The organism is Terrimonas sp. (assembly GCF_003075435.1).
Lineage (GTDB): Bacteria > Bacteroidota > Bacteroidia > Chitinophagales > Chitinophagaceae > Agriterribacter.
Genome location: NZ_QCZJ01000017.1, coordinates 1 through 115,343, shown reverse-complemented (window position 1 = coordinate 115,343; position 115,343 = coordinate 1). Strand labels below are relative to the sequence as shown.

The 115,343-nt window shown below is 41.7% G+C and carries 94 protein-coding genes, 3 tRNA genes, 3 rRNA genes and 1 pseudogene; 43 read left to right on the top strand and 58 right to left on the bottom strand.

The features are described 5' to 3' along the window. Positions 1–52: 52 nt before the first annotated feature. The 11 genes from DC498_RS17610 to DC498_RS17560 all read right to left on the bottom strand — a co-directional run bounded on the left by DC498_RS17610 (position 53) and on the right by DC498_RS17560 (position 18,796). A complete protein-coding gene (locus DC498_RS17610; protein ID WP_165813882.1) occupies positions 53–1,399 on the bottom strand; it encodes a serine hydrolase domain-containing protein in 1,347 nt (448 codons plus the stop codon). 51 nt (positions 1,400–1,450) lie between these two features. Next, positions 1,451–2,455, bottom strand: coding sequence for a hypothetical protein (locus DC498_RS17605; protein ID WP_116875466.1), 1,005 nt, complete (start codon positions 2,453–2,455; stop codon positions 1,451–1,453). Positions 2,456–2,484: 29 nt separating this feature from the next. Continuing rightward, complete coding sequence (locus DC498_RS17600) at positions 2,485–3,918, bottom strand: T9SS type A sorting domain-containing protein (protein ID WP_116875465.1); 1,434 nt, start codon at positions 3,916–3,918, stop codon at positions 2,485–2,487. A 206-nt stretch (positions 3,919–4,124) separates the two neighbouring features. Next, positions 4,125–4,236, bottom strand: a 5S ribosomal RNA gene (rrf, locus tag DC498_RS17595). A gap of 137 nt (positions 4,237–4,373) precedes the next feature. Further along, a 23S ribosomal RNA gene (locus DC498_RS17590) occupies positions 4,374–7,255 on the bottom strand. 233 nt (positions 7,256–7,488) lie between these two features. After that, positions 7,489–7,562: transfer RNA gene (locus DC498_RS17585), tRNA-Ala, on the bottom strand. Positions 7,563–7,603: 41 nt separating this feature from the next. Beyond that, positions 7,604–7,681 (bottom strand) — tRNA-Ile (locus DC498_RS17580). 119 nt (positions 7,682–7,800) lie between these two features. After that, positions 7,801–9,327 (bottom strand): 16S ribosomal RNA (locus DC498_RS17575). The 16S, 23S and 5S rRNA genes sit together here with 2 tRNA genes alongside, the layout of an rRNA operon. 611 nt (positions 9,328–9,938) lie before the next feature. Next, on the bottom strand, positions 9,939–15,332 hold the full coding sequence (locus DC498_RS17570; protein ID WP_116875464.1) for a CHAT domain-containing protein: 5,394 nt from the start codon (positions 15,330–15,332) through the stop codon (positions 9,939–9,941). 816 nt (positions 15,333–16,148) lie between these two features. Then, complete coding sequence (locus DC498_RS17565; protein WP_133176884.1) at positions 16,149–17,405, bottom strand: hypothetical protein; 1,257 nt, start codon at positions 17,403–17,405, stop codon at positions 16,149–16,151. Positions 17,406–17,431: 26 nt separating this feature from the next. Continuing rightward, positions 17,432–18,796 carry a DUF4270 family protein gene (locus DC498_RS17560; protein WP_116875462.1) on the bottom strand — a complete coding sequence of 455 codons (1,365 nt, stop codon included), beginning with the start codon at positions 18,794–18,796 and terminating at the stop codon, positions 17,432–17,434. A 463-nt stretch (positions 18,797–19,259) separates the two neighbouring features. Between DC498_RS17560 and DC498_RS17555 the strand changes: the two genes are divergently transcribed. Both DC498_RS17555 and DC498_RS17550 read left to right on the top strand, forming a co-directional pair. After that, positions 19,260–20,300 carry a Kelch repeat-containing protein gene (locus DC498_RS17555; RefSeq protein ID WP_116875461.1) on the top strand — a complete coding sequence of 347 codons (1,041 nt, stop codon included), beginning with the start codon at positions 19,260–19,262 and terminating at the stop codon, positions 20,298–20,300. Further along, on the top strand, positions 20,287–20,637 hold the full coding sequence (locus DC498_RS17550; RefSeq protein WP_206197673.1) for a DUF4907 domain-containing protein: 351 nt from the start codon (positions 20,287–20,289) through the stop codon (positions 20,635–20,637). The genes DC498_RS17555 and DC498_RS17550 overlap by 14 nt, the downstream gene beginning before the upstream one ends. 8 nt (positions 20,638–20,645) lie before the next feature. On the opposite strand, the gene DC498_RS17545 is transcribed toward DC498_RS17550, so the two are convergent. From DC498_RS17545 to DC498_RS17535, 3 genes are all read right to left on the bottom strand, one after another. Next, positions 20,646–21,023, bottom strand: coding sequence for a LytR/AlgR family response regulator transcription factor (locus DC498_RS17545; protein WP_116875459.1), 378 nt, complete (start codon positions 21,021–21,023; stop codon positions 20,646–20,648). A gap of 216 nt (positions 21,024–21,239) precedes the next feature. Further along, complete coding sequence (locus DC498_RS17540; RefSeq protein WP_116875458.1) at positions 21,240–21,938, bottom strand: LytR/AlgR family response regulator transcription factor; 699 nt, start codon at positions 21,936–21,938, stop codon at positions 21,240–21,242. Beyond that, entirely contained in the window at positions 21,935–23,008 is a 1,074-nt protein-coding gene (locus DC498_RS17535; protein ID WP_116875457.1) for a sensor histidine kinase, read from the bottom strand. The genes DC498_RS17540 and DC498_RS17535 overlap by 4 nt, the downstream gene beginning before the upstream one ends. 163 nt (positions 23,009–23,171) lie before the next feature. Between DC498_RS17535 and DC498_RS26585 the strand changes: the two genes are divergently transcribed. Next, a complete protein-coding gene (locus DC498_RS26585) occupies positions 23,172–23,549 on the top strand; it encodes a VOC family protein (RefSeq protein WP_116875456.1) in 378 nt (125 codons plus the stop codon). 66 nt (positions 23,550–23,615) lie between these two features. On the opposite strand, the gene DC498_RS17525 is transcribed toward DC498_RS26585, so the two are convergent. The 4 genes from DC498_RS17525 to DC498_RS17510 all read right to left on the bottom strand — a co-directional run bounded on the left by DC498_RS17525 (position 23,616) and on the right by DC498_RS17510 (position 29,203). Then, on the bottom strand, positions 23,616–24,359 hold the full coding sequence (locus tag DC498_RS17525) for a glycosyl hydrolase family 28 protein (protein ID WP_116875455.1): 744 nt from the start codon (positions 24,357–24,359) through the stop codon (positions 23,616–23,618). A 19-nt stretch (positions 24,360–24,378) separates the two neighbouring features. Next, positions 24,379–25,860, bottom strand: coding sequence for a glycoside hydrolase family 28 protein (locus DC498_RS17520; protein ID WP_116875454.1), 1,482 nt, complete (start codon positions 25,858–25,860; stop codon positions 24,379–24,381). A gap of 186 nt (positions 25,861–26,046) precedes the next feature. After that, positions 26,047–28,524 (bottom strand): helix-turn-helix domain-containing protein, encoded by a 2,478-nt coding sequence (locus DC498_RS17515; RefSeq protein WP_116875453.1) that lies wholly within the window; start codon positions 28,522–28,524, stop codon positions 26,047–26,049. Between the two features lie 268 nt (positions 28,525–28,792). After that, the gene (locus DC498_RS17510; protein WP_116875452.1) at positions 28,793–29,203 is read right to left on the bottom strand and encodes a DoxX family protein; all 411 of its coding nucleotides are present in this window, start codon (positions 29,201–29,203) and stop codon (positions 28,793–28,795) included. A gap of 200 nt (positions 29,204–29,403) precedes the next feature. Here DC498_RS17510 and DC498_RS17505 point away from each other — a divergent pair, with 200 nt between their 5' ends. The 4 genes from DC498_RS17505 (at position 29,404) to mqnE (ending at position 33,408) form a co-directional block, all read left to right on the top strand. Then, positions 29,404–29,868 (top strand): hypothetical protein, encoded by a 465-nt coding sequence (locus DC498_RS17505; RefSeq protein ID WP_116875451.1) that lies wholly within the window; start codon positions 29,404–29,406, stop codon positions 29,866–29,868. Positions 29,869–29,961: 93 nt separating this feature from the next. After that, positions 29,962–31,113: an FG-GAP repeat domain-containing protein gene (locus DC498_RS17500; protein ID WP_116875450.1), complete on the top strand. Its 1,152-nt coding sequence runs from the start codon at positions 29,962–29,964 to the stop codon at positions 31,111–31,113. Between the two features lie 171 nt (positions 31,114–31,284). Further along, positions 31,285–32,112 carry a formyltetrahydrofolate deformylase gene (gene purU, locus DC498_RS17495; RefSeq protein ID WP_116875449.1) on the top strand — a complete coding sequence of 276 codons (828 nt, stop codon included), beginning with the start codon at positions 31,285–31,287 and terminating at the stop codon, positions 32,110–32,112. A gap of 129 nt (positions 32,113–32,241) precedes the next feature. Then, a complete protein-coding gene (mqnE, locus tag DC498_RS17490) occupies positions 32,242–33,408 on the top strand; it encodes an aminofutalosine synthase MqnE (RefSeq protein ID WP_116875448.1) in 1,167 nt (388 codons plus the stop codon). Positions 33,409–33,458: 50 nt separating this feature from the next. On the opposite strand, the gene DC498_RS17485 is transcribed toward mqnE, so the two are convergent. From DC498_RS17485 to DC498_RS17475, 3 genes are all read right to left on the bottom strand, one after another. After that, on the bottom strand, positions 33,459–36,068 hold the full coding sequence (locus DC498_RS17485) for a family 20 glycosylhydrolase (RefSeq protein WP_116875447.1): 2,610 nt from the start codon (positions 36,066–36,068) through the stop codon (positions 33,459–33,461). 119 nt (positions 36,069–36,187) lie between these two features. Further along, complete coding sequence (locus tag DC498_RS17480; RefSeq protein ID WP_116875446.1) at positions 36,188–36,457, bottom strand: hypothetical protein; 270 nt, start codon at positions 36,455–36,457, stop codon at positions 36,188–36,190. 141 nt (positions 36,458–36,598) lie between these two features. Beyond that, positions 36,599–37,927: a GntP family permease gene (locus DC498_RS17475; RefSeq protein WP_116875445.1), complete on the bottom strand. Its 1,329-nt coding sequence runs from the start codon at positions 37,925–37,927 to the stop codon at positions 36,599–36,601. 310 nt (positions 37,928–38,237) lie between these two features. On the opposite strand from DC498_RS17475, the gene DC498_RS17470 reads away from it, so the two are divergent. Continuing rightward, complete coding sequence (locus tag DC498_RS17470) at positions 38,238–39,191, top strand: YihY/virulence factor BrkB family protein (RefSeq protein ID WP_116875479.1); 954 nt, start codon at positions 38,238–38,240, stop codon at positions 39,189–39,191. A gap of 31 nt (positions 39,192–39,222) precedes the next feature. On the opposite strand, the gene DC498_RS17465 is transcribed toward DC498_RS17470, so the two are convergent. Then, a complete protein-coding gene (locus DC498_RS17465; RefSeq protein ID WP_206197672.1) occupies positions 39,223–41,130 on the bottom strand; it encodes a beta-N-acetylhexosaminidase in 1,908 nt (635 codons plus the stop codon). 111 nt (positions 41,131–41,241) lie between these two features. Further along, complete coding sequence (locus DC498_RS17460) at positions 41,242–41,934, bottom strand: DUF4397 domain-containing protein (RefSeq protein ID WP_165813880.1); 693 nt, start codon at positions 41,932–41,934, stop codon at positions 41,242–41,244. A 292-nt stretch (positions 41,935–42,226) separates the two neighbouring features. Between DC498_RS17460 and DC498_RS17455 the strand changes: the two genes are divergently transcribed. The 32 genes from DC498_RS17455 to DC498_RS26210 all read left to right on the top strand — a co-directional run bounded on the left by DC498_RS17455 (position 42,227) and on the right by DC498_RS26210 (position 75,056). Continuing rightward, positions 42,227–43,264, top strand: coding sequence for an alpha/beta hydrolase (locus DC498_RS17455; protein WP_116875442.1), 1,038 nt, complete (start codon positions 42,227–42,229; stop codon positions 43,262–43,264). A 218-nt stretch (positions 43,265–43,482) separates the two neighbouring features. Continuing rightward, entirely contained in the window at positions 43,483–43,728 is a 246-nt protein-coding gene (locus DC498_RS17450) for a hypothetical protein (RefSeq protein ID WP_116875441.1), read from the top strand. Further along, a complete protein-coding gene (locus tag DC498_RS17445; protein ID WP_116875440.1) occupies positions 43,725–44,669 on the top strand; it encodes a PstS family phosphate ABC transporter substrate-binding protein in 945 nt (314 codons plus the stop codon). The genes DC498_RS17450 and DC498_RS17445 overlap by 4 nt, the downstream gene beginning before the upstream one ends. 51 nt (positions 44,670–44,720) lie before the next feature. Beyond that, positions 44,721–46,403, top strand: a complete 1,683-nt coding sequence (locus tag DC498_RS17440; RefSeq protein ID WP_116875439.1) for a tetratricopeptide repeat protein — start codon at positions 44,721–44,723, stop codon at positions 46,401–46,403. 209 nt (positions 46,404–46,612) lie between these two features. Continuing rightward, complete coding sequence (locus tag DC498_RS17435) at positions 46,613–47,026, top strand: NADH-quinone oxidoreductase subunit A (protein WP_116875438.1); 414 nt, start codon at positions 46,613–46,615, stop codon at positions 47,024–47,026. Between the two features lie 65 nt (positions 47,027–47,091). Continuing rightward, positions 47,092–47,682, top strand: a complete 591-nt coding sequence (locus tag DC498_RS17430; protein ID WP_116875437.1) for an NADH-quinone oxidoreductase subunit B — start codon at positions 47,092–47,094, stop codon at positions 47,680–47,682. A gap of 24 nt (positions 47,683–47,706) precedes the next feature. Beyond that, a complete protein-coding gene (locus tag DC498_RS17425) occupies positions 47,707–48,222 on the top strand; it encodes an NADH-quinone oxidoreductase subunit C (RefSeq protein WP_116875436.1) in 516 nt (171 codons plus the stop codon). Between the two features lie 11 nt (positions 48,223–48,233). After that, complete coding sequence (locus tag DC498_RS17420) at positions 48,234–49,481, top strand: NADH-quinone oxidoreductase subunit D (protein WP_116875435.1); 1,248 nt, start codon at positions 48,234–48,236, stop codon at positions 49,479–49,481. A 2-nt stretch (positions 49,482–49,483) separates the two neighbouring features. Next, on the top strand, positions 49,484–49,690 hold the full coding sequence (locus tag DC498_RS17415) for a hypothetical protein (RefSeq protein WP_116875434.1): 207 nt from the start codon (positions 49,484–49,486) through the stop codon (positions 49,688–49,690). Further along, on the top strand, positions 49,674–50,144 hold the full coding sequence (locus tag DC498_RS17410; protein ID WP_206197671.1) for a nucleotidyltransferase: 471 nt from the start codon (positions 49,674–49,676) through the stop codon (positions 50,142–50,144). The genes DC498_RS17415 and DC498_RS17410 overlap by 17 nt, the downstream gene beginning before the upstream one ends. Then, positions 50,145–50,645, top strand: coding sequence for an NADH-quinone oxidoreductase subunit NuoE (gene nuoE, locus DC498_RS17405; protein WP_116875433.1), 501 nt, complete (start codon positions 50,145–50,147; stop codon positions 50,643–50,645). It begins immediately after the preceding gene. Positions 50,646–50,649: 4 nt separating this feature from the next. Beyond that, entirely contained in the window at positions 50,650–51,090 is a 441-nt protein-coding gene (locus DC498_RS17400; RefSeq protein ID WP_206197670.1) for a nuclear transport factor 2 family protein, read from the top strand. A 36-nt stretch (positions 51,091–51,126) separates the two neighbouring features. Next, a complete protein-coding gene (nuoF, locus tag DC498_RS17395) occupies positions 51,127–52,476 on the top strand; it encodes an NADH-quinone oxidoreductase subunit NuoF (RefSeq protein WP_116875431.1) in 1,350 nt (449 codons plus the stop codon). Positions 52,477–52,589: 113 nt separating this feature from the next. Next, positions 52,590–52,967: a GxxExxY protein gene (locus DC498_RS17390; protein WP_116875430.1), complete on the top strand. Its 378-nt coding sequence runs from the start codon at positions 52,590–52,592 to the stop codon at positions 52,965–52,967. A gap of 47 nt (positions 52,968–53,014) precedes the next feature. Next, on the top strand, positions 53,015–54,109 hold the full coding sequence (locus tag DC498_RS17385; protein WP_116875429.1) for a 2Fe-2S iron-sulfur cluster-binding protein: 1,095 nt from the start codon (positions 53,015–53,017) through the stop codon (positions 54,107–54,109). A gap of 30 nt (positions 54,110–54,139) precedes the next feature. Continuing rightward, positions 54,140–55,186 (top strand): NADH-quinone oxidoreductase subunit NuoH, encoded by a 1,047-nt coding sequence (gene nuoH / locus DC498_RS17380; RefSeq protein WP_116875428.1) that lies wholly within the window; start codon positions 54,140–54,142, stop codon positions 55,184–55,186. Between the two features lie 90 nt (positions 55,187–55,276). Next, positions 55,277–55,834, top strand: coding sequence for an NADH-quinone oxidoreductase subunit NuoI (nuoI, locus tag DC498_RS17375; protein WP_116875427.1), 558 nt, complete (start codon positions 55,277–55,279; stop codon positions 55,832–55,834). Continuing rightward, positions 55,806–56,357 carry an NADH-quinone oxidoreductase subunit J family protein gene (locus DC498_RS17370; protein ID WP_240628040.1) on the top strand — a complete coding sequence of 184 codons (552 nt, stop codon included), beginning with the start codon at positions 55,806–55,808 and terminating at the stop codon, positions 56,355–56,357. Before nuoI ends, DC498_RS17370 begins: the two co-directional genes overlap by 29 nt. Before the next feature lie 26 nt (positions 56,358–56,383). Continuing rightward, positions 56,384–56,719, top strand: a complete 336-nt coding sequence (gene nuoK / locus DC498_RS17365) for an NADH-quinone oxidoreductase subunit NuoK (protein WP_116875426.1) — start codon at positions 56,384–56,386, stop codon at positions 56,717–56,719. Positions 56,720–56,764: 45 nt separating this feature from the next. Then, positions 56,765–58,657, top strand: coding sequence for an NADH-quinone oxidoreductase subunit L (gene nuoL / locus DC498_RS17360; protein WP_116875425.1), 1,893 nt, complete (start codon positions 56,765–56,767; stop codon positions 58,655–58,657). Positions 58,658–58,660: 3 nt separating this feature from the next. Then, positions 58,661–60,142 carry a complex I subunit 4 family protein gene (locus DC498_RS17355; protein ID WP_116875424.1) on the top strand — a complete coding sequence of 494 codons (1,482 nt, stop codon included), beginning with the start codon at positions 58,661–58,663 and terminating at the stop codon, positions 60,140–60,142. Positions 60,143–60,339: 197 nt separating this feature from the next. Then, entirely contained in the window at positions 60,340–61,710 is a 1,371-nt protein-coding gene (locus DC498_RS17350; RefSeq protein WP_116875423.1) for an NADH-quinone oxidoreductase subunit N, read from the top strand. Positions 61,711–61,827: 117 nt separating this feature from the next. Continuing rightward, positions 61,828–63,108 carry an ABC transporter permease gene (locus DC498_RS17345; protein ID WP_116875422.1) on the top strand — a complete coding sequence of 427 codons (1,281 nt, stop codon included), beginning with the start codon at positions 61,828–61,830 and terminating at the stop codon, positions 63,106–63,108. A 78-nt stretch (positions 63,109–63,186) separates the two neighbouring features. Beyond that, positions 63,187–64,653: a glycine--tRNA ligase gene (locus tag DC498_RS17340; protein WP_116875421.1), complete on the top strand. Its 1,467-nt coding sequence runs from the start codon at positions 63,187–63,189 to the stop codon at positions 64,651–64,653. A gap of 177 nt (positions 64,654–64,830) precedes the next feature. Next, the gene (locus tag DC498_RS17335; RefSeq protein ID WP_116875420.1) at positions 64,831–65,394 is read left to right on the top strand and encodes an RNA polymerase sigma-70 factor; all 564 of its coding nucleotides are present in this window, start codon (positions 64,831–64,833) and stop codon (positions 65,392–65,394) included. Between the two features lie 79 nt (positions 65,395–65,473). Continuing rightward, complete coding sequence (locus tag DC498_RS17330; RefSeq protein WP_116875419.1) at positions 65,474–66,595, top strand: FecR family protein; 1,122 nt, start codon at positions 65,474–65,476, stop codon at positions 66,593–66,595. A gap of 228 nt (positions 66,596–66,823) precedes the next feature. Then, entirely contained in the window at positions 66,824–70,246 is a 3,423-nt protein-coding gene (locus DC498_RS17325; protein ID WP_116875476.1) for a TonB-dependent receptor, read from the top strand. 108 nt (positions 70,247–70,354) lie between these two features. Next, positions 70,355–72,160, top strand: coding sequence for a RagB/SusD family nutrient uptake outer membrane protein (locus DC498_RS17320; RefSeq protein ID WP_116875475.1), 1,806 nt, complete (start codon positions 70,355–70,357; stop codon positions 72,158–72,160). A 73-nt stretch (positions 72,161–72,233) separates the two neighbouring features. Continuing rightward, positions 72,234–73,148, top strand: coding sequence for a metallophosphoesterase family protein (locus DC498_RS17315; RefSeq protein ID WP_116875418.1), 915 nt, complete (start codon positions 72,234–72,236; stop codon positions 73,146–73,148). A 110-nt stretch (positions 73,149–73,258) separates the two neighbouring features. Further along, positions 73,259–74,239: a hypothetical protein gene (locus tag DC498_RS17310; protein ID WP_206197669.1), complete on the top strand. Its 981-nt coding sequence runs from the start codon at positions 73,259–73,261 to the stop codon at positions 74,237–74,239. Between the two features lie 12 nt (positions 74,240–74,251). Next, positions 74,252–74,572, top strand: a complete 321-nt coding sequence (locus DC498_RS26455; RefSeq protein ID WP_206197668.1) for a family 16 glycosylhydrolase — start codon at positions 74,252–74,254, stop codon at positions 74,570–74,572. Between the two features lie 325 nt (positions 74,573–74,897). After that, a complete protein-coding gene (locus DC498_RS26210) occupies positions 74,898–75,056 on the top strand; it encodes a hypothetical protein (protein WP_165813879.1) in 159 nt (52 codons plus the stop codon). A 10-nt stretch (positions 75,057–75,066) separates the two neighbouring features. Here DC498_RS26210 and DC498_RS17300 read toward each other — a convergent pair whose 3' ends face one another. Both DC498_RS17300 and DC498_RS17295 read right to left on the bottom strand, forming a co-directional pair. Then, entirely contained in the window at positions 75,067–75,288 is a 222-nt protein-coding gene (locus DC498_RS17300) for a DUF2905 domain-containing protein (RefSeq protein ID WP_116875416.1), read from the bottom strand. A gap of 15 nt (positions 75,289–75,303) precedes the next feature. Then, positions 75,304–76,122 carry an SAM hydrolase/SAM-dependent halogenase family protein gene (locus DC498_RS17295; protein WP_165813878.1) on the bottom strand — a complete coding sequence of 273 codons (819 nt, stop codon included), beginning with the start codon at positions 76,120–76,122 and terminating at the stop codon, positions 75,304–75,306. Positions 76,123–76,332: 210 nt separating this feature from the next. Between DC498_RS17295 and DC498_RS17290 the strand changes: the two genes are divergently transcribed. Further along, positions 76,333–76,408: transfer RNA gene (locus DC498_RS17290), tRNA-Lys, on the top strand. 580 nt (positions 76,409–76,988) lie between these two features. Here the strand turns inward: DC498_RS17290 and DC498_RS26815 are convergent. Next, a pseudogene (locus tag DC498_RS26815) lies at positions 76,989–77,918 on the bottom strand (recombinase family protein); the annotation flags it as partial. A gap of 216 nt (positions 77,919–78,134) precedes the next feature. Here DC498_RS26815 and DC498_RS17280 point away from each other — a divergent pair. Next, a complete protein-coding gene (locus DC498_RS17280) occupies positions 78,135–79,697 on the top strand; it encodes a Fic family protein (protein WP_116875414.1) in 1,563 nt (520 codons plus the stop codon). 5 nt (positions 79,698–79,702) lie between these two features. Here the strand turns inward: DC498_RS17280 and DC498_RS17275 are convergent, their stop codons facing one another. The 22 genes from DC498_RS17275 to DC498_RS17170 form a co-directional block, all read right to left on the bottom strand. Next, a complete protein-coding gene (locus DC498_RS17275) occupies positions 79,703–81,262 on the bottom strand; it encodes a recombinase family protein (RefSeq protein ID WP_072188920.1) in 1,560 nt (519 codons plus the stop codon). Between the two features lie 10 nt (positions 81,263–81,272). Further along, on the bottom strand, positions 81,273–81,467 hold the full coding sequence (locus tag DC498_RS17270) for a hypothetical protein (RefSeq protein WP_054282889.1): 195 nt from the start codon (positions 81,465–81,467) through the stop codon (positions 81,273–81,275). Between the two features lie 72 nt (positions 81,468–81,539). Next, the gene (locus tag DC498_RS17265) at positions 81,540–81,833 is read right to left on the bottom strand and encodes a hypothetical protein (RefSeq protein WP_054282494.1); all 294 of its coding nucleotides are present in this window, start codon (positions 81,831–81,833) and stop codon (positions 81,540–81,542) included. Positions 81,834–81,848: 15 nt separating this feature from the next. After that, a complete protein-coding gene (locus DC498_RS17260; protein ID WP_133176883.1) occupies positions 81,849–82,901 on the bottom strand; it encodes a hypothetical protein in 1,053 nt (350 codons plus the stop codon). 21 nt (positions 82,902–82,922) lie between these two features. Next, positions 82,923–83,672 carry a hypothetical protein gene (locus tag DC498_RS17255; protein WP_133176882.1) on the bottom strand — a complete coding sequence of 250 codons (750 nt, stop codon included), beginning with the start codon at positions 83,670–83,672 and terminating at the stop codon, positions 82,923–82,925. Between the two features lie 87 nt (positions 83,673–83,759). Continuing rightward, positions 83,760–84,917: a hypothetical protein gene (locus DC498_RS17250; RefSeq protein WP_225859960.1), complete on the bottom strand. Its 1,158-nt coding sequence runs from the start codon at positions 84,915–84,917 to the stop codon at positions 83,760–83,762. A gap of 66 nt (positions 84,918–84,983) precedes the next feature. Next, a complete protein-coding gene (traN, locus tag DC498_RS17245) occupies positions 84,984–85,826 on the bottom strand; it encodes a conjugative transposon protein TraN (RefSeq protein ID WP_116875412.1) in 843 nt (280 codons plus the stop codon). A 29-nt stretch (positions 85,827–85,855) separates the two neighbouring features. Beyond that, complete coding sequence (traM, locus tag DC498_RS17240; RefSeq protein WP_206197667.1) at positions 85,856–87,136, bottom strand: conjugative transposon protein TraM; 1,281 nt, start codon at positions 87,134–87,136, stop codon at positions 85,856–85,858. Positions 87,137–87,165: 29 nt separating this feature from the next. After that, entirely contained in the window at positions 87,166–87,648 is a 483-nt protein-coding gene (locus DC498_RS17235; RefSeq protein WP_054282499.1) for a hypothetical protein, read from the bottom strand. 11 nt (positions 87,649–87,659) lie between these two features. Next, positions 87,660–88,283 (bottom strand): conjugative transposon protein TraK, encoded by a 624-nt coding sequence (gene traK, locus DC498_RS17230; protein ID WP_054282500.1) that lies wholly within the window; start codon positions 88,281–88,283, stop codon positions 87,660–87,662. Between the two features lie 18 nt (positions 88,284–88,301). Beyond that, positions 88,302–89,513 (bottom strand): conjugative transposon protein TraJ, encoded by a 1,212-nt coding sequence (gene traJ / locus DC498_RS17225; RefSeq protein ID WP_054282501.1) that lies wholly within the window; start codon positions 89,511–89,513, stop codon positions 88,302–88,304. Between the two features lie 10 nt (positions 89,514–89,523). Next, on the bottom strand, positions 89,524–90,162 hold the full coding sequence (locus DC498_RS17220) for a TerB family tellurite resistance protein (protein WP_116875411.1): 639 nt from the start codon (positions 90,160–90,162) through the stop codon (positions 89,524–89,526). Between the two features lie 2 nt (positions 90,163–90,164). Further along, entirely contained in the window at positions 90,165–90,815 is a 651-nt protein-coding gene (locus DC498_RS17215) for a hypothetical protein (protein ID WP_054282891.1), read from the bottom strand. A gap of 10 nt (positions 90,816–90,825) precedes the next feature. Then, complete coding sequence (locus DC498_RS17210; protein WP_054282503.1) at positions 90,826–91,500, bottom strand: hypothetical protein; 675 nt, start codon at positions 91,498–91,500, stop codon at positions 90,826–90,828. A gap of 3 nt (positions 91,501–91,503) precedes the next feature. Further along, positions 91,504–91,893, bottom strand: a complete 390-nt coding sequence (locus DC498_RS17205; protein WP_054282504.1) for a hypothetical protein — start codon at positions 91,891–91,893, stop codon at positions 91,504–91,506. Between the two features lie 11 nt (positions 91,894–91,904). After that, on the bottom strand, positions 91,905–94,373 hold the full coding sequence (locus tag DC498_RS17200; RefSeq protein WP_054282505.1) for a TraG family conjugative transposon ATPase: 2,469 nt from the start codon (positions 94,371–94,373) through the stop codon (positions 91,905–91,907). A gap of 50 nt (positions 94,374–94,423) precedes the next feature. Then, positions 94,424–95,239, bottom strand: a complete 816-nt coding sequence (locus tag DC498_RS17195) for a hypothetical protein (RefSeq protein ID WP_054282506.1) — start codon at positions 95,237–95,239, stop codon at positions 94,424–94,426. Beyond that, on the bottom strand, positions 95,236–95,565 hold the full coding sequence (locus DC498_RS17190) for a DUF4133 domain-containing protein (protein WP_054282507.1): 330 nt from the start codon (positions 95,563–95,565) through the stop codon (positions 95,236–95,238). Before DC498_RS17190 ends, DC498_RS17195 begins: the two co-directional genes overlap by 4 nt. Positions 95,566–95,585: 20 nt before the next feature. Next, positions 95,586–101,126, bottom strand: a complete 5,541-nt coding sequence (locus DC498_RS17185) for a helicase-related protein (protein WP_054282508.1) — start codon at positions 101,124–101,126, stop codon at positions 95,586–95,588. A 35-nt stretch (positions 101,127–101,161) separates the two neighbouring features. Next, complete coding sequence (locus DC498_RS17180) at positions 101,162–101,530, bottom strand: DUF1896 family protein (RefSeq protein WP_206197666.1); 369 nt, start codon at positions 101,528–101,530, stop codon at positions 101,162–101,164. 72 nt (positions 101,531–101,602) lie between these two features. Next, entirely contained in the window at positions 101,603–101,941 is a 339-nt protein-coding gene (locus DC498_RS17175) for a DUF4134 domain-containing protein (RefSeq protein WP_054282510.1), read from the bottom strand. A gap of 137 nt (positions 101,942–102,078) precedes the next feature. Continuing rightward, positions 102,079–102,555 carry a hypothetical protein gene (locus DC498_RS17170; RefSeq protein WP_054282511.1) on the bottom strand — a complete coding sequence of 159 codons (477 nt, stop codon included), beginning with the start codon at positions 102,553–102,555 and terminating at the stop codon, positions 102,079–102,081. A gap of 247 nt (positions 102,556–102,802) precedes the next feature. On the opposite strand from DC498_RS17170, the gene DC498_RS17165 reads away from it, so the two are divergent. Further along, positions 102,803–103,324 (top strand): hypothetical protein, encoded by a 522-nt coding sequence (locus DC498_RS17165; protein ID WP_054282512.1) that lies wholly within the window; start codon positions 102,803–102,805, stop codon positions 103,322–103,324. Between the two features lie 41 nt (positions 103,325–103,365). On the opposite strand, the gene DC498_RS17160 is transcribed toward DC498_RS17165, so the two are convergent. The 10 genes from DC498_RS17160 to DC498_RS17115 form a co-directional block, all read right to left on the bottom strand. After that, positions 103,366–104,559: a hypothetical protein gene (locus tag DC498_RS17160; RefSeq protein ID WP_054282513.1), complete on the bottom strand. Its 1,194-nt coding sequence runs from the start codon at positions 104,557–104,559 to the stop codon at positions 103,366–103,368. Between the two features lie 121 nt (positions 104,560–104,680). Further along, positions 104,681–106,441, bottom strand: coding sequence for an ATP-binding response regulator (locus DC498_RS17155; protein WP_165813877.1), 1,761 nt, complete (start codon positions 106,439–106,441; stop codon positions 104,681–104,683). Positions 106,442–106,888: 447 nt separating this feature from the next. Then, positions 106,889–107,470: a GNAT family N-acetyltransferase gene (locus DC498_RS17150; protein WP_054282515.1), complete on the bottom strand. Its 582-nt coding sequence runs from the start codon at positions 107,468–107,470 to the stop codon at positions 106,889–106,891. A gap of 103 nt (positions 107,471–107,573) precedes the next feature. Next, entirely contained in the window at positions 107,574–109,847 is a 2,274-nt protein-coding gene (locus tag DC498_RS17145) for a multicopper oxidase family protein (RefSeq protein WP_054282516.1), read from the bottom strand. 11 nt (positions 109,848–109,858) lie between these two features. Continuing rightward, positions 109,859–110,314 carry a heme-binding domain-containing protein gene (locus DC498_RS17140; RefSeq protein WP_054282517.1) on the bottom strand — a complete coding sequence of 152 codons (456 nt, stop codon included), beginning with the start codon at positions 110,312–110,314 and terminating at the stop codon, positions 109,859–109,861. Between the two features lie 27 nt (positions 110,315–110,341). Continuing rightward, positions 110,342–110,761: a hypothetical protein gene (locus DC498_RS17135; protein ID WP_054282518.1), complete on the bottom strand. Its 420-nt coding sequence runs from the start codon at positions 110,759–110,761 to the stop codon at positions 110,342–110,344. 32 nt (positions 110,762–110,793) lie between these two features. After that, the gene (locus DC498_RS17130; RefSeq protein ID WP_054282519.1) at positions 110,794–111,318 is read right to left on the bottom strand and encodes a DUF305 domain-containing protein; all 525 of its coding nucleotides are present in this window, start codon (positions 111,316–111,318) and stop codon (positions 110,794–110,796) included. An 11-nt stretch (positions 111,319–111,329) separates the two neighbouring features. After that, the gene (locus tag DC498_RS17125; RefSeq protein ID WP_054282520.1) at positions 111,330–111,986 is read right to left on the bottom strand and encodes a DUF3347 domain-containing protein; all 657 of its coding nucleotides are present in this window, start codon (positions 111,984–111,986) and stop codon (positions 111,330–111,332) included. Between the two features lie 122 nt (positions 111,987–112,108). Next, positions 112,109–113,167 (bottom strand): YncE family protein, encoded by a 1,059-nt coding sequence (locus DC498_RS17120; RefSeq protein WP_116875409.1) that lies wholly within the window; start codon positions 113,165–113,167, stop codon positions 112,109–112,111. After that, on the bottom strand, positions 113,164–115,248 hold the full coding sequence (locus tag DC498_RS17115) for a heavy metal translocating P-type ATPase (RefSeq protein ID WP_206197665.1): 2,085 nt from the start codon (positions 115,246–115,248) through the stop codon (positions 113,164–113,166). Before DC498_RS17115 ends, DC498_RS17120 begins: the two co-directional genes overlap by 4 nt. Positions 115,249–115,343 lie beyond the last annotated feature (95 nt).

Here is a 115,343-nt window from a genome sequence, read left to right as displayed (position 1 = left end):
GAGAGAAGGGTAGTAACAAATTAGGGAACGGTAACCTGCAATCGGTGTCGCATCAAAAAGGCCTGTTATCTCCTCCGCAGCCTTCAATAAAAGCGTGAAAGGTTCTTTGTGGTGTTGCTGTAATTTCAAAACCCGGTAAAAGAGAAACCGAACTGCGTGCATCAAACACCAGGTTCCCTGAGTTATGGATAGCAGGAGCGTTCATGGTAATATTATTCGCTTCGTAATACAGCGGCGCACCCCAGGTGATAGCATTGGTAAAATTCCGCGAAGGCCGGCAATCTCTCACCACATCAATAACGGCAGTTTGCATTGCCGACAACACATTCAGTATATTGTTGGAGTTCACATAATCATAAGTATTGCATAAAAAAACAATGCCGGCACCTGCTCCGGGGTACAAAAACAGGAAAGAAGTATATCCATGATCGTTAAGTCCGCCATGAGACAGTATTTGACGTACACCGTCTGTTTGAATGTTAAATCCTAACCCAAAAAAGCTGCCATTATAGTTTTCATTTGCACACGTTGGTCCGCCTGCGCCTGAGGGCGTTTGTATTACCTGCATCTGGTTAAAAGACTGTTGGCTGATAAACCGGTTTCTCAATATCCCTGCTCCAAAAGTTGTCAGATCAACTATATCGCTAACAAAGCCTCCCGCAGGTAAGCGCCAACCGATATCATCCCATCCTCTTGACTGTACAATCCCTGTTTCATTATATCCATCTGCAAGCGCCGCCTGCGAATCATCATATTCCGGAGTGAGGTTAGTCAGCCCTCCGGGATTCCTCACCCAGGTATTATACAACTGGCGGTAGTTTCTGTTATAAACTTCAAGCCCTCTTTTTTCAATGATCGCGCCCAATAGTGTTATGCCGAAGGTAGTATACAGTGTTTGTGCGCCAGGTGTACCGCAAACCTCACAATCCATAACCGCGTCCACGCTTTCCTCCCAATTAAATTGCCCGTTATATCCGTCAGAGCAATTATTATAATGCGGGATACCACTTTGATGGCAAAGTAAATGGCGGATAGTGATGTTACTTCCTTCATATTCGTCAAGATAATTGCCAATGGTAACATCCAGCCCCAGGTCACCCTCTTCAATCATCCGCATGGCCATAATAGCCGTAATAATCTTTGATACAGACCCGATAACGGTTTTGGTATGAATAGAAAATGGTGTGCCGTTGTTTTTTGCTTTGCCCCAGGCATTGGCATACGCCAGTTCGCCTCCGTATATAATACCTACACTAAGTCCGGTTAAGTTGCTTTGGTCAAATCTTGCTTGTATGGTGTTTGAAATTTGCGTTGCGGTAGCCTCGTCCATACGGGTAGGCTGTGCGGAAGAGATTTTCCAAAATAGCAGGCAACAAAACAATAAGCATATTTTTTTCATCAGCATTTTTAGTTTTTGTTAAGGAATATCCGTTTCAGATTTTATGCAGCCTTAATCATTAGCCAACGCTTCAAGATTTCTGATCCTTTCCTCCAGTTGCAGTATGTATAAAGTAAGCTCTTCTATCTTTTCAATAGTTCGTTTATGCATATCGCCCACATTAATGCCATCCTGTTCAATAACAGATGCTTTGGGAATATTAGGCAGGTGATTATTTTGTTTGATAAATTTCCTCAAATCTTCAAAGGTCTTAAGCTTATATTCCGGTTGAAACACATAATCGGGCCAGGCTGTTGTCAACTGAACTTTTAATTCTTCACAGATCATATTTCCGTTTACGGAAAACCAATAGCCGGTTGCAGCTTTATGCCCGATTGAAACCCGCCCGTCATTATATACTCTCAACGCGGTATTAGCTCCATCACCCTGTACAGCAAAAGTGCCATTAATATCCAACCTGGATTGAGGAGCAGATGTTCCTATTCCCACATTTCCATCAACAGGATTTAGTATTAAGTTGCCGTAACCTCCTGCCTGCCCGCCTGCCTTTACAGACTGTATATAATTATATCCATTGCTTACAGCAGAAGTTCCCAGCAACATGCCTGTGTAACCGCCTGAAGTTGCGCTTCTGCCAATAGTGATTAGTGATACACCTGTTTGGCCTCCAACGTGCAGTTGGGATTCTGCATTAGACACTCCGCCTATGGCAATCTTTTGAGAAGATGGAAAGGAATATGTAGTAGTATTATTTGTTCTCCAAACATTAGCACCGGTACTGATCTCCTCCCAGTGAAAACCCGCTATTCCACCGGGTTTCCAGTACCAATAGGTATTGGTTTCACTATCAAACACAAGCAGTCCGATTGCCGGCAGTCCTATACTGTTACGCTGAGTTGTGGTCATCCTCGGAATCAGCAATCCCTTATCTGTGCTTTTGATATCAAGCATCGCACTTATTGTTGGCTCCGAACCATCATTATTAATAGCCACCTGCGCCTGTGCAGCAAAATATCCAGATATCAATACACAAAAACATACAAGATACCTTTTCATTTTTTTATAATTTGGACGTATTGAAATAATTATTGCCTGATTATTTTATAATGTTTTATTTTTCCCTGAAAGATTACAGCAACAGTATACATACCCCGCGGCATAAAGGAAAGTGGTATCTTGAATAAACATCTTCCTTGCTGCACCAATAGAGCATCGTGATAAATCAATGCCCCCAATGCATTATACAGGCGTATATCAGCGTGGGCAGTCAAGTGGTTATTGTAAAAGGATATCCATATTGCTTCTGTTGCAGGATTAGGATATACTTTAACCTCTTCCTTAACATCACAAACACTCTTTAATACGGGAGAATAAGAGAATCTGCCATCCAGGTCGGTTTGCATTATCCTGTAGTACAGATCGCCGGATACAGGTTGTTTATCTTTGTATATATAGTTTCGAATACCAATGCTATTGCCACCGGCATTTTGCTGGAATATACTTTCCCATACAATTCCATCAGAGCTACGCTGAACAATAAAACTTTTTGTATTGAATTCCGATTCTGTACTCCAGCTTATTAATATTTTATCCTGTTGGCAGTTTATATTAAAAGATTTCCATTGTACAGGTAATGCTCTACTTAAAGACGATAATGTCCACCGGGAAAACCTGGTTATATTGTTTTTCCGGACATAATTTTCCACTGTATTCCTCACATCAGCCCCAATATTTTGCCAGGGATCAATATCAGTTTCTTGTTTTACCAGGGTTAAATCATCTTCATTAATACCATTTAATTCATTATCCAGGTAACCAAATTGAAGCGTTGCGGAAAGCCGGTTATTATTCTGAGGAGAAATATCATAATAGCGGCGAATAGAGCCTGAGTTTCCAACACCCGTATGTTGAATTGCATGCCCTCTTCGTATAACAGTTTTGCCTAAATCACTTTCAGATATAAGAGTAATTCCAATATTGCCCGGGTTATGATTTACCGGAGCGTTTAAAGTAACAGTAGCCTGAATATATCCGCCTGCAGGGCCAATACATCCTGAGCCCTCTTTCTCACCCGTTAGATAAGCATTGTCAATTAAATTAAGTACATGCCCGTTTAAATCAAGCATACCGCTCACAAAACTTACCCTATTCAATACATTTATATTTTGCGACAGGCTAAGTGTTTCAACACCAGTTTTTGCTATTTCAATAATATTGTATAGAGAGGTGGCATTCCCGTTTATAACAGCAGCAGCAGTTCCGGTAAATTTAAATATGGTACCAATTTGTTCATTATCTCCATAGTACTCAATGCCTAAATCGTTTAACACCGTATATGTATGAGAAGAGCTATCGCAAATCCAATAAGTACCGGCTGCAACTTGCAATTGTGCAGTTACATTTTCAGCCGGCAAAATGCAGACAAGTGTTGTAAAAAAGCCGCCTGTTTTGCTTAATAATTTTCGTGCGATATTCATAACTACAAGCAGGTACAATGCTTTCGTGAAACTATACAGCATTTCAGGAAAACTAAAGTGCAATTGAGAAAATGGTAGCTAAAAATTAGGTTGTGGTAAAATTGAGCAAACCTGGTTGTGGTAAAATTGAGCAAACCTGATGGAGGATGATTAATGGTATATATAAGGATGACTACCAAAATATGCACTTGTATAATGCAGTATTTACATAAAAAAACCCACTCCGATAAACGAAGTGGGTTCAATAAATATGGCACCTACCTACTCTCCCGCATTTCTGTGCAGTACCATCGGCCATGAGGGGCTTAACTTCTCTGTTCGGTATGGGAAGAGGTGAACACCCTCGGCAAAAGCACCATAAGATCTTTAGCATTCAGCTATCAGGTTTCAGCTATCAGCTCTGGGCTGACTACTGATTACTGACAGCTATTAACTACAATAAGTTAACATATTGGGAAATAACGAATAACAGAGTTATGATTATAAAAAATATAATAAAATTAAAGCGTACGGGCAATTAGTACTACTTGGCTTTGATGTTACCACCTTTATACCTATAGCCTATCAACGTTGTAGTCTACAACGACCCTTAAAAGTAAACTCATCTTGTGGAAGGTTTCACGCTTAGATGCTTTCAGCGTTTATCCTGTCCGTGCGTAGCTACTCTGCATTGCACCTGGCGGCACAACAGATACACCAGCGGCACGTACGACCCGGTCCTCTCGTACTAAGGTCATGTCCACTCAATTTACTAACGCCCACCACAGATAGGGACCGAACTGTCTTGCGACGTTCTGAACCCAGTTCACGTGCCACTTTAATCGGCGAACAGCCGAACCCTTGGGACCTTCTCCAGCCCCAGGATGTGACGAACCGACATCGAGGTGCCAAACCTTTCCGTCGATATGAGCTCTTGGGAAAGATCAGCCTGTTATCCCCGGAGTACCTTTTATCCTTTGAGCGACGGCCCTTCCATACAGAACCGCCGGATCACTTTAGCCAGCTTTCGCTCCTGCTCGGCTTGTATGCCTCACAGTCAAGCACCCTTATACTAATGCGCTCTGCGTACGATTACCAACCGTACTGAGGGTACCTTTGCAAGCCTCCGTTACTTTTTAGGAGGCGACCACCCCAGTCAAACTACCCACCATGCAATGTCTCCATTTCTGGATTAGACTCTAAGTAACAGAAGGTTGGTATTTCAACGACCGCTCCACAACCCCTGGCGAGGCTGCTTCAAAGCGTCCCAACTATCCTACACATCTGTCACTCAAAATCAATGCAAAGTTGTAGTGAAGGTTCACGGGGTCTTTCCGTCCCGTGGCGGGTAACCGGCATCTTCACCGATACTACAATTTCACCGGGCTCGTGGAGGAGACAGCGTTCAACTCATTAGACCATTCGTGCAGGTCGGAACTTACCCGACAAGGAATTTCGCTACCTTAGGACCGTTATAGTTACGGCCGCCGTTTACTGGGGCTTCAGTCAGGAGCTTTGACTTGCGTCGAACACCCTTCCTTAACCTTCCAGCACCGGGCAGGTATCAGGCTCTATACGTCAACTTACGTTTTTGCAGGGCCCTGTGTTTTTGTTAAACAGTTGGTTGAACCATTTTACTGGGACCGCATCGCTGCGGTACGCTTTATCCCGAAGTTACAGCGTCAATTTGCCTAGTTCCTTCTCCACGGCTCACCCGAGCGCCTTAGAATACTCATCTCGTCTACCTGTGTCGGATTCCGGTACGGGCCGCTTTAACCACACCTTAGAGGTTTTTCTTGGAGGTTTGATTAGGGACATTATCAGCGCCGCCGAAGCATTGCTGTACTATCAGGTTCGCCATCTCTTACGGATTTACCTATAAAAGATATAACTACACCCTTTAACCACATATACCGTGATGTGGCAGTCCTTTCACTACCCCGTTACCCCATCGGAATTAAAGCGGGTGCTGGAATATTAACCAGCTTTCCATCAGATGCCCCTTTCGGGTTTTCCTAAGGACCCGACTAACCCTGATCCGATTAACGTTGATCAGGAAACCTTAGACTTACGGCGAACAGGTTTTTCACCTGTTTTATCGCTACTTATGCCTACATTTTCTTTTCTGAACGCTCCAGCATACGTCGCCGTACACCTTCAATGCAGATCAGAATGCTCCCCTACCGATATACCACCTGGTGGCAATCTTAGAACTTCGGTTCACAGTTTGATGCCCGATTATTTTCCGCGCAAGACCTCTCGACCAGTGAGCTGTTACGCACTCTTTAAATGAATGGCTGCTTCCAAGCCAACATCCTGGCTGTTATAGAAGTCTCACATCGTTTGATCAACTTAACTGTGTATTAGGGACCTTAGTTGCTAATCTGGGTTATTTCCCTCTCGGCCACGGACCTTAGCGCCCGCAGCCTCACTCCCGGAGATATTTACTAGCATTCGGAGTTTGTCAGGGTTTGGTAGGCGGTGAAGCCCCCTAGCCCAATCAGTAGCTCTACCTCTAGTAAACGTCTATAATCCGAGGCTGTTCCTAAAAACATTTCGGGGAGAACGAGCTATCTCTCAGTTTGATTGGCCTTTCACCCCTATCCACAGGTCATCCCAAGACTTTTCAACGTCAACGGGTTCGGTCCTCCATTCTGTGTTACCAGAACTTCAACCTGCCCATGGATAGATCACAAAGTTTCGCGTCTGCCCCCACTGACTAAGCGCCCTGTTTGGACTCGCTTTCGCTGCGGCTCCGTTACTAAAGAACTTAACCTCGCCAGTGAGGAGCAACTCGTAGGCTCATTATGCAAAAGGCACGCCGTCACCCATTGCTGGGCTCCGACCGCTTGTAGGTACACGGTTTCAGGTACTATTTCACTCCCCTATTCGGGGTGCTTTTCACCTTTCCCTTACGGTACTGGTTCACTATCGGTCTCTGAGGAGTATTTAGCCTTACCAGATGGTGCTGGCAGATTCAGGCAGGATTCCTCCGGTCCCGCCTTACTCAGGATACTGCTCGTCCTTGTCACTTTACGCCTACGGGGCTATCACCCACTGTGGCTTAACTTTCCAGAAAATTCAGCTTGATGACAATTTCTAAATGCAGTCCTACAACCCCCGGCCGGCACGCCGACCAGGTTTGGGCTCTTCCCCTTTCGCTCGCCACTACTCAGGGAATCATTGTTTATTTTCTTTTCCTCTCCCTACTTAGATGTTTCAGTTCAGGAGGTTGGCTTCTCTTGCGAGATAACACATCTTCAATGTGCTGGGTTGTCCCATTCGGAGATCCGGGGATGTAATACTTGTGTGCAGTTCCCCCCGGCTTATCGCAGCTTACCACGTCCTTCATCGCCTCTCAGAGCCAAGGCATCCACCATGTACCCTTATTAGCTTTAAAAAAGTTTGCCGTTACTCGTTACTCCTATAATAGAAGATAACTTTTGATTGATTTCAATTATTATTTTCCCAATATGTCAAAGAACTTTCAACAGCTGTCAGCCATCAGCTTTCAGCTATCAGTAGTAGATGTTTATGGATTTGAACCAATTTATCGCCTGAACGATTACATCTTATCAATAAGAACTTTTTAAGAAGCTAACCGCTGATTGCTGACAGCTGAAAGCTTTTTTGTGGAGGATATCGGAGTCGAACCGATGACCCTCTGCGTGCAAGGCAGATGCTCTAGCCAACTGAGCTAACCCCCCATATTTTGGGCTGATAGCTATCAGCTAATAGCTATTAGCTTTGGTAGACCCGACCAGATTTGAACTGGTGACCCCTACATTATCAGTGTAGTGCTCTAACCAGGCTGAGCTACGGATCTATGCTCTCTGTAGCCCACTTTGGAGCGGGTATACATCATCCGGATAAAAAGAACTTTATTATTAAGAAACAATGAAAGTGAAAGAAAGCAACAACTAAAAAGATAACAGCGTACTCTAAAAAGGAGGTATTCCAGCCGCACCTTCCGGTACGGCTACCTTGTTACGACTTAGCCCCAGTCACTAGTTTTACCCTAGGCGGCTCCTTGCGGTTACCGACTTTAGGTACACCCAGCTTCCATGGCTTGACGGGCGGTGTGTGCAAGGTCCGGGAACGTATTCACCGTATCATTGCTGATATACGATTACTAGCGATTCCAGCTTCATGGAGTCGAGTTGCAGACTCCAATCTGAACTGAGAGGCGTTTTTTGGGATTGGCTTCACATCGCTGTGTTGCAGCCCTTTGTACGCCCCATTGTAGCACGTGTGTAGCCCTGGGCATAAAGGCCATGATGACTTGACATCATCCCCTCCTTCCTCACGTCTTACGACGGCAGTTTCATTAGAGTTCCCAGCATTACCTGTTGGCAACTAATGATAAGGGTTGCGCTCGTTGCGGGACTTAACCCAACACCTCACGGCACGAGCTGACGACAGCCATGCAGCACCTTACAATCTGTGTATTGCTACAAAATGAGCTTTCACCCACGGTCAAATTGCATTCTAGCCCAGGTAAGGTTCCTCGCGTATCATCGAATTAAACCACATGCTCCACCGCTTGTGCGGACCCCCGCCAATTCCTTTGAGTTTCAACCTTGCGGTCGTACTTCCCAGGTGGGATACTTAATGCTTTCGCTCAGACACACACAGTGTATCGCGTATGTCGAGTATCCATAGTTTAGGGCGTGGACTACCAGGGTATCTAATCCTGTTTGCTACCCACGCTTTCGTGCCTCAGTGTCAATAATCGCATAGCCAGCTGCCTTCGCAATTGGTGTTCTATGTCATATCTAAGCATTTCACCGCTACATGACATATTCCGCTGACCTCTACGATATTCAAGATATATAGTATCAAAGGCAGTTCCCAAGTTAAGCTCGGGGATTTCACCTCTGACTTACATACCCACCTACGCACCCTTTAAACCCAGTGAATCCGGATAACGCTTGCACCCTCCGTATTACCGCGGCTGCTGGCACGGAGTTAGCCGGTGCTTATTCATCTGGTACCGTCAAGCCCCTTAGAAAAGGAGTGTTTCGTCCCAGATAAAAGAAGTTTACAATCCAGAGGACCTTCATCCTCCACGCGGCATGGCTGGTTCAGACTTGCGTCCATTGACCAATATTCCTTACTGCTGCCTCCCGTAGGAGTCGGGCCCGTGTCTCAGTGCCCGTGTGGCTGATCATGCTCTCACATCAGCTACTGATCGTAGGCTTGGTGGGCCGTTACCCCGCCAACTACCTAATCAGCCGTACGCCCATCTTTAAGTGCCGGAGCTTTAATATTAAAAAGATGCCTTTTCAATATACTATGGGGTATTAATCCAAATTTCTCTGGGCTATTCCCCGCTTAAAGGAAGGTTGCGTACGTATTGCGCACCCGTTTGCCGGTCGCCAGCGGGTATTGCTACCCCTGCTGCCCCACGACTTGCATGTATTAAGCCTGCCGCTAGCGTTCATCCTGAGCCAGGATCAAACTCTCCATTGTAAATAATGTTGAGATTTGAAGATTGCTCTTGAAATCAAATTTTGTGGCTGGTTTACCTTACCCTGATTTCTAAAAAGAAATCAAGTGCTGTTGCTTCCAAACTTTCAAAGATCTTTATCTCTTATTTTACTAACCGTTTTGAAACGGGTTGCAAAGGTAGGAGTTTTATTATTTTCACCAAATTATTTTTAAAAAAATTTTCAAAAATTTTGGCTCATAACAATCTATAAATCAAGAACTAAATTCAAAAAAATTGAAACGGACTGCAAAGTTAGAACTGCTCTTTTTATCAGCAAATTTTATTTTGCTTTTTTATTCACATCGTCACCACAAATTCAGGTAAGAGCTGGATATTTTTTGATTGGGGTGCAAAGGTAAAAACATTTTCAATATCACCAAATCTTTTTCTCTTTTTTCCTTGCTTTTTTTTCTTACTGCCTCTCGTTTATTTTTTAAGAACTACTGCTTTTTTTTGAAAGCGGGTCGCAAAGATAGTCAGGTTTTGATTGCGACCAAATCTTTTTTCGAAAAAATACGTGCCCCTATACGTAAAACCGCTATCAGCAAGGGTTTCAAGGTCGCTTTTTTTTTATAACTCTTCGTTACTTGGTTTATACCTGCCCTTTATCTAAATGCGCTCTAATCTTATCAAGCCCCTTTTTAATATCATCTTGCTTTGTGATCTCTGCAAAATGAATCATCAATTCAATATTATCCCATTGCCGCATTTTCTTATTTTTTGATCCCATTTTTTGCCATACCTTTTTGAACGCGCTTTGCAGATCGGTGAGGTTGGTCTTGCGGGTTGGCTCTAACAAAAAGTAACATAACGCTATATCAATACGCTGGGTTAATTCCCAGAAAGACTGGTTGCTGTTCTTATCTATTTGTTTATGAAGTTCTTTTAATTCGTCTTTTACGTATTGCCTGCTCAGTACAACAGACACTGTTTGCCTTTTCCCATTTTTGCTCACCGCTTCTTTTTCAAAAAATGATTCTGTCCATTTTGGTTTAGCGCCTTCAAGCAATATCCGCATGGTAAGCCAGTTGCTGAAACTGTAGCTGTCATTTAAAATCCTGTATGCGGAATAATAATAGTTTGCGGATAGCGCCATTGCTTTTTTCTTTTGCACAAAAGTGTCCATCATTCTCGCCTTTCTTTTATTAGCACTTCCTATCAGTGAAAATCTCTCCGCAGTAACCCATATACTCAGCAGCCTGTCGAGGTTATTAATGCTGTCATCAATAATCCTGATTTTATCTGAGGTAGTACGTTTGGACAATTTACCGGCAGACAAAAAATCGAGCATTGCCTGTTTTACCCGTATATCCTGGAAGGATTCAAGAGAAGAAACATTAAAATTTGCTTTTTCTGCCTTGAACAACTCATTATATAAAGTGATGGCGGTACTGTAATCATTGAGCTCAACATAGGCTCTCGCCTCAAGCTGTTTAAGGTTAGCTCCACCAAATCCGGCTTTAGCAATGCCTCTGGAAATCTTCTGCAATTCCTCCATCAAATCATCATTTTCATAAACCGGCACTTCCGATTTACTGATAAGATTATCCAGGTCGTTTTCAGCCTGCTGAGGTATATTGTAGGTGTATTCAGGGTTTTCATTACTGCGAATATTCAAGCTGAACTGGGGTTGGCCGTAACACTGAAAAGCGCCCCAGGTATTGGTATACCTGAAATTATCGTATATATACCTGCGGGCAGACAAAACAGCTTCTCCAAAGTTTTTTCCTTTCAGCATTTCTTCATAAAACTTTTTTGAAAAAGCAAGTGCAGCGGCATCATCTACTTCCCAGCCTGCTACTATCACGGCTTTTACACCAGCATCTATGAGGGCTGTGCCAATATTGGCTGCAAGCTGATACCGGTTGTTTGAAAATGCTTCAGCATATGGATTTACCTTACCCAGAAAACAACAGTTAATAAATACCAGTTCGGGTGTACCGGGCAATTGCGCTATATGTTCCGGGGTAAGAAAAACAGGCTCGTCTTTATCTTTTACCTTGCCGATCAGCACGCCTGAATTACGGGGGTTTTTCTCGTCAAAAAAACCATGCGCCGCTATGTGAATGATCCTGTAATTCTGTTTGTATAACCCTATCAGTATATCGCTGGAACCTTTATTAATTAATGGCGGCTCAAGATTAATATAATTGTTGCCTTTCTTTATGTCCGGGCCTTTTAATAGTTGGTATACTTCTTTCGCCTCCCTCGCAGCGCCGGGCAACTGCTGCGCTTTTGAAAAGCCGTCAAGCTTGGGATCTCCAATCACCAGCACATTATTATCCTTCAGTTGTGTATTGTTTCGTTTATAGGTAGACGTTGCCAATTGCCTTATCATGCCTGCGGAAATACATAAAGGTTTTTCTGAAGCGCCTGTTTGCAATAACTCCCAGGGTAAGGCTGCGGTATATTTATCAAGCACCCACATAACTGGCGCATTCCGCCTGATATTTTCTTTAAAATCATTTGGTATCAGCAGCTCAAACAGGGTTTTGGCCTTGTCAAAATTCCATTGCCCGTTTGTAGAAATGTCTTCATACATATTTTCTAATGCCTTAATATTGTCGCTCATCTCATTCTTTTCCTCGCGGGCATTATTGGTGCTGGAATAAAATGAAATGGTTTTGTTGCCTTCTTTCTTATTATCTGCCACCACGCTAAGGCGTTGCCACCATTCATTGGAAACATCTGTAAGTAAACGCTTTCTTCCGCCAGGGTTTTCCCTGATAAATTTTTCTTTCCACCCCAGGTTCATTCCATCGCTATTGCCATTGATCAGGGTGTTGATACTGTTAAAGCAACTTATGCTCCTGTCTTCAAACAACTCAATAAACTCAATTTCGCTTATGTAAAGGTCCTGCAAGCCGGTCAGTGTTACCACCTTTTCATTTGCCTTAATTATACCCAGCAAAATTGCCCTGCATGCACCTTCAATAGGTAAACCACCATAGCCTGCGCCTATCAGCAAAGAGGAAAGCCCGATTGCTTTTTTTGCATTATTGGATTGCATTTCCACCGCTTCTCTTTTGTGGGAGATAAGATAATCAGACACTGCTTTTTCAACCGTAAGCGCCAGCTGATTTGCATTCAGTGTTTCTGATTGCCCTAATCCTACTACTATGCAGCCCGGGAAATAATCTACATCCGCACCTGATTTATAGAAATATTCGCTTGTGCCTATAAGCCCAGGATACAGTCCAAGCCTGTGTTTGAGCAATAAGGCATTATCAAGATATTTATTAGCTATGCTTTCTGCGCTATATATGCCATCATAATCAAAATGCCCGATCATTACGGGATGTTTTGCAAACATCATATCGCCTTTGCTTACACTCACATTTAATATAGGCGTATTGGTTTCGTCAATATCGGGCCAGGTATCAAGACCTAATACGTTTGCTTCAACGGTTGCTTCAGTGCTGTTGAATATAAATGTTTCTTTTGAAGCGAATGAGCGATCCTGTTCTGAAACAGGCAATGGTGTTCTGCTGAATTCATGATCTGCTGTTGTGCCGGTAGTAAGCAAATCAAAAATACCTTTGAAAAGAAATGCCTTTTTTGCCAGTGAGCCATGCGAAGCATTGGTATAGTATAATGATGCTGCTCTATTGATTTGTTTTGGTATGCCGGAGTCCCATGTAACACTCTGATCGCCTTCAGCAGTTGAATAGAACTGGAGTTTACCATTTTCAATTTTATATTCCTTCACAGTTTCATTATCCTTTCCGGCAATGTATATAACATTGGTACAATCAATATTTTCAATTTCACGCTGCACTTTCTTAGCGTATGCTGCAAATTGCTTCAGCAATTCATCGGGAATTGCTTCAATTTCTATTCCTGAAGCGGCACAAAAATCATCCCATACCTTTCTGCTGCCAAAATCAATATCGCCATGAAGCGGTAATAAATCAAGCAGACCCGGGAACTTTGAAAACATATTGATGAGGGTGGTTTTGCCATGCATTATATCAAGCAGGTTAAGCTGTTTGATAATACTGTCTTTTCCACTCAGTACATGCGGTATCCTGTAGGAGCCAAGCCAGGGAGTGCCCAATAATAAAACACGAAAGCCGGGCTGGCTGTTCAGCATTTTCCAGGTATTGGTATGATTGATCATTAAATCGCGGATGACGAGACCGCCCATAGAATGCCCTGCGAGTAAAATTGGCTTTTTAAGACGGGTTAGTTTTTCAATTTTATCATTCAATTGCGCGCCGGCAAGCGTTAACGGCTTGCGCCAATCAAATGGAAATACCAATACATCAAAATCATTCTTTAAATATTCAACAATATCGTGGTAAGATGTTTTAATAATACCAGTTGCTTCAATGCCGTCATTTTCTTTGATCTCGAGGTCAAGTAATCCACCCAATGAAAATTTAAGATAATTGATCCATAACGGATCTTCATGCTTATCTAAGAAAGAGCCCATAATACCAGGCAAAAATATCAGTACAGGCTTTTTACCGGTTGGCTCCACGGGTTTTAATCTGCCGCTGTCCAATCCAAAAATTCCCCTGCCCGCAGCGGCATCAAAATCTTCATTATTTAATTCTTTAAAGGTTGGAATACGATCTGTAGAGGAAAAAAGCGCCTGTTTAAGCGCGTCCCGTGTAGCTTTATTTTTGAAATAATTAAAATGGTTGGTATCGGTACTGCTGTCGAGATAGTACTGCACGGGATATTTTCTTTTAGCTCCCTGGTACATAGATGCTGTATCAACTACAAGGTCATTTTGCTGCCATTTAAAAAAGAATTTGGTCAGGATGATTTTTAACCCGTTTAATGAAATACTGAATTTACCATTGCCCGAAATAACCATTAACCTGTTATCAAAACCGTGTGGATTATTATTTTCATCATAATTTTTGTATGTATTCAATACTTTCTTAAATATTGATTCGGGGCGTTGCGCTTCCAGTCCCGGTAATTCGCTGAAATCATTTTTACTTTCGATAGTTGCGGCAATTAATCCCTTAATAGCGCCCGCCACAGGAATAAAAGGTTTAGAAAAATTGAGCAGGTTAACAAGTGTGTTCAGGAATATGTCTGTTCGCTCAGATAGCAGAGAAGTGCCGGCAGCAGTAGCTGCAACTCTTATAAAACGGTCTATGACAATCTTTTTACCCCTGATTTTTCCGACAATGGATTGTACGTTTTTCAAATCATCTTTTCTCCCTTCATCATTCAGCAAATGAATGCTTTGCTCCATAAAACCATCTTCATCTTCACAAAAACGCACCAGCAATTCTCCTACAATACCGCCCCGCGAATGTGTAATAACATCAAAAGTGGTATCAGCAGGCAAAAGGCTGACCAGCTCTTCCACATTCTCAAAAGGACTTACAGTAAGCGTTCTGTGCTCAAAAGCAATAATATCAGATTTATATCGTGAAACTATATCTGTCCAAACATCGCTTTCTTTCAAATCATCAAAAGCACCCTGCGTGGAAGATGCTGTTCCATGAATAAAAAGCAACATTTTTTTTGATGTAGCGTTACGACCTTCATTTTTATAGGCCGTTAATTCAAAATTGCCGCTTACCGTATATAGCCCCGACCGTTTTTCCAATCCTTTATCCTCAATAAGCGCCGCGATTTTTTTTATGCTTTGCTTTACTGCCTTTTTGGTGAGCACTTTAAATACTTTCAGCGCAATATCACCTACTAATCCCCTGGAGGCATCGTCGGAATACAATGATACAGGAAGTTCAGGAGCATTGGCTAAAGACCTGGATTGCGCCTTTATTTCCGGGAAAAGTTCTTTCAGCGTCTGGCTGTCGCCAATCCAGGTAGTATCATCACTAAAGGTTAATTCAACAAAGTCTTCTTCTGTTACCGTTACAATATGTTCATCGGCAGCGCTGCGGGAAGCTGAAATTTCATATGACTCTTTAACAGAAAAAAATTCGTTTGTACTTGTGTCAGCAATTGGTGCTGATTTGTTGCCATGCAATCGAAGGCTTGTTTTTGAAGCTGCCATATTGTTATTTTAACACGTTAGAGCGCATTGTAATCTATGACTACAATATTTTCATTCCGTTATTACGGCAGGGTATGCGGAGCAAATAAAGGTATTTCTTAAGGAGCTAAAACCTATCCTTATAGCAGGATGGCAGGTGAAATAAAATATTGGTTTGATTTCTACTTAAAATCTTTTAACAAGGTTATGAAAAGATAGGATTTTTTTTGAAAAGAAATAATTACGACGGTGCATTTCAAACTTTCGCGTGTATAGTAATCTTGTGCAGATGCCTCGTGCCTCGGCATTACAGGCAGGGAATGTGTGTTGAACAGCAGTACAAATGTTCAACAATAGCAATAATACCGAACACCGCACTACAGTTTGTCATGCCGGGGCACGAGGCATCTGCCTTCGCAGTGATATATATACGAAAAATTGGAATGCACCCTAATTACGATAACATGTAGTAGTAGGTGTTTCGATTTTGAAATGATATTTAGATCTCAAAAGACAGCATCCCTTCGTTACACAATAACAATGGAATTCAGATTGCTTTGCTAAATCTGTCAGACTGTAGTGCAAAAATTGAGGATTAGTATCAAAGCGGCAGATATCTCACAAGTGAAAAAGCGATTATACGACAACCTCAGTGTTGCTCGTTCAATATTACGCATAACCTCATCAGCTTTTACGCGCCCATCTGTGTGAACATTTGTAACCTGCAGGAATTACAAATTGTATTAAACCATATTCAAAAAAATAGGGGGAGTAAGACTACTCCCCCGCTTATAGACCCTCTATTAATCTATAGATACAAAACTTCAAAAGCATTTATTAATAATATTTTTGTCCTTTAGTATACCAGAAATCTTTATAGCTGAGTGTAAGTGTTACCTTACCATATCGCTCCTGTATAAGATTTTGTGATTTTGTTCCTCTTATTCCATATTCAAAACCTACCAGGTAACTCAGCGTACTTCTTTTTGAATGAAAACCAAGTCCTACAGATACGCCCATATCTTTTAACTGCTCATTACGTATGCTCAGGTACGAGTCTGTATAAAACAATCCTGCCTGGTAGAAAACTTTTTCAATAGGTACAGGCCATACCTGCCTGAGCTTTGCATATTCCACACCTATTGAAGCGCGGCTGCTGTTGCGCAGGGAATAACCGGAGCCGCTGTATTTTACAGAAGCCCATTCCTGGTAGCGGTAATCAGCCAGCATTGTTAATTTTTTATTCCTGGTAATAGCCAACCCCACACCATACATATCCGGCATCCGGAAATAATCATTTTTTGTAACCTTATCTTCAATGGTTGTAGTGCCGCTGGTAATATTGGTGTTATATTCTGCTGCCAGGTCTGTTTTATTGGCATAAGTAGCACCAAGCGAAAAATCCCACTTTGGAGTAACCTTTGTAAAATATTGCGCACCATAACTCATATACAGGTTACGAAGAAAAATATTTTTTGTAGTAGTAATGGTAGAAGTTGCCTCTGTTCCTGCTAATACTTCTTTCTGGTTTAAAGAACCAAATAAAAATGAAGTACTCACACCAACCGAAAAATGTTTTCCTAATCTTACACCATTGTCCCAGTATGCCCTGTTCACCCCACCGGTTCCTTCATAATCAGCATAGGTAAATAAATTTGTTCCCTGAATAACCTTCTTGCCGGAAAAAGCATAATTAGAAGTGCTGAAAGGTGTAAGTCCGATACTGCTGCCCCACCATTTGTTTACTTTAATACCTACGGATACACGATTTACGCTGAAATCTCTTGTTTGATTGGCAGTGCTGTTTAAATTATTGGCATAATAGCTTACAATCTTTCCACGTGCAGATGCCTCCACCATAAAGAACTGGTCCTGTAATGCGGAATACGAAGCCGGGTTATTATTGATCAGGAAATAAGGGTTACGATATGCAATGCCCGTATTTGCCATACCGGAGGTGCGATTAAAAAAACTTTCTTCAATATCACCAATACCAAGAATAGAATATGGAGAGCTTGTATTTTGCGCATAACCCCCAGCTCCTGCACAAAATGTCAGCAGTATAATTAAACCGTATCGTACTTGTTTACGCATTATAATATCTTCATTTACCATAAACATTATTGATCCTTTTGAACGGATATATAGTACAGTTTTAATTTCATTGTTTTTTCACTCTGCTTATCGCCAAAAGCTACCCTGTCAAAAAGCGTATTATAAGCAGGAGTTGGTGGCATGAATAATAATCCGCTTGTATTATCAGCCGAAGTAGACAATAATGCTTCTATATATGCAGATACATCATAGGTGTAATAAGTATCCTGTCCGTATAACCAATCTGTTTTAAGATCTCCGTATTGTGCAGAAGTAGAACTGGTGCTCCCATTTGCCCCAAGTGCAGTGCCAACATTATTATTCACATTAGTTGTATACGCCGCCAGTTGGGGTGGTAGCATAAAATTATAATTGTAGCTGCCACCTAAAGGATAAATCGTAAGTTCGGCACTCATCAATTGCAGGTAGTCTGTTCGCTGTAAAATAGCTTCACGTACATTCGGAAAACGAACCTTCATCAGTGCCCCTGTAATCGGTTGAATATATGCTGCATTATTCAGTAAAGCAGATGATACCTCTTTGTTTTCAGGTATCACTACATTTAAAGCTGTTCCGGAGCGATCGTATCTGACCTGGTTAAACTGTTTGTTCCTGGAGGTAATCGAGAACTCAAGATATTTTTGAACGAGATCCGGGTTCGATTCATGATAGTATATCCTGATTTTTACCGTATCAGAAAAACCGTATATCGCGGCATTGTCCGCGGTATTTTCAGGAGAGATCTTTAACCCCGGAAAATAATGTTCAAAATCTGTTGCAGTACTAACCTCTACTGCCTTATCCTGGATAAGATTCCATATTTCCAAACCCTTTGTATTGCTCAGCTTTATGCTTACGGTATCTTTACGAGATGGTACTATGGATAAATTTACAGACCCAAGCACTGTATTTGAAACAGGGAAATCAGTATTGCTGTAAAAAGATGTCTGGTCATCAGGAAACAACATCATTTCATTAAGCTCCTGTACCTGCAAACGCTGAGCAGCAGTAGTATCTCCGTAAAATGTACTGTCGCCTACTATTTTCAGTACCATAGAATCGTATACAGCAGAAACATGGAAGCTGTTAGCCGATGGTGGGTTTTCCACTACAAAGAAAGACGATGCGCTGATATGCCCAAACAATGGATCCTGGTAGCTGCCTAATAATAATTTGCCGGTTTGGGATGTAATAATTGAATCTCTGAATACGGTGGAAATAACAGGTGAGATAGTATCAATCATTACTATATTTGTATAATTGTTATCTACGAACTGCTCACCGAATTGTATATAAGCTTTTTTACAGCCAGTCTGAAAAAAAAGCCCAGAAACAATGCCTAACAGAAAAATCACCTTTGATCTATAGCGGGTCTTACTCAATAAATGCATATTTGCACGTAGTTACTTTGCAATATTATCTGCCTTTAGTGTTACTTATTTGTTAGAGTGGATAAAGAATAGCCAAACATATACAAGAAGATATATTTTATAGATTAAGGGAAGGCGGAAGGTGTAGGCTGGAAGGGAAAAGGTAAACCGCTGTGGAATATAAGGAGGTTTAATATTATATTGAGCCGAGACATGTCTTGTCTCTATACCATATATCACCCGACCCAACACCGCTTACCCAATACCTTCCACCTTTTATCTTCCACCTTTTTTTAGTATGTAAAAACAAATCATTTATCTACAAATAGATACTGCAATTCCATTTTAACGATTTTACCGTTTCGGTTTCGGATAGTTTAGCGGCAAAATTTTCTTTTTGGTACTGACAACCGCGTGATGAACATTGCAAAAAAGAGCATAATCAGCAGGTTATTTCAACCATCAACACAAAATTAAATTTGGAATGAAAGCAAAAACTTTATTGATCTGGCTAACTGGCTTTAGTACACTCGCTATTACTTCCTGCACAAAAAGCTCAGATGACGATGACAGCACAGAAGGTAACTGGATACTTCGTTCATCATTCGAAGGTTATGGACGCAGCGAGGCGGTATCTTTTTCTATCGGTAACAAAGGTTATATAGTAACCGGGTATGATGGCAGCAAAAGATTGAAAGATTTATGGCAATATGATGCCGAATATAATTTTTGGCAACAGAAAGCAGAATTTCCCGGCACAGCACGTCACGCTGCCACCGGGTTTTCAATAGATACCAAAGGATATATCGGAACTGGATCAGACGGCTATAATAAGCTGAAAGATTTTTGGGAATATGATTCCCAGGGTGATACCTGGACCCAGAAAGCAGATTTTGGTGGTTCTGGCCGCTACAGCGCTGTAGGCTTCAGCATTAACGGCAAGGGATACATTACTACCGGTTACGATGGCAACTATTTAAAAGACCTTTGGGAATTTGATCCCACAGCAGGCGCCTCAGGCACCTGGACGCAACGCGTAAGTATGAGCGGTGAAAAAAGAAGTGGCGCTGTTGCCTTTGTTTATAACAATAAGGCCTATGTTGTAACAGGGGTATACAGCGGCGGCACAGTAAATGATTTTAATGTATTTGATCCTACACAACCGGAAGGACAGGCATGGACCCAATTAAGAAAAATAAGCAACGTAAGTGATGAAAGCTATGATGATGATTATGCTATTGTAAGAAGCAAAGCTGTAGCTTTTGTAATGAATGGTAAAGCTTATATTGCTACCGGGCAAAACGGAGGTGTTTACAAAGACACCTGGGAATATGATTTTGCTACAGATACATGGAAAAGTAAAACGCCTTTTGAAGGAGCGGCAAGGCTTGGCGCCAGCGCATTTTCGCTTAATAACAGGGGGTTTGTTTTATTAGGCGCAACAAGCAGCAGCAGCACAACTGCGCTTGAAGATATCCGTGAGTTTTTCCCAAGTGAAGAGTATAATGAAAATGAAGATCAGTAAGAAAAAAGCATACGTCATTGCATTACTGGCGATAGTAGCTATAACTGCAGGTATATACACCCGGCACTATTATCGCCAGCATGAAATGTTGGAGGTTGAAATAAAACCTTTTAAAACGGGTAATGGTTGGGGGTATAACGTAATGGTTGATAAAAAAATCTATATTCACCAGGAAACTATTCCGGCATTTGCCGGCAACCAATCGTTTAAATCTGAAGAAGATGCCATTAAAACCGGCAACCTTGTAATTAAAAAAATGATTGCCGGAAATTTACTCCCTGCACTTTCAGCAGAAGAAGTAATGGGGCTTGGTATTCGCCCCACACAATCTCCTTAGTTTAAGGATCAGGAATATTGTTCTATAATATTGAAGAAATCGTTCCGGTAACTATTACCTATCGGAACGATTTTTTTTCCTATACTTATCTCGTTGCGCGAAATAGTTTCAATATGTTGCAGGGAAATCACAAAAGAACGGTGCACACGTACAAACTGGCTTTCAGGCAAACGGCTGCTGAAGTTTTTTAGATTTTGCAGTGTAAGCACCGGCTGCATACGGCCATTTACATAGATCTGTGTGTAATCCTTCATTCCTTCACAAAACATAATATCATCAAGTTTTATTTTGATGATCTTATACTCAGATTTTACAAATACAAAGTCATGCTTTGTTTGTGATAAAGTTTGATTCGGGCTATTGAGAACCAGGGATTCGTCTTGCATAGCAGTTTACATTAATTAATTATTGGATTAAAATATTTAAGTGCTCCAAATTTCCCTACGAACGGGCAAATTGCCATGCTAAAATCGGTAAACCCTCAAAAAGAATAGGTGAACAGGAAAGACGAAGCATATTGCCGACCTGGAATTCACAGATTGTGTATTACACAGTCTCAATATTATAATTCCCAATAATGGGTACTTGTTCCGGAGAAGGATCTAACGGGAATTTTTAAAACTCTGGATAGCCTGTTGATAAGTATCTCCCACGGGAATTTCCACACCTGTTTTAAGTACCAGCCTGCGCGTTTCCAACGAATTTATTTTATTCAGTGCCACTATATAGCGCCTGTGTACGCGTTGAAATTCGGTGGCCGGTAATTTTTCGAGAAATGACTTCAGGCTCATCAGTGTAATTAAAGGCTTTCCTTCCTGCAGGTATATCCGTATATAATCATCCATACTTTCAATATATATGATATCCTGGAAGTTGATTTTAATGAGTTTATAATCTGACTTTACAAACACGCCGGGAATAAGGTCTGAATTATCTTTCTCCTTCAACCTGATGCGTTCAATAGCCCTTTCAACAGCCATTTTGAAACGTTCAAAATCAAAAGGTTTCAGCAGGTAGTCGGCTACTCCCATTTCATAGCCGTCCACCGCAAAGTCACGATGGGCAGTGGTGAATATTACTACAGGTTTGTTGGTAAGCTTTTTTAAAACGCCGATGCCTGTTATATCCGGCATTAATATATCCAGGAATAAGATATCCACCTTGTTGTTATTAATATAACCAATACTTTCCAATGCGTCTGTAAAGCCATCCATCATTTCCAGCCCTTCATACCTGCGGATATACTGATTTAATAATGAAATTGCCAGCGGTTCATCATCCACCACCACACATTTTATCATATCAACTCAATTTTCAGATCAACAATGTAAAAATTATCCTTCCTTCCAAAGTCAAGTGAGTATCTGCCGGGATATAGCAATTCTAATCGCCTGCGTGTATTTGACATGCCTATGCTTGATGTACTTCCGTTCTCTTCTCTTTCAAATACTATATTCTGCACGTGCATATTAAGCCGGTTATTTTCTGCTTTTATAAGAATAGCTATTTTACTTTTTTCATGATTACTGATTCCATATTTAAAAGCATTTTCAACAAAAGATATTAACAGGAGCGGGGCTATTTTGTTTTTTGTAAAATCTCCCTGTGCTTCAAAGCGTAACTCCAGTTTATCATTGCTGCGCATTTTCTGAAGTTCAATGTAATTATTCACATAATGTATCTCCTGTTCCAGCGGCATTAAATCTGCCTGCGCATCTTGTGTAACATAGCGCATTATCTCAGAAAGCTTCATTATAGCCGCAGGTGTTTGTTCACTTTGTATGGATGCCAGCGAATAAATATTATTCAATGTATTAAAAAGGAAATGCGGGTTGATCTGCAATTTAAGATAAGAAAGTTCCGCGTTAACTTTTGCCAGTTCATTTTCTTTAGATCTCTTTTCGGTTATGCGTAACCGTTCTACCACCTGGAGTATAATACCTAATAACCATACCAGACTGAAAGTTAATATGCGGGGGATCATACGGGCTCCTGCAAAAGGAATGCGGGGACGATCACCGGCAACGCCTCTGAAACCAGGTGGCGGAAAATTATTATTCGGTATTAATCTTGGCCGGGCAGGTATAAGTAAATCTGATATAAACAGAAATAAACAGAGCAGCAGCAGTATAGCGCCAAAATAAAGGAGGTTTTCCTTGTTGAAAAAAAACTTCGGCACCAGGAAATATGCATTAAAATAAAAAAAAGGAACAAGCAAAAGGTTGGTCAGGAAGAAGTGAAGCGGATAGCCTAACAAATGTGTAAATCCTTTAGGACTTGTACCAAAATCCGGTGAAAAAATAACCGGCAGGAACAGGAAAAGTGCCCAGCAGATGATATGCATGAGTATTGTAATTGCCCGCTTATTCATAATCTGAATCAAGATAATATTAAAAATAAGGAAAGCGTACGGCAATACAGAAAATATAGATTAAGCAGCAAAACTTATAGACCAGGTACATTATAAAGAGGGATATATTAATATTAACTTTATAATAAATTGTGCTATACTAACAATCAAAAAAACTACAGCAATGAAAAAAGTCACAGGAATAGGGGGCATTTTCTTCAAATGTAAAAATCCGCAGGCTATGAACGAATGGTATAAAACCCATCTTGGATTTAATACAACAGAACATGGTACAAGCTTTGAGTGGCGTAATGCCGATGACCATACCCAAAAAGGAATCACGCAATGGGCTCCTTTTACAGAAAATACAAAATATTTCGAACCTTCAACTAAAGATTTTATGATAAACTACAGGGTGGAAAATCTGGAAGCATTGGTTGATGCATTACGGAAAGAAAGTGTGACCATCCTTGACAATATAGAGACATTTGATTATGGAAAATTTGTCCATATACTGGATATTGAAGGAAATAAGATTCAGTTGTGGGAGCCCTTTGACTAAAAAATTTTATAATAGTCAGAACAAGCAAGAGCATGGAACAGCAGCGGAGCAGGTATCCAGCTATCCTTACAAAGTAATATCTATTTTGGTTCCTGTGGAGTCAATTGTTTTTTCGATAACAATTTCTTTTGCATCACCTATCCATTGAACAGGTTTTCCTGTAACTTCTATATATGTATTGAGCAATTGTACTTTTTTATTTTCTATAAAAATTACACCGGGAAATTCAGCATTATTCCTGCTCTTCACCACCACTGTAGCAATAGACAGGTTATTGCATTTATCAAAAACCTGCACAGCGCCAGCGGCATCGGTCATGTTAACAGAGTCAATCTGTACACCTGTACAATTACTAAAACCTAATAATACCGGTTGTTTGGTAAGTGAGTCGAGTAGAAATCCTTTTGTGTTGAGGTCATTCATATTTTTCAATAATAATGCTCCCCTACCCTCTATCACGCCTTTGCCGGATATACCGATATTTTCCTGTCCATCGGCACAAATAATGGCTTTGATGCTTCCTGAAGAATTGTAATCATATATAGACGAAGAGCCGACTAATACTGCGCCTTCCTCCAGCTTGATGGTAACATTTGATTTAAGCTTTATGCTTCCCGTAAGATATCTTCCAACATAAAATACCAATCGACCTCCGCCATTCTCACTTATGAAATCAATTCCTTTCTGAATAGAGCGGGTATTCAAAGTAAGCCCATCTGATTTTACACCGAATAAAGATGCATTGTAATCTTTAGCCGATAACGAGAACGGGAGAATAAAAACGATAATCAATATTTTTATGTGATTCATCTTTTATGATTTGAGTATGCTATTTCTTTTTTACCTGTGTGGAATTTTGCAGGAATACCTGTTTCTTCTTCCTGCTATCCGGCTCCTGGAATTCTACTTTTTCGAATGAAATGTTTTTAACATCATCCGCCACAATTGCCGGGCGGTATTCTTTTTTCCCGGCTATGAGCGTAATGTTTTTGAAGTTGATGTCTTCCGCATGACGGAGATAAAATCCCCAGGCAGGCAATTCTTTAAACTGTGAAAACTCCGGGTAAGCGGCGGGCATTTCAGGAATGCTATCCAGTTCTGCTTTCTTTAATCCTCTATATGCATAATTGGGATTTGATCCGCCCGGGTAAACAATTGTAATATTTTCAAGCGTTACATTTTTTATTTTGTGCTGAGGTAACCCTACAATACCGCAGGGAGAAATATTTCTTGGCAGATCTTCAACAGGGCCTTCATACAAATATCCTGAATCAGGTTTTCCATTCGGAACCTCCGCATACACATTTCTTATCACAACATTATTCATGGCCGGCTTCTTTCCTCCACTCCACCTGTCGCCTATTCTTAAGTAAATAACATTACCTGTGTTGGTCGACTTAACTCCATCTACCAAAATATTTTCAACAATACCGCCATCTACCGCGGCAAAAGTTATAGCAGAACGGTAAGTATCGTAAATAGTAATGTTGGTTACCTTAAAATTCCTGAAGCCGCCGCGGGAAACGGTTCCGAATTTCAACCCATTGGCACTTGATCTTCCGGTGCAGTTATCTACTACAACATTTTCACAAATTTTAGAAGGGTCATGCGATTTAAAACAAAGTACATCATCCGCAGCGTCAAAAAAAGAATTTTTAATCACAACGCCATCACAGTCCACCACATCAATGCCATCATTATTCCAGTAGTTTTTGCTGTCTACCTTTATACTATCAACATATAAATTTTTACATTGATCATAAGTCTGATTCCAGCTTGCAGGGTCTTTTAAAGTAATGCCTTTTATAACAATATTCCGGCACTCGCGGAAATAAACATTTTGCGGGCGGTTGGTTTCATTAGGCCTGTCGAGCTTAAGCGGATCAGTAAATATTTTTTTATGAATATTGGCTACCTGGTTGTTGGCAGTATAAAAGCCCCTGCCATTAATCATCCCCTTCCCGGTAATCCCGATGTTTTCCTGCTTCAGGGCAAAAACCAGAGACATCCACCCGATATAAGGGTCTTTAATATAGTCAAGCGGATTAACTGATCCAAGTAATACAGCGTTTTCTTCGAGATGCAATACCACATTTGATTTAAGATAGATACTTCCGGTAAGATAGATTCCTTCATTAAATACCAGCCTGCCGCCACCGTGGGTGGTAATGAAATCAATAGCGCCCTGTATGATGTCGGTATTCAAAACAACACCATCACCTTTAGCTCCAAAGTCTGAAATATTATAATCTTTTGCGTGAGAAAAATAGCCAATAATTATAACGGAGAACAATAATACAATTTTTCGCATAAGGCAGAAGAAGTTTAGAAGATCAGCCAATCGTCACAGGCGCAATATACTTAAATGGAAAAAACAACTGTCATGGTCTCTCCTGTGAAAAAAAGTAAATGCTCATTCACTCCCGTTTCAGGTTGCAAGTTACTGGTTGCTGGTTACAAGTTTCCACATTCTCACATTTCCCTCATTCCCTCTTCCTCACATTTGCTTATCCTTTACCGCAGCCATCATCATCCTCAGCTCTCCAAAGCTTATATCAGGCAATTGTTCTTTCATTTGTGTAAGACCTGCTTCTTTATTTTGGTTATATATGTTGAGAATTTTTTGTTGCTTTTCTTCAGACAAAAATTCGTTTACAGACAATACTCCTGATTCAATAAAATGAGACAAATGCCCTTCTATAGTTTGGGGCGTCAGTTTTCTTTCTTCAGCGATAGCGGTAATTGATTTTCCCTGTTTATACAAATCTAAACTTACGGACTTTGTATCCACTTTTGCAGAAGTATCTTTAGCGGTTATCCGTTCCTTTTTGGCTTCAGCAATATTTGCCTGCATATTGGTTTCCAGATTATATTTCTCACAGTAATCACTGATAATCTCAATAATATCATCACCATATTTATCCACCTTGGCTTTGCCAAACCCCTTTATTTTAGCAAGGTCTTTTTTATTAAGCGGAAGAAAAGCGCTTAATGCTTTCAGCGTTTCTGCATTTGCAATCATATACAGGGGCAGGGCAGTTTCTTCAAAAACCATATCACGCCACCGTTTCAGCGTATCAAACAGCTCGGCATTGGCAATACCTGAAAAGTTTTGTCTCTTTCCGCTTGCATAGCTTGTAATACTAAATCTTGGCTGGGCAAAAGCAAGCTTATGTTGTAAATATGCATTAAGCGTAAAAGGCTGTTTACAATACTGCAGGTAGTACTGTGCAGTATATACAACAAGCGCAAGCTCTTTCAAAGCTTCATCAACCGGGGCAGAAGCTTCTTTATGTTCAGTAACCAGGGGATGCTTTTTAACAGCCTCCAGCAAACCGCTTAATCTTGCATCAAAATGTTTTGCAGCATCGCTTATACGTTTCTGCAAAAGCTGATTTTTTTCAATAACAGGTTCTTCTTTAGCCATAGTATAGACCTGGTGCATAAATTTTTCACCCACCTGTTTATCACCTAAAAACTGCTGATGAATTTTCAATACAAGATCTACCCCTTCATTATTAAATTTATCAACATGCTGTTTTACAGCATATATCAATACATTAAACGCTGTATCAATCTCTTCAAATAAAAATATTTGTGATAGCTGCTGTTGGGTAAAAATCATTCTTGCTCCTGCAAATCTTTCTGCCAAAGAACCTTTGTGCATAAGCGTTTGCTGTCCCTTCACTACGCTATCATTGCTCATAATAGCCTGTGCATGAATTTTTGATAGCAATACAATACCCTCAAGACTTGTACAGCGGCTCAACGCTACATACACCTGCCCGCTGCTGAATGCTGCTCCTGCATCAATCATAGCCTTTTGAAAGGTTAACCCCTGGCTTTTATGAATAGTAATAGCCCAGGCGAGGCGCAATGCAAACTGTTCGAAAGTGCCAAGCACTTCCTGTTCCAGCTTTCCATCGCCCCGGTTTAAAGTATAGCGTGTATTATCCCAGGTTTCTTTACCTACAGTAATTTCTTCTCCGTCACTTTCTACAATAATCAGCTCTTTTTCAAGGCGTTTTACTATTCCAATCTTTCCGTTAAAATATTTTTTGTTTATCACATCATTTTTCAAAAACATTACCTGCGCTCCTTCTTTAAGCTTCAATTCTTCTTCTGCAGGATACATGTGCTCAGGAAATTCTCCCTCAATTTTTGCCTTATAGGTAAATGATGGTGTAAGCAATTTATTCAGTTCACGAAAATTAATTTGATCTGCCTGGTTATTATGCGAAGTGAGCGTAATGTATTTTTCATCCGGCCCTGGTCGAAATGCAGGATTATATCGTTGATGAAGATCTTCAAAATCTTCAGTCTGCATAGCATTGTTGCGCACTTTATTCAGCAGCCGTACAAATGAATCTTCTTTCTGCCTGTAAATTTTAGTAAGCTCAATCATCAGGGGCATTTGTTCCTTAATTGCCAGGCTATCAAAAAAGAATGGTGAAACATAATATTCATTCAACAATATCCATTCGTCATTTTTAGCCACAGGCGGTAACTGAAATAAATCGCCGATACACAGCAACTGCACGCCGCCAAAAGGGGTGTTATAATTTCGCCTGACCGCTCTCAAAATTGCATCGATGGCGTCCATAGTATCTGCACGCACCATACTTATTTCATCAATTACCAGCAACTCTATTTTGCGGAGCAACTGCAGGCGTTGTTTATTAAACCTTAACCTTGCCAGCAATTCATCTTTACTGGCACTGATTGGCAAAAAGGGGTGAAATGGCAGTTGAAACAAACTATGCAGCGTAACGCCTCCTGCATTAATGGCAGCAACACCTGTAGGCGCTGCAACTATAATATTTTTGGCGCAATGCTCTTTAAGATATTTTAAAAAAGTGGTTTTGCCGGTACCTGCTTTACCGGTTAAAAAAATATTTTCACTGGTTTCCGTAACAAACTGGTAGGCCAGGTCAAAGTTTTCGTTATGCTCAATATCCGGGAGTATATTATTCATCTCAGTTGTATATTACTGATGATCCAAAAATATTTTCTTTTTATTATAAGCGGGAAGTTAATTTGGGAAGGTGTTGGAGGTCTGATCGTAGTAATGATCAACTTTATACAACAGGGATTATTGCGGATTACCGCAATAAAATACAAGCCGGTTACGTAGTAGTGTACATGCATAGGTTATGGCTAATATACACATATCTGCAACGTAAGTCAAAAAATAATGTTCTGTTTTTTATTTCCGGCGTCGCTAAATTGTCAGGCAGGTCAATTTATATAATCTTCTTATGGACTATATTTTTTCCTCTCACATCTTCCATCATTATATAACACAATACCACTATCATTAACAAATTAAACTCAATACCGTTCCTCCCGCCTCCAACTACATACCAGCCGTCTTTTAAATGAACCATGAATATACCGGCGATTAAAATAAAAACAGTAACGACAGAAGCAAATTTCACATATCTGTTCGCCAATAAAAGAACAGCACATAAAATATGCGATAATTTAATGCTCCATGCTATTATCAGACCTAACGGAGCAAAGCCGGCTTGATCCAGGTATGCTGTACCAAATGCCCTTATGCTGCCGTCTATTATACCCGGAATACTATGCGCAAACAATATTATAGCAATAATAAAGCGTAGTATGAATGTTCTGTCATTCAAATATTTCATAAAAATTGTAAGATATAACTGCAGGTAACAAATCTGTAAAAGGTAAATTTAACGTAGTTATTGCTAAGTTTTATTTCATGCCACAAGATTACTAAACTGTTATTAAAAGTCCCGGTATTGAGTCTCATAGATTATAGCATTGGTGATTTCTTCCTTTTTTAATTTTTCAAAATGACTTAATCTTGCAAAAATACTATGTCATGTATCCTGTTATTTTAGCCCTCCACTCACTTGTTCGCTGGCTGGTTTTAATTGCTTTATTATTGGTCATATATAAAGCGTACAGCGGATGGTTTTCCCGAAAAACATTTTCTAAAGCTGATAATAAGGCCAGGATTTGGTCTATTATTTTGGTTCATATAGAATTTATTTTAGGCTTATGGCTGTATTTTATCAGCCCTGTTATAGAATTTTTCAGGAATAACTTTAAAGAAGCGGTACATCAAAAAGATGTTCGTTTTTTTGGAATGGAGCATAGTGTGATGATGTTGATAGCCGTTATCCTCATTACCATTGGTTCTTCAAAAGCAAAACGTAAAAAAACTGATACCGAAAAGTTCAGGACATTAGCGATTTGGTTCACTATCGGGCTGATTATTATTCTTATCTCTATACCCTGGTCGTTTTCACCTTTTGCCGCCCGTCCGGCTTTCAGACCCTTTTAATATGTGTGGCAAATATTGTATATTGGAAATGTTTCAGTTCTAAATCACCCACAGAAGAGATAGCTATTATAATGAAACATTAAACGTTTATATATGCTCTTCGCTATTTTTTTTAATGTTTTGATACAACTGTTCAGTAATCAGCAAACAGTATTTAAAGAGCAGACAATTGACAATAATATTGAAATAGGCTACGGCATGGCGCTTGGCGATGTTGATGGAGATGGGAAACCGGATATTTTACTGGCAGATAAAAAACAATTTGTATGGTATCGTAATGGAGATTGGAAAAGGTTTGTAATGATTGAGAATCTTACAGAGCATGATAATGTTTGTATTGCTGCAAAAGATATTGATGGTGACGGGCTGGTTGAAGTGGCCGTAGGCTCACAATGGAATCCTGCAGAAACATCCAATGAGCAGCAATCAGGAGCGGTGCATTATCTTATCCGCCCCAAAGACCCTACCCGGTTATGGACAGCAAAGGAGTTACACCATGAAGTTACCACCCACAGGATGAAATGGGTAAGATCCGCAGCAGGCAGGTACTATCTTGTTGTTGCACCATTGCACGGAAAAGATAATAAAAACGGGGCGGGCGCCGGTGTAAAGGTATTGGCATACGAGTTTCCCAAAGATGTTAACAACCCATGGGATATAGTACAGCTCGATACTACACTACACCTTACCCATAATTTTGACATTGTTACAGGTGGAAAAGATAAAGGACTCTATATAGCATCAAAAGAAGGAGTGAAATTTATCCCGGATGAATTTTCGCAAACAAAAAACATAAAGGCTCTACCTGTTTTGGGCGTTGATAAAGCAGCTGGTGAAATAAAGATCGGGAAGATGGCAGGAGATAAAAATTTTATTGCAACAGTTGAACCAATGCATGGCACAGCAATCGTAGCGTATCTTACAAACGATAACGCAAAAAGAATCGTGCTGGATGATAATGTTAAAGAAGGGCACGCTTTAGGCATTGCAGATTTTTCCGGATCCGGTAAAGACCAGGTTGTTGCCGGATGGAGAAGCCCTAATAAAGATGGAAAAGTGGGTATAAAAATTTATACCATGCTTGATGATTCAGGCGAACAATGGGATGCTGAATGGATTGATGAAAATGGAATGGCGTGCGAAGACATCCAGGTAGCAGATATGAATGGAGATGGGAAACCAGATATTGTTGCTTCAGGCAGGGCAACAAAAAACCTGAAAATATACTGGAATACGGGAAAATGAGACGGAAGGTATAAGATGGGGCAGGTCAATCAGCGTACATCTGTGCGTTACCGTGAAAAGTGAGGAAATAGAATGGATTTTCTGTGCAGATCATCCTGTGCTTCTCATTTTATTGCTCACGTCTGACACTTCTCATCACACAAAAATTTTGGAAAAGCAGATTAATAATGTATGATCATACTTATACAGTGCAGAGACAGGGTTGGACTTGTGGCAGGAATCTCCGGCGTACTGGCAGAACTGCAGTTAAATATTACATCTATGAGGGAGTATGTAGCCGTATCGGATGATCGGTTTTACATGCGGGTTGCCACAGCTACCTCCACCAATGAAAAGAGACTGGAAACAGCTTTGAAAAAGGTGTTACCGGATAATGCAGAAATCACCATTCATATAAATCCTGACAAAAAAATTATTGTTCTTGTTACCAAAGAATACCATTGCCTGAGTGATATTCTTATACGCAATTATTTTAAAACACTTAACGCCAGTGTTCAATGCGTAATTGGCAATCACAATGTGCTTAAAGACATATGTAACAGGTTTGAGGTTCCCTTTCATTACATTTCGCATGAAGATAAGTCTAAAGAAGATTTTGAGCGCTTATTGTCAGATCAAATCAGGAAATACGCTTTTGACTATATAGTGCTGGCAAAATTCATGCGCATATTATCTCCTGCTTTTGTAGCGAATTTCCAGGGGTCCATTATTAATATACATCACTCATTTCTTCCTGCATTTATAGGAGCAAATCCATACCGCCAGGCTTTTGAACGTGGCGTTAAAGTAATAGGAGCTACCGCTCATTTTGTTACCAACGATCTTGATGAAGGTCCTATTATTGTGCAGCAAACCATCAACGTAAATCATACACATACTACTGCAGATATGGTAAAAGCCGGCAAAGAAATTGAAACACTTGTATTGGCAACCGCGCTTAAACTGGCGCTGGAAGACAGAGTATTTATATATGGTAATAAAACAGTAGTGTTTGAGTAAACGCAGACACCCCATCCACCACCTTTAAATATCCCTGGCTTTCACATTTTCACATTTTCATATTCTCCTATTTTCCCCCACATTAACTTTCGTATCTTTACAAATCCTAAGGCAAGAAAAGATGATTTTATGAACAGTGTTTTACAGGCAGAAAAACTTCTGCAAAATCCTGCGCTGCTCCCCGGGTTAAAAATAATTGGTGAAAAAATTTTAAAGAAGGAAAGACTTTCTGAAGCAGATGCCCTCCTTCTTTTTGAAAAAGGAAGCCTTGCCTTTGTTGGGGCATTGGCAAATCATGTGAGAGAAAGACTGCATGGAGATACAACTTATTTTAACAGGAACTTCCATATAGAACCAACCAATGTTTGTGTGTTCAGTTGTAAGTTCTGCTCATACTCCAGGCTGTATGCAAAGCGGGAAGACGGGTGGGAACTTAGTACGGAGCAAATGATGCATATAGTAAAAAGCTATGATGGCAAACCAGTTACAGAAGTTCATATTGTGGGCGGTGTTCATCCCAAAATGAATATGCAGTTTTTTATGGATCTTATGCGACAGATAAAAGCGCATCGTCCTGAGTTGCATATTAAAGGGTATACACCTGTTGAGCTGGATTATATGTTTCGTAAAGCAAAAGTTTCTGCAGAAGAAGGAATGAAGCAGATGAAAGAAGCGGGGCTTGATTCTTTGCCGGGTGGAGGCGCTGAAATTTTTCATCCGGAAATAAGGCAGCAGATCTGTGATGACAAGGTAGATGCCGAAGGATGGTTGCGCATACACGAAGCAGCGCATAATTTAGGGATGCATACCAATGCTACCATGTTGTATGGACATATAGAAAAATACTGGCACCGGGTTGATCATATGAAACGCTTACGTGACCTGCAGGATAAGACCGGGGGCTTCAATACATTCATTCCTTTAAAGTTTCGCAATAAGGATAACGAAATGAGTGATACGCCGGAATCATCCGTGGTAGAAGATATGCGTATGTATGCTATTGGCCGTTTGTTCATGGATAACTTTCCTCATCTTAAAGCATACTGGCCAATGCTTGGCAGGCAAAATGCGCAACTCACTTTATCATTTGGTGTAAATGATATTGATGGCACTATTGATGATACTACTAAAATATACTCCATGGCCGGCAGCGAGGAAACCAATCCTTCCATGAATACAGCCGAGCTGGTATCTCTTATCAAACAGGCAAGGCGCAAGCCGGTTGAGCGTGATACGTTGTATAATGTAATAACAGATTACAGCGTTACAGCGGTTGAACGCGAAGTTGCGGGTTGAAGGTTACAGGTTTCAGGTTGTAACATTCACTATTGGCTGTTCACTATTGCCTAATTCAGCCGCTGTGTTCCTGCTTTTTTTACGGTAATCGTTCTTCCTGGTTTTCCGGAGGCATCAAAAGTTTTGAAATTAAAAGTGGCTGTTGCAGACACAGGGGCTGTGTACACAGGAGATTGCATGGTTGGTTCCGTGCTATCGGTAGTGTAATGTATGCTTATGCCCGGTAATGCTACGTTTGCTTTTATCTCTCCATTTTCAATAACAACTCCTGCAGGCGGCACCCGGTAATTATAACCACCATTGATATGTGCCAATTTCGGGAATTCCTTTTGAGCAATAGTATTTGCGAACTGGTTCCATCCTTCATCTATCTGTTCCATTCTCTTTTTGCGGTTAGGTTCTTTCTCCCATTTTCTTTCCGGCGACCATGCGCTCTCTGAAAAACCAATCAGTTTTGGCAGCATATAATATTCAATCATATCTCTGCCTTTAATGGTTTCACTCCACAACTGCGCTTCCAGCCCTTTAATGTTCTTCTGTGCCTCAGGTTTTAGCTTCTGCCAGGGAGTATTAGGTTTGTCCCATTCCAGCACATCACCCATGGAGCTTTTAAAGGTTGTATTAAACATATTGAAGGGAGCAAAAGCCCATGCGTTTTTAGTATCAATAAATCCCGCCCAGTACAAACCCGGCTCTGCAGGATCGTTGTTGTAGGCAAGATCAAAATAAAAGTTAGAAACATTGCACAATACCACATTATAGCCCTGGTTAGCTAAACGATAACCCAGGTCGGGATAGTCAAACATATTATTCCAGATATAAGGAACGACGGGTTTGCCGGCAAATTCCGCATTAGGAGCAAGTTTGCCGGTTGAGTCTTTTATAAGAAACGCTTCTTCCCAACCGTGTATCTCCAGTCCTTTTTTCTCTAACCTTTTCAGCAATTCCCTAAAGAAATAGGCCTGTATATTTTTGGCATTTTTTATTTCAGGATGTTGACGCATAAGTTCAAGCGCATGCGGCGATTTTGTCCATGCCCCATCCGCAACCTCATCCCCGCCTGCATGAAATTCACGCATCGTCAGCCCTGCTTCCTTATACATCTTACCAAACTCTTCAACTACTTTTTCGTAAAACCTGTATGCAGATTCGCGGGTTACATCAACCACATTGTCTTTATACATCTGCGCCGATATATATACTGACTGGTCATCCGGATCAGCCAGGCGATATTCTTCTGCTTCTTCTTTCTTGCCTTCTTTCATCAGCCGTTCATAACGGGCTTCCATTGATTTTATAGCAGCCCTTGCATGACCTGGAAAATTAAGCTCAGGTATGATGCTGATATGCCTTTGCTGTGCATATTTTAAAATTTCTATAAAATCTTTACGGGTATAATAACCGGTTCCGTAATTATCTTTTGAATCAGCAAAAGGCCCGGAGCCATAAGCAGGATGTAATGCAGGCGCATCTTTTCCGCTAACATGCAAACGTTTTGCGCCTACTTCAGTAAGTTCAGGCAGACCGGGAATTTCAACACGCCACCCTTCATCTTCTGAAGTATACAATAACATACGGTTGATCTTATATTGGGCAAGGACATCAAGTATCCGGAAAATATTTTCTTTGCTTTGGAAGTTGCGGCTGACATCTACATGCAGGCTGCGGAATGCAAAACGCGGCGCATCATCTATAGTTACATAAGGTAGCTTTATGCGCTGCTCTTTTCCGAGGTATACATTGGTTGGTATTAAAGAAAGCAGGCTCTGTATGCCATAAAATACACCGGCAGCATCATAACCGGTTATATTTATACCCTGGTCGTTAATGGTTAAACGATATGCTTCCTGTTTTTTTTGTGTGAGCGCATCTGAATCAATTGAAAGGTATATGCCCTTTTGTCCGGCCGCCCCGGCTTTTGTAGAAAAATCCTTACCGGTAATTTCTTTTAACCTCGCTGCAAGCAGCCGCGCTTCTTCGCTTAAAGAATCTGAAAAAGTGATGGTGCCGATATTCAGCTCGTATACTCCATCAAACTTTGAAAATGATAATGGTGTCGGGATGATGGGCAATAACTGGTCTTCCGGCAAGACAACAAGTCCTGTATTATCAATAAATGTTTTTTCGGCAGAAGCCGGTAGTTCCCTGTCATCTCTTCCTCTCAATAATTGTTCTTTGGCGGTGTAAGGAATCAGCGTATAGTCATCAATGTTAGCAATGCTTTCTTCATTGCCATTATTATCATAAAAAACAATGTATATACCCAGCGGCTGATCTGTATTTTTAATTACATAACCTGTGGCTCTGTAATCTATAACAACAGAATCTCCCTGCTTTAAGCTAAAGCCCGGGTTAGGATAAAGTTTAAACCAATCTCCGTTTATATGCTCCACATCAGCAGGCTGAGGTGTAGTATTGGACAAAATGGGGCTGGGCGCAATAGAAAAAAACATCTTCCAGTTTTTATCTGTCAGTGTTCTCTCTCCTTTGTTCAGCAAATAAAACCGGGCTTTGTATCCTGTATCCTGGAAATTCGATAAAAGCTCCCATTTAACAGCTATAGAAGCGGTTGCACCAGGAGAGGCTGCTTGTTGAGTATTTTGGTTGCAGGATGCAAAGAAGAACAAAAATATTGCGGGATAAATTAACCTTACATGCATGGGAATGAAATTACGACATGTAAGAGATACTAACCGGTAATTTATACTGACCTGTTGATCTTAAAAAATAAGAAGCGCCTTTGTTATTTAAAGGCGCTCTATATAAAGTATCCTAAATTTTACTGTACATCACAATTAAGATTGTCTAATATTAATTGGTATGCTGCTTTTTCGTCAGAGGAAGTAACACAACCTCCATTTATTAAATCTTGAATAGCAGCCTTGTAATTTTTACAGTTAGCACTTGATTGTTCTGCAGCATAGGCCTTTGTTGCATTTGCCAGATTCGTAGTAAGGCTGGCACAATCAGTTTTTTTATCCTTCTTACAACTTGCAATTGTTCCACCTATCATAGCGATAGCAAATAAAGCGATAAAAGTTTTTTTCATGGCATTAGAATTTTTAGAGTTAAAAGTTTGACGCTCTTAACGTGTGTTAATGCCATGTTATTGCAACTCAATAAACACAATAATAGTTTTTAATCAACTTCTGTAGTGTTTTTAAGTGTTTTTATATATGCCGGTTGTGTCTCAGTACATTATAATCGACAGCAGGTAAACTGTTAACAGGGCAATTATACCCATCCATATGGTGGCAGCAGAATAAACCCGCAGCATTGTTTTCATTTCAACACCGGAAAACTTGCTGATCACCCAAAAATAAGCATCATTGGCATGGGATATCATCATTGAGCCTGCACCCATTGATAATATAGCAAGCAGTCTTCCGGGTTCAGTATCTAATCCTAAAGCCGGAAGTAACGGTTGCACTATAGAAGCTGCAGTAATGATGGCTACCGTTGAAGAACCCTGGGCTGTTTTTAATAATGATGTAAGCAGGAATGGGAAAAGAATGCCAAGCTGGGCAAGCGGCAGACGGTCGCCCAGGTGCGTACCTATATGAGTGGCTGCCAATATAGCGCCGAATGAACCGCCTGCACCGATGATCACAAGAATACCGCCTGCTTTTTCTGCGCCTTCCTGTAACAAACTGCTTACTTTTTTACCAGGAAGCCGGTAAAGCAATGGAATAGTTAGTAATATGCCTATGCAAAGTGCTACTACAGGATTACCAGCTACAGCTACTATTTTCCAGAATAACCCTTCATTTTTTTCGATAGCAATAAATGCCGCCGATGCTATTAACAGAATAGGAATAATTACCGGCAGAAATGCCTGCAACGGGGAAGGTGTCCTACCCTCTTCATCAGCAGAAGATGATGACTGAATAACAGGGGCAGTTATAGCGGCAGCGGCATATCTTGACCACAGATAACCCGCCGCGCTTGCCGGTATAGCTACTATAACGCCCAGTAAAATCAACTTCCCGAAATCTACATTCAATGTACCCGCCGCTGCCGCAGCGCCAGGGTGTGGCGGAATAAGACAATGCACCGCATATAAACCTACCGCCAGCGAACCCGCCATAAAGGGCATAGCCGTTTTTGACCGCTCTGCCAACTGGTTATTTAATCCACTTAAAACAATATACCCGGAATCGCAAAAAATGGGTAGCCCTACTATAAAGCCGGTGATATTCATTGCCAATGCTGACCGCTTTTCCCCGGTACGTTTAAGAATAAATGCAGCCATAGCATTAGTGCAGCCTGTATGTTCAAGTATTACTCCTAAAACAGTTCCCAACACAATAATGAATCCAAGCGACTGCATAATATGTCCAAAGCCCTGCTTCATTGTATTAAGCATGCTTTCCGCAGGCAACCCAACGCCTGCACCCATTACAATGCAGGCTGCAAACAATGCAAAAAAAGCATGAATCTTATATTTAACAGTCAGTAATACAATTAATACAATGCTTATTACAAGAAAAATAATGATTTGCAGAAAAGGAGTTTCCATAAAGATTCAAGATACTAATAATTTAAAGCTAATCCGGGGGCATTCCGAATTTTCGTGTGTATAGTAATCTTGTACAGATGCCTCGTGCCTCGGCATGACAAACGGCAGTGCGGTGTTCAGCGTTAGTGCTATTGTTGAACATTTGTACCACTGCTCAACATATATTCAACTGCCTGTCATGCCGAGGCACGAGGCATCTACCATATCAGCGGAACCTATATGCGAAAATTTGGAATGCGACCGATCCTCCTTCCCCATTCTCACATTTATTCAAGTATTTTCCGGCATAGTTTTTTTATATGCAGTATTTATGAATAGATTACAAACAGCATGGCATATTATTAAAAAATCTTTTTCGGCTTTTTTTGAAGAGCGTGTATTTAAATTAAGCGCTGCACTGTCTTACTATACATTGTTTTCTTTACCAGGTCTTGTAATCATAGTGATATGGCTGGGAAATATATTTTACGGACGTGCTGCCATTGAAGGTTCTGTGTATGGAGAAATTGCTGATCTTGTTGGCAGACAGGCGGCCATCCAGATACAGGACACTATTAAGAATGCAACATTATCATCCGGAAATAAATTCACCACTATTATCGGTGTAATAACACTTATTATTGGTGCAACAAGCGTTTTTGGAGAAATACAGGATTCAATCAATTTGATATGGCGCCTCAAAGCCAAGCCCCGTAAGGGTTGGGTAAAGCTCCTGGTAAACAGGTTGCTGTCTTTTTCAATAATAATATCACTTGGTTTCCTGCTGCTGGTATCTCTTATTGCAAACGGGTTGATGGATGCTTTTATTCACCGGCTCACCATTCTTTTTCCGGAAACAGAAGTGGTTGCGGTTTATATTACCAATGTTGTGCTTACGTTCATCATCACCTCTTTTTTATTCGGTATTATTTTTAAAGTATTGCCCGATGCCAAATTAGAGTGGCGCAATGTAAGAGTAGGCGCTTTTACGACCGCATTGCTTTTTATGGGTGGTAAGTTTTTGATCAGCTATTACCTGGGGCATAGCTCTATGACTTCAGCTTATGGCGCGGCAGGTTCAATAATTGTAATTTTATTGTGGGTATATTATTCCGCACTTATATTATATTTTGGCGCCATTTTTACCAGGGTATATGCCATGGAAACAGGATCGCATATTTACCCGAATAAATATGCCGTTTGGGTAAAGGAGGTGGAAATAGAATCCGAAAAATCATTGCAGAAAATACCTGAAAAAACAATTGTAGAGGAGAAGCGTGATTAAAATAGCAGAGACAATGCATGCATTGTCTCTGCTATTTAATACCTGCCCTTTTCTTTAAATCAGCTGCGGAAATTGCCATCATTCTTCCAATAGGTTTACCATTGCGATAAGTAATAATTTTCATGGTAGCCGCGTCTTTAGGCATTGTAACCGGATCTGTATATTTCGGATAAAATTTATCAGGGAAAGAATTGTCAAAACTGTAATAAATGTCCAATCCTTTTATTTCAGTGGCTAATGTTATAATCGGCAGGTTTTGTGCATCTTTTTTTGCAGTAACAACAGGGTCGTATACAGCAGGTGAATATTTCTTATCCACTATATCAAAACGTTCAAAATGTTTTTCCACGCGGTCTGCAAAATTATCCCAGTTCCTTTTTTCTTTTGGGGACCAGACAGCTTCTGAAACGGCAAATGCCCTCGGCCAAATCATATACTGCAGGTGACGCATATTGTATACCTGCTCTGTCCATAAATTGGCCTGCCCGCCCTTTATATATTGTGCATCTACGCCATCAGGCACGGGCTCAAACTGGTATGTTTTACTTAATCTCAGTGATGCATATACAGGAGGTTCAATAGAAGGATCGCCCTGCATATAATCAAGATATACAAAAGTAGTAGGGCTCATCACCACTTCGTGCTTTTGTTTGGCTGCAGCAATGCCCCCTTCAATACCACGCCAGCTCATTACTGCGGCATTAGGTGCAAGCCCACCCTGTAAAATTTCATCCCACCCAATGAGTTTTTTGCCTTTTGCATTCACGATTTTTTCAACGCGTTTTACAAAATAGCTTTGTACCTCATCTAAATTTTTCAATTTTTCCCTTTGCATCAATGCTTTTATTTGCGGGCTTTTCTCCCAAAAATTTCTCGCGGTTTCATCGCCGCCCATATGTATATACTCAAATGGAAAGATCTGTGCAACTTCAGTAAAAACCTTATCTAAAAATTCATATACTTTTTCATTGGCCGGGCAAAGCGTATTATCAACTAATCCGTAAAAATGTCCCTTAGGTGGCCATACCATAAATTTTTCGCCCGAGTTTACTTTGTATTTATCAGCGCCCGGCGTACACGAAAGTTCAGGATAAGATGCAATAGCCGCAAGACTATGCCCCGGCACGTCCACCTCAGGCAATATATTAATAAACTGGTCTTTTGCGTATTGAACAATTTCTTTCAGATCCTCCTGTGTGTAAAAGCCGCCATAATCACGAGGTTCATTAGGCAAGGGGTCAGAAAAATAATTGAAGGTCCCTGTTTTCTTCACATTCCATGCGCCAACGGAGGTGAGTTTGGGCAGGCTTTTAATTTCAATTCTCCAACCCTGGTCATCGGTAAGATGCATGTGCAGCAGGTTGAATTTATATTTTGCCATATCATCTATAAACTGTTTCACTTCAGCCTTTGTAAAAAAGTGACGCGAAACATCAAACATTAATCCCCTCCAGCCAAACCTTGGGTAGTCCTTTATTTCAACAGCAGGGATAGTCCAGCTAATATTTTTCACAGCTGTTTTACGCTCTATTTCTTTTGGAAGCAGTTGCAGCAATGTTTGCACACCATAAAATAAACCAGCCGGAGCATTGGCATTGATTGAGATTTTATCAGTGTCAACTTTCAGTAGGTATCCTTCATTGCCCAATTCGTTATCTGCTGTACTGTTTAAGGCCAGGATGATGCCATTTGTATTTGCTTCAGATGAGGTTTTAATATTAAATCCTGTTGAAGTATTGATGGTTTTTTGCAGATAATCTGCCACTCTGCTTACATCGCTATTGCCGGAAGCAGCATATAAAACACTGTTTTCATTAAGGTTGTATACACCTTGTTTTTCGGTTAAGGAAACCGGCTCTGGTATAATAGCCGGTCTGGATGTTTGGGCTGAGGCGCAAATATTGATAAGAAGGCAAATTGCAATAATCGAAAATCTCATGATATTCATTTTATAATCAGGGCAACAAGATATAAAAGAAAGTATATGCAAAAAAATACCCGGAAAATTACTTTTCCGGGTATTGGAATATGAATCAGAAACGAAGCTTGTTTAGTTTATTTTTACGGAAGATGGATTAACGCTTGAAAACCCCTGGTCTGTTGTATCAGAAGATAATGTTCCGTTTTCGATATACCTGATCTGAACACTCTTTAAGCTGTCTGTAGAGCCCGGCACTCCTAACAATAAAGCAGTATATACTTTTCTTGCTTCAAGCGTAATGGTTCTTTGCGCTTGTACGTTATCATTATTATTAATACTTATGGTTACAGCCCCCGGAGTAGCTGCAACAAATTCCGATACACTTTTAAATGCAGCATTATCACTGATCAGGCTATTGCCTTCTTCTGAAATATTTACCGCAGGAGTGCTTGCATCAGCAATGGCATTAATATACCTGATATACGCTTTGCCATTGTTGCCGGACAGGCTGTCTATTTTATCATTCACTATAACATTTTGAAAAGTAGTATCGCCAACCAAAAACAATGAATAATATTTGTCTTTTTCAAAAGTATAGTCAGTTGAAGCAATAATTGAATTTGTGTTTGCATCAAATGCGGTTACAGATCTTGCGCCGGTGTAAATGCCAAGATAACCTCCTGTATAATTTGTATAGGATAGCGCAGTATTGGTAAGATTATTACCGGACAACTGAAAACCTACTGCAGATTGTTGCGGGGCAAGATTGAATGCAATGATACCCGCTACAGGTGTTTCCTGGTTGTTGTCATTGCTCTTCATACAAGAAGAAAAAAACACGGCGGAAAATAAAACAGTGCATACAGCAAGCCAGCTTCTACGGATTAACATTAGTTTTTTCATAAAATTTCTCCTGATGTTTGTATTAAAAAATCTTTGCGTCAATATAGTATTGGCAAAATGATGCCAATGATGCCACATCAGGGACGAATAGAAAGAATGCATGCCTTAATGGAACGATTTTAACAATAGGTAGTTGGTTTTGTTAGATTAGCGTTAAACTTTCATGGAGAAAAATATAAATCTTAGTAGATTAGCTGATATATTTATTCCCATGTTCAAGAAGACTTCGGCAAAAGTTATAGCAGCAATAGCGCTGATCATTACACTGCTTGTAATATTCGGTCCAAAACCTTCCACGCCGGTTTACAGCATGGAGTTCCCTTTAGTTCCTGCAGAAGCAAAACCACTTGAATCTTTTATCAAGACCAATGAAGCAAAACACAAGCTTAAACCTAATAATGAAGCAAGAATTGTTTGGTATGACGACTCCCTGAAACAAAAAACCAAATACGCCATAGTATACCTGCATGGTTTCTCTGCCTCGCAGGAAGAAGGCAGACCAATACACACAAACATTGCCAGGGAATTTGGTTGTAACCTGTATTTGGCACGACTTGCAGAACATGGTATTGACACGAGCGCGCCTTTGGCAAATCTTACACCATCTGAATATTGGGAGAGCGCTAAAAAGGCACTGGCAATAGGAGGACAGATAGGGGAAAATGTTATCCTTATGGGAACATCAACCGGTGGAACCAATGCTTTGCAGCTTGCGGCAAATTATCCTGATAAAGTATCCTCATTAATTCTGCTCAGTCCTAATGTGGCTTTATTTCACAGCCAGTCGTGGTTGCTGAATGATGCATGGGGATTGCAGATCGCAAAAATGATCAATGGCAGCGACAATATTGTTTCAACTGATGAGCGGCCCTTGTATAAACAATACTGGTATTCCAGTTATCCGCTCAAGGCAGCCACAGAACTGGAAGAATATCTTGAAACAACAATGACAAAAGAAACCTTCAGCAAAGTAAAGCAACCGGTTTTAATGTTGTATTACTATAAAGATGATGTACACCAGGATAGCACGGTGAGCATACCTGCCATGCTTACCATGTTCAATGAACTGGGCACACCGCGTAATGATAAAATAAAACAAGCCATTCCCAATGCTGGCAGCCATGTGATTGGCAGCTATATACGTTCTAAAGACCTGTTAGGTGTTCAGCGGTCCATTGAAGATTTTATAGAAAAGAAGCTGAACATCCCTAAAGTAAATAAAGGAACATTTACTACAATTAATTATTAGTCTTTCACTTCAATACCAATTTGTGGAATCTGTTTTAGATGGCATCTCATAACAAGTTATTAGCTGCAATAATCTGGGTTCAAGGTTTGTGGTTTGTGGTTGTATTAAACCATAAAGCTTAAACCACAAACTTCAAACATATCTAAATTTCTTTATTTTTAATATAACCATTATGGCAAATACGGAAGGATTTCCTAACTTGCCCGTCCCTTAAAACTATGTCTGTACAAGAAAATTGGAATCAACGGGAAAAAAAGAGGTTTTCAGGCTTCCAGGTATTGTATGATTATACGATGGGCTTTTTGTGGCTTTGTGTGGGATTGTTTTTTCTTTTCAGCAAAAAACTAGGTATTGAACTCATGAAAAGTGACCCGTTGATAGACAATATTTTCGGATTGGTAGGCATTGCTTACGGCATATTCCGGCTTTACAGAGGTTATAAGAAGCAAAATATTGGCAAATGAAAAGGTTTCAGGAAATATATAAAGCTTTAATGATTTGCTTATCCGGCATAGTTTTATCAGCTGCAATAAGTTGTAATGGCGATAGAAAGTATAAAGTTATTGAAGGAGACGATGATCTTACATCAGGCACTATTCATATCAGTGCTGATGAATCTTTTAAACCTATCATTGATTCCCAGATAAAGGTATTCATGTCGCAGTTCCCTAAAGCGGTTATTGTTCCGCATTATAAATCAGAGGCTGAATGTCTTAGAGATCTTTTGAATGATAGCATACGCATGGTAATTGTAACCAGGGGATTGAGTGAAGAAGAAGTTAATTCTCTGAAAGATACCATAGGTTTTAAGCCTTCTTTCGGGAGAATTGCGTCTGATGCTATATCGGTTATTGTAAATAATAAAGGGGTAGATTCCTTATTTACAATGGGTGATATCCGATCTTTTATGAAAGGAATAAGCGGTTATAGGTTAACCCCGGTTTTAGATGGAAAAACAGCAACCAGTACGATCAGGTTTATGGTTGACTCGGTATTAAAAGATGAAAAATTATCCCAGGATATAGCAGGCGCAGATTCAAGCGTGGGTGTAATTGATTATGTGGCGAAAAATGAGCACGCTATTGGTTTTGTTGGTGTAAGCTGGATAGGCAACCCGGAAGATAAAGATCAACTGGCATTTTTAACCAAAGTGCGGGTTGCATCCATAGAAGCAAGGAACGAGCCAGGCAAATTTATTAAGCCTTACCAGGCAAATATAGCTACCAAAAGATACCCTATGGTACGGGGTTTGTATTATATACTCAAGGAGAACTACAGCGGGTTGGGGAGAGGATTTACGAATTTTTTGGAAGGAGAAAAAGGGCAATTAATTTTCCAAAGAGCGTATCTTGTGCCATCAAAAATGGATTTTTCTATAAGAAATGCCGAAATAAGCGAAGAGTAGATAAGTTAAACCAACATATTTTTTAATTAAATCACAAAATCGCAATCAAAGATGATCAAGCACACAGTCAGATTAATAGTAGCTTCTGCTTTACTGTGCAATGTTGCCTTTGCGCAATCAGTGGACGATGGGAAAAAGTTCTACTATTATGAAAAGTATGTGAGCGCCAAAGATGCGCTTGAGAAAGCCGTAGCCGCTAAACCAGATGATGTTGAAGCTGTTTACTGGTTAGGTCAAACACTTATTGAAATGAGAGACACTGCCGGTGCAAAAGCAGTATTTCAAAAAGCTCTTCAGGCAAAGGGTAGCGATCCTTTATTGCTGGTAGGTATTGGCCAGGTTGAGCTGATGGAGAAAAAAACAAATGAAGCCCGTCAGCGTTTTGAAACTGCTATAAGCCTCACAAAAGGTAAAGATATAGGTATATTAAATGCCGTGGGTCATGCAAATGCTGCTACCGCTGAGGGAGATGCAAAATATGCTATTGAAAAACTCACTTTGGCTACCCAGGTTAAAAGATTTAAAGAGGCCGATGTATATATTAATCTTGGCGATGCGCAGCGTAGATTAATGGATGGAGGCGCAGCAGTAACCGCATATCAAAATGCTTTTGGGCTTGATCCTAAACTGGCAGAGGCAAAATACAAAGTCGGGAAAATATATGTAACGCAGGGTCCTGACCAGGCGAATATCTTCCTGAAAAATTTTGAAGAAGCTGTAACCATCGACCCGGCTTACGCGCCTGCGTACTATGATATGTATAGTTACTGGTACAGCCGTGATGTGAACAAGGCCCGCGATTATTTTGCAAAATACAAAGCAAACACAGACTTTACCCCTTCTGTAGAAGCTGAAGAAATAAGCCTGGTATATGCATCGGGCGATTTTAAAGGCGCGATAGCTAAAGCAGACGAAAAATTGCAGAAAGATGGCGATAAAGCTGATGTGAAGTTATATCGTACAAAAGCGTATGCTTACGATAAATTGGGTGATTCAGTAAATGCTTTGCAGAATATGGAAACCTTTCTGGCTAAAGCTTCTCCTGATATTATTTTGCCTGATAACTACGTAAAGATGGCAGAAATCTCTGCTAAATTCCCTGATAAGGTAGCACAGGCTGACGAGTATTTTAATAAGGTAATAAGCATGGATACCGTAGTAGCTAATAAAGTAAACTACGCCAAGGCTGCATCCGACATGTATAAAAAACTCAATGACAGGGGAAAATCTGCTGAATGGCTTACTAAAATCCTTACCTATAAACCAGATTATGGTAAAACAGAGTTGTTCTACGCTGGTTTTGAAAACTTTTACGGTGAAAAGTATGTAACTGCTGATAGTATAGCAACTTTATATAAAACAAAATACCCTGATGATGTTCAGGGATATTACCTGGCATTCCGTTCAAAATGGTCCGCAGATACTGCTGCTTTATCTTCCGGAATTCCTTCTGTAGAACCGGTTGAAGATGCTAAAAAGCTTATTGAGCTGGCAGAAACAGATAAACAGAAATATAAACAATCTTTATTGGTGGCATATGGTTTTATGGCAGGATATTATGCCAATAACCTGAAAGATTATCCTGCTGCCGTTACCTACCTCGACAAAATATTAGAGGTAGATCCGGGCAATGCAGATGCCCAGGCTAATAAAGAGGTTCTTCAGAAAGCCATCAATAAACCTCAGCAAAAAAGCACAGCCCCTGCTGCCAAAAAAACCGCAGGTGCTAAATAGATTGTAAATCTTTGTATATGTATTTAAAAGCCGGACCTAGTCAAGTCCGGCTTTTATTTTATTTAAAAATGGTTTTTAATTGCGGCTGCCTTATTTTTGCCGCAGGATTAATTCTACATCTACAGAAAACGGAAAAATAGAGGTTATCGCAGTCAAATATTGGTTATGTTTCTCCGTTTTACTGTTTTAAAAGTAAATCTTGAGACGAGATGATAACGTATTTCTTTCTTCAGTCCAATCCGGTTTCTTCAGTAGACGTTAACAGTTCGTTTAATTACTTCCCTATCGCCCTGCAGTTAGTATTTGCATTAGGTTTTGTAGCCGTAATGATGGTTGTTACCCACCTGCTGGGGCCTAAAAGAGCTACCGCAGAAAAATTAGACAATTTTGAGAGTGGTATTGAAAGTCATGGTAATGCGCGCCAGCCCTTAGCTGTAAAATATTTCCTTGTTGCTATATTATTTGTGTTGTTTGATGTTGAAGTTATATTCTTCTATCCTTATGCTGTAAACTTCAGACATTTGGGTTGGGAGGGTTTTATGGCAGTATTGGCTTTTGTTGGCTTTTTTGTTGCAGGGTTCTACTATATTATTAAAAAGGGAGCTCTTAAATGGGAGGATTAATTATACTCCCTTACTGTGCTGAATGCTTATGAGTGCATTGTGATTTGAATTTAAAAAAATGAATTATGGCACGTCCCGTACGTTTTAATATAAGTCCCAAGCCAAGAGATAATGAAGGGCATATCAGTATGGTAGATGCTCCGCCCGGTTATACCGGCGAAGGATTTTTTACTACCAAGCTGAGTGATGTGGTTGGTCTGGCCCGCAAAAACTCTCTTTGGCCGCTGCCGTTTGCAACTTCCTGCTGCGGTATTGAGTTTATGGCTACCATGGGTGCACATTACGACCTGGGCAGGTTTGGTGCTGAAAGAATGGGCTTTACTCCCCGCCAGTGCGATATGCTGATGGTAATGGGCACTATTGCAAAAAAAATGGCACCTGTATTAAGGCAGGTTTATATACAAATGTCTGAGCCACGGTGGGTGATTGCGGTGGGTGCCTGCGCGTCAAGCGGTGGTATATTCGATTCTTACTCTGTGCTGCAGGGTATTGACCAGATCATCCCTGTTGATGTGTATGTGCCGGGTTGTCCTCCAAGACCGGAAGCGATTTTAGATGGTGTGCTGGCAATTCAGGATTTAGTGCAAAATGAAAGTATAAGACGAAGGAACAGTGACAGGTACCAGCAGCTAATGCTGAGCTACGGTATTCAATAATAAGAGTTCAATTAATATATCCGGATGGCATTAACGAACGAATACATAAAAGAGCGGTTAACGGAAAAGTTTGGTGAGAGCGTAAGCAACTTTACGGAACCGTATGGTATGCTTACATTCGAAACACCAAAAGAGAACAACCTGAAGCTGTTGCAGTTTTTATATGATGATCCGGAGTTGAAGTTTCAGTTTCTCACCGATTTGCAGGCAGTACATTATCCTGAACAGAAAGGCCGTGAGCTGGCAGTTGTTTATCACCTGCACAATATGGTAAATAATGTGCGCATCAGGTTTAAAATATTTACAGATATTGAAAAACCTGATGTATATACAGCTACACAGTTATATGCATGTGCCAATTGGATGGAAAGAGAAACCTATGATTTTTTTGGGTTGAACTTTGTTGGGCATCCTAATCTTATCCGTATACTGAACGTTGATGAAATGGACTATTTCCCGATGCGTAAGGAATACCCGATGGAAGATCAGACACGTATTGACAAAGACGATGAAATGTTTGGAAGAGGAGGAACATTTTAAATTTAAGATCAATGGCTGAAGATTTATTACAACATACCAAAGAACAGAATATAAAGCTTCCTGATGGGTCGATAGAGAAAGAAACGGTTACCATAAACCTTGGTCCAACACACCCTGCCACACACGGCGTTTTTCAGAATATTCTTGAAGTTGATGGAGAAAGGATTATTTCTGCTGTGCCAACAGTAGGCTATATACACAGGGCTTTTGAAAAAATTGCCGAAAGAAGACCTTTATACCAGATCACTCCGCTTACTGACAGGTTGAATTATTGCTCAAGCCCCATCAATAATATGGGCTGGCACATGACCTGCGAAAAGCTGCTCGGAGTAGAAACACCTAAACGTGTAGATTATCTGAGAGTGATTATTATGGAGTTGGCAAGAACCGCCGATCATATTATTTGTAATTCCGTAATTGGCGTGGATACAGGCGCCTTATCTGTATTCCTGTATGTAATGCAGTATCGTGAGCTTGTTTATGAGATATATGAAGAAATATGCGGCTCACGCCTCACTACCAATATTGGAAGAATAGGTGGGTTTGAAAGAAATTTCAATGCTACCGCCTGGACAAAACTGGAGAAATTTTTAAATGAGTTTCCTAAAGCATTAAAAGAGTTTGAAAACCTTTTACAGCGCAACAGGATATTCGTTGACCGTACCAGGGGTGCAGGGCCAATATCTGCTGAAAGAGCATTGAATTACGGTTTTACAGGCCCTAACCTTCGTGCAACCGGCGTTGATTATGATGTGCGTGTGCATACGCCTTATTGCAGTTACCAGGATTTTGATTTTAATATTCCCGTAGGCACAACCGGAGATGTATATGACCGTTGGTTAGTGCGCAACCAGGAAATGTGGGAATCGCTGGGCATTATACGCCAGGCTTATCAAAAAATACAGGAGTTTAAAGGAGCGGAATCAGAGGTATATCATGCTAATGTGCCGGAATATTATCTTCCGGAAAAGAAAGATGTATACACAAAGATGGAAGCGCTGATCTGGCACTTCAAAATAATAATGGGAGAAACCGAAATACCTGCCGGCGAGGTCTGGCATAGTGTAGAGGGCGCCAATGGTGAATTAGGATTTTATTTGATAAGTGACGGAGGCCGTGCGCCTTATCGTTTGCATTTCAGGAGACCTTGTTTTATATATTACCAGGCTTATCCTGAAATGGTTAAAAATGCTATGCTGGCAGATGCGGTGATCGTAATGAGCAGCCTGAATCTGATAGCAGGAGAAATGGATGCATAATAATGAACAGAGCAAGAAAAATACAACCCGTTGTGCGTAAAGTTAGTTTTGCTGAGGCAGAAGAAACAGACAATATGTATTGGGCAAACACTACATACGAAGAACGGTTTAATGAACTTGCTGAATTACGTATGATGGTTTTTGGAGGAGGAGGGAAAAAAATGGAAAAGGTAGTTCGCAAAAGATCTTTGTATGAAGAGGCAGATTAGCATGGAAGCAGATTTCCTGGATTTTATTGCTCTATGCAATAAACATGAAGTCAGGTATTTGGTGATAGGCGGGTATGCAGTAAGTATACATGGATATCCAAGGAGTACGAAAGATATGGATGTGTGTATTGAAATGAGTGAAGAGAATGCTGCAAAAATGATTCGGGTTATTAAAGATTTTGGCTTCGCAGGTTTAAACCTGTCAACATCCGACTTTTTAGCTAAGGATTTTATTACTCAATTGGGTTATGATCCTTTGAGAATAGATATTTTGAATGACCTTGATGGGGTATCTTTTGAAGAAGGGTGGCAAAATAAAAAAGTGGTTAATATTTCAGGGATTGAAATAAACTTTATTGGCTATACTGAGCTGTTGAAAGTGAAGGCAAAGGCAGGAAGGCCTCAGGATATAGCAGATATTAGTATGCTAAAAAAGAGGAATAAATCGAAATAAATGAGTATTCAGTTTTCGACAGAAAAACTTAAAAAAGTAGAGGAAATCGTCGCCCGCTACCCGGAAGGAAAGCAGAAAAGCGCTTTGTTGCCGGTGCTGCACCTGGCGCAGGAGCAGTTTGGCTGGCTAAGTTCAGAAACGATGGATTATGTGGCATCGTTATTAAAAATTGAACCGATAGAAGTATATGAGGTGGCTACTTTCTATTCTATGTACAACCTGAAGCCGGTTGGTAAATACATGTTTGAAGTATGCCAGACAGGTCCATGCATGGTACGTGGATGCGATGATATTATCGCTTACATTGGAGAGAAGCTGGGCATAAAACCCGGTGAAACCACGAGCGACGGATTGTTTACACTCAAAACGGTTGAATGCCTTGGCGCCTGTGGGTATGCACCAATGATGCAGTTGGGAAAATTTTATAAAGAACATCTTACTAAAGAAAAGGTAGATGCGATTATAGAAGAGTGTAGAAAAAATGCGGCAACGAATAATTGATTTTATGCGTTTTGCTTTTATCATAATATTGTTCTTTACAACGGTGTTTGTGCATGCACAAACCGATAGTGTGATCATAAAAGAGCGTGTTGCGGAATTGGAAAATGCATTGATTACAAAAAACGTTCAGGATATACAGAAGCTGCTGTACGATAATGTAAGTTTTGGGCATTCAAACGGATGGGTACAAAGCAGAGATGAGGTGATCAATGATTGCAGGAGTGGAAAGCTTGTATATCAAAAAATAGAAAGAAGTAATTTTTATGTTGCGGCAACAGGCAAAGATTGGGCAACAGTAAGATATAGTGGCGTGGCAGAAGGATTAAATGATGGTAAGGAATTTAAAGTGGCATTGCATGTACTGCAGGTTTGGGTAAAAAATAAAAGTGGTAAGTGGCAACTGGCGGCAAGGCAGGCAACCAAATTACCGGAACAGCCAAAATAAAAATTAAGCGGTAGCAATAATACCGCCGGGTAAAATATGGGAGTAAAACTATTATTAAAAGATGCGCATGTAGAAGGTATCCGTTACTACGACACATACCGGAAACAGGGTGGCTATGCCGCAGTGGAAAAGGCTTTGAAAATGACGCCCGAAGCGATAGTGGAAGAAGTTAAGAAAAGTGGCTTGCGTGGTCGTGGTGGTGCTGGTTTTCCTACGGGTATGAAATGGAGTTTCATTGCTAAACCCGAAGGTGTTCCCCGTCATTTGGTGTGTAATGCTGATGAAAGCGAGCCAGGTACTTTTAAAGATCGCTACCTGATGGAATTTATTCCACATCTTTTAATTGAAGGCTTAATTGTTAGTTCATTTGCATTGGGCAGTAATGCTACCTATATATACATCCGTGGTGAATATGCCTGGATTCCTGACATACTGGAGCAGGCAATTGCTGAAGCAAAAGCAAACGGCTTTCTCGGTAAGAATATATTAGGTTCGGGATTTGCTTGTGAAATATATGTGCAGCGCGGAGCCGGTGCTTATATCTGCGGAGAAGAAACCGCGTTGATAGAATCACTGGAAGGCAAGAGAGGTAATCCCCGCATCAAGCCACCTTTCCCTGCAGTAAAAGGTGTTTGGGATCGTCCAACGGTGGTAAATAACGTAGAAACCTTAGCTGCTGTGGTGCCTATCATTAATCTTGGCGGTGAAGAATACGCCAAAATTGGCGTTGGTCGCTCAACCGGTACAAAACTGATCTCAGCCTGCGGCAATATCAATAAACCAGGCGTGTACGAGATTGATATGACTATCAGCGTGGAAGAATTTATTTACAGTGATGAATATTGCGGAGGTATACCTGGTGGCAAAAGGCTGAAAGCCTGCATACCGGGCGGCTCTTCTGTACCTATATTACCTGCCAATCTTTTGTTGAAAACAGCCAAAGGTGAAACCAGGTATATGAATTATGAAAGCCTGAGTGACGGCGGTTTTGCCACAGGCAGCATGATGGGGAGCGGTGGTTTTATAGTGTTTGATGAGGATCAGTGCGTGGTGAAAAACACCTATACATTGGCGCGTTTTTACCGCCACGAAAGTTGCGGGCAATGCAGCCCCTGCCGTGAAGGAACAGGCTGGATGGAAAAGATCCTGAAAAAAATTGATAGCGGTAAAGGTGATATAAGTGATATTGATTTATTGTGGGATATACAACGTAAGATAGAAGGCAACACGATTTGTCCGTTAGGTGATGCGGCGGCATGGCCGGTAGCGGCAGCCATCCGTCATTTCCGCGATGAATTTGAATGGCATGTGCTGAACCCTGAAGAATGCCTGCGCAGGAATTATGGATTAGCACATTATGCAGATGCGAGAGAGGTGGTGGTGTAGGGGGCATTTCACGCGGCGAACGCTGAGGAGCAACGACGCCACATGAGACAAAATTCGCTGCGTCGCTGCACCATTGCGGGCGCCGCGTGAAAAAAACAATAAATAGCTAACCTATGACCGAAAATGAAATTGCCACTGTGGTTATTGATATAGCATTCAATATTCATAGAAAATATGGCCCAGGCCTTTTTGAAAGTGTATACGAAGAAATCTTCTGTTATGAATTAAGTAAAACAGGGCTTTTCTTTAAAAGGCAACAGGCAATTCCGCTTGTTCACGAAGAAATAAGGTTAGAAGTTGGTTTTAGGGCAGATGTGATCATTGAAAATAAAGTAATTGTTGAAATGAAAAGTATAGAAGCTATAGCTAATGTCCATTTTAAACAGGTATTAACCTATTTAAAATTGTCGGGTTTAAAGCTTGGATTGCTGATTAATTTTAATGTGGCGCTAATGAAAAATGGTATACACAGAATAGCAAATAAATTATAGAGCGCTGCGTCGCTGATTCGTTGCGTTCGCCGCGTGAAACATACATTATGGCTGAAGAAAAAAAATTATTCAAGGTTACTATCGACAACATAACCGTTGAGGTGGAGCCGGGCACAACCATCCTGAATGCCGCGAGGCAGATAGGTGGTGATGTTACGCCGCCTGCCATGTGCTACTATAGCAAGCTCAAGGGAAGCGGTGGTAAATGCCGCACCTGCCTGGTAGAAGTAGCCGCAGGTTCTACTGCCGATCCACGGCCAATGCCTAAACTGGTAGCGTCCTGCCGTACCAACGTAATGGATGGTATGATAGTGAAAAATATTACCAGTGACAGAGTGCAGGATGCAAGGGCAGGCGTAGTGGAATTCCTTTTGCTCAATCACCCGCTTGATTGCCCAATATGCGATCAGGCAGGAGAATGTCATCTGCAGGATCTTAGTTATGAGCATGGAACAGAAGGCACCCGTTTTGAGTTTGCAAAAAGAACTTTCAAAAAGCATGACCTCGGACCATATATACAATTGCACATGACGCGTTGTATACTTTGCTACCGTTGTGTATTTACTGCTGATCAGCTTACCAATAAAAGAGTACATGGCGTATTAGACAGGGGCGATCATGCTGAGATTGCTACCTATATCGAAAAATCGCTTGATAATGATTTCATCGGTAATGTAATTGATGTTTGCCCTGTTGGCGCATTGACCGATAAAACCTTCCGCTTTAAAAACCGTGTATGGTTTACAAAGCCTGTAAATGCCTCCTGCAAATGTGATAAATGCAGCGGTAAAGTGCATTTATGGATGAGGGGTGATGAGGTATTGCGTGTTACCGCCCGCAAAGATCAATGGGGCGAGGTGGAAGACTGGATTTGCAATACCTGCCGTTTTGAAAGAAAAGACGTTAAAGACTGGACAATAGAAGGACCGGTGAAAGTGAACAGGCATTCGGTAATATCACAGGGACACTATGTGGGTCTGAAAAAACCGGATGAAACTTTCAGCAAAGTAATGAATGGAAGACAACCGAGATTGCTGATGGATATTCACAGTGTAAGCGAAGTGAATAAACCGGGTATTGATCTTGCTGCTATTCCTGGTCCGGCACATTCAACAGATTTTGATACAAAAAAAGAAAAGTAAAAAACATTTCAGTATACTGAATACGGTTTTATGAATATACTGGCGTTAGATTGGGCATTCGCAATAGAAAAAATGGTGTTGATCGCTATCGTTATTTCCGTGTCGCTGGTCATTGCCATGTATGCTACTTATGCTGAGCGTAAAGTGGCTGGCTTTATACAAGACAGACATGGACCCAATCGTGCAGGTCCTTTTGGGTTACTGCAGCCTTTGGCAGATGGCTTAAAACTGTTTTTCAAAGAAGAAGTTATTCCTAACCATTCAAACAAGTGGTTGTTTGTATTGGGACCCTGTCTTGCCATGCTTACAGCAATGATGACATCAGCCATCATTCCCTGGGGCGGTACAGTGGAGATAGGCGGAAGAATGATTGATTTGCAGATAGCTGACATCAATATCGGTATTTTATATGTGTTTGGTGTAGTTAGCATGGGAGTATATGGTATTATGATTGGCGGCTGGGCAAGCAATAATAAATTCTCACTGATGGCTGCTTTACGCGGTGCCAGCCAGGCAATCAGCTATGAACTGGCAATGGGTTTATCGCTGATAGCATTGCTGATGCTAACAGGTTCTTTAAGCTTAAAAACAATTGTAGAGCAGCAGATCAGTGGCAACTGGTGGAATATCGTATATCAGCCGCTTGGATTTTTTATATTCTTCGTTTGCGCGTTGGCGGAATGTAACCGTGCGCCTTTCGATCTTCCCGAAGCAGAGAGCGAATTGAACATGGGATATCACCAGGAGTATTCTTCCATGAAACTTGGCTTTTTTCTTTTTGCAGAGTATATTAATATGTTCATCAGTTGCGCTATCATTGCCACATTATTTTTTGGAGGTTACGATATGCCTTTTGTTGATGAAACAAAATTGAGTGGAATGACGGCATTGTTAACCGGTGTAGCGGCATTATTCGGCAAAACATTTATACTGATTTTTGTTTTTATGTGGATCAGGTGGACATTGCCCCGCTTCAGGTATGACCAGTTGATGAATTTGGGATGGAAAGGATTAATACCGCTGGCATTATTGAATATGGTGGTTACAGCGGCTATTGCATTATATACAATGAAGTGATATTGATTTTAGTTGGGTTGTATGAATGATAAAAATACTTTTGTGCAACTTTTTTATACCATTTCTTCAAAGAAGAAATAAAAAGTAAATATGCAGTCATTAACACAAAGAGCGAAATCGGTTGACAGGAGTCCGTTAAGCTGGCTGGAGAAGATATACGTGTGGAATATCTTCAAGGGGATGCTCATTACATTCAGTCATATTTTTAAGAAGAAAGTTACTATACAGTATCCCGAACAAACAAGACCTTTCAGCCCTGTGTTTCGTGGATTGCATGTATTGAACCGCGATGAAGAGGGACGTGAGCGCTGCACTGCCTGTGGTTTATGCGCGGTGGCCTGCCCTGCAGAAGCCATTACAATGGAAGCTGCAGAACGGTTACCCGGCGAAGAAAATTTATACAGGGAAGAAAAGTACGCGGCACGATACGAAATAAATATGCTGCGCTGCATTTTTTGCGGATTGTGTGAAGAAGCTTGTCCTAAAGATGCAGTTTATTTAAGTGAAACTTTTGCACCGGCAAACTACAGCCGTAAAAGTTTCATTTACGGTAAACCTGATTTATTGATCCCCGACCCTGTAACAAAACCGGAAGAATATAAAGAGGCGAAAGGGTTGATTGAAAAAAAGAAAAAATCAAAGTCCTGATATAACCAAACGAACGACTACTATAATGGGAATTACACAAATGCTTTTTTGGTTTCTTACGGTAATGGCACTGGGAAGTGCGCTGATGGTTGTATTCAGCAAAAATCCCGTACATAGTATTCTCTGGCTTATTGTAACATTCTTTTCTATTTCCGGGCATTATGTATTGCTCAATGCCCAGTTTCTTGCTATTGTAAACATTATAGTATATGCGGGCGCCATCATGGTATTGTTTCTTTTTGTGGTGATGATGATGAACCTGAATGATATATCTTCTCCATTAAAAAACAAATGGCTGAAATTCGCAGGCGTTATTTCAGGCTGCAGTCTTTTGCTGGTGCTGATAGCAGCATTAAAAGACACCGGCACCATGCAACAGGAAGTATTATTAAATACCGGTAAAATCGGTTTGATCAATAATTTGGGAACAGTATTGTTTAAAGATTATGTGCTGCCTTTTGAAATAAGCAGTGTGCTTTTTTTAAGCGCTATGGTAGGGGCAGTGGTGATCGGGAAGAAATAGCTTTGAGCAGCCGAAAGCAAAAGATTATGACCATCAATCATTATATATTTTTATCTGTCGCTTTGTTCTGCATCGGCATTATCGGTGTGTTAACGCGCCGCAATGTGATCATCATTTTTATGTGCATCGAGTTAATGTTTAACGCAGTTAACCTTTTGCTGGTTGCCTTCTCTAAAATGCATTATCTCGCCGCATCTGTTATTGATCCGGCCACCACTGCAGGAACAGACGGGCAATTGTTTGTATTTTTTATAATGGTAGTGGCAGCGGCGGAAGTAAGTGTTGGATTGGCTATCATAGTAATGATGTATCGCAATACACATTCGATAGACGCAAGTTTTTTGAACAGATTAAAACATTAATACGCAAACCAGGCAATTGCCCGGGCTGCGTGCTATATACCTGATATGAGTAAATTAGTTTACCTGGTTCCTTTGTTTCCTTTGATAGGATTTCTGATCAACGGGTTGGGGAGGAAAAGTATTTCCAAATCGCTTACCGGCATTATCGGTAGCGGCGTAATATTAGCCTCTTTTATAGTAAGCCTTGTATTGTTTTTTGATGTAAAAGCAGGGCATACAGGCGTAGTAAAACTGTTTGATTTTATTACTGTTGGTAAGCTGGATATTCCATTTGCTTTCCAGGTAGACCAGTTGTCATCTATATTTTTATTAATAATAACAGGTGTTGGCTTTTTGATACATGTATACTCCACAGCGTATATGCATGAAGAAAGCAGCGATCATTATGCCAGGTATTTCGCATATCTCAACCTGTTTGTATTCTCCATGTTGTTACTGGTGCTTGGTGCCAATTATCTCATCATGTTCATTGGTTGGGAAGGTGTAGGGCTTTGCTCTTATTTATTGATTGGTTACTGGTTTAAAAACAATGATTATACCAATGCTGCAAAAAAGGCTTTCATCATGAACCGTATTGGTGATTTTGGCTTTTTGCTTGCAGCTTTCTGGATCATTCAACAATTTGGTTCGCTGAATTTTGCTGATGTGTTTTCAAAAGCATCCGGCATGAAAATGAATGATGCGGTGCTGGTAGGCATAACCTTATTATTGTTTCTTGGCGCAACCGGTAAAAGCGCGCAAATACCTTTGTATACCTGGTTACCTGATGCGATGGCCGGTCCAACCCCTGTATCTGCGCTTATCCATGCGGCAACGATGGTTACCGCAGGTATTTACATGATAGCGCGGAGCAATATTTTATATACACTCGCACCAACAACACAAGGCGTGGTTGCAGTTATTGGTTTGGCAACAGCTATTCTTGCAGCAACCATTGCCATCAAACAAAATGATATTAAAAAAGTGCTGGCTTATTCAACCGTTAGCCAGTTGGGTTATATGTTTTTAGGTTTGGGTGTTGGCGCATACACCGGCGCGGTATTTCATGTAATGACGCATGCCTTCTTTAAAGCATTATTGTTCCTCGGCGCCGGCTCTGTAATACATGCCATGCACCATGAGCAGGATATCCGCAAAATGGGCGGACTGAAAAAAGCACTGCCTGTTACGCATATCACTTTTCTTATTGGTTGTATAGCCATTGCAGGTATACCACCACTCAGCGGCTTCTTTTCAAAAGATGAAATTTTAGCAGCTGCGTTTTCTGCAAGCAAAGTATACTGGGTAATAGGTGTGCTCGGCGCTGTGATGACAGCATTTTATATGTTCCGTTTATATGCAACAACCTTCCTTGGAAAATTCAGGGGAACGCATGAACAGGAGCATCATTTGCACGAAAGCCCTAAAGCAATGACAATTCCCTTAATTGTGCTTGCTATACTCGCGGCAATATCTGGTTTTGTAGGTGTGCCGGCGGTATTGGGTGGCAGTCATGAACTCGAGCATTTTCTTGCGCCGATATTTGCAGGTTCAGTTAAACTACAGCATCCTCACAATATAAATCATAATACAGAATATATGCTGATGGGTGCGTCTGTTGCATTAGCGGCTATCGCCATTTTATATGCGGTAAGCAGGTTCAGCAAAAAGCCTGAATTAAATGATGCAACCAGCTTCGGAAAAGTGCTGGAGAATAAGTGGTATATAGATGAGTTGTATGATGCTATAATTGTAAAACCCCTGCGTGGTATTTCTGCCTTCTTAAATAATATAGTTGAAAAGCTTGGTATTGACGGTGTGGTAAACGGAGTTGGCCGCATAGTAAATTACGGAAGCAGGCAGTTAAGATTATTACAGAGCGGGCAGGTGGGCGCTTATATTTTAATTATGGTTGTGGCGGCGTTGGCTTTATTCATTATTCAATTGTTTGTTTTATAAGCTATGAATCCTAAAGACGTATTACTTACTTTTCCGGAATTGCTGCTTTGGTTTCCTTTGATCAGCGGGTTAATAGCTTTTGTATTAAAGAAAGGTGACCATGCAAAAAAATGGGCGCTCACATCTTCCTTTATTACTGTGGGTATAGTTGCCGCAAGCCTGTTCTTTACCGATCAAAAATATTTCAACTTTAATAATGTAAGCTATTTCTGGATGCCATCCCTCGGCAGCAGTTTTGCATTGATGTATGATGGCATGGGAAGAATGCTTTGCTTGCTTACGGCAGTTTCTTTCCCGCTCGTTTTCTTATCTACCTATACTAATGATTATAAAAAACCCCATTCATTTTACGGTTTAATGCTGCTTACGCAGTCCGGGTTGATGGGTGTGTTTTGTGCGATGGACGCATTGGTATTTTATTTCTTCTGGGAACTGGCGCTTATACCGGTGTATTTTTTATCATCCATATGGGGCGGGGAAAAGCGTATACAGGCAACATTTAAATTCTTTGTTTACACTTTTGCGGGATCGCTTCTGCTGCTTATTGGTATTATTTATGTGTACCTGCATACTCCTGAAGGCACATTTTCTTTGCGTGCTTTTATGGAAGCCAAACTTCCGCCCGGAAAAGAAAAAGTCGCTTTCTGGTTATTCTTTATAGCTTTTGCTATTAAAATGCCGGTGTTTCCATTTCACACCTGGCAGCCCGATGCATATGAGCAATCACCAACCGGCGTTACCATGATATTAAGTGGTATAATGGTAAAAATGGGTGTGTTTGCATTGATCCGCTGGCTGGTGCCGGTGTTTCCTTATGCTACACAAATGTTCAGCAATATTGTAGTTGTGCTTGCGGTAACAGGAATGATATATGCATCCTGTATTGCATGGATGCAGGATGATCTTAAACGGCTGGTGGCGTATTCATCCATTGCGCATATCGGGTTAATGTGCGCCGCAGTGTTTGCGCGTGCTGAAAGTGGTGTGGAAGGGGTGATGATACAAATGTTCAACCACGGTATTAATATTATAGGATTGTGGATAGTGGTAAACGCGGTTGAAAAATACTGGGGCACCAGAAAGATATCTGAGCTTGGCGGATTAGCCAATACTTCACCAACGCTTACTATTTTCCTGGTGATCATAGCACTGGCAAATATCGCTTTACCGTTAACCAATGCTTTTGTGGGAGAGTTCCTGATGTTTAACGGGTTGTTTGCTTACGGTAAATGGACAACGGCTATAGCACTGATCAGTATTATACTGGCAGCGGTATATACGCTTAATATGATACAGAAAGTGTTTTATGGCCCTGTAAGGGCGCATTACCCATTAGCTGGCGTAACCAGGTTAGACAAGGGCGCTGTAGTGGCTTTGTCCATTATAGTAATTATCATATTTGTGCTGGGCGTGTATCCAAAGCCATTGATCGAGCTTACCATGAGTACAGTAGGTGCATTTATGAATAAGGTACATGGGCTGTGAGGAGATAGTGTTGAGAGGTAAGTGATAAGGTGGAAGGTATAGGGTATAGGCTTGGAAGGTATAAGGCATAGGGTGTAAGCAGATGATATAAGAAACAGTGTATAGTAAGGTTGTTACAATCTGAAAGCTGATAGCTGACGACTGACAGCTATCAGCTAAAAATCACTATTAATAATTTAAGAGGCATTTAGAAGATTATGATCGCATTAATATTATCGGCATTATGGGGTGTAGTAATGATGTTCAGCGGTATTTTTTTGAAAAATAAAAAAGCCGCGGCTCCTGTTGCTATTACGGGCATTATTGCTTTGCTTATTGTTAGTTATCTTGAATATAATGCTGTGCTTTATTTAGACGCCGACATACGCGGCATGCTGAAGTTCTCGGCATTCGGACAGGTGTTTACCGGTGTAGTTTTCTTCTGCACATTAATTTATTTTATTTTAAATGCGGCTGAATTTGAAGAAACAGGTAATGATACTTTTGAATACTATGCACTGATCTTTTTTATACTGTCTGGTATTGGTCTTGTAACATATTTCAACACATTACTGATGCTTTTCCTCGGTATAGAAATCATTTCAATACCATTATACATACTGGCAGGAAGCGATAAAAAGAACCTAAAGAGTAATGAAGCATCATTGAAATATTTTTTGATGGGCGCATTTTCTTCAGGTATTATGCTGATGGGCATTGCTTTCCTGTACGGTGCTTCAGGAACCTTTTATATTGATGGCATTAATGTTGCCACTGCGGGATTCAGCCCGATGATCGCTATTGGATTGGTGCTGTTACTTATCTCCATGTCGTTTAAAGTAAGTGCTGCGCCATTTCATTTCTGGACGCCTGATGTATATGATGGGTCTCCAACTGTGGTTACATCGTTTATGGCTACTATAGTAAAAGTGGCTTCTTTTGTAGCCTTTCTGCGTTTATTTGATAATGCCTTTGGTAAAGTACACGCACAATGGCAGATACTGGTAGCGCTTATTACTGCCGCTACTTTATTTATCGGGAATATTACCGCTGTTTTTCAGCAAAGCGTAAAACGGATGCTGTCTTATTCCAGTATAGCGCAGGCAGGGTTTATGCTGCTGGCTGTATTTTCTTTAAACACATTTGCTAAAGAAGGATTGATATTATACGCCGCGGCATATTCCCTGGCTACCATAGGCAGCTTTGCGGTGGTAATAAAAATGAAGGATTATTCTCTTGAAGGATTTAACGGGCTTGGAAAAACACAACCTTTCCTCGCGTTGATGAATACTATTTTCCTCTTATCACTAACCGGCATTCCTTTAACCGCAGGCTTTTTTGCTAAATATTATATGCTGATAGGCGCTGTAAAAAACGGGCATCAAACCTGGCTGGTCATTTTTGCGGTGTTAATGGCAGCTATCAGTGCTTATTACTATTTCCGCGTTATACAAGCCATGTATTTTAAAGAAGGCAATGCTGAAGCAAAGCCTGTATCTGCTGTGTTTAAATATACTTTGCTCTTTACGGCTATGCTGGTTATAGTACTGGGCATGTTCCCGAGTTTACTTACTAAGGCGTTGTATTAAACAAGCTTTGAGTTTCGGGTTTGAAGTTTGTTGTTTTATGTAACTTGTAACCATACATCACAAACTATACATCACAAACTTATTAATCCTTAATTTTAGACCAAATTCAGTTGCTGCATGACGCTGGGAGACTCACTTTCTTTAGCATATAAAACCGTAAAGGGTAACAAACTGCGTACCGGTATTACTGTTGCTATTATGGCCCTAGGTATATGGGCACTGGTCGGTATTATTACAGCTATACAGGCAATGAATGCCAGCTTATCAGAAAGTTTTGCAACAATGGGCGCGAACTCTTTCAGCATACGTTTTCGCGAGCGGCAGATAAGGATTGGCGATGGCGGCGGAAATGTAACCAAAACAACCAGCAGCAGTAACAAGAAAGTAAAAAAATCCAATACAGGCCGGCTAATTACATATGAACAGGCAAAAACTTTTAAAGAAAGGTACAACTATCCTGCCAGGGTAAGCATAGGCTTAAGCGGTGTTGGTAATCAGACCGTTTTTTATGAGGGCAAGAAAACAAATCCCAATGTTCGTGTGTCAGGCGGCGATGAAAATTATTTTGCATTGAATGGTTATGAGGTAATGTATGGACGTGATTTTAATAAGCTTGATGTAGAAACCGGTCGTAATGTTTGTGTATTGGGCTATGATGTAGCGTATAAATTCTTTGGTGAAAAAGTTGAACGGGCGCTCGATCATATTATACGGGTAGGAACAAATAAATTCCGTATAATCGGTGTGCTTAAAAGTAAAGGCAGCAGTTCTTTTTTGCGGGCAGATAACGTTGTATTCACTACATATAATGCATTAAGACGTTTGTTTGATGTTTCCAATGCTTCATTTTACATAGGTGTGCAGGTTAATAATGTAACACAACTGGAAGATGCTATCGGTGAAGCCGAGGGCGATTTTCGTGTTATCAGGAATCTGAATGTAAAAGAGCAAAGCAATTTCTACATAGATAAAAGTGATGCGCTTGCCCAAACTTTTATCAGCCTGTTAGGCAATATATCAATGGCTGCAGGCGGTATAGGCTTTATTACATTATTTGGTGCAGCAATAGGGCTCATGAATATTATGCTGGTAGCAGTTACTGAGCGAACAAAAGAAGTAGGACTGATAAAGGCATTGGGCGGCAAGAAAAAAAATATCCGTCAGCAGTTCTTGTTTGAGTCTATACTGATCAGTCTTATGGGGGCTGTTATCGGCATTATACTCGGTATAATTGCCGGGAACCTTATAGGGATGCTTATGAAAGTACATTTTTTTATCCCATGGGGTTTAATTGGTATAGCCATCGTTATCTGCTCGGCCGTAGGGCTGGCAGCCGGAATATACCCTGCATGGAAGGCTTCAAAACTTGACCCTATTGTGGCATTACGATATGAGTAGTGAGAGCTGATACATGATACCTGACTGCTAATTTCCGCTTTATCAAATTTTCCCCATATCTCCTATCTTTGCGCCCTTATGGCAACTCAAGATAATAACAGGTTCCAGGCGATTATTGCCCACGCAAAAGAATATGGCTTTGTATTTCCCAGCAGCGAAATTTATGATGGACTAAGCGCCGTATACGATTACGGTCCCTGGGGTAGTGAACTGAAAAAAAATATACGCGACTACTGGTGGAAAAGCATGACACAACTACACGAAAATATTGTAGGTGTTGATGCCGCTATATTTATGCATCCCACTACATGGAAGGCATCCGGCCATGTGGATAATTTCAGCGACCCGATGATTGATAATAAAGACAGCAAAAAAAGATACCGGGTAGATCATCTGATTGAAGCGCATGTAGAAACATTATCCAAAGAAGAAGGAAATGTGTTAATAGCCGCAATGGATAAATTACTTGCAGCAGAAGATTTTGCAGGATTGAAAAAATTAATTGAAGACAATAAAATAAAATGCAGCATCAGCGGTACTGCTAACTGGACAGATGTTCGCCAGTTTAACCTGATGTTTAAAACAGAATTCGGTGCCGTTGCCGCAGAAGTAAATGAAGACGAGAATATTGTTTACCTGCGCCCCGAAACCGCGCAGGGTATTTTCGTGAACTTTTTGAATGTGCAGAAAACGGCCAGAATGAAAGTGCCTTTTGGTATTGCTCAAACAGGAAAAGCATTCCGCAATGAAATTGTAGCGCGCCAGTTCATCTTCCGTATGCGTGAATTTGAGCAGATGGAAATGCAGTTCTTTATCCGCCCCGGCACAGAAGGAGACTGGTATAAATACTGGAAAGAAGCAAGGCTGCAATGGCATCTCAGCTTAGGTATTCCTGCTGAAAAATACCGCTACCACGATCACGTAAAACTGGCGCATTATGCCAAGGAAGCCTGTGATATTGAATTCGAATTCCCTATCGGCTTTAAAGAAGTGGAAGGAATTCATAGCCGCAGTGATTATGACCTGAGCCAGCACCAGGTATACAGTAAAAAGAAACTGCAGTATTTTGATAATGATATTGATGAAACAACCGGTAAGCCTTATGGCAATTATGTGCCGTATGTAATTGAAACTTCAATCGGCTTAGACCGTATGTTCCTGCTGATCTTATCACAGGCGTATGACGAAGAAGTTATTCCTAGGGAAGACGGGGCTGCAGAAACGCGTACCGTGCTCCGTATTCCTGCAAAGCTTGCTCCTATAAAACTGGCTATTCTTCCGTTAACCAAAAAAGACGGGTTGCCTGAAATAGCAAGAGCAATAATGAATGACTGCCGTGAAGATTTCTATTGCTTTTATGAAGAAAAAGACGCGATAGGTAAACGCTACCGCAGAATGGATGCTATAGGAACACCTTTTTGTATAACAGTTGATCATCAAACAAAAGAAGACCAAACAGTTACTATACGTTACCGTGATACCATGCAGCAGGAGCGTATTGCCATTTCAGATTTACGGGCATTGGTAAAGGAGAAGATAAGGTAGTTTGGAAGCGAAAACATCTCGCTTTAATGATTTTAAACCTGTAAACAGGCAATACATTGAAAAATACGGTGTACTAAAAACAACGAAATCGTTTGCATTTGTTTAATCATATGATTTAAGGAAAACATAATCTATATTGCTGTCTCAAGTTGGGTTGAAATACTAATTTGTTGCGGCATGCAAAACGAACTGCAGATACAGTATTGGGTAGAGCGGGTGGCATTATTCAATGATGAGGCTGCTTATGAAAAAGTGTTTTTTCATTATAACGATGCATTGTTCAATCTCGCTGTTTGCTTTGTGAAAGATGAAGCTGTTGCGGAAGAAATCGTGTCTGACACATTTGTAAACGTATGGCGCAACAGGAGCCGCCTGCTGGAAATTGATAACCTGAAAGTCTATCTCTATGTTTCTGTAAAAAACCTTTGCATAAAGCACCTTACACGAAATAAGCAGGTAGAAGATTTTAACCTTAATGATCTTCTCCTGAATAATATAGCTGCAACATCCCGTAGCCCGGAAGACCTGATGGTTTCAAAAGAGGTATTAAAATACATACACCAGGCAGTAGAGAACCTGCCGCCCAAATGCCGGCTTATTTTTAAGCTGGTGCGTGAGGATGGCTTAAAGTATAAAGAAATAGCCCAGGTTTTGAACATTTCCGTAAAAACCATTGATGCCCAGATGGCTATCGCGGCAAAAAAAATCACTCAATCCCTTTCTTTTTTGCTTGAAAAATAATTTTCAATTTTTTTCTGAGTTGTTTTAGGGGATTCTTTCTATTTCCGGATCCTTCAGGTAAGTATACCTATCGGATTGTATGATAAATAACCATATCTGGCATTTAATTTCACGAAAACTCTCAGGTGAAGCGACACTTGACGAGTTGAGAGCGCTGCAGGAACTGCTGAATGATGACCCGGAGATGGCTTATAAGGCAGAACTGTATACCAATTTCTTTGAACATCCCGTAAAGCCGGAGCGCAGTGCTGACCAAAAGAAGTCCCAATGGAATAAGCTTCAGTCAAAGCTTGGCGAACAGTTCCCGGAAGATTTTGTAAGCAATACTGCGCCTGAAGCATCTCCGGCACGCCCTTCTGTTTTTTCTATGTATAAAAAATGGATGGTAGCAGCGGCAGGCCTGGTATTTATTACGCTGGCTGCTGTATATTTTTTACGGCATACCAGCCCGGAGCAAAAACAGGTAGCAGCAACTGATACAAATACCAATGAAATGAATACCATGCCCGGCACCCGGTCAAAAACCGTGCTGCCGGATGGAACAATTGTTTGGCTGAACAGCGATAGCCGCATTGCCTATAATGCGGATTTTGGCATAGATAAAAGAGAAGTAGTGCTGATTGGCGAAGCTTTCTTTGATGTAGCCCATAACGCGGATGCACCGATGGTAGTACATGCTAAAAATGTAAATATCTGGGTGAAGGGTACCGCCTTCAATGTGAGGAGCTATCCTGATAATAACCGGGTAGAAACTTCACTTATACGCGGGGCGGTAGAGCTGACAACCAATAAAGACCCGGAAAGAAAAATATTACTGAAGCCCAATGAAAAAATTGTGCTCGATGTGGCTGATGCAGATACAACGAATGTTGTCGTTGCTGAATCGCCAAAGCCGGAAAAAGCTTCAGTAAAACATAACCTTTATCACATACAGCAACTGGACGGCAGCCGGTACAATGTCATTCCTGAAATATCATGGGTGCAGAACGAACTGGTTTTTGATAACGAAGTTTTTACCGAGGTGATCAGCAAAATGGAGAAATGGTATAATGTGGAAATAGTGCTGCAAAACAACGAACTGGCAAACAAGAACTTTTCAGGGGCATTTAAAAAAGAAGATATAACAACAGCGCTGCAGGGATTACAATTCACCAATAGTTTTCAATTCGAAATAAAAGGAAATACGGTATATATTAAATAACCAAAACCCAAACTGCATATGGCTTGAAAAAAGAGATTCATCCCTGACAAAAAAAGAGAGATGCTGTTACATCTCTCCTTTGATACTTAACGTAAAAAGGTATAGCGATCCCTGGCAGGTAGCATATACCCATTCTTTAAACTTAAGATTAGTAAAATTATGAAAAAACTGATTGTATTCCCATCAGCGGGGGGTACTTGTCCAAAATTTCTCAAACTGCTTATTATCATGAAATTAACTGCAATCTTTTTAATTGTAGTATGTCTCCAGGCTTCTGCCACCGGCTATTCGCAGAGCGATATAAGCATTTCCGTGAAGAATGTTGAACTTAAAAAACTGTTCAACATTATACAAAGGCAAACCGATTACAGGTTTTTATATGAAGATGCACAATTGCCTAAGGATACTAAAATCAACCTGGATGTAACAAAAGCGTCTATACAAACAGTGCTTAATACCGTATTAAGCAATACTAGTTTAAGATATCGTATACTCAATGATAATCTTGTTGTATTAAGCGCTGCTGCCAAAGAGCTTAACAGCCGTATTGTAAAAGGCACTATCGCAGATGAGAACGGCCAGCCATTGCAGGGAGTAAGCATTCGTCTTAAAGGCAGCACTTCCGGGGTATCTACCGGTGCAGATGGGACATTTACTATTGAAGTTCCGGACAACAGCGTACTTGAAATTTCTTTTATCGGTTATATTACAAAAGAGGTAAGTGTAAAAAAAGATGAGATCATCAATATACAGTTAACACCCGGCGATAAAAATCTTGACGAAGTTGTAGTTGTAGGTTTCGGCACGCAGAAAAAAGTAAATCTTACCGGTGCGGTAGATATGGTAACCGCCAGGCAGCTCGAAAGCAGGCCTATAGCCAATTTAGGTTCCGGTTTACAGGGATTGATACCTAACCTGAACATAACAAGCTCTAACGGCAGAGCCACCACCAATCCTGCTTTTAATATCCGCGGCTTTACAAGCATCAATGGTGGCGATCCGTTAATTCTTGTGGATAATATTCCTTACAGCATGGATGAGGTAGCACGTATTAACCCGAATGATGTAGAAACTGTTTCAGTATTGAAAGATGCTGCCGCTTCAGCCATATATGGCGCACGTGGTGCTTTTGGTGTGGTATTGATCACCACCAAAAAGGCAAAAGGTAACAAGCTGAATGTAGCGGTGAACGGAATGGTGGGCTATCGTACCATCGGTAAAATGCCTGAACTGGTTACCGATCCGTATACGGTGATGGAAATGAAAACAGAAGCGGGAAAACCGCTCTACAACCTATACCCGGAATCAGTAAGGGAGTATGCAAAACAACGTTCACAAGATCCTTCCTTACCCGCTGTTGTCCTTGCTGACAATGGTAACAACTGGGTATATACCGGTGCTACAAACTGGTTGAAAGAAGCTTATAACAATTCAGCGCCTACCTATAATACCAATATCAGCATTTCAAAACGGACGGAGAAACTAAGCTATTATCTTTCCGGGGATTATTACCGCCAGGATGGTTTACTGAAATACGGTAACGATATTTTTAACCGTTACAACCTGAGAGGTAAAGTAGACTTTGATATAACCAACTGGCTGAAAATTTCTAATAATACACAGCTCACCAGCACCGACTATGAAGCCCCGGTTTTCTTAGACGGGGATTTCTTCTGGAATGTAAACCGCACCAATTCATTAGATGTTCCTAAAAATCCGGATGGAAGCTGGACCGCGGCAGGCGCTCCGGTGCTGGGAGCATTACAGGAGGGAGGAAGACGCAGGGATAAGCTCAACGAATACGTTACTACGTTCTCTGCAAAAGCGGCTTTGATTAAAGATGTGTGGGATTTTAACGCGGAAGCTACCTTCAGAAGAGGGTCCAATGTAATACGCTCTTACGATATACCTGTGGCATATAAAGCAGGTCCGAACCTGGCGCCACAATATACTTTCTCTAATACCTGGGCGCAGGATCAGAACACTACCACAAGATACAACGTATATAATATATACACTGATTTCCATAAAAACTTTGGAGACCATTTTTTGCAGGCGCTTGTTGGCTTTAACAGCGAGTACTACAATAACGCTTATTTTTCTGCAAGAAAAAACGGGCTGATCTCTCCCTCGCTGCCTTCCATAGATTTAAGCACCGGTACTATGACGATGAGCGAGCAGATAAAAGACTGGGCGGTACAGGGGCTGTTCTATCGCCTGGGGTATAATTTCAAGGAAAAGTATCTTCTTGAGCTTAACGGGCGGTATGATGGCTCATCACGTTTCCCTGAAGGCAAGAGATGGGGATTCTTCCCTTCTGCATCTGTGGGTTGGGTAGTATCTGATGAAAACTTTTTTAAAGGTATCAGCAATGCACTTTCCCTTGATGTGTTTAAGCTGAGAGCTTCCGTAGGAAGCCTGGGTAACCAGACATTTATTAATAACAGGGATTTCCCTTATTTTGACACTTACCCTTATCTGCCTATTTTACCTGTTACCGGCCAGGGTAATATCATATTAGGGTCAGGCAGGCCTACCATTGTGGGCAGCCCCAAACCGGTATCGGATAACTTTAGCTGGGAAAGCATTGCCAGTGTGAACTTTGGTGTTGATCTTTCTATGTTTAAAAACAGGTTTAACCTGAATTTTGATAAATATACCCGCTATACAAGAGACATGCTGATACCCGGACAGGAGCTTCCTGCTGTGTATGGCGCAGATGCACCCACAGAAAATAACGGGGATTTGAAAACCAAAGGTTGGGAGTTGCGTTTGAACTGGAGAGACAATACAACCCTCGCAGGTTCTCCATTCTGGTATAACCTTACCTTTACTTTAGCAGACAACCGCTCATGGGTTACCAAGTATGACAATCCTACAAAATACCTTGGTAATACTTACGGCAACTATTACGAAGGAAGAGAAATAGGTGAAATATGGGGCGCTGAAATTGCCGGTTATTTTAAAGATGAGCAGGAAATAGCAAACTCGCCTAACCAACGCGATTTTGGTGAAGATGACCAGGGGTATAATTTCTATCCCGGCGATCTTAAGTTTGTTGATCTTAACAAAGACGGTGTGATCAATTATGGAGACAGAACGGTAGATAATCCCGGCGATATGCATATCGTTGGTAACAAGAGCCCGCGTTATCCTTATGGCATTGATCTTTCTGCCGGCTGGAAAGGAATTGACCTGCGTGTATTTATGCAGGGTATTGGTAAGAGAGACTGGTATCCCGGTAACTCAAATATTTACTTCTGGGGTATTTACGCGCAGCCTTGGACCAATATAAACACGTTAAATATGGATCACTGGACACCGGAAAATCCAAATACATATTTTCCTGCCGTACGTGCGTATACAGCAGAAGATGCATTATCACCCCTGGCAAAACCCAATTCGCGATATATGCAGAACGGCGCTTATATGCGCGTTAAAAACGTAACAATCGGCTATGCTTTGCCTAAGTCTGTATTGCAAAGGTTAAAGCTGGCCAAAGTTCGTTTTTACTTTAGTGCGGAAAATGTTTTTGAAATAACGCATTTAAAAGTAAAGCTTGACCCGGAATCGTTGGGTGACGGTAACAGGCCGCAGGCGGCATATCCTTTCCAGCGCACTTACTCTTTTGGTTTAAACCTGAATTTTTAATGCATTAATTTCTTTAAGATGAAATGGAGCAAAATACATATTTCTCATATAAAGAAATGTCTGTGCGAAGAGACATCAGGTCAAATTAAAAAAATAAAAAATCAACTGATGAAACGAATTTCATATATATTTTTAGTAGTCGCTCTACTGGGTGTTTCGTGTAAAAAAGATTTTTTACAGCGCACACCCGCAACGGCTATTACCGGCAACGACTTTTTTAATACAACAGCCGACCTGGAAACCTATACTAATGGTTTGTATACCCAGCAGCTTCGTGCTATATGGGCTGATGTAGAGGCGGCAGATAAATTTTCCGATAACATCTCCATTTATACCGGCAGCAGCGAGATAGATAATCTCATTCGCGGAGGTGTAACCCCGGGCAATACCAAAGGCTGGGATCAAGGCACCTGGGGTATGTTGCGCAACATCAATTTTATGCTGGATAATGTTGGCAAAACCACAGGAGACCAGGTTGTCATCAATCATTACATTGGTGTGGCACGTTTTTTCAGGGCCAACTTCTACTTTAATATGGTAAAGCGTTACGGCGATGTTCCCTGGTATTCGCGTGTGCTGGGCAATAAAGAAGAAGATATGTTGCAAAAGGCCAAAGATCCACGTACTGCGGTGATGGATTCAATAATGGCTGACCTGGAATATGCGGCAGCGAATGTATTACCTGCACGTACCAACAATACATATGTAACCAAATGGGGCGCGTTAACATTGCTGGCAAGGGTTGCATTGCACGAAGGAACCTACCGCAAATACCATAACGAGCTGGGGCTGGAATCTTCGGCACAAACTTTTCTTCAGCGTGCTGTATCCGCCTCACAGGAAATAATGGATAACGGTGGTTTTCAAATTACCGGCACCGGGGCTGCCGGATACCGGGCATTATTCGAAAGCAATGATCTTTCCGCAAATAAAGAAGTGATCTTTCTCCAGAAAAATAATAAAGAACAGGGCATTGCCAATAATACCCACGTTGTGTTAGACTGGCAATGGGCTTTAAGCTCCAGCCTGGCAAATGAGTTTTTAATGACGGATGGTACACCGTTCACCTCCCAGGCAGGATATGAAACAAAAACTTTTGTAAACCTGTTTACCAATCGTGATCCGCGTTTGGCTGAAACGATCATGACGCCGGGATTTGTAACAACACCGGGTGGCAATCCTTACCTTACCCGCCCTAATTTTGGCGGTTATTTACAGGTAAAGTTTTACCCGCGTGATCCGGCTTTGAGAGGCGGTTGGGTTTTAAACTATACAGATCTGCCCATTTTCAGGTATGCAGAAGTATTACTCACAAATGTTGAGGCAAAGGCAGAATCAGGAACGCTGAACCAGGGAGATATAGACGCAACCATCAACAAGCTGAGAACAAGAGTAGGAATGCCTGCATTGGACCTGGCAGCCGCAAATGGTACGCCTGATGCCTACCTTGCCGGTAAATATCCATTGGTTACGGGGGCAAATAAAGGTGTTATACTTGAAATACGCCGTGAGCGCAGGGTGGAGCTGGCTTGTGAAGGGTTCCGCCTGGATGACCTGTATCGCTGGAAAGCCGGGTCGCTTCTGGCACAAAATCCTGGTGGCATGTATGTGCCTGCGCTGGGCGGACTGGATGTAACCGGTGACGGTGTAGCCGATATAGCCATTCTTCAATCTAAAGATGACGAAAGCCCGATAGTGGGTTTACCCGCCGATGTAAAAGAAAAAATTGTGAAATATTATCTTTCTGACGGAGCTTTTATTTTGTCTAACGGAACATCGGGCACTGTTATGTTTGCCAAAGATGTGGCGCAGCCCCGCAATTTTGTTGAACCTAAATATTATTATTTCCCGATACCTGCTTCACAGGTAATGCTAAGCAATAAAAAATTAACCCAGCCGGCAGGTTGGGAATAAAAAAACGGGATGCAAAAATACCGGTGGGATATATCTTTATCTCGCCGGTTATTTTTTACATGAAAATATACTCATGAAAAGAAGAATTTTTCTTCGCAACGCATCGCTCGCGGCAGCAGGTGTTGCAGGAGCATCAGGCATACAGGCGACGCCGGTTGCAGGCAGTAAAGATCAATCTAAAAAACCGGTACTTACGGTTGCGCACATCACAGATGTGCATATCCGGCCGGATGAAAATGTACCCGGGCGGTTTAAAAAATGCCTGGAAATGGTGAAGCAGCATAAGGTCGATTTCTTTTTGAATGGCGGCGATTCTATTCACGATGCTTCGTATGATAATGTACAACGCGCAAGAGTAACCGAACAATGGGCGGTATGGGATGAATGCATGCAGTCGCTGAAAGGATATGAAGTATACAGCTGTATCGGCAATCATGATCCGTGGTGGTCAGCACCCTCAAAAGACGATGAAATGTATGGTATTCCTTATACGGTAAAACGGCTGGGCATCCCGCATAACTATTACAGCTTTACAAAAAAGAACTGGCATTTTATCATCCTTGATGGCAATTACAAAGGCATTGCGTTGGGTGAAGCGCAAACGGAATGGTTGAAGAAAGAATTAGATAAAGTGCCGCAAGGTCATTTTGTATTACTGATGTCGCATTACCCCATACTAACGGTTACGGGTACCTGGGAAGGCGGTCAGCATAAAGATCATAAAGAGCTGAAGCAATTGTTTTACAAACATAGGGATAAAGTAAAAGTTTGCTTAAGCGGCCATCAGCATTTACTCGACAGGGCATGGTACAATGGCGTGGATTATTTTTGCAATGGCGCCATGAGCGGTTTTTGGTGGGGTAAGGGAAATGAAAAATCCGCGCAGCCTTATTATTACCAGGAGACACCGCCCGGGTATGCTATCATAAAGCTGTATGAAAACGGGGCGGTGGAGAATGAGTATATTGTTGCTAAGGTGGAAGAATAAGCAATTAGCTATCAGCTATCATTATTCAGTTATCAGCTATTAAAAACCTGTGTATCTATTAAGATACCGAAATTACTGCCACCCGCAAGTAAAGCAAATACTCCCCCAAAATGAAACCACTATACCTTATATCATTTATGCTGATCGTACTGTTGCTTACAGGAATGAAGCAAAGCAATGAGCCGGCACCGTCCCTTTATTTATCAGGCACGCGCAACTGGATACGCATAATATGGGATGATGTTCCGGGCGCTGGGGAATACAGGATTTATTGGGCTGCAAATGACAAAAAACCGGCAACGCCCGCGGCTACGGCAGGAGGGGATGAAAACAGGTTTTATATACAGGATGTGCAGCCTGAAACTTTGTATTATATATGGATAGAACCCATAGCGGCAGGTAAGGCAATGACTTCATTAACCGGCAGCGTAACTACACAAAAAGAATGGGTGCCGGATACCGAAGAGCTAAAGGAACTGCAAACCAATCCCAGCTCTGCCGCGGTGCCTGAAGGCATGCAGATTTACTGGCAGGACGAGTTTAACGATGCATTACTGAACAGGAATAAATGGTTCACTAATTATTATTCCGGCATTGATTATTTATATAAGATCAACTTCAGCAAAATGAAAGCAGACAGTCTTCCGCAGCCTGCTTATATACTTAACGGGAAAACCATTAACCTGTTTACCAACGACTCGCTACCGCAGGAAGTATACGATGTAAAAAACAATAAGAAAATATCTTCCATCCAAACCTATGACTGGAGTAAAAATGAGCTTTTATTAGACAACAGCCGCGGCGGTTATTTTGAAGTAAAAGTAAAGAGAAGCAGCACCGGCAAACCACGGGGTCTTAACACTGCTTTCTGGTTTGATTCCCCGGGTCCAGATTTAAAATATTATCTTGAGCAGGACGCTACTCTGGATGGTGTACAGGGCATACGGCCTAAAGGACAGGTGTTTGAAATAGATGTATTTGAATACCTGAATGCGCAGTTTGTGCTGCACGGGCATGTAGATACCAATGGTAAGTTTCAACGCAACCTGGCCACGCATATCGCGGAAGGTTATCAGCATATTGATAACTGAGTGGTACATGGTATGCTATGGACGCCCACTTCTATAAAACATTATATCAATGGCACGCTTATCAAAGCATATACTGATAAGCACCAGGTATACTCACCCAATCATTGCATGAATGTGCTGCTTGGCAGCTATGGCGGCGGCGGTACGGTTAATATGGAAGTGGATTATATCCGCTATTATCAATGGCCATTAAAAAATGGCAATGAATTGCCCAACCCGGGTTTCGAGGATGGCGGAACTGTTTCTCCCTGGGAAGGAGATGGAATGTTAACCGCAAACGTTGGTAAAAATAATACAAAGGGTGGTTGTATTAAATCCCGGACAAAAAATTGAACAGTATGTTTACCTGGCCAGGTGGCGGGAAATAGCGAGTTCGGGGGAATTTGGGGGGAAACAGCTTTTGCGTATTTTTCAGCATGGTCATTACCCTGGCTGCCGCTGGGAAGTAAGCTTTCTTGCCGAAGTGATGTGGTGGTACACCGGTTTTTTGTAACAACAGAAGATAATGTACTGCCCGTCCGGCTGATCCATTTCACGGCATCCCCCGGGAGCAGTCCATCCTGCTCACCTGGGCTACCGCTGTAGAATCGGACAGCAAAATTTTCACCACTGAGCGCAGCACAGATGCAGTGAACTTTACGGCGTCGGCAGTTTTAAATTGATCAATAGTTATGGGCAGATAGTGCAGCAGTGGCGCCAGGCGAATATCAGTAATACCGCGATACCGCTTTATACAACCGCCCTGCCCGCCTGTGTGTATGTATTGCAGGCAGAATTTGCTACCGGCATACTGGTGCAAAAGCTGGTTGTAGAGTAACACAACAACATTACAGTTTCCTCAGCAGCCATAACAGCAGTGAAATTAAAATACTTAAGAGGATCATGGTGGTAACGGGGAAATAAAAACGGAAGTTTTCCTTCTCAATGCGGATATCTCCTGGCAGGCGGCCAATCCAATGCAGCTTATCGTGAAAAAAATAAATAGTTATGCCGGCAACAATAATGAACACTCCGGCTACTATAATATATTTTCCTGTTTCAGCACTCATACGGCATAACATTCATTACTGAAAATATATTTTAATGGTTTGATAAAAAAGCCTGTTTTGCAAATGGGCAGATTGCTTTACAGAGTATCCCTGCAGACCAAGCAAACCCGCAGCATTTCCTTTGTTGATGGCGATTTCAAGATAACCTGCGGAGTTAAATAAGGCAAGCTTGTCTCCTTCCTCAACATCGGCGTATGTTTCACTTATTTTATCAATTACTTCATCACGCTTAAATGCAATGGAAAAGTTCCGGCCATTCCTTTGCCGTTCAAACGCCTCCCGGGTGATGTTAACTACTACATTCTCGAAATGATCTATAAAAATGATCTGGCCTTCAATCCAGTTTTCGCCCAACAGGGGCATCAATGGATTTTTTTCTACTATTTCTATATCTGCATTTCCTATTGTTTGTAAACTTCCTCCATCAACAATATGTTGAACAGCTTTAGCAAAAACACGGGTTATATACAAAGCGTTTTTAGCAACGTTTTTTTCCATTCGTAACCCAATTACCAATTCAGGTTTACCTTCTGCAATCATTGTGAGCAGTCCATTGTCTGCACATAAAATATATTGCCCGTTATAAAAAGCCAGCAGCAATTGCTCATTCTTATTTTCAAACAGATTTACATGCACAATATGGAAAGAAAAATCGGGAAAATTTTTTATGGCATTGCGGCAAACATAAGCAGCCTGCGGATAGTTAAATGGCGTTAGCTCGTGGCTGATATCAACAATGGTACAGTCCCTGACCTCTTGCATCAGTTGCCCTTTAATGGCGCCAACGAGGTAATCCTTTTGTCCTATGTCTGATGTAAATGTTATTAAGGGCATCCGCAATGAAGATAGTAAGTATATTCCTGCAAAAATAAGAGAGTAAGATGGTAATATAAACGATTGAATATAAATGGGAGCACAGCAGAAAAAAATACCTGGAAAGAAAAAATCAAAGCTTTTTTTTAAAAGTTTGCTCGGATGTCTTTTTCCCTTATTTTTGCACTCCCAAAAAAGCAGGTCATGCAAGTGACACACTTTTAAGCGGATGATTCCGTAGCTCAGTTGGTAGAGCATAACACTTTTAATGTTAGGGTCCTGGGTTCGAGTCCCAGCGGGATCACCATATGGGACAAGTCAAAATTCAAACGACTTGTCCCATTTTTTTTGGGCTTCAATTCCTTGTCTATTAAGGATATAATGTTGATGATTTCATTCAATCTTTTGGTTCGATGTTGGCAACCGTCGAATACGAGATTTTCAGGGAACATCGAACCAACTATCTTTCGCTTTACTTCTACTGTACCTTCTCTATACAATGTTTCAAGCTGTGCGATGTTGCTAAACGCCTTGTTCCATAAAGGCTCTACCGTTGTTTGGAAATTTACAGCGGCCTTTAATTTTGCTTCCAGCCGATTGATCTTTTCCTCACATTCAGATTTGATAGCCCGATAATCATCGCCTTCAATATCACCGCACAAAAGCAGTTCTCTTGCTTTTACAACTCGGTTGTTTACCTCCTGCAATTGTACCTTTAAATCTTTTTGTTCATCTCTTTCTCCACGTTCTTTTGACTTATATGTTGACGTAATTACGTCTTTGCATATTTCAAGTCTTGAAAGCGGCCAAACATATTTTTTGATCTCGTCATACATTTTATCGTTCGTGTCTTTTGCTTTGTAACGAACACCACAAGCAGAACTGCAATGATAGTAATGGTAATATTGTGTTCTCCCTTTTGATGCACTGGCTGTCAACATCCTTCCGCATTTTGGACAGATCAGGAAGCCTCTCAATGGAATGCTGTCATCGGCTGTAACTTTTGTTCCCAAAATCCGTTTGCGTCCATCCAATACATCCTGAACATCATAGAATAGCGCTTCAGAGATCAAAGGTTCATGTTGCCCCTTTGCCAAGAGACTTTCTTCTTCTTTGTATTTGGGAACAAATATCAATCCGCAGTATATCGGGTTTCGTATGGCAACCCAAAAGTTATTCTTGCTGCACTTTAATCCTTTTTCTTTTGCTTTTTTCCATACCTGTTCAGTATTGAGCTTACCGCGAGATAGTTCTTCAAACGCCCACTTCATTAAATCACCCTGAATTTCTTTCGGGGCAATATATTTCTTACCGTTCTCATTAACCTTGTTGGCATAACCAATGGGGGCAGTTCCCATCCAGCGACCTTCTTTCTTAGCCCTGCGCATCCCATGAAACACATTTAACGCTCTCCGGTCATTCTCTACCTCCGGTGCAGCGAGGTAAAACGCCAGCATCATTTTGTTTTCCGGAATGGAGAGGTCAAGCGGTTGTTCTACCGCCTGTGGCTCGATACCTAACCGCCGAAGGGTACTGATCATTTGGTACGCATCTCCTGCATTACGGCTAAACCTGTCCCATTTCGTAAACAGGATAAGGTCGGTATGTCCTTTGTGTTTCCTTAAATCACCCAGTAGCCCTGTCCAAGCCGGTCGTTTGAAAGTCTTAGCCGAATGGTCTTCCAAGATCACTTTCCTAACCCGCATATTGTTGATTTCACAGTATTTCCGCAAACGTTCCTCCTGGTCACGTTGCGAATAGCCTTTATCAGCCTGTTCATCCGTACTTACCCGTACATAAAGGTCTGCTATTTTCATAACTAAAAAATTAAGTGTGGTACTATGTAAAGATAAGAAGAAAAAATGAAAATGAGCAATATTTAATAGTATTATCACGTCAAAGTTTACTAAATTTACTACATCTTTGTTTAATATTAGAAAACCGACAAGGTTTAATAGGAATTGAACGCCCCTGTTTAATAACATAACAGGCACACAATAGCCTATTAACCGCATAAATTCAAACTATTCGATATGGCCACACCTCGCGAAAGATTGGTAGAATCGCTTAAATTCCTGAAAGAATTACAGGATAACGGTGTAGTCGGTATCCATACCGATGAAATGCCTAACAGGAAATACAGGGAGATACTGCTTAAAAACGGCTTTATCCGTGAGGTGACAAAGGGATGGTACATACCTACCGATCCTGCTGAAAAGGAAGGTGAAACCACGTCCTGGTACAGTTCCTATTGGGAATTTATTGTAAAGTTTCTGAATCACAAATTTGGCGATGACTGGTGCTTGTCAGCAGACCAGTCGCTGCTTATCCATGCGGGAAACAGCGCAGTACCTCAACAGTTGATGATACGTTCGCCACAAGGAAATAATAACCCTACGCCCTTACCGCATAACACGTCTCTGTTCAATTTAAGGACTGGTATTCCCCCAGCGGATCAAACCATCGTAACCAATGGAATCAGGATGTACAATCTGCCGGCTGCTTTGGTTTACAGTTCACCGAGCATTTATACAAGGAATGCCATAGATGCCCGCACAGCCCTTACGTTGATAAGAGATGCTTCGGAGGTACTACCTATCCTTTTGGAAAACGGTCACACCACATTTGCGGGAAGATTGGCAGGCGCTTTTAGAAATATTAACAGGGATAAAATAGCTGACCAGATTGTTGATACTGTTAAGCAGGCAGATTACGATATACGGGAAGAAGATCCTTTTGAAACCAAACTGAACCTTAATCTATCCTCCCGTGAACGCTCTCCCTACGCCAATCGCATCAGGCTCATGTGGCAGCAGATGCGTGAGATTATTATTTCCAGCTTTCCAAAAGCTCCCGGCATACCCGATGATTCACAAGCCTACCTGAAGGACGTTGACGACATTTACATAACAGATGCCTATCACTCCCTCTCGATAGAACGGTATCGGGTGACACCGGAACTTATCGAAAGAGTAAGCAGCGGTCAGTGGAACAGTAAGGCGCATGAGGAAGATCGCAAGCAAAGGGATGCTATGGCTGCCAGAGGCTACTACCAAGCCTTTCTGCAGGTGAAGGAAACCATCACAGCAATACTGAAGGGAGCCAATTCAGGAAAGCAGGTGGATAAAGATCACTCAAAATGGTACAGGCAACTATTCGACCCAAGCGTTACCGCCGGGCTATTAAAAGCGGCGGACCTTGCAGGGTATCGAAACCATCAGGTATATATCGGGAACTCCAAACACGTTCCTCTGAACGTGGATGCTATGAGAGATGCCATGCCCGTTCTGTTTGAACTATTGGAAGAAGAACCGGAGCCATCGGTCAGGGCAGTATTGGGTCATTTCATTTTTGTTTTTATCCATCCGTACATGGATGGTAACGGACGAATAGGACGGTTTCTGATGAATGCAATGTTGGCTTCCGGTGGATACCCGTGGACGGTTATACCTGTGGAAAGGAGAACTGAATATATGAAGGCATTGGAGCAGGCAAGTGTAGGACAGGATATAACTTCGTTTGCCACTTTCCTTGCTTATCTGGTCAACGAGCGGTTAAAAGGAAAAATAGTTGCTAAGTTGCCCGACGCTAAGTAGAACGGCTACATCCTATTTCGTAGTACGGCTACAGCATGTTTGCGGTGCAGATGGACACTTTCAGCCTGATAGTTCTCATTACTTTTTGCCTCTATTTCCCGTGGAGATTTTCTGCTTTTAGTCAATAAGCTGATAGCTGTACTCACTGTTGTGCGATGAAGTTTTTCACCGTTGAACGTCAGGTTATCGGGAAACAGTGTACTTACGATTTTTCTTTTTTGTATAACAGTTCCATTTTGAAACAACTCTTCTAAATGCGACAATTTGGAAATAGGAAGATCCCATAGTAATTCCATATTGTCTGAAAATGAAATGGATGTTTGTAGCTTTACTTCAATATCAGTCATTCTTTCATTGGCTTCAGACTTAATGGTACGATAGTCTTCGCCTTCAATTTCTCCACGCAGCAATAATTCACGAGCCTTTGAGAGCCGGTGCTTTATCTGATCCAGTTGAGCCACCAAACGTTTCTGATCTACCTTCTCAACACGGTTTACATCCATGAAAGTAGCTGTAATAATTTCCTGAAACAGTTTAAGTTGCGGAACATTGTGGACTTCATTCCCGATGGCTTCTATCATTAACTTGTTTGCGTCATCTGCTTTATAACGTACACCGCATTCGGAACTGCAATGATAGTAGTGATAGTATTTGTTTCTTCCTTTTGAAGCACTGCCGGTCAAAAACCTTCCACAGTTAGGGCAAATCAAATAACCTCTTAATGGAATGTCATCCTGTGCAATTACCTTTTTACTTACTGCTTTTCTCTTTCTGCCGTCCAGCACATCCTGCACATCAAAGAATAGTGAAGCGGTAATAATTGGTTCATGTTGCCCCTGTACAAGTTGGCTTTGTTCATCTTTGTGCTGAGGAACGAAAATTAATCCGCAATAAATAGGGTTCCTTATCGCTACCCAAAAATTATTCTTGCTACATTTCAATCCTCTTTCCCTGGCTTGTTTCCAGATTTGTTCTGTGTTCAGTTTGTTGCGAAAGATTTCTTCAAATGCCCATTTCATGATTTTAGCATCCTGATCTTTCGGCGCAATATATTTCTTGCCATCTTCAGTAATTCTGTTTACATAACCAATCGGAGCCGTGCCCATCCAGCGCCCTTCCTTTTTAGCACGGCGCATTCCATTAAATACATTTAATGCCCTGCGGTCATTCTCTACCTCTGGTGCTGCGAGGTAAAAAGCCAGCATCATTTTATTTTCAGGGATAGATAAATCCAATGGCTGTTCTACTGCCTGCGGCTCTACTCCGAGATGCCTTAGAAGGCTGATCATTTGATAAGCATCCCCGGCATTCCGGCTAAACCTATCCCACTTTGTAAAAAGAATTAGGTCTGAATTTCCCCTTTGCTTACGCAAATCTATCAGCAGGTTCTGCCAGGCAGGTCGCCTGAAGGTCTTTGCGGAATGGTCTTCAAAAATGACCTTGCGTATTTGAATGTTGTTGATGTTGCAATACCTACGCAGCCTTTCTTCCTGATCCCGTTGGGAATAGCCTTTATCTGCCTGCTCGTCTGTACTCACCCTGATATAAAGGTCTGCAATTTTCATAGCTGCTTTTTTACTTTACAGTCTTAGTTACGATTTCGGCATTGCAATGCCGCATACTTATGTATTGTTCAACTACTATGTTCGCCATACTATATAAAAAGTCGAGTATAATCTGTGCTTCTTCGATATTGACATCAATTCCATCTTTACGCAAAATTTCTATCGCCTTGTCTGGAGTGATCCTCATCAACACTTCATCTTCCATCTCACACCTCCTTTTTAGATAACAAAAGCCCATTGCGGGCTTTTGCAAAACTTTCCAAATCACTTGTCTATTTTAATCGCTTCTTTCAGCAAAATAGATTTTGCTTCCCTTCATACGATTAAAAGACGGCTCATACCTTATATAACCATATTCACTTAGTTCTCTAACGCATTTGTGGTAGGTGATAGCAGAGGACAATTTTGCAATGCTTAATATCTCATGACTAAAAACCTGGATAGGGTTGGCAAAGCCATTCTTTATGCGATACTGTAACAAAGCCGCATAAATGCCTATATGAGTAATGCTGATGCGGGCATCAGTTCCTATGGCTTCAAAAAAATCCGACAAATAATACAGCCTATCCATTGCTCACGCCTTTTATTACCCTAATCTCATTCCGTTCTTTTTTGCATGATTTTGTTGCTGCTGCTCATTGACCTTATGCGTCACTTTCATAGCATCCATTGTTTTATTGCCTAATGCTGTATGAAGCGTTATTTTCCTGGAATGCTCATCGTAAATATTTACTGATTTAAACTGCGGATTAGCTTCAATATAGAAGCGTTGTTCATTTCCATCCTTCACAAAGCTCACCGACACACGGTTTCCATTTTTTAATTCCGATTGCAGCTTATCTGCTTCACCTTTATTGAGCAATTCCTTTAACGGAAGCTGCTGCAAAGCCTTTTCAAGATCGTAGCCGTAGTCTGAGTGGAATTGCTTGATTCGGAAATTTCCGTTTGGGTCTTTGTCGTTAAAATCAAGTTGCATCCAAGTTCCACCGCTCTGGATGCAGCGACCGGATAAAAGATTATAGCACTCCGTGGCATTTACATTATTACCGTTACGCATGGTAAAGTATTGCTGGCGTTTTTCCTCCGGTTTGGATTCATTATACAGGGTTGTTTTATACCCTTCAAGCTGGTATGCACCGGATTGATCTTTAGCGAACGATAACTGATGATCTAACCTTTCTTTATCATTGAGGTAATAGGAAACAGGAATGGAAAATTGTTGCTGCCCAAGTTTCATCTGCTCATCAATTTTTGCAGATAGGTCAGGAAAGCCAGCACGCTGCACCTGATGGTGCAACGCCTGGCTGTTTTGCTCTGTTTTCCTGTTATCCTGCCTTATTACGATTTGTTCCTTAACGGGTGCAACTAATAACCTGCGCAGCAGCCTTATCAGTAGATTAGGATAAAGCTGCTTTTCAATACGATTGCGCTCTTGCCTTAGCACCCTGAGTGCAAACCGCTCGTCCAGATCCTGCGTGCCTTTATACTTTGCAGCAATACGGTCGTAGTAATCCAGCTTTTCTTTTAGCAGTGCCCTATTATTTGAAAGGCTGAAAGAAAACAGCTTGCTAAACCGTTCCTCCCTTGAACGCCATTGGTTCAGCTCTGCTTCCACTCTGTTTACAAGACTGTTATTCATAACCTGATTTTTGAGGATCAACTAAGGCATACTGTACGTCACCAGATCATAGGCATAGGTGCTGCAATCGGCGGCGTATTCCACACTGCCGCTCACGATAGCGCCGCCTATATCACTCGTGACGGCGGCAATCCACTTAACTATGTTTTTAAACTTAAAGGCCGCCGCCGGAGCCGGGGGCTGGAGCGTATTCATCCAATAATAAATGGAGTAACGTGCTACCGATGCCGCTTTAAGGGCAATTTCACGACCTTCAGGACTGAGCAGGTTATTTTGCATTGCCCTCCTCTCAAAGTTCACAATCATGGCTTTAATCACCGGATAGGGACTATCCCTATCCGAAAGTCGTTTGATCAATTGCACCAGCGAATCCAGGGCGGCCTTTACTGGCTCTTCATAAGGACAATTAGCTATAAGCGTTTGGATGCTTTCGTTGCTTTGCCTTACCGTCTGGTTTACTGTTGAGAAAAATGATAGAGGCATGGCAATACGTTCCATTTCCCTGCAAAAGCGAAGTACACATCGCGTTGACATCTCTACATTAGGTGTGTCTGTAACTGGCTTGCAGTTCTGTACGTATGCCACGATCTGATTATGCCAATAGCCTATGCTATCGTAGGCATTTTCCGGGTTTTCAGGACCTGCTTCGCCAAGTGGTGATCTTAACTGCGCAATTTTATTTTCGCCTTCTGATATTACAGCTTTATTATCTTTCGTACATGCTGAAAGGCTTATTATAAATATTAGCAGCATTAATATTTGACTTCTCATTTTTCAATCTGTTTTTACGTTATAAATAGTTTCCTTTTCACCATCTCAACTTCACGACTATTTATAATAGACGGGGCTACTTAGTGCTTAGCTGATGCTTTGGTTCTTTCTCCTTTTCTTAGATGCCTTCGGTATCTCAGGGCCATCATCTTCAGCAGGTGTCTGCCTTTCCTTTTTACCGTCTTGTTTAGCTGACTGGCTTTCACCTTCAGACTGCTGTTCTTTTTTCGCCTGTCTGTTATCAACCCTTTGCATACTGCTATCATATATGTTGATTGTCTTGAATTGAGGGTTAGCTTCGATGTATTGTTTTTGCTCCGCACCGTTGATCTGAAACGTGGCAGATTGCAGGTTCCCTTTTTTAAGGGAATCCATCAGATTGGATTTGTATTCCTCGTTACCTAATTCCCTGATCGGATGCTTGGATAAAACCGCTTCCAAATCGTAGCCGTAGTTTTCATGATAGTGCTTCAGCTTGAAATTGCCGTTATTATCACTTTGTTTAAAGTCCATCTGTACCCAGGCGTTGTACACCTGTCCTTCTTTATTGGTGAGGTCTTTATTCACTGACCTTCCTTCCATCAGGTTATACCCTTCCTTCAGGGTAATGTTGTTGCCTTTGTTGATGTAGAAGGTTTGCTCCATTGTTTCAGAGCTATTTTCCTTTTGCACTTTCACCTGATAGGAATTAAAGAAATACATATCGCTTTGCTTCGATTGGCTGAAATTCAATGTAGCGTTTACAGTATCGTTGCCATACTTCGTTTCATAGGCCAATTTAAACTCCGGGGTTCCTTCCTGAATTTTTTGCTTCAGGTCGTTTTCCAACCCTTCACCGAACCCGGTGTACTTTACCTGGTCACGCAGGTATTCAAAATTTTTCTGATTCATAACTTCTGAATTTTGATTGTTATTTAATTGTTCTCTTTCTAATCTTTCGTAACGAACCGCTACCATCAGGGACACGTCAATGATGCCCTCCCTTTCAATCATTAGTTTGCTGTTCTCGGCAGCTTCCTGCATAGTCTTATATGCCGACCGTATTGCCAGAAAGTTGTAAAAGTCAATGTCGGTTGACATTTCGTAGCAGAACTCCCTAACATCGTATTCTGTGGGGAATGTGAATAGATCTTCTTTAGTTACTGGAGAAACATCATCGAGAAAGGCGACAAATTCCTCACCTTCCCAACGCTTTTTAGTCAGGTATTCAAGAATATCCTTGTAGTCGTCTTTCCTTATTTTCATAACATATCTTTTAGCGAGAACGAATAATTGAAATAGAATGGAACAGTTTCAATGGAGCGTTCAGTTTTAATTAATCGGAGCTGCCTTTACAATTTTCTTGTTCTTTATATGCAGTTCCAGATGCCTGCCTCCGTTCTTCTCCATCATTTGAACTGCGAGGTACTTCTTATCAGGAATAGTAAATTTGGGTACAATAAAAACGATGGTAGTATCTGACTGCCCGATTACTTGGGTCGTATTGTTATGTACAAGTACGGGTACTATTTCTATCTCCTGCGTAGCAGTTCTTTTGCTTTTCTTTTGGTCACGGATGTAAAGCCTGAGCTGGTCAATATCATAGTTGATATTTGTTTCATTGGCAATATTGAAGCGCATCAGCATAATGTCATCATGGATAAACAGGCCGTTCAGTTTAAGACGAATGCCGAAAGTTTCATCCTTTATACCCCGTATCTTTTTCTTCGATTCAAAAGCCATTGAAGCGTAATTCTCCATTTGTTCCTGGTTTATACTTTCTGAAGGAATAGAGATGGTGTTTTGCTTTGTCAGACCCGCTAATGAAATATTGAGTATAGTAGGCTGTTCGGCGTAATCAACCAGAAAGGATGTGAGCTTTCCGTCAGCAGTAATGATGCTGATATTGGTTTGAGGAAAGCTATCTTTTGCGGCTTTTATCTGCAAGATATTTTCTACTCCCTTCGCTTTTTGAGCCAACACATCCCTGCTTCCTATATCTACACTGACAATAGAATAGGGAAAGATAATGTTGGTTGTTTTGGAGAAAGCAATTGCCACATGATATGATTCAATTGCTTTTGTTTGCCAGGCTGTATTTGTTTGCGCCTGCGCTTTGAAAGTTGTAATAAGCAGGAAAATTCCCATTACCATTACTGCACTGATCTTTTTCATCTTTTGGAATTTTTAAGTGATTCAAATATTTAATTGGATTGTTTTTGCTTTTCGTCACGTAAAAGCACTTGGTAGCCTGCTTTTACAGTTACTTTAATCAGCTTGACTTTTTTGCTGAACAAAGTCTTTGCAGCTTCTATACCTGCGCTTGCAGCCTGCGCTCCCCACGAAGGGTCAAGTGAAGTCAAGCCGATGGTTTGCATAGACCGGTCTGCGGACTGCTTTGCAACATCCCTGGTAATTGCACCGGGAATGTATATGCCATCCAGTCCGTCCATGTCGTACACCGCTAATTCAACTGGAAACAATGAATTATTATACCGCACACTGGTAATCTTGATACTTAATCTTTCACCACGGAGCGAAGCGATACCATATATAAAGTTGTCTTTAGGAATATGAACCCCGTTAATGAATACATCATTTACCAATCGCAATTTGACGGTGGAACCATCAACGATAGTCTGCGTTTCGTGTATGACCGCTTGTATGGCGTTCTGTGAATCTTCGATAGCTGTTGCACCAGTGAACGAATAGAAGCCATTTGTTGAACCACCCGCAGGCAGGTCGGCGTTGAGCAATGTGATGTTGTTTTCTTTTGTTTTTGACGATACTGCGAATACCTGCCCTTTGTTTGCCTGGGAGGTCTGCTTCAATTTTTCCTGTACACGTTCAGGATATTGCACATCAAGTATCTTATCCAGCATTCCATTCAGTTGCTTCATTTCGGGATCTTCGCCAGCAGGTTGATTCATCATGTTCATCATTTGCTCCAGCCTGTCCACGTCTGATGAATTAACGGTTGCACTATTATTACCTCTGCCGGGAGTGCGTTGATACATATCATAAGGATCATCTTCCATAGAAGCAGGTACAGGCTTGCTCATCTCCCTGTCAAGCTCTGCCAGCTTTCGATATATCTTGTCCGTATGGGGATCATTACCCCCACGTCTACCATAAAGAGAAGTGTTCAGCCCTCTTTCATCGGCAGGTAGTTGAAATGTGTCTTCTTTCCCTGACAGGTATTCATCCGTATCTGCTAATCCAATGTTCTTGTAGTTGGGATCATTCTTAACCAGTTCAAGAAATTTGATTGAATCCAGTTGCGCCTGATCGTAGTAACTCATTTTATCCATCGACTTGTCATCTTTCAGGTTAGCGTCCGGCAGGTTAATGTTGAAGCCTTTTTTCACTGCTGCCTGCGCTTCAACTTTTTCAACTTTGCCACCGCCAAGCGCCCAGAATATCATGGTCATAAAAGGCAATGCGAGCATTGGCAATACCAGTAAGAACCTGCGCTGCCTAATCATTTTCGGAGTTTTCACTTGCTTTTCCATTTCTATTTTTGTTTTAATTGTTGATAATAATTTTCAATAAACCTCACACTATCCATCAGCCCCGGACGATGGTTATTGATGCTGTCGTACAGGGCTTTTCCAGAAGGACTTCGCGCCAGGCTATCCATATACACCCTGAAGTTTTTGATGCGGCTGTATTCTGCCTCCGATACCTCGGCAGCGTCTGTTTTTGTTTCTCCTGTTTCAGTAGCGTGCTTCGGCTTTTTAATCGGCGTTATAGTGATTGAATTGCCTTTTTTGCCCGTAAAAGCGTTCACCGCCAGATAAACACTGTATGAACTGGTGAACATCACAAAGAGCGCAAGCAGCACGAGCCATGTACGACGTGAGAATTTCTCCGTACGCTTCATCATCCAGTTTGCCCAGCCACCCTGCAAACGCTTATAGCCAGCCTCCATGCCTTTGCTAATCGCATTGGACTTAGCTTCGGTATTGCCTTTTCTTCTTTTAGGAAATAGTTTCATGATCTTTATTTTTATTGGCGCCTGCTTACTGTTTTTAAATCCCTGTTGTCAATCGTACTCCATCGTTCAATTAGAAAGCCATGCGGGTTATTGTCACTCCGTGATACATTTCGCAACGCTCCATCGGTTACCAGGCTGCGGGTTGTAATGCTGGTAGGGCGTACAATGCTTTGTGTAGCGTAGCACCGGAATTTGTAGGGATACTCGTTTATATCTACCGCAACACTATCCACCACAATAGTCTGATTGACATTTCCGGAAATAAGCCCGGCGTAATAGCCATTTTCTTTCAGATCATCGTAAGCACGTTTCGCACTTCCATCGGCCAGGTATAATGCTTTAGTGATATTTGCGGTAATGGCTTTGTCGTCAGGGTCAAGTGTGAAGAACAGCTTGTGAAATGTTTTTACGTGATCCTTTGCCTCAACAGGTATGTTATCTTTTCGCTCCGAAGCGTAGGCTTCCAGTGCCTTGCCGTTAGCGAGAATGTATATTTTGCTTTGCATCTGCGATACCAGACTGAAACTTTTGTACAATGCAAAACAGCAGATCAATACACAGCCGATGATCACAACCAGGGTAAAGCTCCTGACGTGCCGGAATGCCGTATCAATATTTTTCATCTTTTTGAACATATATCCTCCTTTAGATTATTATGAATTGCCCTTTAGTTTATCGTTCATGTAACCAGAGTTTCCGCTACTGCTATCGCCGAAATAGGGGTTAGATGCACCACTGCTTGCCATACTTTGCGACATGCGGTTTGCTGCACTGCCCATAGCATCCACAGCCATGCCTGCACCCGCAGATGCAGTGTTGACCACAGTTCTGGAAGAACTGCCGAATAAACTGGTGACCTTATGACCTAATGCGCCACCGCCACCAGCGTGAACGATATAATTAGCCACGGAGGGAACGGTAAAGTATCCGATGATGCCAATGATCATGAAGACCAGGTAGGCCATATCCGTTCTGCTGAAGAATGTATCGCCATAATCCTGTACCTGTGATATATCCAGCTCCAGCATCTTTTCCTGTATTTTGCCGATAATGCTTCCGAAGATGTTTGCTACGGGCAACCATAAAAAGATGTTGATATATCTTGCTATCCAGACCGTGAGCGTATGCTGAAAACCGTCGAATACTGCAATCCCGAACACCAAAGGGCCTAAGATGGCCAGCACGATTAGCTGAAACGTTCGTAGCGTATCTATACACAGTGATGCCGCTTCAAAGAGTACCCTCAGCACTTCGCTCATCCATTCTTTTACAGAGTTGCGGAAATTGTAAGAGGCTTTGGACATGGCAAACTTGATGTCATTGCCAATGCTCTCGAAAAAACCTTCGTCTGAAGGGTCTTCATTATCGTGCGTGTACTTATACCATTTATCCCTGTCGCCGCTGCCACTTTCGCCCACATACATTTGCCATACATCTGTTTTCTTGATGGCTTCTTCTTTTTTCTGCAAGAGAACTGCAATAGCCTTATCGGAACCTTCCACCATAGCAGCGGTTGCAGTTACCGTAGGCTTCATCACACCGTTAATCACACCAAGAACGACGGTTGGAAAAAATAACACGCAGAAGCCAATCACGAAGGGACGAAAGAGCGGATAGAAGTCAATAGGCTCTGCTCTTGACAGGTGTCCCCATACACGGGAGGCGATATACCACATAGCTGCAAAGCCTGCTAATCCTTGTCCTACGCCGATTAACTGGCTGCACAGAGGCATCATCTCATCATACAGTTGCTCCAGTACACCATGCAAGCCTTTCATTTCATCAGCTATTCCCTGCGCATGGCTTATAAAAGGCAATATCAAACCCACTGCCGCCAGCCAGGCGGCCTTTCTACACTTTGCCATATTTATCTGTTTAATTGTTTAACCCATAGATTTTTCGGATGGTCTGTGCGTCGTTGCGCTCCTTCGCCCTTTGCACTGCCAGTATTGTAGTATTGTTATTAAAATGCCGTAGGAACATCAGTTTATCCTGCATGTCTGCATATATCCGGTCAATGGCCTGCAAGCGTTCATCATCGCTCATACGAGCTTTGCCTGCCGTGATTACCGTAAGCAACTCATCGAGGTTGCGCAGACTTTCTTTAAACAGATTATCATATACACGACCCAAATAAGCCAGCTCATCTGCATTGAAATTGTTGTCCTGCCGGAAGCGATCATAAGCCTTACGGTATTCTTTAACCAGAATGATCTGGTAATTGGTAATGTCTGCCACACGCCGGTAATTGCGTACCGCCGGACTTACCTCCATCAAGCCATCAAGAAAAGCCTTATGCAAACTGAAGTTGCCTTCTGAAATATTCTTGATAGTGTTATATCCTCCGCTAAGAATTTCGTAGCCTTTCTTCATGTCGCTAAGTATTTGCTTGAATTGCGCCAGTTTCTCAATATTGAGTATGAGCTGCGCTATCTCATCTGCCTGCGCAGATGCACGAAAGGCAGGCAATATGCCCAGGAAGGATAGCGATATCATTATGATCAGCTTTTTCATAGTTACTCGTTTTTAATGCCCTGTAATACACGGCTGGTTTGTACATCTGTTTTTTCTTTGATTCTGGATGCAGCAAGCGATTTTGCATCGTTGGAAAAACTTTGCGAGAAAGTGTATTTGTCCTGCATGTCCAGATACAACTTATCAATCCTTGCAATGCGCTCATCGTCCTTCATTTCTAACTTGCCATCCGTTGTAATCGTAATCAGTTCGTCAAGACTTTTATAGCAGTCGTCCAGCAACCGACCAAAGACCCTTCTGATGTAGGCCAGCTCATCGTTGCTAAAGGCGTCGCTGCTGTTAAGCCTGCCGTAAGTGCGGTTGTAGTTTTGTACAATTTTTACCTGTAAGGCGATTATATCCGCAACCTTTGGATAACGCCTGATTTCCGGGTTCACGGACTTCAAAGAATTTAGGTAATCCGTGTGCAGGTTAAATTCTCCCCTGGTGAAGCCGCCGATAGTGTTCAACCCATCTTTGGCTATGTTGTAGCCCTTTTTAGCATAGCCGATATACACCTGGAGCGCAGCAATTTGCTGAAGCAGGTATTTCTTTTGTGTCTTCTTTTGCTGAAACCATTCTGCAAAAGTTTGTGCTTGCAGGTTACTCCCTGCCGACACAACCAGCAATAGAAACAAGAGTATCTTTTTCATACGTTCTGATTTAAGGAAGTCCATATAATTTTTTTACTGCCTGCACTTCGGTTTCGGTTTTAGCACGCTGAAGGCTTAGTAAAGTATTCTGCCTGTTAAACTGCACCAGATCCGAATAATTGACATCTACCTGGTCGGCTGCGTTGTTAATCAGCTCCAGCCTTTTGGCATCGCTCATTTTCGTCGTGAAGGATTTTATGATGAGGCTGATCTGGTCAATGTTCTTCAGGCTTTCGTCAAGAATGCCTGAATACACTTTTTCCATGTAAAAAATTTCCTCTACAGTAAAATGACTGTCCTGCCGGATCAGCGACCATGAGCGTTTGTATTCATCTACAAGGCGTAATTGTTTCTTTGTAATATCCCGGATGCGCTGGTAGTAGGATATAATGGATTTAACTTTAGCCAGTTCCTCATAGTATTTCCGGTATTGCTCTTTTTGCTTTTCCGTCCAGTCCGAAATCTCATCCAGTTTTAATTTGGATAAAGTATTCTCTAAGGTTTTCTGAGCGTTTTGCAGCCATATCGTTTTATTCTGCAATCGCTGAATTTGCAAATCAATTGCCTTGATCACTTTTTTGACGGCAGCTTTTACTACAACCCAAACCACTGCGTGGCTTTGTTGCGTAGGTGCTACCACCAGTAACATGGTAGCTAACATTGTGATGAACCATATCTTTTTCATGCCTTATAGATTTTTAATAAATAATTCAATCGTTGTCTTTCCCTGCTCCGTCAGTGCTTCGAGGTACAGTGATTTTGAAACTGTCTCGAAAACGCAATACCGATCTCCGCCTATTTCAATGAGGTGGCCGTTGGAATGCCAACCATAGGTAGCCAACCATGTTTCTTCAGATTCAGGAGTGTTACTTATATATTCTGTTCGAGTAACCTGGTAGAAGCTGCCACAGGGCTTTATGGTAAGGGTGGCATCTACTCCTGCAATCTTTTCATTTTGCGGCGGCTGTCTTACATATATGCCTTCCATCATAGAGAGCGTAGCATGGTGCTGCCTCGCGAAGTGAAGTATCATTTTAACGGCTACGTGTAGGTCATATATCAGTTTATTCAGTTTCATTGAGTAGGTGTTTAGCTTTTATTTCTTATTTCTTCTGCCATTGCCGCAATGCCTTTGCGGATGTCGCCATCAAACTTTGCAGCATATTCCATCAGTTTTACCTTTTCTGTTTGCTCGGTAGTATAGGCGAGATATTCCTCCAGGCTTACTTCTGTACGGTACACTTTGCTTAGCATACCTCCGAGGCTGATGAAAACCTCCTTGTATTTCTTGGCGGGATCATTGGCCTTGTTAACGGACAGCACCAACGCCTTTTCCTTTTCTGTTAGTCCCAACAATTCCTGTATCTGGTCAAACTTGTTCTGATATTTACTTTGGTCAAGCAGTATCTTGCAATCGCTGTTGTTAATGATGGCCTGCTTTACCACCGGAGAAGAAATAATATCTTCCACTTCCTGCGTTACCACTATCGCTTCTCCGAAAAATTTCCTTACGGTTTTGAATAAGTATTTTATGTATTCGGCAAAGCCTTCTTTCATGAGAGCTTTCCAGGCTTCTTCAATCAATATCATTTTCCGGATGCCCTTCATCTTCCTCATTTTGTTGATGAAGACTTCCATGATGATGATCGTTACGACAGGAAATAAAATCGGGTGATCCTTGATATTGTCCAGCTCGAATACGATAAACCGTTCCTGTAATAAGTTCAGGTTTTCGGTTGCGTTGAGGAGATAATCAAATTCGCCACCTTCATAGTAAGGGCGAAGCACGTAGAGGAAGTTATTTATATCAAAATCCTTTTCTTTCACCCGGTCGCCTTCCAGCACCTGCGTGTACTCGTCCCTCAGAAAAGCGTAAAAGCTGTTGAAGCAGGGAAACACTTTGGTATTCTTTTCCAGATAGCTGTAATAACCTCCGATAGCATTGGACAGGGCTACATACTCACTGCGCTTAAATTCCTCATCATCTTTTTTCCATAATGCCAGGAGCAGGGTTTTAATGCTTTCCTTTTTTTCGGTATCAAGGCTATCGCCTTCGCCTATATAAAAGGGATTGAAGCGGATGGGATTGTCTTCACTATAGGTAAAATAGTAGCCATTCACCATATCGCACAGTCCCTTGTAGCTGTGCCCTACGTCCACCAGCACGATATGCGTGCCCTGCTCGTAATAGCTGCGTACCATGTGGTTGGTAAAAAAGCTCTTACCGGAACCACTGGGGCCAAGTATGAATTTATTCCTGTTTGTGCAAATGCCCATTTTCATAGGCTCATCGCTGATGTCCACATGAACAGGTTTGCCGGTGAGCCTGTCACCCATGCGAATACCTACGGGGCTTACTGAAGAACGATACCCCGTTTCCAGGTTCAGAAAGCAGGTAGCCTGTTCCGCAAACGTGTCGAAGGTGTCGTTCATGGGAAAGTCTGCGGCGTTACCGGGAATACCCGCCCAGAATATCTGCGGTGCGCCGATAGTTTCCTGTTTCGCTACTGCATCCATCTGTGCCAATGCAGAGGACACCATATTCTTCAGGTCCTTCAGTTCTTCCTTGTTATCTGTCCATACCAGTACATTGAAATGCGATTTAACCGGAAGGCGCTGTTGGCTGATTGCTTCGTTCAGGAAATCATTGGTAGCGTCCCTTGCAATCAAATTCTCCCTGCTGTACGCCGAAAGGGATTGCAGGCGTAATCTTTTGCTTTCCAGCTTTTGAATGGTTTTTTGCGCATCTTCAATAAAGAGATATTGATTATAGATGTGATTGCAGGGTAGAAGTTGTCCTAACGTAGAAGCAAAGCCAACGCTGAACTTTGTTTTATCGGTACTGTATTTGTCGTAATTGATACGGCTACCGCACAGTGCAGGAAGATCTGCGGCATCTCCCAGCGTATAGAGCTGACAATACTTGTCACCCACACGCATTCCTTCATCAAAACTGATGTCAGCCATCAGGAAACTATCGTTTCGCTCGGACAGATAGCAATACTGCTCTATCAAACCCATCTTACGGCTATGGCTCCGCAGCTCTTTTTCTTTAAGCCTTGTCAGCTTCACGAAACCGCTGTCTTCCATAATGCGCTTGAACTGACCCGCACTGTCCAGAAAGTCCTGCAACAGTTGCGGCTTTAAAGTTTCTTCCGGCACTATGGATTTGCGCAGGAGGCTTGAAAACATGGAGCTGGCTGTTTTACGTCCTTCAGGCTTTTTGGTGAGCATGATGTAGCAGCTATGCGCCAGGAAGGGACGCTCGTTGAAGAACCGCTCACTGGCCCGACTAAGGAAGCTGGTATCTTCCTTTGTAAAGTCCGGCTTATGGCTGCTATCCAAAAACCAATCCTGCTTGTGGAATACGCTGTATTTGGGCAGTAGCTTGATTGCTTTTATCCATGCCTGGTGAAAGGCTTCGTATTCCTGATCGGAAAGCGAAAAGATTTCCGGCAGGTCTGCTTTAAAGACAACCGTCATGTCGCCTTGCTTGCTTAGGATGCAGTCATGCTCTACATCCATTATTGGTAAAATATCATCCAACACTTTTTCCATCTCACTTTTTTTACCTGTTATCACTTCAATGCACTCATGGCATTGTTACCTCATAGCTTTGGGCCTCTACGCTGCCGCTGGCCGGTCTTCCGGCTTTCATCTGCTTGTTTGGATTGCTGCTGTTTTTTTATATTCTCTTTTATAGTTTGTTCAATGCCGGTTTCTTTCCAGTCAATAATCTTCGCCTCAAAATGAGATTTGATGTTCTTTAGCTTCAACCCGTCTGTTTCGTCCCACCCTCCTTTTCTATTGAAGCCTACCGGGTCTAATACTATTTCGTGCGGGAAGGAAATAACAATAAGGTCTTTAGGAATGGAGGTGATGTTTTCATAGTCCAATTCCTGAAACTCATGTTTCTTTGGATTGTATGGTATCACGTAAGCCTCTTTGTCATCATCGTAGTAATGGTCAATCTGTCTGAAGACGATGCCGTTGGAAGCGAAATCATCTTTAGGACGCAGCATATCCATTGTTATATCTACATAGAAAGTGTGACCGGCTATGTCCACGGTAGGCAATTGCCCCATCAGCCTCCTTCCAAGCGCCTGCTGATCTACCATTAAAGCGAAATCTGTTTTTCCCTGCACCTCGTGAACGGAGCAACCGTATTTCTCTGCCATCCCCACAGGATCAAGCTGCACCAACTCTGGTATCTTTACTGTGGTAACATCCGTATCGTCGCTAAACAACCTCGGTATGTTTTTCTCTTTAGGACTATAATCAAATACATATCCATCACCAACATCCCGCATGTCAAACAGGGGGATTACGTTCTCCGGGTTTGCTTTCTCACAGAGTTGCAAGCTGGCAACGTCCACAACAAAATCGGTTCCTTCGATGTTGTACACCGGCAATTCTCTTTTCATGATTGTTTGTCTTTAATGCCTATAAAGATTTTTCTGCTCCTGGACTTGATCAGCTTAGGAACCTGCTTCCGGGCAAGGGCTTTCATCAACCCATGTTCGCCGTATTTGTTGCTCATGCCGTAAATCTTCATAACCAGGAATGTTCCTGCGGTCAGAATGATACCGATGCACAGGTAAGTAGGAAGACCGATGATATACATTCCGGCAAAGACAATGAGCAGCGCCACGACACCACCGCCTAAATACCAGATATATTGTGCCTTCAAGCCTTTGAACTCGATGCTCTGGTTAATTCCTTTATTAATTTGATAAACACTATTTGCCATAATATTTCCTTTTAATTATTTTATAATCGCATCCTGCTACGGGAACGTTCTGCTACCTGCTGCGAGGCGAGTATCACTTCTTTTGGAACAGTATGCCCGTTCACTTTTTCGGACAGTTGAATGACAGGAGTATCAATAACTTCTTCCGGTTCGGTTTCCGCTACCTGTTGCTGCTTCAACTGGTTTTCCTGTATCTTGATGGCTATCTGCCTTTCCAGATTAGCCAGTTCATTTTTCATTTGTTGTAATTCCGCTTCCTGTAAAAATGGTTTGGTAGTAAGCTGCTCCAGTTTGGGTATCTCTGTTTTCAGTTCGTTCAAAGTATGCTCGTACTTTTCTTTCAGGCTTTCCACCCGGTCAATCGCATTAAGGAAATGTCTTGCCGCCAGCTTAGGATTGTCTGTATTCGGAAGCCCGTTGTTGTAAGTGTACTTAATACCGTCACTGCTTCGCTGCGCATAAAAGCTATTGGAATAGCGGTATTCAAAAACTCCGTTTTCCTCATAGGCTTCCTGCTGCCTGCGGATATACAGGCTGAAACCGTAGAGTGTACCTATCTGCGCTGTATGCTCATCTGCAACAGCAGGCTTCCAGTCCTGGTACAGCTTGATGATGTGTTTACCAATGGCTTCACTGTCCGTTGAACTGATAGTATCCAGTTTGATAGGGTTAACTTTTACACCGTCCTTATCCAGTTGAAGGCCGGCCTTGTACACTTTTTCATCTGCTGCAAGTTTATCGAGCGTTTTAACGGTGGATGCCTGTTCATTTTGCAGATTTTCCAATTGGTATTTATTGCGTGCGATTTCTCTGAAGTGAGAAACTTTCAGGCTTTCCATTACAGCTATCTTCTTTTCCAGTTTTGATTTTTCCAATAATGAAGTGTCGCCGGACAGAATGGCTATATATTCGGAAAAATTCATCCCGCTTTTTTCGTCAATCGCACCTTCATCAATGGTACGCACGTTCAACTCACAATTTTTCATTTGCGAAATGAACGTCTGTTTATTCTTCAGAAGGTTGAATTTGTAATTATCCAATGACTGTTCTACTGCGTAGATATAGTTCTGAACTTTGTTGCCGTAATATTCTTTGGCAATAAGATTGCCCTGGCGTGCGCCACGGCCATTACGTTGTTCCAGCTCTGACGGTTTCCAGGGAATATCAAGGTGGTGCATGGCCACTACACGTTGCTGCACATTTAGGCCGGTTCCGGCTTTCTCTGTGCTGCCCAATAAAATGCGAATCTCACCTCTGTTCATCTTACGGAACAGTTCGGGCTTTTTTGTATCTGTCCAGTCGTGAATAAAAGTGATTTCCCGTTCGGGAATATTAAAGTCCCTGATCAGTTTTTCTTTAACTGCATCGTAGATATTAAATTCAACAGGCTTGGGTGTACCAATGTCTGAGAAGATAATCTGTGTACCCTTATGCTCGGTAGTTTCTTTATAGATCTCTGCAATCTTGCGGGCACTGACATTTACTTTGTTGTCGGGATGATCACTATACTTCCACTCGTTGATCAATCGCATATCCGCCGACATTTTCTTAGCGTAGTTGGTTGCGATCAGCATTCTGCCTTTGTCTTCCTCTGGCGTCAACCTGCCACGACCAATCAATTCACCATTACCTGTTTTAGCGAAGCGCATCAGGTTTTTAATGAACTCACTTTGTTCAGGCGTTGGCTTTATGTTCACCAGCGTTTCACTCAATTCGGGCTTGTCAAGGTTTATATGTTTTGCCGTTTTGTAGTCGGTGATCTCGTTATAGAACAAAGCAAGCTCCGGTACTTTAATAAAATGCCTGAAGCGTTCTTTGGCAATGATCTCGTTGGTCACTGAAAATTCAAAGTCTGTTGTTTTACGTGCAAATACAGCAGCCCAACCATCAAAATTTTCAATATGCTGGCGTTCCATTTCTTTCGGACGCAGGTATTTAAACAACAGATACATTTCGGTGAGGCTGTTGGATATAGGTGTGCCGGAAAGGAACGTGACACATAAATCGGAATTAAAACGTGTTTGCAGTTCGCGAACAGCGAATAACATATTCAGCGCCTTCTGGCTACCTTCTGTATTACCCAAACCAGCGACCCTGTTATGACGGGTAGTGAAAGTGAGATTTTTGTACTTATGGGATTCGTCCACAAATAAGTGATCAATACCCATTTCTTTGAAATTGATACCTGTGTCTTTCTTTTCCTCGATCTCTTTCAGGATAGATTTCAGTTTTCCCTCAAGGTTGTTCTTGCGTATCTCCAGCCCTTTGAGCATTTTCTTAGAGATGTCGCCGCCAAGATCTTTGACAGTTTCCAGGTCACGTTCAACATTGTCCAGTTCCGTTTGAAATATCTCTCTTTGTATCTCCGGTGACTGCGGTATCTTTCCGAATTGATCATGGGTAAGTATGATACAATCCCAATTGTTGTTCTTTATTTCATGGAAAAGCCGCAACCGTTGTGCGGGTGTAAAATCATTTTGCCCCGGAAACAGGATGCGAGCTTTAGGATAGGCTTTTTTATAGGTTTCTGCTATCTGGTTAACGTTTGCCTTTAGCGCAACAATCATAGGCTTATGCACAATACCTAATCTTTTCATCTCCTGTGCGGAGACGATCATGGTAAGGGTTTTGCCCAATCCTACTTCATGATCAACCAATGCCCCACGGTTCTGTATGATTCGCCAGGCTGCGTTCTTTTGTGAGCTATATAAATCCTCAATGCCTAATGCTTTTTTATCTAAGCCGGGAAAATTGAGGTGGTTGCCGTTGAACTCCCGCAATACATAGCAGTTGAACGTATCATTGTACAGGTTTTCCAAGTTCTTTTTCTCATCATCCGGTATTTCATTCAGCCAGTTAATGAAACCACTCCTTATCTGCTCGATCTTTTGGTGTGCCAGTTGTATGGCTTCATTATCGGGGACCCTGATGGTTGTATTATTAGGGCCTTTCACTTCATAAGTAAAGAAAGGGGTTGTATTCTCCAGTGCATGTTCCAGCAAAGTGTATCCGTAGGTAGTACGTCCGCTTTTCGGTGTAACAGCGAACTCTCTGGATACTTTGATATTCATTCCTGTGTTTACCTTGAAGGCATCCAGCGACGGAAAATAATTGATGGTAGTGTCCAGCTCGAATAGCGATGTAGCAAATCGCTCGTAGTATGAATTAGGTATCCAGCGTTCTCCTAAATTGAAATCCAGTAATTCAAACGGAATACGCTCCGGCTGCACCTTTGCGATGGCTTCCGCACTTCTTTTATAGTGCAGGTTATCCGGGAACTGACCGTACAGGTGTTCTGCCTGCCGCAGCTTTTCAACTACATTACCGCTCAAATACTGGTCTGCTGTTTCCCACTCATTGCTGGCAGGATTCATGTACACATGATTACCGAGGCGATTGATGACTTCGTTTTCATCTAACCCCATTGCCGCACTGATGAAGCCTGTATCTACCTTTCCGGTATCGTTGAGGCTATGAGCAAGGGCTTCAATGGGATCATCGGTTATGAACCGCTCCTTAACCTGATGAATGGAATGAGTTAGTATATCTGCTTTAACAAACCGTTCGCCTTCTCTGCGTTCGAGCGAGGACAATGCAATTACCCCGAAAGCAGTATCTTCCAGAATACGCCTGCGGTTATCAGGGCTGTTCAAAAGACCGTATTCAACAACAAAATGTTCGTACTTGCTGTTTAGCTGATCCCTGTCTGCGTTGCTGATTGTTTCCCCTGATACTTCTTTGGCTGCTAATTCGAGATAAGCATCACGAAGTGCTGCATAGTTTTCGTAGAAATGAATGTTTCCCTGAAGACCCAGGGGCTGGAACACGGCTTGCTTGTATTCGGGATCGGGATTGCCAATTGTGCCGACACTACCCATGTGTACCACCAGCGTTCCTTCCTGGTAGTAAGGCTTTAGCCCGATAAATGGAAGTGGAACTTTTTGTTCAAACCGGAAAAAGCCTTCCAGTGTCTGGTCGCCCTCGTACCTGAAACTGTGGTCAAACTGTTTAAGATAATTGGAAATATCCGTCAGCTCATGACCCAATAAACGGGCATCCATCCAGTTTGCTGACAGATGATCTACTTCTTTGACATTAGAATAAAGCTTATATAAAAAACGATTGCTTTTGTGCTGCTTCGCGGTAAGCAATACAACATTCTCATGACTTGGCTTATCGGTGGTGCGTATCGTGCCGATGATGCGTGCTGATGCTTTTTGCACAACCGTTTCATCGAGTGGATTGATATATGCCATTGCCCGGTTGATCTGCTCTGCCGGGGCTGTATCAAACAATCCCAATTGTACCGAAGTGCTTTCCGTTGGGTTTTCCGGCATCGGCAGGTACGTGAGTTTTTTACCCTCATTTTCAGGAACAGGTAATAGTACCGTTTGCGCCTTCTGATATAATTCAGGGTTAAAGCGATTTTGGAATTGATTGATCAGACTGGCATAAAGGCTTTCCCTGATCTGGTTGATGTCACCATCCTGCCAAACCACTTCTGAAGCTCTGCCGTATTGGTTTTTGCCCGGCTTACGCACATTGCCCATGACCACATCGTGATCGTGAGTGGAGATAAAATAATTATAGGGAAAGCGACCAAATTCATTTTCTCGTTCCCTTACTTCATTCAGCCAATCTTCTTCCCAGCTTATCTTTTCCTTTCCCGTATTCTTTTGAACAATCAACAAATGGTTCGGCGCTTCGGTATTGCCGGTATCTTTCATAAGATTATCAGGCATCACCGCAAGGCCCACAAAATCTGCCCGCTGAAACAGGTATTCTCTTGCTGTATGATTAGATGGACTGTTCAGGAAAGCATCTGTTGTTATGAAAGCCATCAAACCACCTTCACCCAGTTTGTCCAGACCTTTCGCGAAAAAATAATTGTGTATTTTACCCGATATCTCTTTATCGGGAAAGGCTTCATCATATACCGAAAAATTCCCGAAAGGAATATTGCTCACCACCAGGTCATAAGTGCCGTTATCTTTTACAGGTGTTTCTTCAAAGCCTGTAATATGCGTCGCTGTTTTTACCGGAAGCGTACTGTTGATGGCAGACAGCACTAATCCGGTTAGCCTGTCCTTTTCCACTGCGGTAATCTGTTCCAGTTGAGGGAATGATGTAACCGCTTCGCTGATGAACACACCTGAACCGGCTGAAGGTTCATACAATCTTTTAGGCTGAATGCCCTGTGCTGCGAGTACGCTGTAAAGGGTTTGGGGTACTACCTCCGGTGTATAAAATGCGGTGAGAACACTATTACGTAATGAAGCAATGATTTCCTTGTAAGCTGTTTCCGGGTAGTTTTCTTTGAGCAGGTCGTGTATTTGCATCATTTCCGCGTGATGCTTCAAATCCTCTTTTGTAGCACCATTAGCCTGCCAATCTTCCAGTGATCCATAAGGATATAAAACGGCCTTGATGCCGCCAAAACCTGCATATTTTTTCAGGCTGGCGACATCTTCCGCAGTAAGCGGACGACCGTTCTGATAATCCAACGCTGTACGGATAGCACGAAGGTTATCATTCAGCTTTTGGGAAACATTGTAAGCCATAATCACACATTTTCTTTCTTCACTTTTCTTTTGGCTCAGGCCAGGTAATCATGTACCTGCCCAATGATGGCATATCTCAAATGCCTGTTTGTTTCATTTTCACTGTTAAAATCAAAATCACTAAAGATGCCTTTGCATGTTTCGATGAGATTTACGACTTCGTAGGTGAGTGTTCCGTTTTCCTTCATCCGCTCGTAGTCCCCATTAAATTCTTCTTCTATAACCGAGCGTATATACTGATAGCGAGATGGCTGCAATTCTTCTGTCATTGCATTGAGGCATAGTTCTTCGATGATGTAGGGTGGTCTTCCTTCGCCAAGAAGCTGCTCAACCATCGGCAATACAGCGTTCACCTTTTCTTCCAGATACCTGGTGACTGAGTAGTCTTCCTGCAAGCTGATCATGAGATCAGGATTGTTGTGGACGATATACGCCCACAACTTTTCTGTTAGCACACTTTGCATACTTCCTGATTTTTAAACACCGAAGAAGGATTGAATAACGGTTGCAACCACCACCAGAAAAATGCAGCTACCAAACCAGGCGGCGGCAACTTTTCCAGTATCCTGATCACCCGCATTCCATTTCTGGTAAACTTTAACTGCGCCAATCAAACCCAGCAATGCACCCACCGCATACATAAGGTTGGTTCCTGCGGAGAAGTAGCTGCGTACTTTAGTATTGGCTTCATTGATACCCTGAATGCCATCCTGGGCGAATGCCCCATAGTGGATGGCCAATAGTGCCAGAGCGACACAGATCATGATAACCTTTTTGCGGTTATTTCCTTTTGTTTTCCTGCTGCACATTTCCATAACACACGTTTATTAAAATTTGAAATCAACTCTTCTAAAAAACAGAGCGGCTTCGCCGTCACACAACCTGTTATTCCTACCACACTTTGCCCTTACGCACCAGGAGGGACAGGGAAGCACGCTCCGTTAATGGACTGCTACACTGCTTCTTTCCACAACAGTTCCACTTCATCTTCCTTGAGTGTAACAGCACCATATTTTTGACACTCGGTTACAATCAGTTCATTGACTGACGACCGAATGGGCGAGTATCGCACGGAAGGGTATTCCTTCAGTACCATGCTCAGATATTGTTTAAATTCCTGTGGGATTAGCTTTCTGCGGGAGGCATCAGCCACAACAGCTTTGAGACGTTCAATGAGATGTTCCACTTCTGTAAACTCATCATCCGTTGTTTTTTCAAAGCTGCTCATTTCTTGCTGCCCCGGTTCATCGCCAGGATCAGACATGCCGTTGTTATCAGAAGATATTGTTCTGAGTTTCGGTTTACGTTTCCCTGAAAGCAGATCTTTGATTTCAGCAGAAAAATACCTTACACCTACAAACAGGTAGTAAATGGCTAATAGTATGGCAACTGCAATAATGTAGTCACTCCATGAAATGTTCTTTAACATACGCTTACTTTTTTCGTTTAACAGTTTTCAATCCGACCCTTTAAGAACCAGTTGTTTCGATTGGTTTCGATAGCAAAAAAACAAACACAGCGAAGGCGTTTCAAGTCCAACTTTATCTTGTACTCTAAGTTGTACCCCTTGTACCCCTTGATAATCAGGCATACAGTCTTCTGCAAACCGATTATTTTTTTTAAATTAGTATTCGGAATTTTGAATGACTATCGTGAAAAACTAAAAGCGAATCGTTATGAAAACTGGAAGTGTATTAGGAATTGCCATTTTTCTCCTGGCCTCCTGTAGTCAAACCAAATTGGAAAAGGAAGAAGCTGCATCAGCTATACGTGAAGCCAAGAATTATCCAAAAGTGTACGAGTATGAAATCAATATGACTGACCCCGCAAGTGCGAAGAAGCTACTGGATGCGGGGCTGGAGGGAGAGGGATGGGTGACAGTTGATAAAACGCAGAAGCTAAAAGATGCAGGACAACCAATCGTCCATTTTACAGAGAAGGCAAAACCTTACCTCATTCGCATAGATAAGAAGTACGATAATGTGCAGGTAGTAAAAGTTGCTGACATGGATTTAGGGGAAATTACGGGCATTCAATTACAGGAGGATAATAAGAGCGCAACTGTGGAATATACTGTCGTTTATAAAAATGTAACACCTTTTGCCAAACTCATGAAGCGTGACCTTTCCCAAACAGAAACACAACGTGCCCGCCTCGATCATTTTGATACGGGCTGGAAATTGGATAGCCAGCGTTAAATATCCCGTTGCAGTGTGTTCTTTGAACAAGCCGGGTGCTATCAATATTCATTAATCTTCTTAATCATCTGTTGCAGAGTTTCCGTTACTATTTCTTTATCCCTTCCTTCTGCTGAGTAGGATTTACTTCTCATGCTGTCGTAAGAGATGTTTTCCTGATAAGGCGTTGACAAAAATGGAACAATATTTTTAAAAACACTATTCAGAGAGCGGGCCATTACGATTCTTAAATCATCTGCCGCCCTCAATATCAGCGCCATTTGGTCAACTGAGAGTATTGAAAGCAATTTCTCTTTTTCCTTGTCTTTTGGTGCTGACTTCTGTTCACCACCTTTCAGTGGAACAATTGCATAATGTATTTTCTTTTCGAGGTAAAATATTTCCTGAGAAAACCAATTGTCCACCTGCTTGTGCAGAACCGCATTTTGCGTTAGAAAAATCATTCCAGGCTTTTTATGAAGCTGTTTAAATGATTTCAAGTCAAACAGCAAACACTCCATTCTTTCAGAAGGTTGCTCCACGCTGTTGATGTGTGCTGCTATTCTTTCCGTAAGGTTATAGATGTACGTTTTGCTGTTAAAGTTCATACGGATCAATACCTCATCCAGTGTGGTGTAAAGCGTGGCATCATCATTATATTCCAAAAATTCCAGCTCCACACAAAGATCTTTCAGATAGAACATCTCCCTGAAAGTATGCTTGTGCTTATCTGAAGGCAGGTTTAGAAATGCTTCCACTTCCCGAATAATCAACTCCAGCACCGGAATTAATGAATGCTGTTCCCTATGTTTTTTTATTGTCCGTGGCAACCTTTTTAGCAACTCTTTTTTGAGCAGGTCGAAGTAGGTGGCAGGCACACGTTCATCAATGCCCAAATAGCTGGTAAAACGCCTTTCTATCAAAAAAAGCAATTCCTCGATACATGAAATAATATTATCCAGTATCGCCTGGGGCGCTGCATTTTCCGCAAACGGACCCTTGTTTTCCAGTGCCTGGTCAAGCAAGCTGACAAGGCTGGAATGATAGTTTTTTATGGCGCACTTTATCGCTGTTTCGTCATTCAGATTAAACACCGTGAATTTGATGGCGGACTGAACTTTGTCCTTTTCCTGAATTATCAAATTCTGTAATTTGTTGATGTCTTCCGGTGGTATTGAACCAACCTCCGATTTTAATGGATTCAGAGTGACGGAAATCAAAGTGTCCAGCCATTCAAGTACATAACCTTCACACATAAGCCCTCCCTTTTATATGGCAAACATTTGTCACCACAAATGTAGCCCCATACCACCCCTGAAACTATACGTAATTCCTACTATTTCCCTACTCAAATAGTAGTAAATCAATGCCTTGTAGCTATTTGTTCAGCTTATTGATGAGTTGAATCTTGTTCCTGACATCTGCTTTCTCAAACAGATTCTGGATATGTTTAGTGACCGTTTTTTCAGAGATAAACAGATCTTTGGCGATCATCTTATACGTTCTGCCTTTCACAATCAGGCGGGCTATTTCGATTTCCCTTGTGGTAAAATGCAGCAGCTTACAGTTTTCCTCAAACTTTGTCTGGCTGGAAGCGGAAACACCTTCTTGCCCCAGGTTTTTTAAGGTTTGAAGTTGGGCTATGGAGGAACTTAAGATAGCCTTTTGCTGTTTGTTGATACTATCCAAGATGGTTTCAATCTTTTGGCTCAATTCTTCAAAGGAAAAAGGTTTTGAAATAAAGTCTATTGCGCCCAACTTCAGGCCCTTCAGTTTGTCAACCTGTGTGGATTTAGCCGTTAGGAAAATTAAAGGTATATGTGAATATCTTCCCTGTTCTGCCAGTTTCCTGGCGAAAGCAAAACCATCCATTTTGTCCATCATTACATCAGAAAGAATAAGGTCGGGAATGACCGTTATTTCGTGGAGCTTTTTCAAAGCCTCCGCACCATTTCTTGCGCAGAATACATTATACACCGTACTTAATTTCTGAAGCAGGAAATTAATCATTGTAATATTATCTTCAATCAAAAGCAAAGTGCGCCTGCCCGCTTTAAATTCACTGTCGGCAATGGTATCATAACTGTATTCGTAACTGAGCTTACTGATAGCTGTACCTGATTTAGCAATTTCTTCATTGCTACCTAATGTATGTTGAGTGAGCGTGATTGTAACCGTTGTTCCCGGAACTACTTCCGGCTGGCTTTGAATAGCAATAGTTCCTCCAAGCCCATCCACTACTTTTTTGACAATAGGCAAGCCTAACCCCATACCCTGAAGTCCCGTATTTTTATGCCCTATCTGGTAATAAGGCTCGAATATTTTCTTTTGTAATTCAGTGGGTATTCCGTCGCCGGTATCCTTAACCGCAAATACAATTTTATCTTCCTGCTTCGTCAGGGATATAGCTATCTGACCGCCTTCGTCTGTAAACTTTATTGCGTTTTCAATAATGTTGTTGACTATACGGTTAATCGCATTGGGATCAGCTTTTATCAGCAGCCCATCTTCTATGTCAACAAAGCAGGTAATCTGTTGCATATAACAATAATGCTGGAACAAAGAAAGGCTGTTGCTTAAGATAGCACTGAAGTCAGATATACGAGTGTGTTTGTAAGTATCTATACCCTTTGTAAACCGCTCAATGTCGAACAGGTTTATCACGTCGGCTGTTAGTTTATCAACGCCGCCTTTTATTACATCCAGTTCCTGGACAGAACCATATTTGGATATGTATTCATCGAGATAATTTTTGATCAGCGTAAGTGGTGTCTTTGTTTCATGAACGAGGTTAATAAAGTTGTTAGTCTTCTGTTCATTGATCTTTTCCAGTTCTTTGGTGCGTTTATTCACTTCATCCTGCAAATCGGCATTCCAGCTTCTTAGCCGTTGCTCCGATTCAATCAGCTTTCCATGTTCTATCCGAAGCTGCGTTACGTTTCTATGCACCTGCAAGCCGAACAGTAGCAGGAAGCCGATATTAGTAATTGATGCTTCGATTGCCTGTCCGAATTTAAAATAGTCAATGATCGGTAACCCAATCCACGGTGTCAGACTGAACAGTAATACGACCATCTCCTGCCTTGCTTCAAGGCTGCTAAAATTATTATTATACTTGTAGCGAATAGCTTTAAACAAAGAGATAATGACCCAAATTGCATAGAGAACTGGAATGACCAGAAGATTTTGAGCATTCCGTAGGTCGTTTGAAATCCAAAAAATAAATACGAAAATCAGATAAGGTATAACCAGGAAAAAGTACACGCCACGGTAAGCGTGAAATTTCAATTTTGTAAGACCGAATCCCTTATATACATAATATGGAAAATAACAGGGTGTAATAAATCCGGTAGCGTATGCAATTACCTCCTGTGTGAAAAATGAGCCTGGCAAATTAGGATCAGGAAGCAAACCACCGGTCACGTTATACGTGATCAGTAAAAGCAAAAGAATGATGTTCAGGAATGTTGTCTTATCACCTGGTCGGGATAATTTAAAAATGACCAGATAGAAAAAGAAAACAATTTCTATGCTCACAAAAGCGAATGTGACAATGTGCATCTGTGTCCCGAACACTAACATTCCCTACTGATTTTTGACTGCCCTGCTGAAGAAATAAAGATGATAGGTTAGATACTCCTCATGGTAGGATTGAAAGCCGAACTTATCGTACCACGGCAAGTTCCTGACTGTTGATGTTTCAAGATAAACGGGGCGATTCTGCTGATCGCTGTAGTCAAGCACTGATTGGAGCAACTTGCTTCCTGCGCCCTTATTCTGATCTTCCGGTGCAACACCGATAAACCACAGATAACTAAATGGTGCTTTAGGATGAAGGCTATTTATCAGTTTTTCCCTTTTAAGCGTTTTCATAATATTGCCAATGCCCACGCATTGGAAGATCAATTTGAGGTCTAATGAGATTGATTTCAGGGTAGTTTTCTTCTTGTCGGGATATACAATAAGAGCGCAAGCCTTGTTATCGTTGGAGAGAAAAATTTCACCGAACAGGTAGCATACCTCAAAAGAATAGTCCATCAGTGCACGTATTCGTTTCTCTCTATGTTTATCCTGTTTAATAATGTAGTTAACACTTGCGTTGGTGTCAAATGACGATGCAAGAATTTCAATAACTAAATTCTTGTGGGTGTAATTTGCTTTTTTCATAAATATTGGTTATACAGTTTTATATTATTTTACAAGGATCTAATCGCTTCGGTGAGAAGATTACGCATCAGACCAGTAAATATCGTCGTTATGTTTATCCATCTTAATAGGTCAATGATAATCCGACACCCCATCCCATATCACTGTCGTAGTGAGTGCGGATGCCGATGTTTTTGTTGATGATGTAACTAAGTTCCCCCATGTATTCAAAGTCCGTATTCACCATAAAGCCGCCCCGTAATCTTTTGGATATAGGAATATCCTCTCTCATCATTTGCAACCGGACGATTCCATCGTGATATACCTCTGCCTGGAAGTTAACCAGCATCGGCAGCGTATAGATAAATCCTAAACTAAACTGTCTGCGGGTGTCTTTCTCATTTCTTTGCCCAAACAAATTCTTTTCGTGCTCATCAATACCGAGTCTGCGGTAACGCCAGTCAAAACCTATGAATGGCATAAACCATTGCATTCTGCCCAAATACCTGCCTAAATGTGTTTCTACCTCGTAGCCGTGCATATCATTGTAACCTAAACGCCATTCCGAACTCAGGTTCCACCTGGTGTTTTGTAGCATTGCCGTTCCGTCATTTCCATTGGTGGCAAAATCATTCTGCGCCATGAAATGTGGCATATTGCTTTCCCGCTGTAAGGCTCTATAGGCTTTAGCCTTATCGGGTAAGTTGGGATTTTGGTAATCGCCTACGGCAAACACCCTGTTCATGCCCGACATCATGTGATACAAAATATGACAGTGAAAAAACCAGTCGCCCTCCGTATTAGCCGCGAACTCAAGGGTGTCTGTTTCCATCGGCATGATATCAATGATATTTTTAAGCGGTGAATGCTCACCTTTTCCGTTTAGCACCCTGAAATCAAACCCGTGCAGGTGCATGGGATGGCGCATCATGGAGTTGTTGTAAATCGTAATGCGCAGTATTTCTCCTTTCTTGACAGGTATTTTATCCGTTTCAGAAAGTACCCTGTTGTCCATGCTCCATACATAGCGGTTCATATTCCCGGTAAGGGTGAATTTTATGTTTTTTACAGGCGCATCTTTAGGTAGTGATGTGTTATAGGGAGATTTGAGCATGGCATAATTTAAAGTAACAATATCTCCTAAAGCATTCGCATTATAACGGTTGGGATCATTATCCATATTCATTCCGCCATGCTTACTATGGTCAGCCTTTTTTCCTGCTTCTCCTGTAATTTCGGGGTACATGACCACATTCATATCCATTTGGTTCAGGCTCATCTTCATACCCATGTCGTCCAGGTCGCCGTTCATCTTCATCATGTCGTTCATCATCTTCATCCCTTCAAAATATTTCAATCTTGGCAGCGGTGAAATAAGCTGCTTTACCCCGTTACCAATGAAATAGCTTGCCGATTGTGTCCTGTCTTCGGTTGTCGCTAAAAATTCATACGCCAAACCATCATCAGGTATGGTGACCACTATATCGTATGTTTCGGATACGGCAATAATTAACCTGTCCACCTCTACTGGCTCCACGTCGTTACCGTCATTTGCCACTACGGTAATTTTACCACCGGCGTAACGCAGCCAGAAATAAGAAGATGCACCGCCATTGGAGATACGAAGACGGACTTTATCCCCAGCCTTCAATGTTTTTCCATCCACCGATTTTAACTCCGGCGAATTGTGGCCATTCATAAGGATCTTATCATAATACACATCACTTACGTCCATTGCCAGCATCCGTTTCCACTCATTCTTTACTTTTACGCCTAATTTTCCTTCTCTGATAGCTTCAACGTATGACTGCGTTGCATTCTTTTTGATGGCAGCCCAATCATTGGCGTTGTGCAACATCCGGTTAATGTTATTAGGGTTATAATTTGTCCATTCGCTCAGGACAATGGGTAAGGTGGGCAAATCGTCAATTCCTTTTCTAAAGGTCTTATCGTCTGCACGCTTGTTCATTACAAAACTGCCGTACATCCCTATCTGTTCCTGCAATCCTGAGTGGGAATGATACCAGTGTGTACCGTGCTGAATAATCGGGAAACGGTAGGTATAGGTAGTACCGGGCTTAATCGGCTGTTGCGTAAGATATGGTACGCCATCTTCTTTATTGGGCAGGAATACGCCATGCCAGTGCAATGATGTACTTTCCTTTAACAGGTTGTGTACTACAATTTCGGCAGTATCTCCCTCGGTAAATGTAAGCGTGGGCATGGGTATTTGCCCGTTTACCGCAATCGCTCTTTTTTGTTTTCCTGCATAGTTTACAAGGGTATCTTTTACATACAGCTCGTAATGCACCACCTTCTGTGCAAACAGGGTTTGTGTGCAAAGCAGTATCAGCACTGTTTGCAGTATTTTTATGGGTATGTCTTTATATCTTTTCATTATTTCAAATTTTATTTAATACTGTCTTCCATCGTGCCAAACCAATTAATCAAAACCTGCTTATCATCCTGTGATAATACTGCGTTGCGATGAATCAACGTATATGACGACAACGGCATTTCCCCGTCCTTGACCTGACCCGCCATTGCCCTGAACTTATTTCGCTGCTTGCGGGCGGAATAATCCCCAAAAGTGCTAAAGTTGAGTTCCTCTTTGCCTTTTTTGATATGCCGTGCCATATACCATGCTCCGGGCTGGATACGGCTATACCACGGATAGCGGGTATTATTGCTATGGCAGTCATAGCAGGATTGGGTAAGGATGGCCTTTACGTTTTGGGGTACGGCGTAAACCCTTTCAATATGAGAGGCGGTTACTTCATCCGACTGGTTTCGTAACGGCTGAAAAAACTGCATGCCGATTAAGATAACAGCCAACCCCAATATGATTTTCTTTTTTAAGGACATAATATTGTGGCTTCATTTAAAGTGTGACTACTGTTTTTTTAAATAATTGTCGTAATTATCCTTGTTCTCAAAGTAGGATACTTCGCCGTTGTTTCCCGTTACGGCAATCACCGCTACAGCTTTGTCCACTTGCTTGTGGGAGTACGGGTCCGTTGCCACCCGAACGCTGGCATCTTTTGGAATACGCTCTTTGCACATATCACAGCAGCCATAGTATGTTTTACCTTGAAATTTTACGTCAAATTGCTTTTTACCCATATAGGCATCGTTGACCATGCAGACTTCATCTGAGGGGACCAATTCGCCTTTTTGGATATGATGTTCGTGGCCTGTTGCAACTGCCTCCGGGTGATGGTGTGTTGCTTCCTCCTTATTGGACCCTGCCTGCCCGCAAGCGGTGCATAGCAGGGTTAACAGGGAAAGCAAGCCGATTAATACTTTGCTCATGTTGAAATTATTTTTTGAATTTTATCATCGTCCTATTTATCATTTTCAAACTCTTTTAGTTTGCGCTTCATCAGTTCAATTTCTTCTGCCTGAGTTTTAAGTATGTTTTTTTGCAACTGTATCAGTTCCGGGTCGGTCAGGTGTGCCTTTTCAGACATCAATATGGCTGCTGCGTGATGGGGTATCATACCCTTTGCAAACTGCTTATCGCCGACATTGATTTGTTCCCTGATACCAAACCATGAAAAAATGCCAACGGCGACTGAAATTATTGCTATCAACCAGTTCATCTTTCTGTTGGGGTACATCATTTTCATGATCAATAATTCAATAAGCAACATTGCCGAGGTCATCAGCAAGGTCATATACAAATTGTTGATATTGAGTAGAAGGTTCTGCCACCCGTCTATCATGGCGTACATAATAAAATACATAACTCCGAACATTGCGACAGCCATCACCGCAAAGCGTTTGTACATGCCAGAAGCATGTTTTGAATTGTGCACACCATGCGCTGAAGCATGGTGTGCATTGTGACTGTTTTCCATATTTTCCATATAACTGATTTTTATTTGCTGTTAATTGTTTGCTGCACCTTACCGCAGGTCAGCATTTTCGAGCCATAATAAGGGTTTTTGATTTCCTTGTTTTCACTGAACCAAACCGCTCCCTTATTGTCGTTGAACATCGGGCAATGATCTTGATACAATGTTTGTGATGTACCAAACAAATCAATCAGGTCTTTCAAATCTTCGCTAAGCGAGGATAAATGTTCGCGTTGATGGTGGATGTTACCAACATTTGCCCCGATATGCTCTGCATGTTCTTTAGCATCATCCGCTATGTCCATGTATTTTTTGTGCTTATCGGCAGGAATGGCTTTCATGTCTACCTGGTTCAAAGCAGCTAAGAGTTTTTTACCGGCTCCGGCAGCAGCTTTGTCATCGTCTGAAACAAGAGCATTCTTTAATGACAGGTAGCCGGTAATGATGGGCGCAATGGAAAATCCTTTGGCTGCGGCATTTACTGATTCGCCTGGCTGTTTACCGTTTGATGTATCGATAGCGGCAGGGGCGGTTAAGGTATCATTTGATTGGGAAGTCGCCTGCCCGCCCGAAACCGCGGTGGTATCCGTTCCAGATTGGTTTTTGTTTGAAGACTCAGTACAGGATACTGCTACAAATGTTATGATAACTGCGAAGATTGATAATGCGAAATTTTTCATTTTATTAATTTTTAAATTGAATAAGTATTTTAAGTTAGGGTTACCACCGTACCATGCAGTACCGGCAACCGGTAAGAGTTATTGTTAGCGGTATAGATGATAGCATCTATGCCACCTTTCTTTTACATTTTTATCACGAGGCCATTGGGCTTTTTACCAACGTTGAGCGTCTTTGTTACGGCATGTGATGATACGTTGATTACTGAAACCGTATTGCTTTCCTGGTTGGTGACATAAGCGGTATTCCCGTCCTGTGTGAATACAATGGCGTGCGACCCTGCACCGGTATTAAATACACCCGCGTGCATCCACATACTCATGGCATTGTCCCAAGTCCAGTAATGAACTTTCCCATTCATAGGGTCAGTTACCCATAGTTCATTTTTTGACGCGTTATGGGCGGCAAATCCGGGCATAAAACCTAAACTAACAGTTTCGCTTACCGTATTGGTAGCTACATCAATTACGGAAATGGTCTGTGAAGCTTCATTGTCCACATACATTTTACCGTTACCGGCAGGCCAGGCTCCGACAGGATCGTCGCCTACGGTCAGGGTAGCTACCACAGTTTTTGCAGAAGGACTGATCACTGAAACTGTACCACTGCCACCATTGCACACGTAGGCTTTTGTGCCATCCGTGCTAAAGGTTACTTCCGCCGGATCTTCACCTACGGAGATTGTATTTTTGACAGCATAGGTGGTGGCATCGTAAACCAACACCTTTCCATCCATCGCCATTTGCGTTGTCCATATTTCTGTACCGTCCGGTGAATAAACGGCATTGTGGTTCATTGCCGGTGTTTCGATATCCTTTAAAATGGTTCCTTTCTTTGCATCCAGAATCAGGATACGCCCTTTCATACCTGCCATGCCACCAGTATGACCTGCACTCAAATCCATACCCGGCACGCCGATGCTTAAATGATCTTGATGGCTATAAATGTGATGCGGCCACATAATCATATTACCACTGGAGTTCATGATGTCAAAGGTTTCGCTCACGGTATTATCGCTTAGCTTGATAATTGAAACGGTGGCGCTTTCACCATTGACCACGTATGCTGCGGGGTAATCAATATTTTTGTCCATTGGCATGTCTCCCTTATCATCTTTGTTACAAGAGGACAAGGTGGTAAAGGAACCGGCAGCGATTACTACAAAAAATGCTACGTTTTTCATTTTAGATTTAATTTTTTGATTTTTAAGAAACTTGCGTTAATAGCCACTACAATGGTGCTTACGCTCATCAGCACAGCACCCATAGCGGGACTTAAAATAAATTTTGGATAGAGGACACCTGCTGCAAGTGGAATTGCCACGACGTTGTAACCCACCGCCCATATCAGGTTCTGCACCATTTTTTTGTAGGTGAGTTTACCGAAGTCAATCAGCTTAACTACATCCCTGGGATCACTGTCCACCAATATGATGTCCGCTGTTTCGGCAGCCACATCCGTACCGGAACCTACGGCAATACCCACGTCTGCCTGCGCCAGTGCAGGCGCATCATTGACACCATCACCTGTCATGGCAACCACTTCACCTTTATCCTGGAACTCTTTTACCTTTTCCTGCTTGTTATGGGGCAGCACATTTGCCAAATAACCGTCCATTCCTAATTTTCCGGCCACCGCAGCAGCGATCCTGTCATTGTCCCCGGTGAGCAAAAAGGACTTAATGCCCATTTTTTTGAGTTCATCAACTGCCTGTCCGGAACCCTCCCGGATGCTGTCTGCCAAAGTGATGATGCCGATTACCTGATTTTCGATGAGAACGAAGTTGACCGTTTCGGCTTCCTGGTTGATTTCTGCTGGAATTTCCGGTAAGGAAAGGTGGTTTTCTTTGAAATAATTTGGCCCCGCAGCTACTACATTTTTCCCTTTGACAACACCTTTAACACCGATGCCCTGCATATAGCTGAAGTTTTCAGACTTCCATAAGGCAAGGCCCTTTTCTTTTAATATTGCCATGATGCCTTTTGCTATATGGTGTTCCGAATTTTGCTGTACTGCGGCAGCATACTGGATCACTTCATCAGCCTTATACTCGTCCGTTAACGGGATCACTTTTTCCACTGCATGGGAACCTTTAGTGAGCGTTCCGGTTTTATCAAAAATGACGGTAGATAGCTTCCGGGTTGTTTCAAATGCCGTCCGGTTGCGAATGAGCAGACCATTGGTTGCCGAAAGTGTGGTGGAAATGGCGACCACCAACGGGATAGCCACACCCAATGCGTGCGGGCAGGCGGTTACCATGACCGTCACCATCCTTTCAAGGGCAAAGGCAGTATCACCACTGCTGGCAAACCAATAAACGAATGTGCCTATGCCAACGGCAATGGCAATAAAGGTGAGCCATTTGGCTACTTTGTCAGCAAGGTTCTGCGTATTGGACTTAGTGGCCTGCGCCTCCTGTACCAGGTTAATCACCCGGTTCAGGTAGCTGTCTTTTCCTACTGCTGTTACCTTTACCTTCAACGCACCGTCGCCATTGATAGATCCTGCGATCACCTTACTGTTCGTTTCCTTTTTTACGGGAACACTTTCCCCGGTAAGCATACTTTCGTTGATGTAAGAAACACCCTCCAGTACCAAGCCGTCCGCCGGAATTTTTTCCCCCGGCTTTATGATAACCGTTTCATTGCTTTGCAACTCTTCGAGCTTTATTTTTACGGCTTCTCCGTTTCGTTCAACGGTGACATCGTTTGGCAGTAAGGCCACCAGTGATTGTAATGCCCGGGAAGCAGCCATCTGGGAACGCATTTCCAGCCAATGCCCCAAAAGCATGATGTCGATAAGGGTTGCCAGTTCCCAAAAGAAATCCATGCCCTGCAGGCCAAACACCACGGCCACCGAATAGATGTAGGCTACGGATATGGCGATGGCAACAAGTGTCATCATCCCTATGGCTTTTGCTTTCATCTCGCCCATCATTCCCTTCAGGAAGGGGAAGCCTCCATAGAGATAAATTGTTGTTCCGAGTGCCAGCAATACATATTTATCGCCGGTGAAAGCAAGGCTGAAACCCAACCATTGCTGTATCATATGTGATAACAGCAGGATAGGAACTGTAATGACCAGGCTTACCCAAAAGCGTTTCAGGAAATCGCCGGTATGATGCCCTGCATGCTTATTAAAGCCCTCTTTTTCATGATCATGAGAAGAATGCTCAGCATGCCCATGTCCTGATGTATGCTTATGAGAAGCTGATGTACTGCCAACTGGCACCAATAGACCTCTTGTATTAATTGAAAAAGGCATATAATTCATAATTGTAAATGCCAGCGATTAAATTTACTCTTAATCCAAAACGTTTTCTTCTGTTACGGTATCGTTCGCCCAGTATTTTGAATACT

Bases quoted from the DNA above. Each gene is read 5' to 3' on its own strand.
- DC498_RS17610 (WP_165813882.1), bottom strand. From the start codon at position 1,399: ATGAAAAAAATATGCTTATTGTTTTGTTGCCTGCTATTTTGGAAAATC.
- DC498_RS17605 (WP_116875466.1), bottom strand. From the start codon at position 2,455: ATGAAAAGGTATCTTGTATGTTTTTGTGTATTGATATCTGGATATTTT.
- DC498_RS17600 (WP_116875465.1), bottom strand. From the start codon at position 3,918: ATGCTGTATAGTTTCACGAAAGCATTGTACCTGCTTGTAGTTATGAAT.
- DC498_RS17570 (WP_116875464.1), bottom strand. From the start codon at position 15,332: ATGGCAGCTTCAAAAACAAGCCTTCGATTGCATGGCAACAAATCAGCA.
- DC498_RS17565 (WP_133176884.1), bottom strand. From the start codon at position 17,405: ATGCGTAAACAAGTACGATACGGTTTAATTATACTGCTGACATTTTGT.
- DC498_RS17560 (WP_116875462.1), bottom strand. From the start codon at position 18,796: ATGCATTTATTGAGTAAGACCCGCTATAGATCAAAGGTGATTTTTCTG.
- DC498_RS17555 (WP_116875461.1), top strand. From the start codon at position 19,260: ATGAAAGCAAAAACTTTATTGATCTGGCTAACTGGCTTTAGTACACTC.
- DC498_RS17550 (WP_206197673.1), top strand. From the start codon at position 20,287: ATGAAGATCAGTAAGAAAAAAGCATACGTCATTGCATTACTGGCGATA.
- DC498_RS17545 (WP_116875459.1), bottom strand. From the start codon at position 21,023: ATGCAAGACGAATCCCTGGTTCTCAATAGCCCGAATCAAACTTTATCA.
- DC498_RS17540 (WP_116875458.1), bottom strand. From the start codon at position 21,938: ATGATAAAATGTGTGGTGGTGGATGATGAACCGCTGGCAATTTCATTA.
- DC498_RS17535 (WP_116875457.1), bottom strand. From the start codon at position 23,008: ATGAATAAGCGGGCAATTACAATACTCATGCATATCATCTGCTGGGCA.
- DC498_RS26585 (WP_116875456.1), top strand. From the start codon at position 23,172: ATGAAAAAAGTCACAGGAATAGGGGGCATTTTCTTCAAATGTAAAAAT.
- DC498_RS17525 (WP_116875455.1), bottom strand. From the start codon at position 24,359: ATGAATCACATAAAAATATTGATTATCGTTTTTATTCTCCCGTTCTCG.
- DC498_RS17520 (WP_116875454.1), bottom strand. From the start codon at position 25,860: ATGCGAAAAATTGTATTATTGTTCTCCGTTATAATTATTGGCTATTTT.
- DC498_RS17515 (WP_116875453.1), bottom strand. From the start codon at position 28,524: ATGAATAATATACTCCCGGATATTGAGCATAACGAAAACTTTGACCTG.
- DC498_RS17510 (WP_116875452.1), bottom strand. From the start codon at position 29,203: ATGAAATATTTGAATGACAGAACATTCATACTACGCTTTATTATTGCT.
- DC498_RS17505 (WP_116875451.1), top strand. From the start codon at position 29,404: ATGTATCCTGTTATTTTAGCCCTCCACTCACTTGTTCGCTGGCTGGTT.
- DC498_RS17500 (WP_116875450.1), top strand. From the start codon at position 29,962: ATGCTCTTCGCTATTTTTTTTAATGTTTTGATACAACTGTTCAGTAAT.
- purU (WP_116875449.1), top strand. From the start codon at position 31,285: ATGATCATACTTATACAGTGCAGAGACAGGGTTGGACTTGTGGCAGGA.
- mqnE (WP_116875448.1), top strand. From the start codon at position 32,242: ATGAACAGTGTTTTACAGGCAGAAAAACTTCTGCAAAATCCTGCGCTG.
- DC498_RS17485 (WP_116875447.1), bottom strand. From the start codon at position 36,068: ATGCATGTAAGGTTAATTTATCCCGCAATATTTTTGTTCTTCTTTGCA.
- DC498_RS17480 (WP_116875446.1), bottom strand. From the start codon at position 36,457: ATGAAAAAAACTTTTATCGCTTTATTTGCTATCGCTATGATAGGTGGA.
- DC498_RS17475 (WP_116875445.1), bottom strand. From the start codon at position 37,927: ATGGAAACTCCTTTTCTGCAAATCATTATTTTTCTTGTAATAAGCATT.
- DC498_RS17470 (WP_116875479.1), top strand. From the start codon at position 38,238: ATGAATAGATTACAAACAGCATGGCATATTATTAAAAAATCTTTTTCG.
- DC498_RS17465 (WP_206197672.1), bottom strand. From the start codon at position 41,130: ATGAGATTTTCGATTATTGCAATTTGCCTTCTTATCAATATTTGCGCC.
- DC498_RS17460 (WP_165813880.1), bottom strand. From the start codon at position 41,934: ATGAAGAGCAATGACAACAACCAGGAAACACCTGTAGCGGGTATCATT.
- DC498_RS17455 (WP_116875442.1), top strand. From the start codon at position 42,227: ATGTTCAAGAAGACTTCGGCAAAAGTTATAGCAGCAATAGCGCTGATC.
- DC498_RS17450 (WP_116875441.1), top strand. From the start codon at position 43,483: ATGTCTGTACAAGAAAATTGGAATCAACGGGAAAAAAAGAGGTTTTCA.
- DC498_RS17445 (WP_116875440.1), top strand. From the start codon at position 43,725: ATGAAAAGGTTTCAGGAAATATATAAAGCTTTAATGATTTGCTTATCC.
- DC498_RS17440 (WP_116875439.1), top strand. From the start codon at position 44,721: ATGATCAAGCACACAGTCAGATTAATAGTAGCTTCTGCTTTACTGTGC.
- DC498_RS17435 (WP_116875438.1), top strand. From the start codon at position 46,613: ATGATAACGTATTTCTTTCTTCAGTCCAATCCGGTTTCTTCAGTAGAC.
- DC498_RS17430 (WP_116875437.1), top strand. From the start codon at position 47,092: ATGGCACGTCCCGTACGTTTTAATATAAGTCCCAAGCCAAGAGATAAT.
- DC498_RS17425 (WP_116875436.1), top strand. From the start codon at position 47,707: ATGGCATTAACGAACGAATACATAAAAGAGCGGTTAACGGAAAAGTTT.
- DC498_RS17420 (WP_116875435.1), top strand. From the start codon at position 48,234: ATGGCTGAAGATTTATTACAACATACCAAAGAACAGAATATAAAGCTT.
- DC498_RS17415 (WP_116875434.1), top strand. From the start codon at position 49,484: ATGAACAGAGCAAGAAAAATACAACCCGTTGTGCGTAAAGTTAGTTTT.
- DC498_RS17410 (WP_206197671.1), top strand. From the start codon at position 49,674: ATGAAGAGGCAGATTAGCATGGAAGCAGATTTCCTGGATTTTATTGCT.
- nuoE (WP_116875433.1), top strand. From the start codon at position 50,145: ATGAGTATTCAGTTTTCGACAGAAAAACTTAAAAAAGTAGAGGAAATC.
- DC498_RS17400 (WP_206197670.1), top strand. From the start codon at position 50,650: ATGCGTTTTGCTTTTATCATAATATTGTTCTTTACAACGGTGTTTGTG.
- nuoF (WP_116875431.1), top strand. From the start codon at position 51,127: ATGGGAGTAAAACTATTATTAAAAGATGCGCATGTAGAAGGTATCCGT.
- DC498_RS17390 (WP_116875430.1), top strand. From the start codon at position 52,590: ATGACCGAAAATGAAATTGCCACTGTGGTTATTGATATAGCATTCAAT.
- DC498_RS17385 (WP_116875429.1), top strand. From the start codon at position 53,015: ATGGCTGAAGAAAAAAAATTATTCAAGGTTACTATCGACAACATAACC.
- nuoH (WP_116875428.1), top strand. From the start codon at position 54,140: ATGAATATACTGGCGTTAGATTGGGCATTCGCAATAGAAAAAATGGTG.
- nuoI (WP_116875427.1), top strand. From the start codon at position 55,277: ATGCAGTCATTAACACAAAGAGCGAAATCGGTTGACAGGAGTCCGTTA.
- nuoK (WP_116875426.1), top strand. From the start codon at position 56,384: ATGACCATCAATCATTATATATTTTTATCTGTCGCTTTGTTCTGCATC.
- nuoL (WP_116875425.1), top strand. From the start codon at position 56,765: ATGAGTAAATTAGTTTACCTGGTTCCTTTGTTTCCTTTGATAGGATTT.
- DC498_RS17355 (WP_116875424.1), top strand. From the start codon at position 58,661: ATGAATCCTAAAGACGTATTACTTACTTTTCCGGAATTGCTGCTTTGG.
- DC498_RS17350 (WP_116875423.1), top strand. From the start codon at position 60,340: ATGATCGCATTAATATTATCGGCATTATGGGGTGTAGTAATGATGTTC.
- DC498_RS17345 (WP_116875422.1), top strand. From the start codon at position 61,828: ATGACGCTGGGAGACTCACTTTCTTTAGCATATAAAACCGTAAAGGGT.
- DC498_RS17340 (WP_116875421.1), top strand. From the start codon at position 63,187: ATGGCAACTCAAGATAATAACAGGTTCCAGGCGATTATTGCCCACGCA.
- DC498_RS17335 (WP_116875420.1), top strand. From the start codon at position 64,831: ATGCAAAACGAACTGCAGATACAGTATTGGGTAGAGCGGGTGGCATTA.
- DC498_RS17330 (WP_116875419.1), top strand. From the start codon at position 65,474: ATGATAAATAACCATATCTGGCATTTAATTTCACGAAAACTCTCAGGT.
- DC498_RS17325 (WP_116875476.1), top strand. From the start codon at position 66,824: ATGAAATTAACTGCAATCTTTTTAATTGTAGTATGTCTCCAGGCTTCT.
- DC498_RS17320 (WP_116875475.1), top strand. From the start codon at position 70,355: ATGAAACGAATTTCATATATATTTTTAGTAGTCGCTCTACTGGGTGTT.
- DC498_RS17315 (WP_116875418.1), top strand. From the start codon at position 72,234: ATGAAAAGAAGAATTTTTCTTCGCAACGCATCGCTCGCGGCAGCAGGT.
- DC498_RS17310 (WP_206197669.1), top strand. From the start codon at position 73,259: ATGAAACCACTATACCTTATATCATTTATGCTGATCGTACTGTTGCTT.
- DC498_RS26455 (WP_206197668.1), top strand. From the start codon at position 74,252: ATGCTATGGACGCCCACTTCTATAAAACATTATATCAATGGCACGCTT.
- DC498_RS17300 (WP_116875416.1), bottom strand. From the start codon at position 75,288: ATGAGTGCTGAAACAGGAAAATATATTATAGTAGCCGGAGTGTTCATT.
- DC498_RS17295 (WP_165813878.1), bottom strand. From the start codon at position 76,122: ATGCCCTTAATAACATTTACATCAGACATAGGACAAAAGGATTACCTC.
- DC498_RS17280 (WP_116875414.1), top strand. From the start codon at position 78,135: ATGGCCACACCTCGCGAAAGATTGGTAGAATCGCTTAAATTCCTGAAA.
- DC498_RS17275 (WP_072188920.1), bottom strand. From the start codon at position 81,262: ATGAAAATTGCAGACCTTTATATCAGGGTGAGTACAGACGAGCAGGCA.
- DC498_RS17270 (WP_054282889.1), bottom strand. From the start codon at position 81,467: ATGGAAGATGAAGTGTTGATGAGGATCACTCCAGACAAGGCGATAGAA.
- DC498_RS17265 (WP_054282494.1), bottom strand. From the start codon at position 81,833: ATGGATAGGCTGTATTATTTGTCGGATTTTTTTGAAGCCATAGGAACT.
- DC498_RS17260 (WP_133176883.1), bottom strand. From the start codon at position 82,901: ATGAATAACAGTCTTGTAAACAGAGTGGAAGCAGAGCTGAACCAATGG.
- DC498_RS17255 (WP_133176882.1), bottom strand. From the start codon at position 83,672: ATGAGAAGTCAAATATTAATGCTGCTAATATTTATAATAAGCCTTTCA.
- DC498_RS17250 (WP_225859960.1), bottom strand. From the start codon at position 84,917: ATGAAAATAAGGAAAGACGACTACAAGGATATTCTTGAATACCTGACT.
- traN (WP_116875412.1), bottom strand. From the start codon at position 85,826: ATGAAAAAGATCAGTGCAGTAATGGTAATGGGAATTTTCCTGCTTATT.
- traM (WP_206197667.1), bottom strand. From the start codon at position 87,136: ATGATTAGGCAGCGCAGGTTCTTACTGGTATTGCCAATGCTCGCATTG.
- DC498_RS17235 (WP_054282499.1), bottom strand. From the start codon at position 87,648: ATGAAACTATTTCCTAAAAGAAGAAAAGGCAATACCGAAGCTAAGTCC.
- traK (WP_054282500.1), bottom strand. From the start codon at position 88,283: ATGTTCAAAAAGATGAAAAATATTGATACGGCATTCCGGCACGTCAGG.
- traJ (WP_054282501.1), bottom strand. From the start codon at position 89,513: ATGGCAAAGTGTAGAAAGGCCGCCTGGCTGGCGGCAGTGGGTTTGATA.
- DC498_RS17220 (WP_116875411.1), bottom strand. From the start codon at position 90,162: ATGAAAAAGCTGATCATAATGATATCGCTATCCTTCCTGGGCATATTG.
- DC498_RS17215 (WP_054282891.1), bottom strand. From the start codon at position 90,815: ATGAAAAAGATACTCTTGTTTCTATTGCTGGTTGTGTCGGCAGGGAGT.
- DC498_RS17210 (WP_054282503.1), bottom strand. From the start codon at position 91,500: ATGAAAAAGATATGGTTCATCACAATGTTAGCTACCATGTTACTGGTG.
- DC498_RS17205 (WP_054282504.1), bottom strand. From the start codon at position 91,893: ATGAAACTGAATAAACTGATATATGACCTACACGTAGCCGTTAAAATG.
- DC498_RS17200 (WP_054282505.1), bottom strand. From the start codon at position 94,373: ATGGAAAAAGTGTTGGATGATATTTTACCAATAATGGATGTAGAGCAT.
- DC498_RS17195 (WP_054282506.1), bottom strand. From the start codon at position 95,239: ATGAAAAGAGAATTGCCGGTGTACAACATCGAAGGAACCGATTTTGTT.
- DC498_RS17190 (WP_054282507.1), bottom strand. From the start codon at position 95,565: ATGGCAAATAGTGTTTATCAAATTAATAAAGGAATTAACCAGAGCATC.
- DC498_RS17185 (WP_054282508.1), bottom strand. From the start codon at position 101,126: ATGGCTTACAATGTTTCCCAAAAGCTGAATGATAACCTTCGTGCTATC.
- DC498_RS17180 (WP_206197666.1), bottom strand. From the start codon at position 101,530: ATGATCAGCTTGCAGGAAGACTACTCAGTCACCAGGTATCTGGAAGAA.
- DC498_RS17175 (WP_054282510.1), bottom strand. From the start codon at position 101,941: ATGGAAATGTGCAGCAGGAAAACAAAAGGAAATAACCGCAAAAAGGTT.
- DC498_RS17170 (WP_054282511.1), bottom strand. From the start codon at position 102,555: ATGTTAAAGAACATTTCATGGAGTGACTACATTATTGCAGTTGCCATA.
- DC498_RS17165 (WP_054282512.1), top strand. From the start codon at position 102,803: ATGAAAACTGGAAGTGTATTAGGAATTGCCATTTTTCTCCTGGCCTCC.
- DC498_RS17160 (WP_054282513.1), bottom strand. From the start codon at position 104,559: ATGTGTGAAGGTTATGTACTTGAATGGCTGGACACTTTGATTTCCGTC.
- DC498_RS17150 (WP_054282515.1), bottom strand. From the start codon at position 107,470: ATGAAAAAAGCAAATTACACCCACAAGAATTTAGTTATTGAAATTCTT.
- DC498_RS17145 (WP_054282516.1), bottom strand. From the start codon at position 109,847: ATGAAAAGATATAAAGACATACCCATAAAAATACTGCAAACAGTGCTG.
- DC498_RS17140 (WP_054282517.1), bottom strand. From the start codon at position 110,314: ATGTCCTTAAAAAAGAAAATCATATTGGGGTTGGCTGTTATCTTAATC.
- DC498_RS17135 (WP_054282518.1), bottom strand. From the start codon at position 110,761: ATGAGCAAAGTATTAATCGGCTTGCTTTCCCTGTTAACCCTGCTATGC.
- DC498_RS17130 (WP_054282519.1), bottom strand. From the start codon at position 111,318: ATGGAAAATATGGAAAACAGTCACAATGCACACCATGCTTCAGCGCAT.
- DC498_RS17125 (WP_054282520.1), bottom strand. From the start codon at position 111,986: ATGAAAAATTTCGCATTATCAATCTTCGCAGTTATCATAACATTTGTA.
- DC498_RS17120 (WP_116875409.1), bottom strand. From the start codon at position 113,167: ATGAAAAACGTAGCATTTTTTGTAGTAATCGCTGCCGGTTCCTTTACC.
- DC498_RS17115 (WP_206197665.1), bottom strand. From the start codon at position 115,248: ATGCCTTTTTCAATTAATACAAGAGGTCTATTGGTGCCAGTTGGCAGT.